97 protein-coding genes, 2 pseudogenes and 1 riboswitch (1 of these 100 running past the window's edge) are annotated in these 115,343 nt (G+C 70.4%); of the genes and pseudogenes, 51 read left to right on the top strand and 48 right to left on the bottom strand.

Annotation, left to right across the window (positions count from 1 at the left end; genetic code table 11):
* Positions 1-393: the 3' portion of an apolipoprotein N-acyltransferase gene (gene lnt / locus BL254_RS12785; protein WP_076843419.1), read on the top strand. The gene continues 2,355 nt to the left of window position 1, outside the view; the window shows 393 of its 2,748 coding nt (coding positions 2,356-2,748); its start codon lies off the left edge, out of view; its stop codon occupies positions 391-393.
* Between the two features lie 77 nt (positions 394-470).
* Here lnt and BL254_RS12780 read toward each other — a convergent pair whose 3' ends face one another.
* Complete coding sequence (locus tag BL254_RS12780; protein WP_076843406.1) at positions 471-821, bottom strand: RNA polymerase-binding protein RbpA; 351 nt, start codon at positions 819-821, stop codon at positions 471-473.
* 120 nt (positions 822-941) lie between these two features.
* Between BL254_RS12780 and BL254_RS25990 the strand changes: the two genes are divergently transcribed.
* The 5 genes from BL254_RS25990 to BL254_RS12755 all read left to right on the top strand — a co-directional run bounded on the left by BL254_RS25990 (position 942) and on the right by BL254_RS12755 (position 6,065).
* Positions 942-1,526, top strand: coding sequence for a DUF4267 domain-containing protein (locus BL254_RS25990; RefSeq protein ID WP_371390541.1), 585 nt, complete (start codon positions 942-944; stop codon positions 1,524-1,526).
* Positions 1,523-1,960 carry a peptide-methionine (R)-S-oxide reductase MsrB gene (gene msrB, locus BL254_RS12770; RefSeq protein WP_076843404.1) on the top strand — a complete coding sequence of 146 codons (438 nt, stop codon included), beginning with the start codon at positions 1,523-1,525 and terminating at the stop codon, positions 1,958-1,960. The genes BL254_RS25990 and msrB overlap by 4 nt, the downstream gene beginning before the upstream one ends.
* 844 nt (positions 1,961-2,804) lie before the next feature.
* On the top strand, positions 2,805-4,370 hold the full coding sequence (locus BL254_RS12765; protein ID WP_175648365.1) for an AMP-binding protein: 1,566 nt from the start codon (positions 2,805-2,807) through the stop codon (positions 4,368-4,370).
* Positions 4,371-4,617: 247 nt separating this feature from the next.
* The gene (locus tag BL254_RS12760) at positions 4,618-5,241 is read left to right on the top strand and encodes a cyclodeaminase/cyclohydrolase family protein (RefSeq protein ID WP_047224588.1); all 624 of its coding nucleotides are present in this window, start codon (positions 4,618-4,620) and stop codon (positions 5,239-5,241) included.
* Positions 5,238-6,065, top strand: a complete 828-nt coding sequence (locus BL254_RS12755) for a bifunctional 5,10-methylenetetrahydrofolate dehydrogenase/5,10-methenyltetrahydrofolate cyclohydrolase (protein WP_047224587.1) — start codon at positions 5,238-5,240, stop codon at positions 6,063-6,065. The genes BL254_RS12760 and BL254_RS12755 overlap by 4 nt, the downstream gene beginning before the upstream one ends.
* A 180-nt stretch (positions 6,066-6,245) precedes the next feature.
* Here the strand turns inward: BL254_RS12755 and BL254_RS12750 are convergent, their stop codons facing one another.
* Positions 6,246-7,604 (bottom strand): GGDEF domain-containing protein, encoded by a 1,359-nt coding sequence (locus tag BL254_RS12750; protein WP_254858063.1) that lies wholly within the window; start codon positions 7,602-7,604, stop codon positions 6,246-6,248.
* A gap of 563 nt (positions 7,605-8,167) precedes the next feature.
* Positions 8,168-9,502, bottom strand: coding sequence for an adenosylmethionine--8-amino-7-oxononanoate transaminase (gene bioA / locus BL254_RS12745; protein WP_254858061.1), 1,335 nt, complete (start codon positions 9,500-9,502; stop codon positions 8,168-8,170).
* A 292-nt stretch (positions 9,503-9,794) separates the two neighbouring features.
* Here bioA and BL254_RS12740 point away from each other — a divergent pair, with 292 nt between their 5' ends.
* The 3 genes from BL254_RS12740 to BL254_RS12730 all read left to right on the top strand — a co-directional run bounded on the left by BL254_RS12740 (position 9,795) and on the right by BL254_RS12730 (position 11,947).
* Positions 9,795-10,088, top strand: coding sequence for a GlsB/YeaQ/YmgE family stress response membrane protein (locus BL254_RS12740; RefSeq protein ID WP_047224586.1), 294 nt, complete (start codon positions 9,795-9,797; stop codon positions 10,086-10,088).
* Between the two features lie 64 nt (positions 10,089-10,152).
* Positions 10,153-10,938, top strand: coding sequence for a phytanoyl-CoA dioxygenase family protein (locus BL254_RS12735; protein WP_076843401.1), 786 nt, complete (start codon positions 10,153-10,155; stop codon positions 10,936-10,938).
* Positions 10,939-11,104: 166 nt separating this feature from the next.
* Positions 11,105-11,947 (top strand): rhomboid family intramembrane serine protease, encoded by an 843-nt coding sequence (locus BL254_RS12730; protein ID WP_076843400.1) that lies wholly within the window; start codon positions 11,105-11,107, stop codon positions 11,945-11,947.
* A gap of 269 nt (positions 11,948-12,216) precedes the next feature.
* Here the strand turns inward: BL254_RS12730 and BL254_RS12725 are convergent, their stop codons facing one another.
* Positions 12,217-12,786 (bottom strand): hypothetical protein, encoded by a 570-nt coding sequence (locus tag BL254_RS12725; RefSeq protein ID WP_076843399.1) that lies wholly within the window; start codon positions 12,784-12,786, stop codon positions 12,217-12,219.
* Between the two features lie 344 nt (positions 12,787-13,130).
* On the opposite strand from BL254_RS12725, the gene BL254_RS27035 reads away from it, so the two are divergent.
* The 9 genes from BL254_RS27035 (at position 13,131) to BL254_RS12685 (ending at position 24,725) form a co-directional block, all read left to right on the top strand.
* Positions 13,131-13,307 carry a hypothetical protein gene (locus BL254_RS27035; RefSeq protein WP_013873700.1) on the top strand — a complete coding sequence of 59 codons (177 nt, stop codon included), beginning with the start codon at positions 13,131-13,133 and terminating at the stop codon, positions 13,305-13,307.
* A gap of 475 nt (positions 13,308-13,782) precedes the next feature.
* Positions 13,783-14,469: a response regulator transcription factor gene (locus tag BL254_RS12720; protein ID WP_076843398.1), complete on the top strand. Its 687-nt coding sequence runs from the start codon at positions 13,783-13,785 to the stop codon at positions 14,467-14,469.
* A 392-nt stretch (positions 14,470-14,861) separates the two neighbouring features.
* Positions 14,862-18,254 carry a pyruvate carboxylase gene (locus BL254_RS12715; RefSeq protein ID WP_076843417.1) on the top strand — a complete coding sequence of 1,131 codons (3,393 nt, stop codon included), beginning with the start codon at positions 14,862-14,864 and terminating at the stop codon, positions 18,252-18,254.
* 348 nt (positions 18,255-18,602) lie between these two features.
* Positions 18,603-19,286: an AfsR/SARP family transcriptional regulator gene (locus BL254_RS12710; RefSeq protein ID WP_235433753.1), complete on the top strand. Its 684-nt coding sequence runs from the start codon at positions 18,603-18,605 to the stop codon at positions 19,284-19,286.
* Between the two features lie 194 nt (positions 19,287-19,480).
* Complete coding sequence (locus BL254_RS27030) at positions 19,481-19,636, top strand: lasso RiPP family leader peptide-containing protein (RefSeq protein WP_157180597.1); 156 nt, start codon at positions 19,481-19,483, stop codon at positions 19,634-19,636.
* A 394-nt stretch (positions 19,637-20,030) separates the two neighbouring features.
* Complete coding sequence (locus BL254_RS12700; protein WP_047224581.1) at positions 20,031-21,965, top strand: lasso peptide isopeptide bond-forming cyclase; 1,935 nt, start codon at positions 20,031-20,033, stop codon at positions 21,963-21,965.
* On the top strand, positions 21,962-22,231 hold the full coding sequence (locus tag BL254_RS12695; RefSeq protein WP_013873706.1) for a lasso peptide biosynthesis PqqD family chaperone: 270 nt from the start codon (positions 21,962-21,964) through the stop codon (positions 22,229-22,231). Before BL254_RS12700 ends, BL254_RS12695 begins: the two co-directional genes overlap by 4 nt.
* A 35-nt stretch (positions 22,232-22,266) precedes the next feature.
* Positions 22,267-22,728, top strand: a complete 462-nt coding sequence (locus BL254_RS12690; RefSeq protein ID WP_076843397.1) for a lasso peptide biosynthesis B2 protein — start codon at positions 22,267-22,269, stop codon at positions 22,726-22,728.
* Entirely contained in the window at positions 22,725-24,725 is a 2,001-nt protein-coding gene (locus BL254_RS12685; RefSeq protein ID WP_076843396.1) for an ABC transporter ATP-binding protein, read from the top strand. The genes BL254_RS12690 and BL254_RS12685 overlap by 4 nt, the downstream gene beginning before the upstream one ends.
* 166 nt (positions 24,726-24,891) lie before the next feature.
* On the opposite strand, the gene BL254_RS12680 is transcribed toward BL254_RS12685, so the two are convergent.
* Positions 24,892-25,488: an LppP/LprE family lipoprotein gene (locus tag BL254_RS12680; RefSeq protein WP_047224580.1), complete on the bottom strand. Its 597-nt coding sequence runs from the start codon at positions 25,486-25,488 to the stop codon at positions 24,892-24,894.
* A 549-nt stretch (positions 25,489-26,037) separates the two neighbouring features.
* The gene (locus tag BL254_RS12675) at positions 26,038-27,423 is read right to left on the bottom strand and encodes a M20/M25/M40 family metallo-hydrolase (RefSeq protein ID WP_076843395.1); all 1,386 of its coding nucleotides are present in this window, start codon (positions 27,421-27,423) and stop codon (positions 26,038-26,040) included.
* Positions 27,424-27,626: 203 nt separating this feature from the next.
* Between BL254_RS12675 and BL254_RS12670 the strand changes: the two genes are divergently transcribed.
* Positions 27,627-28,481, top strand: coding sequence for a hypothetical protein (locus BL254_RS12670; RefSeq protein ID WP_047224578.1), 855 nt, complete (start codon positions 27,627-27,629; stop codon positions 28,479-28,481).
* Here BL254_RS12670 and BL254_RS12665 read toward each other — a convergent pair.
* The gene (locus BL254_RS12665; RefSeq protein ID WP_254858073.1) at positions 28,420-29,037 is read right to left on the bottom strand and encodes an RCC1 domain-containing protein; all 618 of its coding nucleotides are present in this window, start codon (positions 29,035-29,037) and stop codon (positions 28,420-28,422) included. The two genes, BL254_RS12670 and BL254_RS12665, sit on opposite strands and share 62 nt — an antisense overlap.
* Here BL254_RS12665 and BL254_RS28345 point away from each other — a divergent pair.
* Positions 28,964-29,272 carry a hypothetical protein gene (locus BL254_RS28345; RefSeq protein WP_254858076.1) on the top strand — a complete coding sequence of 103 codons (309 nt, stop codon included), beginning with the start codon at positions 28,964-28,966 and terminating at the stop codon, positions 29,270-29,272. The genes BL254_RS12665 and BL254_RS28345 overlap by 74 nt on opposite strands.
* Before the next feature lie 479 nt (positions 29,273-29,751).
* Here BL254_RS28345 and BL254_RS12660 read toward each other — a convergent pair whose 3' ends face one another.
* Positions 29,752-30,201: an I66 family serine proteinase inhibitor gene (locus BL254_RS12660; protein ID WP_047224576.1), complete on the bottom strand. Its 450-nt coding sequence runs from the start codon at positions 30,199-30,201 to the stop codon at positions 29,752-29,754.
* 242 nt (positions 30,202-30,443) lie between these two features.
* Positions 30,444-30,899, bottom strand: coding sequence for a redox-sensitive transcriptional activator SoxR (soxR, locus tag BL254_RS12655; protein ID WP_076843393.1), 456 nt, complete (start codon positions 30,897-30,899; stop codon positions 30,444-30,446).
* A gap of 129 nt (positions 30,900-31,028) precedes the next feature.
* On the opposite strand from soxR, the gene BL254_RS12650 reads away from it, so the two are divergent.
* From BL254_RS12650 to BL254_RS12640, 3 genes are all read left to right on the top strand, one after another.
* A complete protein-coding gene (locus BL254_RS12650) occupies positions 31,029-31,601 on the top strand; it encodes an NADPH-dependent FMN reductase (protein WP_047224574.1) in 573 nt (190 codons plus the stop codon).
* 495 nt (positions 31,602-32,096) lie between these two features.
* Positions 32,097-32,963 carry a hypothetical protein gene (locus BL254_RS12645; RefSeq protein WP_254858059.1) on the top strand — a complete coding sequence of 289 codons (867 nt, stop codon included), beginning with the start codon at positions 32,097-32,099 and terminating at the stop codon, positions 32,961-32,963.
* A 222-nt stretch (positions 32,964-33,185) separates the two neighbouring features.
* Positions 33,186-34,805, top strand: a complete 1,620-nt coding sequence (locus BL254_RS12640) for an MFS transporter (RefSeq protein ID WP_052914862.1) — start codon at positions 33,186-33,188, stop codon at positions 34,803-34,805.
* Between the two features lie 85 nt (positions 34,806-34,890).
* Here BL254_RS12640 and BL254_RS12635 read toward each other — a convergent pair whose 3' ends face one another.
* From BL254_RS12635 to BL254_RS12620, 4 genes are all read right to left on the bottom strand, one after another.
* A complete protein-coding gene (locus tag BL254_RS12635; RefSeq protein ID WP_076843391.1) occupies positions 34,891-35,688 on the bottom strand; it encodes an ABC transporter permease in 798 nt (265 codons plus the stop codon).
* Complete coding sequence (locus BL254_RS12630; RefSeq protein WP_254858057.1) at positions 35,685-36,713, bottom strand: ABC transporter ATP-binding protein; 1,029 nt, start codon at positions 36,711-36,713, stop codon at positions 35,685-35,687. The genes BL254_RS12635 and BL254_RS12630 overlap by 4 nt, the downstream gene beginning before the upstream one ends.
* 291 nt (positions 36,714-37,004) lie before the next feature.
* The gene (locus BL254_RS12625) at positions 37,005-37,655 is read right to left on the bottom strand and encodes a response regulator transcription factor (protein ID WP_076843389.1); all 651 of its coding nucleotides are present in this window, start codon (positions 37,653-37,655) and stop codon (positions 37,005-37,007) included.
* Entirely contained in the window at positions 37,652-38,989 is a 1,338-nt protein-coding gene (locus BL254_RS12620; protein ID WP_083731032.1) for a sensor histidine kinase, read from the bottom strand. The genes BL254_RS12625 and BL254_RS12620 overlap by 4 nt, the downstream gene beginning before the upstream one ends.
* 560 nt (positions 38,990-39,549) lie before the next feature.
* Between BL254_RS12620 and BL254_RS12615 the strand changes: the two genes are divergently transcribed.
* The 12 genes and pseudogenes from BL254_RS12615 to BL254_RS12560 all read left to right on the top strand — a co-directional run bounded on the left by BL254_RS12615 (position 39,550) and on the right by BL254_RS12560 (position 54,520).
* Positions 39,550-39,840: a metal-sensitive transcriptional regulator gene (locus BL254_RS12615; protein WP_013873720.1), complete on the top strand. Its 291-nt coding sequence runs from the start codon at positions 39,550-39,552 to the stop codon at positions 39,838-39,840.
* Between the two features lie 192 nt (positions 39,841-40,032).
* Positions 40,033-40,254, top strand: coding sequence for a heavy-metal-associated domain-containing protein (locus BL254_RS12610; protein ID WP_047224571.1), 222 nt, complete (start codon positions 40,033-40,035; stop codon positions 40,252-40,254).
* Between the two features lie 154 nt (positions 40,255-40,408).
* Positions 40,409-42,910, top strand: coding sequence for a cation-translocating P-type ATPase (locus tag BL254_RS12605; protein WP_047224570.1), 2,502 nt, complete (start codon positions 40,409-40,411; stop codon positions 42,908-42,910).
* A 959-nt stretch (positions 42,911-43,869) separates the two neighbouring features.
* Positions 43,870-45,179 (top strand): annotated as a pseudogene (locus BL254_RS12600) (family 2B encapsulin nanocompartment shell protein).
* 202 nt (positions 45,180-45,381) lie between these two features.
* Positions 45,382-46,587 carry a radical SAM/SPASM domain-containing protein gene (locus BL254_RS12595; protein ID WP_254858055.1) on the top strand — a complete coding sequence of 402 codons (1,206 nt, stop codon included), beginning with the start codon at positions 45,382-45,384 and terminating at the stop codon, positions 46,585-46,587.
* 36 nt (positions 46,588-46,623) lie between these two features.
* Complete coding sequence (locus tag BL254_RS12590) at positions 46,624-48,762, top strand: DegT/DnrJ/EryC1/StrS family aminotransferase (RefSeq protein WP_052914861.1); 2,139 nt, start codon at positions 46,624-46,626, stop codon at positions 48,760-48,762.
* 34 nt (positions 48,763-48,796) lie between these two features.
* Positions 48,797-49,672: a phytanoyl-CoA dioxygenase family protein gene (locus BL254_RS12585; RefSeq protein ID WP_076843387.1), complete on the top strand. Its 876-nt coding sequence runs from the start codon at positions 48,797-48,799 to the stop codon at positions 49,670-49,672.
* Positions 49,659-50,933, top strand: a complete 1,275-nt coding sequence (locus BL254_RS12580) for a hypothetical protein (RefSeq protein WP_076843386.1) — start codon at positions 49,659-49,661, stop codon at positions 50,931-50,933. Before BL254_RS12585 ends, BL254_RS12580 begins: the two co-directional genes overlap by 14 nt.
* Positions 50,930-52,024: a hypothetical protein gene (locus BL254_RS12575; protein ID WP_076843385.1), complete on the top strand. Its 1,095-nt coding sequence runs from the start codon at positions 50,930-50,932 to the stop codon at positions 52,022-52,024. Before BL254_RS12580 ends, BL254_RS12575 begins: the two co-directional genes overlap by 4 nt.
* Positions 52,025-52,030: 6 nt before the next feature.
* Positions 52,031-52,897 (top strand): ROK family protein, encoded by an 867-nt coding sequence (locus BL254_RS12570; RefSeq protein WP_047222781.1) that lies wholly within the window; start codon positions 52,031-52,033, stop codon positions 52,895-52,897.
* 342 nt (positions 52,898-53,239) lie between these two features.
* Complete coding sequence (locus BL254_RS12565) at positions 53,240-53,548, top strand: DUF1876 domain-containing protein (protein WP_047222780.1); 309 nt, start codon at positions 53,240-53,242, stop codon at positions 53,546-53,548.
* A gap of 99 nt (positions 53,549-53,647) precedes the next feature.
* Positions 53,648-54,520 carry a DUF72 domain-containing protein gene (locus BL254_RS12560; protein ID WP_076843384.1) on the top strand — a complete coding sequence of 291 codons (873 nt, stop codon included), beginning with the start codon at positions 53,648-53,650 and terminating at the stop codon, positions 54,518-54,520.
* A gap of 113 nt (positions 54,521-54,633) precedes the next feature.
* On the opposite strand, the gene BL254_RS12555 is transcribed toward BL254_RS12560, so the two are convergent.
* Positions 54,634-55,494 (bottom strand): DUF4394 domain-containing protein, encoded by an 861-nt coding sequence (locus BL254_RS12555; RefSeq protein ID WP_052914525.1) that lies wholly within the window; start codon positions 55,492-55,494, stop codon positions 54,634-54,636.
* A gap of 388 nt (positions 55,495-55,882) precedes the next feature.
* Positions 55,883-56,227, bottom strand: coding sequence for a metallopeptidase family protein (locus BL254_RS12550; RefSeq protein ID WP_047222779.1), 345 nt, complete (start codon positions 56,225-56,227; stop codon positions 55,883-55,885).
* 190 nt (positions 56,228-56,417) lie between these two features.
* Between BL254_RS12550 and BL254_RS12545 the strand changes: the two genes are divergently transcribed.
* A complete protein-coding gene (locus tag BL254_RS12545) occupies positions 56,418-57,380 on the top strand; it encodes a S1C family serine protease (RefSeq protein WP_047222778.1) in 963 nt (320 codons plus the stop codon).
* 138 nt (positions 57,381-57,518) lie between these two features.
* Here the strand turns inward: BL254_RS12545 and BL254_RS12540 are convergent, their stop codons facing one another.
* The 6 genes from BL254_RS12540 to BL254_RS12515 form a co-directional block, all read right to left on the bottom strand.
* Complete coding sequence (locus BL254_RS12540) at positions 57,519-58,220, bottom strand: peptidoglycan-binding protein (protein ID WP_371390526.1); 702 nt, start codon at positions 58,218-58,220, stop codon at positions 57,519-57,521.
* Positions 58,221-58,701: 481 nt separating this feature from the next.
* Positions 58,702-59,427 carry a C40 family peptidase gene (locus BL254_RS29420; RefSeq protein ID WP_371390524.1) on the bottom strand — a complete coding sequence of 242 codons (726 nt, stop codon included), beginning with the start codon at positions 59,425-59,427 and terminating at the stop codon, positions 58,702-58,704.
* Positions 59,428-59,430: 3 nt separating this feature from the next.
* Positions 59,431-59,599: riboswitch (cyclic di-AMP (ydaO/yuaA leader) on the bottom strand.
* A gap of 500 nt (positions 59,600-60,099) precedes the next feature.
* Positions 60,100-60,540, bottom strand: coding sequence for a cold-shock protein (locus tag BL254_RS12530; protein ID WP_086055357.1), 441 nt, complete (start codon positions 60,538-60,540; stop codon positions 60,100-60,102).
* A gap of 313 nt (positions 60,541-60,853) precedes the next feature.
* Positions 60,854-62,956: a transketolase gene (tkt, locus tag BL254_RS12525; RefSeq protein ID WP_083731030.1), complete on the bottom strand. Its 2,103-nt coding sequence runs from the start codon at positions 62,954-62,956 to the stop codon at positions 60,854-60,856.
* Positions 62,957-63,323: 367 nt separating this feature from the next.
* Positions 63,324-64,226 (bottom strand): SPFH domain-containing protein, encoded by a 903-nt coding sequence (locus BL254_RS12520; RefSeq protein WP_047222775.1) that lies wholly within the window; start codon positions 64,224-64,226, stop codon positions 63,324-63,326.
* Between the two features lie 26 nt (positions 64,227-64,252).
* On the bottom strand, positions 64,253-64,696 hold the full coding sequence (locus tag BL254_RS12515; RefSeq protein WP_175648364.1) for an NfeD family protein: 444 nt from the start codon (positions 64,694-64,696) through the stop codon (positions 64,253-64,255).
* 555 nt (positions 64,697-65,251) lie between these two features.
* Here BL254_RS12515 and BL254_RS12510 point away from each other — a divergent pair.
* Positions 65,252-66,928, top strand: coding sequence for a serine/threonine-protein kinase (locus BL254_RS12510; protein WP_076843383.1), 1,677 nt, complete (start codon positions 65,252-65,254; stop codon positions 66,926-66,928).
* Between the two features lie 49 nt (positions 66,929-66,977).
* Here the strand turns inward: BL254_RS12510 and BL254_RS12505 are convergent, their stop codons facing one another.
* Positions 66,978-67,475 carry a hypothetical protein gene (locus BL254_RS12505; protein WP_047222772.1) on the bottom strand — a complete coding sequence of 166 codons (498 nt, stop codon included), beginning with the start codon at positions 67,473-67,475 and terminating at the stop codon, positions 66,978-66,980.
* A 272-nt stretch (positions 67,476-67,747) separates the two neighbouring features.
* On the opposite strand from BL254_RS12505, the gene efeU reads away from it, so the two are divergent.
* From efeU to BL254_RS12490, 3 genes are all read left to right on the top strand, one after another.
* Positions 67,748-69,844, top strand: coding sequence for an iron uptake transporter permease EfeU (efeU, locus tag BL254_RS12500; protein ID WP_047222814.1), 2,097 nt, complete (start codon positions 67,748-67,750; stop codon positions 69,842-69,844).
* 70 nt (positions 69,845-69,914) lie between these two features.
* Entirely contained in the window at positions 69,915-71,288 is a 1,374-nt protein-coding gene (efeB, locus tag BL254_RS12495) for an iron uptake transporter deferrochelatase/peroxidase subunit (protein ID WP_200902396.1), read from the top strand.
* Positions 71,289-71,579: 291 nt separating this feature from the next.
* Positions 71,580-72,080, top strand: a complete 501-nt coding sequence (locus BL254_RS12490) for a GNAT family N-acetyltransferase (protein ID WP_076843382.1) — start codon at positions 71,580-71,582, stop codon at positions 72,078-72,080.
* Here the strand turns inward: BL254_RS12490 and BL254_RS29415 are convergent.
* From BL254_RS29415 to BL254_RS12460, 6 genes are all read right to left on the bottom strand, one after another.
* Positions 72,077-72,301, bottom strand: a complete 225-nt coding sequence (locus BL254_RS29415) for a radical SAM-modified peptide, FtsH ternary system-associated (protein WP_047222812.1) — start codon at positions 72,299-72,301, stop codon at positions 72,077-72,079. The genes BL254_RS12490 and BL254_RS29415 overlap by 4 nt on opposite strands.
* A gap of 169 nt (positions 72,302-72,470) precedes the next feature.
* On the bottom strand, positions 72,471-73,658 hold the full coding sequence (locus BL254_RS12480; protein WP_076843381.1) for a radical SAM protein: 1,188 nt from the start codon (positions 73,656-73,658) through the stop codon (positions 72,471-72,473).
* Complete coding sequence (locus BL254_RS12475) at positions 73,651-76,227, bottom strand: WD40 repeat domain-containing protein (protein WP_076843380.1); 2,577 nt, start codon at positions 76,225-76,227, stop codon at positions 73,651-73,653. Before BL254_RS12475 ends, BL254_RS12480 begins: the two co-directional genes overlap by 8 nt.
* Positions 76,228-76,391: 164 nt before the next feature.
* The gene (locus BL254_RS12470; protein WP_047222769.1) at positions 76,392-76,985 is read right to left on the bottom strand and encodes a TetR/AcrR family transcriptional regulator; all 594 of its coding nucleotides are present in this window, start codon (positions 76,983-76,985) and stop codon (positions 76,392-76,394) included.
* A 196-nt stretch (positions 76,986-77,181) separates the two neighbouring features.
* Positions 77,182-77,961 carry an AfsR/SARP family transcriptional regulator gene (locus BL254_RS12465; protein WP_083731029.1) on the bottom strand — a complete coding sequence of 260 codons (780 nt, stop codon included), beginning with the start codon at positions 77,959-77,961 and terminating at the stop codon, positions 77,182-77,184.
* A gap of 162 nt (positions 77,962-78,123) precedes the next feature.
* Positions 78,124-79,578, bottom strand: coding sequence for an MFS transporter (locus tag BL254_RS12460; protein ID WP_076843379.1), 1,455 nt, complete (start codon positions 79,576-79,578; stop codon positions 78,124-78,126).
* Between the two features lie 248 nt (positions 79,579-79,826).
* Between BL254_RS12460 and BL254_RS12455 the strand changes: the two genes are divergently transcribed.
* A complete protein-coding gene (locus BL254_RS12455) occupies positions 79,827-80,438 on the top strand; it encodes a TetR/AcrR family transcriptional regulator (protein WP_047222809.1) in 612 nt (203 codons plus the stop codon).
* Here the strand turns inward: BL254_RS12455 and BL254_RS12450 are convergent.
* Genes BL254_RS12450 through BL254_RS12440 form a run of 3 tightly spaced genes read right to left on the bottom strand, consistent with a single transcriptional unit; the run spans position 80,389 to position 84,608 of the window.
* Positions 80,389-81,993 (bottom strand): ABC transporter ATP-binding protein, encoded by a 1,605-nt coding sequence (locus BL254_RS12450; protein WP_076843378.1) that lies wholly within the window; start codon positions 81,991-81,993, stop codon positions 80,389-80,391. The genes BL254_RS12455 and BL254_RS12450 overlap by 50 nt on opposite strands.
* Positions 81,974-83,380, bottom strand: a complete 1,407-nt coding sequence (locus BL254_RS12445) for an NtaA/DmoA family FMN-dependent monooxygenase (protein ID WP_047222766.1) — start codon at positions 83,378-83,380, stop codon at positions 81,974-81,976. The genes BL254_RS12450 and BL254_RS12445 overlap by 20 nt, the downstream gene beginning before the upstream one ends.
* Before the next feature lie 43 nt (positions 83,381-83,423).
* Positions 83,424-84,608: an LLM class flavin-dependent oxidoreductase gene (locus tag BL254_RS12440; RefSeq protein WP_076843377.1), complete on the bottom strand. Its 1,185-nt coding sequence runs from the start codon at positions 84,606-84,608 to the stop codon at positions 83,424-83,426.
* A gap of 423 nt (positions 84,609-85,031) precedes the next feature.
* Here BL254_RS12440 and BL254_RS12435 point away from each other — a divergent pair, with 423 nt between their 5' ends.
* Positions 85,032-86,090: an MsnO8 family LLM class oxidoreductase gene (locus BL254_RS12435; protein ID WP_235433465.1), complete on the top strand. Its 1,059-nt coding sequence runs from the start codon at positions 85,032-85,034 to the stop codon at positions 86,088-86,090.
* 30 nt (positions 86,091-86,120) lie between these two features.
* On the opposite strand, the gene BL254_RS12430 is transcribed toward BL254_RS12435, so the two are convergent.
* The 14 genes and pseudogenes from BL254_RS12430 to BL254_RS27695 form a co-directional block, all read right to left on the bottom strand.
* The gene (locus tag BL254_RS12430) at positions 86,121-86,975 is read right to left on the bottom strand and encodes an ABC transporter permease (protein WP_047222764.1); all 855 of its coding nucleotides are present in this window, start codon (positions 86,973-86,975) and stop codon (positions 86,121-86,123) included.
* Entirely contained in the window at positions 86,972-87,916 is a 945-nt protein-coding gene (locus BL254_RS12425; protein WP_047222808.1) for an ABC transporter permease, read from the bottom strand. Before BL254_RS12425 ends, BL254_RS12430 begins: the two co-directional genes overlap by 4 nt.
* Positions 87,913-89,568: an ABC transporter substrate-binding protein gene (locus BL254_RS12420; protein ID WP_139342285.1), complete on the bottom strand. Its 1,656-nt coding sequence runs from the start codon at positions 89,566-89,568 to the stop codon at positions 87,913-87,915. The genes BL254_RS12425 and BL254_RS12420 overlap by 4 nt, the downstream gene beginning before the upstream one ends.
* Positions 89,569-90,182: 614 nt before the next feature.
* Positions 90,183-91,622, bottom strand: a complete 1,440-nt coding sequence (locus BL254_RS12415; protein WP_047222763.1) for an NAD(P)/FAD-dependent oxidoreductase — start codon at positions 91,620-91,622, stop codon at positions 90,183-90,185.
* 206 nt (positions 91,623-91,828) lie between these two features.
* Complete coding sequence (locus BL254_RS12410; protein WP_052914521.1) at positions 91,829-92,320, bottom strand: DUF3237 domain-containing protein; 492 nt, start codon at positions 92,318-92,320, stop codon at positions 91,829-91,831.
* 446 nt (positions 92,321-92,766) lie between these two features.
* On the bottom strand, positions 92,767-93,714 hold the full coding sequence (locus BL254_RS12405; protein WP_139342284.1) for a DUF6390 family protein: 948 nt from the start codon (positions 93,712-93,714) through the stop codon (positions 92,767-92,769).
* Positions 93,711-94,811 (bottom strand): hydrogenase formation protein HypD, encoded by a 1,101-nt coding sequence (gene hypD, locus BL254_RS12395; protein ID WP_047222762.1) that lies wholly within the window; start codon positions 94,809-94,811, stop codon positions 93,711-93,713. The genes BL254_RS12405 and hypD overlap by 4 nt, the downstream gene beginning before the upstream one ends.
* A 222-nt stretch (positions 94,812-95,033) precedes the next feature.
* Positions 95,034-95,306, bottom strand: coding sequence for a HypC/HybG/HupF family hydrogenase formation chaperone (locus BL254_RS12385; RefSeq protein WP_076843375.1), 273 nt, complete (start codon positions 95,304-95,306; stop codon positions 95,034-95,036).
* A gap of 250 nt (positions 95,307-95,556) precedes the next feature.
* Positions 95,557-96,675: a hydrogenase expression/formation protein HypE gene (gene hypE, locus BL254_RS12380; protein WP_371390552.1), complete on the bottom strand. Its 1,119-nt coding sequence runs from the start codon at positions 96,673-96,675 to the stop codon at positions 95,557-95,559.
* Between the two features lie 263 nt (positions 96,676-96,938).
* The gene (locus tag BL254_RS12375; protein ID WP_083731039.1) at positions 96,939-97,613 is read right to left on the bottom strand and encodes an SIS domain-containing protein; all 675 of its coding nucleotides are present in this window, start codon (positions 97,611-97,613) and stop codon (positions 96,939-96,941) included.
* A 227-nt stretch (positions 97,614-97,840) separates the two neighbouring features.
* Complete coding sequence (locus tag BL254_RS12370) at positions 97,841-98,680, bottom strand: hydrogenase assembly protein HupF (protein ID WP_200902393.1); 840 nt, start codon at positions 98,678-98,680, stop codon at positions 97,841-97,843.
* Between the two features lie 161 nt (positions 98,681-98,841).
* Positions 98,842-99,072 (bottom strand): annotated as a pseudogene (locus tag BL254_RS29410) (HypC/HybG/HupF family hydrogenase formation chaperone); the annotation flags it as partial.
* A gap of 2 nt (positions 99,073-99,074) precedes the next feature.
* On the bottom strand, positions 99,075-101,972 hold the full coding sequence (locus BL254_RS12360) for a carbamoyltransferase HypF (RefSeq protein WP_052914520.1): 2,898 nt from the start codon (positions 101,970-101,972) through the stop codon (positions 99,075-99,077).
* Positions 101,969-102,808, bottom strand: coding sequence for a hydrogenase maturation protease (locus BL254_RS27695; RefSeq protein ID WP_217699277.1), 840 nt, complete (start codon positions 102,806-102,808; stop codon positions 101,969-101,971). Before BL254_RS27695 ends, BL254_RS12360 begins: the two co-directional genes overlap by 4 nt.
* A gap of 207 nt (positions 102,809-103,015) precedes the next feature.
* On the opposite strand from BL254_RS27695, the gene BL254_RS12350 reads away from it, so the two are divergent.
* On the top strand, positions 103,016-103,354 hold the full coding sequence (locus BL254_RS12350; RefSeq protein ID WP_047222759.1) for a hydrogenase maturation nickel metallochaperone HypA: 339 nt from the start codon (positions 103,016-103,018) through the stop codon (positions 103,352-103,354).
* 91 nt (positions 103,355-103,445) lie between these two features.
* Positions 103,446-104,309 carry a hydrogenase nickel incorporation protein HypB gene (gene hypB / locus BL254_RS12345; protein ID WP_047222758.1) on the top strand — a complete coding sequence of 288 codons (864 nt, stop codon included), beginning with the start codon at positions 103,446-103,448 and terminating at the stop codon, positions 104,307-104,309.
* Here hypB and BL254_RS12340 read toward each other — a convergent pair.
* Together BL254_RS12340 and BL254_RS12335 are read right to left on the bottom strand one after the other, a co-directional pair.
* Positions 104,302-105,564 carry an ABC transporter substrate-binding protein gene (locus BL254_RS12340; protein WP_076843374.1) on the bottom strand — a complete coding sequence of 421 codons (1,263 nt, stop codon included), beginning with the start codon at positions 105,562-105,564 and terminating at the stop codon, positions 104,302-104,304. The genes hypB and BL254_RS12340 overlap by 8 nt on opposite strands.
* A 1,070-nt stretch (positions 105,565-106,634) precedes the next feature.
* Positions 106,635-107,345 (bottom strand): TetR/AcrR family transcriptional regulator, encoded by a 711-nt coding sequence (locus tag BL254_RS12335; RefSeq protein WP_052914519.1) that lies wholly within the window; start codon positions 107,343-107,345, stop codon positions 106,635-106,637.
* A gap of 213 nt (positions 107,346-107,558) precedes the next feature.
* Here BL254_RS12335 and BL254_RS12330 point away from each other — a divergent pair, with 213 nt between their 5' ends.
* The 4 genes from BL254_RS12330 (at position 107,559) to BL254_RS12315 (ending at position 111,801) form a co-directional block, all read left to right on the top strand.
* On the top strand, positions 107,559-108,548 hold the full coding sequence (locus tag BL254_RS12330; protein WP_076843373.1) for an alpha/beta hydrolase: 990 nt from the start codon (positions 107,559-107,561) through the stop codon (positions 108,546-108,548).
* 678 nt (positions 108,549-109,226) lie between these two features.
* On the top strand, positions 109,227-110,156 hold the full coding sequence (locus BL254_RS12325) for an alpha/beta fold hydrolase (protein WP_047222755.1): 930 nt from the start codon (positions 109,227-109,229) through the stop codon (positions 110,154-110,156).
* 192 nt (positions 110,157-110,348) lie between these two features.
* Positions 110,349-111,062 carry an MBL fold metallo-hydrolase gene (locus tag BL254_RS12320; RefSeq protein ID WP_047222754.1) on the top strand — a complete coding sequence of 238 codons (714 nt, stop codon included), beginning with the start codon at positions 110,349-110,351 and terminating at the stop codon, positions 111,060-111,062.
* 106 nt (positions 111,063-111,168) lie between these two features.
* Positions 111,169-111,801: an ATP-dependent Clp protease proteolytic subunit gene (locus tag BL254_RS12315; protein ID WP_013873776.1), complete on the top strand. Its 633-nt coding sequence runs from the start codon at positions 111,169-111,171 to the stop codon at positions 111,799-111,801.
* Positions 111,802-111,926: 125 nt separating this feature from the next.
* Here BL254_RS12315 and BL254_RS27690 read toward each other — a convergent pair whose 3' ends face one another.
* Entirely contained in the window at positions 111,927-112,904 is a 978-nt protein-coding gene (locus BL254_RS27690; protein ID WP_217699276.1) for an aminotransferase class IV, read from the bottom strand.
* Positions 112,905-113,076: 172 nt separating this feature from the next.
* Between BL254_RS27690 and BL254_RS12305 the strand changes: the two genes are divergently transcribed.
* The 3 genes from BL254_RS12305 (at position 113,077) to BL254_RS12295 (ending at position 115,235) form a co-directional block, all read left to right on the top strand.
* Positions 113,077-113,457 carry a hypothetical protein gene (locus BL254_RS12305; RefSeq protein WP_254858053.1) on the top strand — a complete coding sequence of 127 codons (381 nt, stop codon included), beginning with the start codon at positions 113,077-113,079 and terminating at the stop codon, positions 113,455-113,457.
* Positions 113,454-113,678: a helix-turn-helix transcriptional regulator gene (locus BL254_RS12300; protein ID WP_047222752.1), complete on the top strand. Its 225-nt coding sequence runs from the start codon at positions 113,454-113,456 to the stop codon at positions 113,676-113,678. Before BL254_RS12305 ends, BL254_RS12300 begins: the two co-directional genes overlap by 4 nt.
* Before the next feature lie 435 nt (positions 113,679-114,113).
* Positions 114,114-115,235 carry a S1C family serine protease gene (locus BL254_RS12295; RefSeq protein WP_076843371.1) on the top strand — a complete coding sequence of 374 codons (1,122 nt, stop codon included), beginning with the start codon at positions 114,114-114,116 and terminating at the stop codon, positions 115,233-115,235.
* Positions 115,236-115,343: the final 108 nt, after the last annotated feature.

The raw sequence follows: 115,343 nt of genomic DNA, 5'->3' as shown, positions 1-115,343 counted from the left end.
CGGGTCGCGTCGCAGGGGTACTGCTTCCAGGTCGACCTGGCCTGGCAGGCGTGGCGGTCGGGATTCCGGGTCGGCGAGGTCCCGATCACCTTCGTCCAGCGTGAGCGCGGACGGTCGAAGATGAGCCGGGCCATCGTGGGGGAGGCGCTGTGGCGGGTGACCTGGTGGGCGGTGCGGTCCCTGCGCGACCGGCCGGCCGCGGGCGGCAGCCATGGCGCCCGGCGGCAGGCAGCAGGCAGGAGCGCGGCCGTGGTGGGCCGGGACGAGACAGGCCCGGGCACGCGCTCCGGTGGGGACGGCGGGCCGCTACCACTGCCTGCGGCCCGGGGAAGCGCCGAGGAACAGCAGGCCGAGGAACAGCGGGAACGGTCGACGACGGGTGTCTCGGCATGAGACCGGTTCGACACGCGTGTGGCCCGTCCGGATCGTCCGGACGGGCCACACGCGTGGGTGTCGCTACGGCAGACGTGTCAGGCGGAGCGCCGGTCCTGCCCGGTGYCCCGCAGGACCGCGAGCCGCTCAGCCAGTACCTCTTCAAGGTCGTCGGTGGTACGCCGCTCCATCAGCATGTCCCAGTGCGTGCGCGGGGGCTTGCTCTTCTTCGGCTCCGGGACCTCGCCGTCGACGATGACCGATCCGGCACCACAGACACGGCACTCCCAGACTGCCGGGACCTCGGCCTCGGCAGCGAAAGGCATGGTGAACTGGTGGCCGTTCGGRCAGTCGTAGGACGCGGTCTGGCGGGGCGCGAGTTCGGTGCTGCGGTCCGTCTCGTAGGAGACTGCACCTAGACGGCTGCCTCGCAGGATGCGCTCGCCCATGAAAACCCTCCCGAGCGTCGATACCAGTGAGGAACTCAGACTCATCAACGCTCGGGATCTGTGGGACGTTCCCCTGGGGACAAGGCCGTTAACGAGATCGTGCTCACACAAGGTATAAAAATGATCATGATTAAGCCTCCATCTATTACGTACGGTCAGCAAGTGGCTCTTCTCGGGGCAGCCCGTTGTGCGTTTGGTGTCGGATTGCTGACACGTCCCGCCAGATTCGCGCGCCTCGTCGGAGTGGACCGGGTCACCGCCGAACGGACGGCGTGGCTCACACAGCTCGCCGCCGCCCGTGACATCGCCGTCGGCGCCGGCCTGCTCGCGACCCTGCTGCGGCGCGACGGCTCACCGGCGCGGGGGTGGCTGCGGGCGGGCGCGTTGATCGACACGGCCGACGCGGCCGTACTGCTCAGCGCCGGTATCCGCCGGGACATCGCCTGGGCGCCGGCCGTGGCGGCGGCGCTGACCGCCGCCGGCGGCGCCGTCCAGGCAGGCCTGCTCACCACCCGTCCGCCCGCCAACACGGACCCGGCGGACCGCCGGACGGCAGCCGCTCGGCGGCCTGCCGCGCGGGCTGGCGCCGCCGGGCCGCCGAGCAGCGGCCCACCGAGCGGCCCGGCCCGGCGGAACGCCCTCGGGGAACGAATCCGCCGCGTGAAACGTCCCACACCAGCAGAAGAGGGGAGTGGTGTGGCATGAGCGACGACAAGGAGGTCACCGTGGCAACGCACCAGGTCGTCAAGACCGAAGAGGAGTGGCGTAAGGAACTCCCTGCGGAGCGTTACGCCATCCTGCGTAACGCCGCCACCGAACCGCCCTTCAGCGGCTCCTACACGTACAGCAAGGAAACCGGCATCTACCGTTGCGGAGCGTGCGGGAACGCATTGTTCGACTCATCCACCAAGTACGACTCCGGATCGGGCTGGCCGAGTTTCTGTGAGCCCAAGGTGGCGGACGCCGTGGAACTGGTCGAGGACCACTCCCACGRCATGACCCRCACCGAGGTCCGGTGTCGTCGCTGCGGGTCACATCTTGGACACGTTTTCGACGACGGTCCGGCACCGACCGGCCAGCGCTACTGCATGAACTCGCTCGCGCTCGACCTCGACCCGACACCGGAGAACCCCGCCTGACCCGGAGAGTTCGACACACGTAGGCGTCGGCGCGGCAGACGCGCATCCGGCACGACTCTGCCCGCCGTCGCCCCTCCCCCGCACGGCACCGTCACGCCGATAATCGACATTATGTCAAGTAGATTGGTCGGGACCCCACCCCGACCGTCCGTCCGCGGTCCCCGTCGTCCCGCCCGCATCCCTGCCGCATCCGTCATTCGCCCCGCCGCGCATCCACGGCGGGGACCGAGGCCGGCGCACGGGCCGGTCGGCCAGCTCCGAACGGCCCGTGCCGTTCGGGCCCTGTGGACCTGTTTCACGCGGACACGTCCGCGGAACAATGCCTCGGAAACGCCCRCCCGGCCGGCCCGGGCCGGGCGACCCGAAGTCGGCTATTCGACACCGGAGCGACAGCCAGGACGACATTTGACGGCAGGACGCGGCATTGTTCGTCCGCTGTCATCCGTCATGTGTCATCCACATCATGCCGGGTGGGCCGCACGCCGGACGACAGACGACAACCAGACAGCCGACGGGTGTGCGCAGCGGCCACGGTGGCACGGTCCCGGCGGGATATGCTCATCCCCCACAGGGCCCGGACCACCGTTGCGTCGGGCGGGAACACCTGTAAGGACGGGGGCGTTCGGTTCAGGGGCTTATTACCGGGTGACGCGCGGAAGCCGCCGTTTCTCCCATCGGTCCATATGTGACCAGTAACACCCCGGATGACGTCACATCGACCCGCTGAAAACTGATATAGCGGTCTGGGGTGTTTTGTGGAGAGAGGTATCGGGAGCGTGGCCAGAAATCTTCCGGCGATGGTCGGGGTGTATTTACGCGGAAGCCGGCGAAGGTGGTGGTGAAAGTGACATCCGTGACCGGCTGGCTGGGCGTGCATGGCAGGGAACAGCCAGACCAGGTGTACCTCAGGGAAGCTCGCGGCAACCGTTCGGTCACCTACGGCACGATGGCCGCCCTCGTCCAGCGCTGGCAGCGCGATCTGGACGCRCACGGCCCGCGGCCACAGGGACGAATCGCGATCCTCGTGTCGGATCCCCTGGACTTCGCCGTGGTCTTCCTCGCCATCCTGGTGAGCGGCAGGCACGCGGCCCCCCTGGATCCCGACGCCCCGCCCGCGGAGCTGGAACGGGCGCTGGCCCGGATCCGCCCCGCTCTCGTGGTCACCGACCGACCGCTGCCCCCCGCGTGTGGCGTCCGCCAGCTCAACCCGCGAATGACCACCAGGCACACCGTCACGTCGCCCGTGTCGTCGCCCGTGTCGTCGTCGGGGCACGTCGCCAGCGACGGCCCTACCGCTGGCGGCACCGCGGCTGACAGCGCGACCGACGGCAGCGGCGCACACCACCGGACGTCCGGTGGCGTCCTGCTGACGGGCGCGACGGATACCGCGGCGGCCGCGGCGACCAGAGAGATCTTCCTCGACGGCGGGCAGCTCGCGCACGTGGCCGCCGCCGCCGCGCGCCACCACCAGCTGACCCGGGCGGACATCGGTTACAAMCCGCTGCCGCTGGTCCACGTCAACGCGCAGGTGGCCGGGCTGCTCGCCACTCTGTACAGCGGGGGCACCCTTGTCCTCGACCGGCGGTTTCGCCGTCGCGGATTCTGGACGATGATCAAAAATCATCGGGTAACCTGGATAAACGGGATTCCGTCGATCGTGGCCCTGCTGGCCATGGATCCGCACGCCGCCCAGGCCCGCGACTGCCGGCTCCGGTTCGTCCGGTCTGCCTCCGCTCCCCTGCCCGTCCCCGTGTTACAGGCGTTCGAGGAGGCCACCGGCGTCCCGGTGCTGGAAACCTACGGCATGGCCGAGGCCGGCAGCATGATCACGGCAAATTCCCCGCGGGGAGCCCGCAGGCCCGGCTCGGTGGGCCTGCCGGTAGGCAGCGAGGTACGTGTCGTCGACGACGAGGCGAGGCCGTGCCCGCCGCGGCAGGCCGGGCGGGTACAGATCCGCGGCCCCGGGGTCATCCGCGCCTACGCCGGCCCGGCCGGCGCCGACAGCTTCACCCCGGACGGCTGGCTGGACACCGGCGACATCGGCTTCACGGACGCCGACGGCTACCTCTACCTCACCGGCCGCGGCGACGACGTGATCAACCGTGGTGGTGAGAAGGTCTCCCCCCGCGAGATCGAGGAGGTTCTGCTCGCCGACCCGCGGGTGCGCCGCGCGGTGGTGGTGGGCCGGCCGGACGCCGTCCTCGGTGAGGTGCCCGTCGCGCTGGTCGTCCCGGTGAACGGTCCTGATCCCCTGCTCGTGGCCGAGCTCGTGGAGCGTTGCGAGGCCGGCCTCGCCAGGTTCAAACGGCCAACCAGCATAGAGATCGTCACCGACCTCCCCGGTGGCCGTAGCGGCCCGCTCCGGCGACCGGCCGTACAGGCCGGAATCTCCGGATCGGCGGCCGCGTGACGACCTTCCTCCCGTCATCCCCCGCCCTTCCCCGTCTTCCCCCTGCCTTCTGTCTTGTGCCCCGGTCTGGGCCAGGGGCACAAGACAGCCCAGGGGCCCGGTTTTCCGGCTTTCCGAGCCGCTGAGCCAACCGCCTGTGGGCTTGCTACGGTGCAGTGCGGTCAGCCGTGGGAAGTTCACAGACATGCGGCGCTGTGGTGACACGCGGCCGGCCGGCAGGCAGAGTCAGCAGGTGGGAGAGGGTGCCGTGGACGACAAGACGATGGCGGGGTTTCTCGCCGAGCTGGCTTCCCCCGCGCCCGCGCCGGGCGGTGGCGCGGCCGCGGCGCTGCAGGCCGCCCTCGGCGCGGCGCTGGTGAGCATGGTCTGCAATCTCACGATTGGCAGGCCCCGGTACGCCGAGCACGAGGCGACGATGCTCTCCGCCCGAAGCGAGGCCGACAAGGCCCGCGCCGAGGCGCTGGCGCTGGCCGCCGCCGACGCCCGCGCGTTCGCCGCGGTCAGCGACGCCTACAAACTGCCGAAGGGCACCGACGAGGAACGGGCCGCTCGCAGCCGGGCGATCCAGACCGCGCTGGTCACCGCGGCCGAGGTGCCGCTGCACACCGCGGCGGTCGCGGCGGCCGTGGTGGGGCTGTGCGCGAGGATCATCGACGGCGCGAACGTCAACGTCCTCAGCGATGTCGGGGTGGCCGCCGCCAGCGCACGCGCCGCGCTGGACAGCGCCGCGATCAACGTACGTGTGAACACGGCGGTGATGACGGACGCGGACGCGCGGGAGCGTGCCACGGCCGCCCTCGCCGACCATCTGACCTCTGTGGCTACGGCGGACAGCATCGTGCGCGCCGTCGGGGAACGGATCGGATCATGAAGTTGCTGGACGGGCGGGCCATGGCCGCGGAGATCGGCCGGGGTGTCGTCGACGATGTGGAGCGGCTGCGCGAGGCCGGCCGGGTGCCGACACTGGCCGTGGTCCTGCCGGATACCGACCCGGCGGCCCGGTCCTACGTCAGGGTGATCGAACGTGGCGCGGCGAAGGTGGGGGTCCGCTGCGTCATCCACGAGCTGTCCGGGGACGCCGCCGACCTCGTCGCCACGGTCGACCGGCTGGCCGCCGACGACGAGGTGCACGGCCTGATGGTGCAGACCCCGCTGCCTCCGGGCCTGTCCGCGGACGACGTCGGCAGCCGCATCCCCCCGCACAAGGACGTCGACGGGATGAACCCGCTGAGCCTGGGCCGGCTGGCCCTGGGCCTGCCGTGCTTCGCGCCGGCCACCGCCGCCGCGGTGCTGGAGATCCTGCACCGCGGTGACGTCAAGCTCGCCGGCGTCCACGCGGTGGTCATCGGGCGCAGCCCGGTGGTCGGCAAGCCCGCGTCCCTGCTGCTGCTGGCCGAGGACGCCACGGTGACGATCTGCCATTCCCGCACGACCGACCTGCTCTCGGTCGTGCACGAGGCCGATGTCGTGGTGGCCGCCGTCGGCCGTCCCAAGATGATCGGCAAGGGGTTCATCCGGCCGGGTGCCGTCGTCATCGACGTGGGGACGAACGTCACCGAGGCCGGTCTGGTCGGCGACGTGGACGCCGACGCGGTCGCGTCCGTGGCGGGCGCTCTCACACCGGTCCCGGGCGGGGTGGGTCCGGTGACCACGATGCTGCTGCTGCGCAACACCACCAGCGCCGCCGCCCGGTGACCAACCGGTCAAAACGCATCAGAAGGAAAGGAACGGCAGACGACGCGGGCGGCCCGTGAATGATCCCGTGAGCGATGTCGTTGTGAGTACGGCGTCGTAGTGAATGTTGTAGTGAATGCGGTGCCGCTGTGAATACGGTGTCGCTGTGGATGTGGCGTTCGTGGTGAACGGTGCGGGGTGTCAGGCGGTCGTCGGGGCGTGGGAGGCGTGGGAAGTCAGACCGGCCGCCAGGCGGACGCGGTTGCGGCCGTCGGCCTTGGCCCGGTAGAGCGCCGCGTCCGCCGTCTCCAGCAGGGCGGCCAGTTCCACGTCCGTGCCGGCCGCGGTGGCCACCCCGACCGAGACGGTCACGGACACGCAGACCACGCCGGCGGCGTGGCTGTCCGCCCGGCAGCGCATCCCGGCCACCTGCCGGCGGATCCGGTCGGCGGCCCGGGCGGCGGCGTCGAGATCGGTGTCACAGAGCATGATCACGAATTCTTCGCCGCCGAACCGGCCGACGAGATCACGCGGCCGGGTGGCGGCGCGCAGCGCGTCCGCGACACACATGAGAACGGCGTCGCCGGCCAGATGGCCGAACTGGTCGTTGACCTTCTTGAAATGGTCGATGTCCACGATGAGCACGGACATCGGACGGCCCGAGCGCCGGATGCGCAGCACCTCCTTCTCCGCCGTCTCCCGCCAGTAGGCGGGGTTGGCCAGCCGGGTCTTGGCGTCGGTGCGGGCCGCCTGGAGCAGTTCGGCGTGTAGCAGGCTGCGCTGGAGCAGGAGGGCGGGCGGCGTCGCGGTGAGCATGAGCAGGGGGTGCGCGGTCCACAGCACGGCCAGCCCGATGGCGGAACACATCTCGGCGGCGTCGACGGCGAGTATCTCCCGCCGACCGCCGGCGAACGRCCGGCGGGCCGGCTGTGCCGATCTCGGATGCGCGCACCACAGCATGCCGCGCAGCAGAACACGGTTGAGCACTGTGTAGGTGAACACCGCCACGACCAACGCGCCGATACGCCCGGACGAACCCACCAGGGTGTCGATCCGGTACGGCCCCTGGGGCGGGGCGAGCGCCCGGTGCACGCTGGCCGCGCAGAAGCCCGACACGCCCAGTGCCGCCGCGTTGAAGACCTGCCGGTACCGGGGCTGCGCGGCATCCTGGCCGTGGGAACGGAAAAGGCAGTGCAGGGGTATGTGCAGGACTGCGGCGTACAGCGGTGGGAGAAGAAGCGTGACCGGCAGGGTCCAGTTCGACAGCAGGTCCCGGTGCGGCTCGTCCTTCCGAAGACCGGGCACACCGAGATGCCGGGACGTTTTCATGGCCAGCCGGCCGAGCAGAACGAACGCCCCGAAGGTGAACAGGTCGGCAAACCTGAAGGAAAGCCCGAACAGGCCGACAAGGACAACTACCAGACACAGTACGTCGACGGCGACAAGATAGCGGACAAGCCGTGGCGGAAGGCTCCACAGCGCAAAATGTGACACCTGTTCGGCCAGCCGTTCACCGGCCTGCCGGGCAGCCTTTCCCCCGCGCTGCCAGGACTGCCGCACGAGTCGCCGGAGCCGCCGCGACCGGGATGGGGGGGACGGCCGAGGCGACCGGGACGGCCGCTGTGACGGCTGGGACGGTCCGGGTGCCAGCGGCTGGGACGGCTGAAGYGGCTGGGACGAGCGAGCTGGCCGGGGCAACGGTGGCCGGGATGACGGCTGGGACGGTGACTGGGATGGTGAACGAACTGGCGAGCAGGGTGGCGGACGCACGTCGGTCTCGCCGGCGGTGGAGTCCGCCGCCGCGGCCGCGTCATGCGTCGTTGTTCCAGCGGGATGCRCGGTTTTCCCCGGATTCACCGCTCCCCGGAGAGGAGGTAACAAAATGTGGGACATCATGCCGGGTCGACCTTCCTCCCCGTTCGCCTCGTTTCGGTTTGATGTGCACCGACTCGTTACTCAGAGTCATCAACAGAAACAAAGAGTACGGACGGTGGCCCGGCGACCGCAACCACTTCGATGTTGTCCCGATGTCAGAAACCGTCGGGCGATGCCCGAGGAGATGACCCCGACGCGGCACACAACCGTTCCGACAAGCCCATTGCCGCAGGTCAGCGGTTAGATCATCAGGTGGTGCGGGCGACCGCCTCCACCATGGCGGCGGTCAGCGCGGCGACATCTGGGCGTGTCATGACGTATGGGGGCATCGCGTACACCAGCCGGCCAAACGGACGCACCCAGACCCCCAGCTCCACCAGCAGCGGCTGGATCACCCGCATGTCGACCGGCTCCCGGGTCTCGATCACCCCGATCGCGCCCAGCGTCCGCACGTCGGCGACACCGGGCAGTGCGCGGGCGGGCGCGAGCCCCTCGGCCAGCCAGGTCCGCAGATCGCCGACCTGGCGCCGCCACGGCCCGGACAGCAGCAGGCCGATGCTGGCGTTCGCCACCGCCGCGGCGAGCGGGTTGCCCATGAACGTCGGCCCGTGCATGAACACGCCCGCCTCGGACGCGCACACCCCGGCCGCCACCTCGTCCGTGCACAGGGTCGCGGCCATCGTCAGGTATCCCCCGGTCATGGCCTTGCCGACGCACATGATGTCCGGGCTGATCCCGGCATGGTCGCAGCCGAACAGCTCCCCCGACCGTCCGAACCCGGTCGCGATCTCGTCGGCGATAAGCAGGATGCCGTGGGCGTCGCACAGCTCACGCAGCCGGGCCAGCCAGCCCGGGGCGTAGAAGCGCATCGCCCCGGCGCCCTGCACCACCGGCTCGCAGATCACCGCGGCGATCTCGTGCTGGTGCTCGTCGAGCAGCCGGGCGATGCCGGCGACATGCTCGTCCTCGCAGGGCTCGTCAAAGCCCGGCCGCGGCGCCTCGGCGAAGAGGTGACGCGGCAGCAGACCGGTGAACAGATGGTGCATGCCGGTGTCCGGGTCGCACACGGCCATGGCGCCGGAGGTGTCACCGTGATACCCCCGGCGGATGGTGAGCAGCTTCGTCCGGCCGGGACGCCCCCGTCCCCGCGCGTACTGCAACGCCATCTTGATCGCGACCTCGACGGAGACCGACCCGGAGTCGCAGAAGAACACCCTGGTCAGCGGCGGCGGGGTGATCTCGACCAGGGTGCGGGCCAACGTCACCGCGGGCGCGTGGGTCAGCCCGCCGAACATGACGTGGGCCATGTCGTCGAGCTGGGCGCGCACCGCCGCGTCCAGGACCGGGTGGGCGTAGCCGTGGATGGCGGCCCACCACGACGACATGCCGTCGATCAGCTCCCGCCCGTCGGCCAGCCGCAGCCGCACCCCGGACGCGGACGCCACCGGGAACACCGGCAGCGGGTCGGTCGCCGACGCGTACGGATGCCAGACATGCGCCCGGTCGTCGGCGAGCAGCTCCCCCACATCGGCGTACCGAGCCGACGTGTCTCCCTCCGGACGATGCCGCGGACGATGCCCCATACGCCATGTCTACCGTGCCCCGTCCATCACACGTCATACGGCGTACGCCGTCCCGCCCACGGCCCACCGCCGATCTCGGCGCGCTCCTGGCCGTCTGACCATCCGCGGCGGATGTGACGGCTGGGTGGACGGCATGTCCCGCGGTGGTCACGGCGGCCGGCCGCCGCGGTATGGACAGGCGGCAACGGACCATCGGCGTTTGCGAGGAAGCCGCGTGGAGATAATCCCACCGTTGGTGACAACGGCTGGTGACAGTTACTGGTGACAACGACTCCCACCGGGGAAGGCCACCATGTTTCAACTGATCTGGATCATCCTTGCCGGCCTCGTGATCGGCCTGTTGGCACGACTGGCCGTCCGGGGGCCGCAGCGGATCCCGCTGTGGCTCACGATCGTCGTCGGCATCGTCGGCGCGCTGGTGGGCAACATCATCGCCAGTGTGCTCGGTGTCCGCCACACCGGCGGTTTCGACTGGATACGCCATATCCTGCAGGTCGGTGTGGCCGCCGGCCTCGTCGTCCTCCTCACGCCCCTGTGGCTCAACCGCAACACCCACCGTCCCGACGAGCACCGCCAGTATCGGTAGGCCCTGGCTCTCCGACGCCCGCCGCGAGAGGCCCCGACCCATACCCGCACTGCATGATGGCCGTATGACGAACGGTGTCGAYACGTTGCCGGAGACGTCCGAGACATCGGAGAYGATCGCGGGGCTGGCCGCGGACTTCGACCGCGACGGTTTCGTGATCGTCCGCGGGCTGTTCACCGAGGCGGAGACGGCCGCGCTCGGTGCCGCGCTCGCCGACCTCCAGCGCCGGATCGGCACCGGCGATCTCGACCGCTCCTGGGCCGGGGACGATCTCGGCGGCGACTTCAACGGCAATCATCCGCCGTATGTGCACTACGTCGTCGGGGTCACGCACCTCTCCCCCGTCGCCGCGGCGGCGATCCGCCACCCCGTCCTGCTCGCGCTCGTCCAGCGCATCCTCGGCAACGACCACTGGCTGTACGACGTGGACGACCACGGTGTCATCTACCAGGACGCCCGCCCCGGCGCCGGGATGACCTACACGCGGATCGGCTGGCACAGCGACCACCAGTCCCGGCCGACGTCGGAGATCTGGCCCGGGGTGGYGCTGACCTTCCACATCGACGCGACATCGCCGGCCAACGGTTTCCTGCGGGCGGTGCCCGGCAGCCACCGCGGGGACTGGGACGCCGTCCCCGGCGGCTTCGGCAAGCTCCCCGGTGAGGTGGCGGTCTACTGCGACCGCGGTGACGTGCTGTTGCACCACAGCGACCTGTGGCACGCCGCCGCCCGCGCCACCGAGGATCCGCCCGGTGGCGTACGCCGGCACATGCGCGGCAGCTACATGGGCGGCCGCCCCCTCGCCCCCGGCGAACACCTCGAGCCCTTCAACAAGAACGCCCTGCGCTGACCACTCGACCAGCCTCGAACTTCATGCAGCCTCGAACTGCATGATCGTTGTGATTCTGGTGCTGCTGGAACAGCAGCAGAATCACAACGATCACCGTGTTAGCTGGGCCAGCCCTCATCGGGTGGGTGGTTGTCGGTGACGCGGACGGCGCGGGCAGGATGGGTGCGTGGTCCTACCGATTCACGACATCAACCCGCTGCGCCGCCGGCCGGTCGTCACCTGGCTGCTGATAGCGGTCAACGTCGCCGTCTTCGTGCTCTTCGAGCCGATCGTGACCTCGGTCGCCGGAACCGCCACGGCGACTCCGCAGAGCGTCTGCGAGCAGGAACGGTTCTTCGACCACTGGGGCGCGGTCCCCACCGAGATACTGGACAACAAGCCCGCCCCTCAGGCGCCCAGCGGCCGGYCCGCGGGCGTGAACCCGCAGGGCCAGGTGCTGTGCGAGGTGGAGTCCCCGCCGTCGTTCAACAAGTCCCCGGTCCTGTCGGTACTGACCGCGATGTTCCTGCACGGGAGCTGGCTGCACCTGCTCGGGAACATGCTTTTCCTCGGCGTGTTCGGCAACAACGTGGAAGACCGGATGGGACGCTTCCTCTATCTGATCTTCTACCTGGCATGCGGATACGTGGCAACCTACGGGTTCGCGCTGTTCGAGTCGGACTCGACCACGACGCTCATCGGCGCCTCCGGAGCGGTGGCCGGCGTGCTCGGCGCCTACCTGGTCGTCTTCCCGCGGGCGCGGGTCATCGGCCTTGTCACGTTCCTGTTCTTCCTGCCGTTCTGGCTGCCGGCCTGGATAGTGCTCGGATTCTGGTTCCTGCTCCAGTACATCTATTTCATCGGTATGGGTGTCGCCGAGGGCGGCAGCGTCGCCTACGGCGCCCACGTGGTCGGATTCGTTTTCGGCGCGTTGGCAGYCCTGCCGTTCGTCCGCGAACTGCGGGCCGCGGGGCCGGCCCGATACCAGCCGCCCGACCAGCGGTGGGTCCGCCGGATGCCCTGGCCCTGACCGGCCGACGCTGACGGGCCGACGGCGCCGGCCCGTCAGCCGCATCCAGGAAGGCGGCCGGAACCGGCCGGTCGAGTCGGCCGGTCCACGGAACACTCTCGCCGTGTTTTCACACTATGTGCCGGTGGACGGGCTGCCGCGCTCGTCCACCCACCCGTCGCGGTCATCGCGTGCAGGCAGATACGGGCGAGCCGGCCCGGCCCGGGCCGATCAAGCCGGGGGGCCTGGCAGCCCGGCCCGGGCTGGTCACCCGCCGGCAGCTGACATGTTCAGACGGTGACCGTCGTCGACCGCCACAGGCGCCGCTYCTTCCCCGCCTTCTTCTCGGCCGGGTCGCTTCCGACCTGATCCTTCCCGACCGGGGCCGCAACCGGCACGGCCGACGCGGGTAGATCGATGGCGACCGTCCGCCAGCCCTCGTAGACCTCCTCGGACGGGAACCCCCGCGCGGCCAGGGCCTGCGCGGCGCCGACGAGCTGCTCGTACGTCCGCTGGTCGTCGACCTCGTCGGCGCGGTCAGCGTGGTCGTCCTGTGCGGCGTACCGGCGCACGACGGTGCCACCAACACGCAACGGCGCGCCACCCGGCGCCAGGGCACCAGCTGACAGCGGGGTGGCTGACGGTGCGTCAGCTGACGGTGTGCCGTCCGCGGGCGCGCTGGCGGCTGACGGGGTGGCCTCGCCCAGAGTGCGTGTCAGTGTCCAGGTGCGCACGAAAGCGACGGTGTGTGGCTCGTCCGGATCGGTGGTGGGCAGACCGCCCACATACTCCTCCAGAATCCTGACCACCTGTTCGACGGCCGCGGGACCCGGTTCCGCGTCGTCCTTACCCAAGCCCATCTACAACATCCTCTCCGGATATGTGGATAACTCCGGACCGTGACCGCCGGAGCGTGACAGCCGATGACAACCGAACCGTGACGACCGCGAACCGCCGCACGCGGAACCGATAGCGCATCATCCCGGATGATGCGGTTGCTTCCGGCACCGGGGTGCTCACGAGACATTGCCGACACATACGCCCACAAGGTGTTTGAACGCCCGACCGGGAGTAAAGATCGACCAATCCGCTGATCGGGAATGGGGCGTCCGGGTGGGACGCCGGGCACGACGTCGTGCGGGCCGCCGCCCGGACACGCTCCTCACGAGCTCCCGCGGGCCCCTCGGCCCGGGAAAGGACCATCATGCGTACCCGGGTACAGGTCCCCGTCATCGCCCTGATCTGGTTCGCCGTCGGCATCGTCGTCGCAATCAACAGGGACTACCAGGTGCACACCGGTTCCCAGCTCGCCACCTTCGTGCTGGCCGTGACCATCTGGCCGGTCCTGCTCCTTGGCGGCAGCGTGAACATCCAGCTCTGACCGGTACCCGCCCGGCTCACCTCCCACCGCACCGGTCCAGCGCCCCGAAGCGCCCCGAAGCCGACCGGGTATCCCGCCGAGCCTGGTCCCGCCCCCCGTCGGCACCCGCCCGGGCGGGGCCGCGACGGCAACGGCGGTGGCACCCGCGGCACCATCAGCACCGGCACCGTGTCGGTCGGGATTCGGGATTCGGGATCCGGCCCGTGCGGCCGGCCGGCGGCGGTACCGGTGTCCCGCCACCGGGTGTGTCGAAGTATGCGCCGGCCGCGGCAAAGGAGGCATCCGGCGATTACCTGGGACCTGCGGGTCGAACCGTTCCAGTCCGGGCTAGAATCTGTTTGCAGAATATGACGTGCGGTGACAGACAACCCGGCTAGACGACCCGGCCAGCCGGCCAGACAGCCCAATCAGACAACATGGCCAGACACCCCGGTCAGGCAGCCCAGTCGGACAACCCGGTCAGGCGGAGAAAACCGTGTCAGAAGAATCTGCGAACGCGGCCGGGCCCACCGATGTCACGGTGGGTGCCACGCCCATCCGGGTCTTTCTCCTTGACGATCATGAGCTGGTTCGCCGCGGGCTGCGCGATCTTCTTTCCGAGGAGCCCGACATCGAGGTGATCGGCGAGGCCGATCATGCCGACGGGACGGACCGGGCGATCCTCGCCGCCCGGCCCGACGTCGCGGTGCTGGACGCACGCCTGCCGGACGGCAGCGGCATCGAGGTGTGCCGGCAGGTCCGTTCCCGCAACCCCGCTGTCGCCTGTCTGATCCTCACCTCGTTCGATGACGAGGAGGCCCTGTTCACCGCGATCATGGCAGGTGCCGCCGGGTATGTCCTCAAGCGGGCCCGCGGTACCGCTCTGGTGGACGCCGTACGGCGGGTCGCGGCGGGCCGTTCCCTCCTCGATTCCGCGGTGACCCCCCGGGTACTGCGCCGCGCGGGGCAGGAACCCGTCCACGACGAGCGGCTCGCCACCCTGACCGAGCAGGAACGCCGCATCCTCGCGCTCATCGCCGAGGGGCTGACCAACCGGCAGATCGCCAACCGCCTGTTCCTGGCGGAGAAGACCGTGAAGAACTACGTCTCCAGCCTGYTGGCCAAACTCGGGCTGKAAAGCCGGACCCAGGCCGCCGTCTTCGCCACCAAGCTCGCCCACTGACGGACGCCCTCCCACGGACGATCGCTGGACGATTGCTGGACGATTGCTGGACGATCATTGTGTGCCGGCACACGCTGGCCAACGAGCATATAATTACTCTCARTAGCTATCGATCGGACCGCGACATCGGACCGCGTCAGGCGCCCACCCGGCTGCCATTGCCTGCCGAAGCTGCCCACTGATCCCACTGGCCGCTGAGGTTGTTGGCCGCTGGGCCGCCTGCCACTGAGGCCGATGTGCCGTGGCGTGTGCTATGGCGTGTGCCGTGGCGCCGTCGCGCAGCCGCCCAGATACATCAACAGAAGCACATGGATAAAAATGCTGCGACAATTCGCCGAGTCGGCGGCCGCTTCGGGGTCGACCTGGTCCGCGTCGTGGAGGGTGACACCTTGATCAATAAGGTCCTGGTCGCGAATCGCAGTGAGATAGCCATCCGCGTCTTCCGTGCCGCGCACGAGCTGGGCCTGCGCACGGTTGCTGTCTACACGCCCGAGGACGTGGGCTCACAGCACCGGACAAAGGCTGACGAGTCCTACGAGATCGGCAAGCCCGGCCACCCCGTCCGCGGCTATCTGGACATCGACGCCCTGCTGGCGGTGGCGAAAAGGGTCGGCGCGGACGCCCTGCACCCGGGATACGGCTTCCTGTCCGAGAGCGAGGCGCTGGCGCACGCGTGCGAGCTGGCCGGGGTCACCTTCGTCGGCCCCCCGCCGCCGGTGCTGCGGCTGACCGGGGACAAGGTGGCCGCCCGCGAGGCCGCGGTGGCCGCGGGCCTGCCGGTGCTGCGGGCCTCGGCGCCGGTGACCGAACCGGCCGCCGCGCTGGCCGCCGCCGAGGCCGTGGGCTTCCCGCTGTTCGTGAAGGCGTCGGCGGGCGGCGGCGGCCGTGGCCTGCGCCGGGTGAACCATCCAGAAGATCTTGAAGACGCGGTGACGAGCGCGATCCGGGAGGCGGCGGCGGCCTTCGGGGACGGCACGATCTTCCTCGAGCAGGCCCTCGACCGGCCCCGGCACATCGAGGTGCAGGTCCTCGGCGACGCCACCGGCGAGGTAGTCCACCTCTACGAGCGKGACTGCTCGGTGCAGCGACGTCACCAGAAGGTCGTCGAGGTCGCGCCCGCTCCCCTGCTCGACGCCGCCGTGCGGGACCGGCTGTGCGCGGACGCGCTGGCGTTCGCCCGGCACGTCGGCTACGTGAACGCCGGCACGGTGGAGTTCCTGGTCGCCGCCGACGGGTCGCACACCTTCATGGAGATGAACCCGCGTATCCAGGTCGAGCACACCGTCACCGAGGAGGTCACCGGCGTCGACCTGGTCGTGGCACAGCTGCGGATCGCCGGCGGCGCCACCCTGGCCGACCTGGGCCTGTCCCAGGAGTCGATCAGTATCCGCGGGGCCGCGGTGCAGTGCCGGGTGACCACCGAGGACCCGGCGGACGGGTTCCGCCCGGACACCGGAAAGATCACCAGATACGAGTCCCCGGGCGGCTCGGGCGTCCGGCTGGACGGGGCGATCTACCAGGGCGTGGAGATCACCCCGTACTTCGACTCGCTGCTGGTCAAGGTGACCGCCCGCGGCGCCGATCTGGCGCAGGCCACCGCGCGGGCCGGCCGGGCGCTGGCGGAGTTCCGGGTCCGCGGCGTGCGCACGAACGTGAAGTTCCTGCAGCGGCTGCTCGCCGAGGAGGACTTCCTCGCCGGCCGGGTGACCACGTCGTTCCTGGACGACCGGCCAGGGCTGTTCCTCGGGGACGGCGGCACCGACCGCACCAGCCGGCTGCTCGACCGGCTGGCCACCAGCACCGTCAACGGCCACCGGCGGCCGGCCACCACTCTGATCGACCCGCTGGGCCTGCTGCCGGCCATCCCGGCCGGGGCGGCGCCGGCCGGCTCCCGGCAGCTGCTCGCCGAGGTCGGCCCGCGTCAGTGGGCGGCGCGGCTGCGGGCCGAGACCCGGCTCGCGGTCACCGACACCACTCTGCGTGACGCCCATCAGTCGCTGCTGGCGACCAGGCTGCGCACCACCGACATTCTCGCGATCGCCCCCGCCTACTCCCGGCTCGTCCCCGACCTGCTGAGCCTTGAGTGCTGGGGCGGGGCCACCTACGACGTGGCGCTGCGCTTCCTCGCGGAGGACCCGTGGGAACGCCTCGCCGCCATCCGCGAACGGGTTCCCAACATCTGCCTGCAGATGCTGCTGCGCGGACGCAACGCCGTCGGCTACACCCCCTACCCGGACGACGTGGTCCAGGCGTTCGTCGCCGAGGCGGCGGCGACCGGCGTCGACATCTTCCGGGTGTTYGACGCGCTGAACGACATCGAGCAGATGCGGCCGGCGATCGACGCGGTCCTTGAGGCAGGCGCGGTCGCCGAGGGAACTCTGTGTTACACCGGCGATCTGGTGGACCCCGCGGAGCGGATCTACACCCTCGACTACTACCTGCGCCTGGCCGAACAGCTCGTGGCCGCCGGCGCGCACGTACTGGCGATCAAGGACATGGCCGGGCTGCTGCGGCCGACCGCCGCACGCGTCCTGGTGGCGGCGCTGCGGAAGAACTTCGACGCGCCCGTGCACGTACACACCCACGACACCGCCGGTGGCCAGCTGGCCACCCTGATCGCGGCGGCCGAGGCCGGCGCGGACGCCGTCGACGCCGCGTCCGCGCCGCTGTCGGGCGGCACCAGCCAGCCGAACCTGTCCGCGCTCGTCGCCGCTACCGACCACACCCCACGGGCAACCGGGATCAGCCTGGCCGCGCTGTCGGCGATGGAGCCGTACTGGGAGGCGGTCCGCGACCTCTACGCGCCGTTCGAGGCCGGGCTGCGGGCGCCGACGGGCGCCGTCTACCGGCACGAGATCCCCGGCGGTCAGCTGACGAACCTGCGCCAGCAGGCGATCGCCCTCGGGCTGGGCGCCAAATGGTCCCAGGTGCAGGAGTGCTACGCCCTGGCCAACGACCTGCTCGGCAAACCCATCAAGGTCACGCCCACCAGCAAGGTCGTCGGGGATCTGGCGCTGTTCATCGCCGGCGGTGACATCGACGTCGCCGTGCTGCGCGAGCATCCCGAACGCTACGACCTGCCGGCCAGCGTCCTGGGCTACCTTGCCGGCGATCTCGGCACGCCACCGGCCGGCTTCGCCGAGCCCTTCCGCGAACGCGCGCTCGCCGGCCGGCAGCCGTCCGCGCCCGTGACCGACCTGGACCCGCATGACGCGGCCGCCCTGCGGGTGGACGGACCGGGGCGGCGCGAGACGCTGTCCCGGCTGCTGTTCCCCGGGCCGTGGAACGACTACACCGCCGCCGTGGCGGCCTACGGCAACTCCGCCACGGTCCCCACCGAGGAGTTCTTCTACGGCCTCACCCCGGGACAGCCGGTGACCATCACCGTGGAGCCCGGGGTGGAGGTCATCGTCGAGCTCAACGACGTCGGCGAACCCGACGACGCGGGCATGCGCACCCTGTACCTGCGGGTCAACGGCCAGCCACGGCCGGTGTCGGTGCGGGACACCTCGATCGCGACGGTGTCCAAGGAGGCCCGGCGCGCCGACCCCGGCGACCCGGCACAGATTCCCGCGGGGCTGCCCGGGCTGGTCACCTATACGGTCGCTGTCGGTGACGAGGTGCGCAAGGGTGACCGGTTGGCCACCATCGAGGCGATGAAGATGGAGGCCGCCGTCACCAGCCCGCACGCGGGGACCGTCACCGAACTGCTCCACTCCTCCGGCGTTTCCGTCGAGGTCGGCGATCTCCTTCTTGTGGTGACCCCCGTGCCGGTCCCCAGCTGAGCGGCTTCTTCAAGATCATCCTGATTGGTGCGACTCCAGACAGGGTACCGCTAGCACGTGGCCGTACTCACGGCATGTGYCGCATTCGCACAGCGCCCCGGTCAGCGATCCCGGAAACGGATGTCGCCGACCGGGGGAAGGAGTATGCGCCTTATCCGGTGAGTTTCTTTTGTCGAGCCGGCTGTAGCCAGGTACGGGAGTACCCGCGGAATGGAGTCATACGCCAGTCAGATGAGCACGGAAGTACGCGGACTCCGGGGCGAGAGAACGCGGTTCCGCGTACTGGGGCCATTGGAGGTGTACGGATCTGACGACACACTGATCGATATTCACCAGCACAAGCCGCGCATGCTGCTCTCGCTACTGCTCCTCAATGCCGGGACCTGGGTGAGCATCGACCGGATCTGCGCCGTCCTCTGGGAGGACGAGCCGCCCAGATCCTCGTTCGGAAACATCAAGACCTATGTGTCGCAGTTGCGGCGGACGCTCCCCCCGGCTCCTCCCACGGATAACAGGATAGAAAGCAGGGCAGGCGCCTACCGCATCAACCTGGCGCCTGGTGAACTTGACGTKTCGGTTTTTGACAAAATGGCGTACCGTGGCCAGGAGGCGTTGCGCGAAGGCGCCGGCGAGATTGCCGTCGAGTATTTTCAGAAAGCGTTGGAACTGTGGCGTGGACAGCCTTTCGACGAACTGCCCGAGAGCATCACCCTGGCCGAGGCGGCACGGTTGGAGGAGCAGCACTGGGCGGTCCTGGAAGATCTGATCGACGTCCGTCTCTCCCGCGGCCACCAGGACGCCGTCCTGCCCACGCTGCGTGCGCTGACCATCGAATATCCCCTGCGGGAACGGCTGTGGGGCCAGCTCCTCCTCGCGTTGCACCAGTCGGGCCGGCGGGCGGAGGCGCTGTCGGCGTACCAGACCGTGTACCGCCTRCTGGCCGAGGAGCTCGGCGTCGAGCCGGGAGCGGGGCTGCGTAGGCTGCACCAGCGAATACTGGACGCCGATCTCAGTGTGGAGACCGAGCGGTGACCGGYGGCAGACGGTACGGAAACGCACCTTTTTCGCTACGGATGTACGCGGGTTGAACCTTCACTGAACCTCATGGTCGCAACATGGAGGAAGGGTTGGTTCCCAATGGGCCAGCCCGGAGAGATCGGATGGAAGAGGCCGTCCGACCAACGATGGTCGGGCCGATCATCCGAGAGGACTCCACAGGAGGCACCATGAAAGCTCCGTACCAGCCGCCCGCGCTCCAGGAGGTCGGCACCTTCCCCGTCGTCACCGAAGGCTACTACGGCGGCCATCGGCGGGACTACTACGGCGGATACCACAAGTTCCGCAGGTTCCGTAGGTTCCGCGGATTCCGTCACGGCTACTAGAACACCACGGACTGGAACGCCGCTGAACACCAACGGTTCACCCGCGAGCGGGTGCTCCCGCACCCCGGCTGATCGCCCCTGCGGCGTCGACCTGGAGGGAACATTGCTGCCCGGGTCAACACGCCCGTGCTGTCCGGGCGCAGCTACCCCGCCCGCTGGTCGGACTACGACCGCTGTTCAGCGGCCCCGTGGACAAGCCACATAGCCCGGTGGCTCCCTGCCGTCGTGCACGGTGGCAGTGAGTAACTCTTACTGCCACCAGCGGCGTGCGGGGACGCGGGGAGCGGACATTTTCCTCGACAGCGACTGCCGACGGTGRCCCCGGCCGCAGCCTGTCATCCTGATCTCCGGTGCGAAGAAACAGGCGGACAGTGCATGAACAGGTGGACAGCGCATGACAGGACTTCCCTCTCCCGGAACACCGTGGTTTCTCACTCTGCCCGATGCCGGTCACCTGGCCGGGGCCGTCAGCCCGGTCGCCGAGCGCGCCCCGCGAACGCTGCGCTACCGTTCCGGCCGGCCGTGGCTGCTTGGTGACTGGTCCGACGACGCGGTCGGCTCCGACGGCCACGGCAACGATGCTGTCGGCGACACTGTCGTGGTCGCCGAGGCCGGGACCTCCCGACTGGCGCTGATCGGATGTTGCCCGGTCAGCGCCGCCCACCTCACTCGCGCTCTGACGCGGATACGGGAGGTCACCGCGCTCGACATCCTGATCTCGTCGCTGCCCGGCAGTTTCCACGTCGTGGCCGACATCGACGGCCGCCGCCGTGTTCAGGGCACCGCTTCGGGCCTGCGGCGGGTGTTCCACACGGTGTTGGACGGGCAGGTCATCGCCTCCGACCGCGCCGACGTGCTGGCCGCCTGCGTCCGCGGCGAGCTGGATCCCACCGCTGTCGCGCTGTCCCTGCTCGACCCGTCGGCGCCCTACCCCCTGGACGACCGGCCGATGTGGCGCGGTGTGGAGGTACTCGCGCCCGACCATTTCCTCCTGGCCGACGGCGACGGACGGGCGCGCACCGTCCGCTGGTGGCGCCGACCCGAACCGGTGCTGTCGCTGGAGACGGGAGCACCGCTGCTGCGCGGCGCCCTCACCGAGGCGGTGGCCGCCCGGGCCGGTGCCGTCGGTGGCAGCGGTAGCAGCACCGGTGGCAGCAGCGGTGGCACGGTGAGCTGCGACCTGTCCGGCGGACTCGACTCGACAGCGGTGTGCTTTCTGGCCGCGAGAAACCCGGTGACGCTCGTCGCCTACACCGGTATCGGCCGGGATCCGGGCGATGACGATCCGGAATGGGTGGACCTGGCCGTGGCTGGTCTGCCGGACAATCTGCCGAACATGGTGCACGAGGTCCTGCCGCGCGACGAGCTTCCCCTCGTCTACGACGGGATCATGACCGCTGACGAAGCGCTGGACAGGCCCTTCCCCGGCATCACCGACCGGGCGAAGATACTCACCGGCCTGCGCCGCGTGGCCCTTTACCGCCCACGTGTCCACCTGACCGGCCTCGGCGGTGACGAGGTCGTGCAGGGAACATCGAACTACCTGCCCGCGCTGCTGCGCAGGCGTCCGTGGGCCGCCGTCGACCGGTTCCGCGGCTTCCGGATCCAGCACCGGTGGCCGTTGTGGGCGGGCCTGTGGATGCTTCAGCCGCGCGGCTACCACACCTACCTGGCGCAGCTGGCCGCCCAGGTCACCGGCTCCCGCCCGATGCCCGGCCTCGCCGACCTGGACTGGGCCGACGCCCCCCGACTGCCCAGGTGGCTGACGCCGCACGCCGTCACGCTGGTGCGCGAGGCGCTGGAGGCGCTGGTGGACTCCGCGGCGCCACCGCTGGCCGGGACCCGTGACGGGCATCATGACCTGCTGTCCATCCGAACGGCCGCGGGAGCCACCCGGCTGTTCTGCCAGCTCGCCGCGCCGACCACCGTGACCCCGGCCGCCCCGTTCCTCGACGATCGGGTGATCGAGGCCGCCCTCGCGGTTCGCCCGGAGGAACGCACCACCCCCTGGGAGTACAAGCCGCTGCTCAAGGAGGCCATGCGCGGGATCGTGCCGGACCGCTCCCTGCGACGCGTCACAAAAGCGGAGGGTTCGGCGGAGGAGGCGGCGGGGCTGGACGCCCACCACGACCAGCTGCTGGCGTTGTGCGAGAACTCCCGGCTCGCCGATCTCGGGCTGGTGGATCCGGAGAAACTGCGGGCGTGCTGCCGGTATTCACACGCGCCCGAGCGGGAACACGAATCTCTCCACCAGACCTTCGCCTGTGAAACATGGCTTCGGGTGCTCACCGGCGACCGGGCGGCCGGACATCCGCTGGGGGCAGCATGACGAGGTTGCGGCAGGCGGTCGCCCACACCGAAACCGACTATGGTGCCGCGCTCCTGGACGAGCGCAGCGGTCGATACTGGTCGCTCAATCCGACCGGGGCGCTCGTGTTACGCGTGCTGCTCGGCGGCGGCAGCCCCGCCGACGCCGCCGCCGCCGTCACCGACACCTGTGACGTGGACGCAACCACCGCGGACCGTGACGTGCGGGCCCTGCTGACCGAGCTTCGCGCGGCGGGGCTCCTCGCGACCGGCGCCGCCGACCGGTAATGCCGACGCACGTTCACCCCGGGAGGTGACGGGCAATGACCACACCCATGTCGGTGAGCCGCCGGGGAGACAGCCTTGCGCTACGGCGACGGCCCCTGGCCCTGGCCGCGGTCGCGGCCGCACGACTGCTCGCCACCCAGCCTCCCAGCCGGATCCGTGCCGTCCTGACCTGCCTGCGCCGGGGTGCCGTGCCAGCCGACTACCAGCAGACGCTGGCCGCACGCAACGCCGTGACGGCGGTGAGCATGGTGTGTCGCAGCGGCCACGGCTGCATCCCCCGATCCATCGCCACCGCGCTGCTCTGCCGGGCATCAGGGGTCTGGCCCACCTGGTGCGTGGGCGTCCGCGCCGTCAGCCCGTTCGCCGCCCATGCCTGGGTGGAGGCGGACGGGGCGATGGTGGGCGAACGGGAACCAGCGGGCTACTTCCGGCCGCTTCTCACCGTCCCCCCGCCAGCGGCGGGGATGGCCACGGCGGCAGGTGTCGGAGCGTCATGAGGATCATCGGCCTGCCGGGCGGCCCGGCGGAGCGGACGACCACGGCCAGGCCACGGCCGACCGACTCGGACGGCGACGCGGCGCACACCGACGGTGTGCCCGGGGAACGCCTTCAGGGCGACGGACCGTCCGGCGACGGAGCATACGAGGACGGGTCGCAGGCCGGGGAACTGCGGCTGCGCGGACTGTGGCGTCTGCTGCGCGGACACGGCTCGCTGGTGGGGATCGCCACCGCGCTGACGGTGGTCGGCACCGTCCTCGGCGTCGCCCAGCCGCTGCTGGTGAAGGACGTCATCGACCTTGCGCAGGCCGGCGGCGTCCCCGGATCGCTCATCCTGCTGCTGTTCGCGCTCTTCGTCGGCCAGGCGCTGACCGACACCCTCGGTAACTACCTGCTGGAACGTGCCGGCCAGGGAATCCTGCTCGATCTGCGGATCCGGCTGGTCGATCACCTGCTGCGGCTGCGGATCGGGGTCTACGACCGGCGGCGCATAGGCGACCTGATCTCCCGGGCCAACACCGACACCACCCTCGTCCGTGAGGCGGTCGCCTACAGCTTCTCCACGGTCGTCACAAGCGTGATCGGCGTCATCGGCGCGGTCGTGATGATGGTGTGGCTGGACGCGCTGCTCTTCCTGCTGGTCCTGCTCGCGGCCGTGGTGGCCGGGGTGATGGTGCTGGGCGTGATGGTGCGCATCCGGATCACCTCGGAACGCGGCCAGGCCAGCATCGGGAGCATGACCGCCGACCTCGAACGGGCACTCACCACGATCCGCACCGTGCGGGCCAGCCGGGCCGAACGGCGTGAGAGCGCGCGCATCRCCGGCCACGCGCGGGACGCCTACCGGGCCGGGGTGCGGATGGCCGCGTTGGACTCGGTCGTCGCTCCGGCCATCCAACTGGCCGTGCAGGGATCGGTTCTGGTGGTGCTGCTGGTCGGTGGAGTGCTCGTCGCACGGGGTTCGACGTCCCTGGGTGATCTCGTCGCCTTCCTGCTCTACGCCACCTATCTCGTCATACCGCTGTCCGATCTGTTCGAGGTCGCGGGGACGATCCAACGCGGCATGGGAGGGCTGCGGCGTGTCGACGCGGTCTTCGCGCTACCCCGCGAACCGGACACCGCCGGTGCCGCCGAGCGGCGTCCCGACCCCGGCCGGGACGGCCCCGGACCGCGGGCGCTCCGGCCCGCCGGCCGGCACGGGAGACAACTCGGGGACGGGCAGGCGGTCGAACAGGCCGGGGACACTCCGGCGGTCGAGTTCCGTAACGTCTGGTTCGGCTACTCCGGCGAACCKGTGCTTCGGGACGTGTCGTTCACGGTGCCGCCCCGCGGCCACATCGCGCTGGTCGGCAGGTCCGGTGCGGGCAAGTCCACCGTGTTCCAGCTCATCGAGCGGTTCTACGAACCGGACCGCGGGACGATCCTGTTCGGCGGGCGGGACGTGGACATCCTCGACCGTGCCACCGCCCGCACCTGGGTGAACCTGGTCGAACAGCAGACCCCGGTGCTGCAGGGAACGCTGCGTGACAACATCGTCTATGCCGCGCCCGACGCCACCGAGGACGAGCTGCGCTGGGCGATCAGTACCGCCGGCCTGGCCGACCTGGTCGCGCGGATACCCGACCGGTTGGACACCGAGGTCGGCGACCACGGGGTTCTGCTCTCGGGCGGGGAACGCCAACGGGTCGCCATCGCCCGCGCGTTGCTGGCCCGGCCCGCCGTCCTCCTCATGGACGAGCCCACCTCCCAGATGGACTCGCTCACCGAGCGGGCGCTCACCCGGGCGATGCGTCAGGTCTCGGCATCGCATGCGCTCCTGGTCATCGCACACCGGATCTCCACGGTTCGCGCAGCCGATCGGATCATCGTCCTCGACGAGGGAAAGGTGGCGGCCACCGGACACCACGAGCATCTGATGCGGGTGAGCCCGCTCTACCAGGAGCTCGCGTCCAGCCGGCTGGACGCTGACCCGGACCTTGGCCGGGGGCGCCCATGAGGGGGCCGGCCGTAAAGGGGCCGGAGCAGGGTTCTGGGGAAGGCCGTGCGGGCCTGGTGGTCGTCCAGCTCCGGCAGTCCGGATGCGTTTGACCGTATCGCCGGTGGCTGCGGGGCTGGCCGGTCCGCGTCGCGGACCGGCCAGCCCCGGTTGGCCCGCCTCGTCCTCAGCTCGCGGTGCTCGTCGAGCCCGTGCTGCTCACCGCCCGTCGGCTTGCCGACGCCGACCAGTCGGCGGGCGGGACGGGGTCGAGAGGAACAGCCGTCGTACCGTTCCACTGGTAACGCACAGTCGCCGCGCCAGCGGTGGGGCAGCACAGCGGGTCATCGGGCCGGTAAAGCTGGTAGGACAGCGCGACGACGTCGTCGGTGGACCACAGCCACTCGACGGTCGCGCTCGGTAGCTGGGTGTCAGTGCCGACCAGACGGCCGTGGTGGAAGAGGAACGCCTGCTGGGGATGGCCGTCCACGGCGGCGGTCCAGCGTCCGACGATCACGCTGAGGTCGTTGTCCGGGTGGTAGCCGGCCGTCCCGGTGGGGGTGTAGCCGTGCTCCCGGACGACCGCCGTGGCCGTTTCGGTCCCGTCAGTTCCGGAAGCGGACCCGGAAGACGGCGCGGACACGGGCGCGGCGGACAGCGGCGTCCCCGGCCCGGGTGGCCGCGGCTGTGGTGCCGACGCGGCGAGAACACGCCCGTCGCCCCACCCGCTCAGCGCGACCGTGACGGCCACCAGGGTGGCCACCAGACAACGACGAAAGGCCATGACATCCCCTCTCCCCTGCCCGCTCTCTGCCTTGTCCGCTGCCCGTACGTCAGGGCTGACTCCCCGCCGTGGCCGGGCTCCCGCTGGCGGAGATACCCGTTTCACACCCGCCTACTCGGCCATTCGTCCCTCACACCGTCTCCGGTCGACCCAGAGCCGGGACAGCCGGTAAATCGATGAAAAGGTAAAACGAATGTCCGGTATTATGACCAGACGCCGGAAGACCAGCCATCAGAATACAGACAACCACCGGAGCGCAGACGAAAGAATACGGACACCTACAACGACGCGGGCAGCCGGGCGAAAAAGGAAACAAATCGGTACGGTACGACACCCGGGCGCATCACATGTTATCCGGACTGCCCGGCCGACTGGTGGGCCACACGCGGTACACGCACGTTTCCGCTGTCTTCTGCCGGACATGGCCGGTACGGCCCGGCCCGCCTGGGCCAGGCCGTACCGCGCGCGGTGCCCCGAGGCGGCCCCACGCGAAGCGCTACAAGAGCGGCAGTGCGCGAAGCCGCTACCAGGGCGGCACCGCGCGAAGCGCTAGGAGGCGGCCAGGAAGCGGTCGAGGACGCGGACGCCGAACCGCAGCGACTCGACCGGCACCCGCTCGTCCACACCGTGGAACATGCCAGCGAAGTCCAGGTCCGGTGGCAGCAGCAGGGGCGAGAAACCAAAGCAGCGGATACCGAGCCGGGAGAACGACTTGGCGTCGGTACCCCCCGAAAGCATGTAGGGGACCGGGCGGGCGGCCGGGTCCTCGGCTTTCAACGCACCCGCCATCGCGTCCACGAGCGGACCGTCGAAACCGGTCTCCAACGCCTGGTCGAACACGACCCAGTCACGCCGGACGGCCGGGCCGATCAGCTCGTCGAGCTGACGGAGGAACTCCTCCTCCTGGCCGGGCAGGAAACGGCCGTCCACATGCGCGGTGGCCTCCCCCGGAATGACGTTGACCTTTTCTCCCGCGTTGAGCTGTGTCGGGTTCGCGGTGTTGCGGATGGTCGCTCCGATCATCCGGGCGATCGGGCCGAGCTTGGCGATCGTGGTCTCCAGGTCGTCGGTGTCGATCTCGATACCGAGCGCGTCCCCGATGGAGTCCAGGAACGTCCGGACGGTCGGGGTCAGCACGATCGGGAAGCGGTGCCGGCCGAGCCGCACGACCGCCTCGCACAGCGCCGTGACCGCATTGTCGTCGCTGACCATCGAGCCGTGCCCGGYCCGGCCGGCGACGGTGAGCTTCATCCAGGCGATGCCCTTCTGAGCCGTCTCGATGAGGTAGAGGCGCAGGTCGTCGGAGACCGTGTAGGAGAAACCACCCACCTCGCTGATCGCCTCGCTGCAGTCGGCGAACAGGTGCGGGTGGTTGTCGACCAGCCAGCGGGCTCCGAGCCTGCCGCCGGCCTCCTCGTCCGCGACAAAGGCAAGCACCAGGTCACGCGGTGGCCGCCGACCGGAACGCAGCAGGTCACGGACGACCGCGAGCGTCATCGCGTCCATGTCCTTCATGTCGACCGCGCCGCGTCCCCACAGACTGCCGTCGACGATCTCGCCGCTGAACGGGTGGACCCGCCAGTCCGCCGGGTCCGCGGGCACCACGTCAAGATGACCATGGATGAGCAGCGGCGGGCGGTGCGGATCGACACCCTCGACCCGGGTGATGACGCTGGTACGGCCGGGTTCGGACTCCAGGATGGTGGTCTGAAGGCCGACCTCGGCGAGCTTGGCCGCCACGTATTCGGCGGCGGCCCGTTCGTTGCCGTCGCCGTTGCCCCGGTTCACCGAGTCGATGCGCACCAGGTCACGACAGATCTCGACGGCTTCGTCCTGCGCGGCCGTGCTCACCGCCGCCGGGCTTGCGGCTACCGGGCCCGCGGTCTGCCGCCGGGCCGGGGAGATGTCGTCGGACGCGGGGATGTCGCTCGCCATCACACCAGTCTGCCAGCCCGGCCGGCTCGGCCGACGGCAACCACGCCGGATCGCAACACAGCCGTATCCCACAACACCCGTATTGATTGATTCCGCTGCCGGAGGAGGGAAGTCCACACCCGGGGGGATGCCCCCGATCCGGGACAACCGTACGGTCATCAGGGCATAGAGGTGTGCTCTAGCTTACATTCCGGGAGTCGATCATGCCGCTTGCCCCGCCGCCGCCTCAGCCGCCCGCGCCTCCGTACGGGCTCGAGCTCAACACCACGATGCAGACCGTGGCCACCATTGTGCTGTGGGTCGGCACGGCCACCCTGCTCGTGTACGCCGGGAAAATGGCCCGCGAGGAACGCTCGATCTTCCCGGTGGCGCTCGTTGTCGCGGTCGCGGTCGGCAGCATCATCGAGCCGCTGTACGACATCGCCTACCACCTGCACTGGCTCGACAACGGCGAGCAGTGGACGTTGTTCACCAGCTTCGGCCTGCCGCAGCCGGTCTGGGTGATGCCGGCGTACGTCATGGTGTTCGGTCTGCCGGCGCTGCTGCTGTACCGCTCGCTGAGCAGGGGCGCGACGCTGCGGCAGATCTTCACGCTCGGCGCCCTCACCGCCGTCACGACCGCGGTGTTCGAGATCACCGCGATCAACCTCGACCTGTACGTCTACTACGGCGAGTCGCCGTGGCGCGTGCTGGACTACCCGCTGTTCATCGCGTTCATGGAAGCCGCGCAGATCACGGGCTTCGCCGTCCTGGCCGCCGTGCTCAAACTGCGGGCGACCAAGGAGGTCCACAACCTGGCGCTCTTCGCGATCTTCCCGTGCAACTTCGCCTTCGACGTCCTGGGCGCCGGCTTCCCCACCCTCATCCTGCAGAACTCCAGCCCCGACCCGAACGGCTTCGCTCTGTTCCTGAGCGCCATCGCCAGCGTCGCGCTCACGGCGACCGCCCTGTGGTGGTCCGCGCAGCTGCTGCTCACCCTGCAACGCAGGGACGGGATCACACCGACTGGGACGCGGACCCCGCCCGAGAAACCGGTACACGAGGCCTCCCTCGTCTGAAAGACGTTTCCCCCAAGGGCCCTATCCCCCAGAAGACCGCCCCGAGCCGTACCACCCGCCGGAACGGTACGCCCGGGACGGTCCGGGAGGGTTGGCCGCGCCGACGTCGCCGCGGCCAACCCTCCCGGACACGGCGCTGGCTGGTCAGAGAAGCTTCCCTGCGCTCTGACCAGCCAGTAGCAGTTTCCAGCCAGTAGGAGTTTCCCCGGGCCGCTTTCCGCCCGCGTCCTTCGGGGCGGCCGGGTCGTCGCGCTCGGAGCCGGCGGAAGGTCAGAGCGCGCGGGAAGCAGGACGACGCGATCGCGTATGCGACGTCCAGACCGGCGCTGATGGCGGTGGCTCCGGCCAGGCCGCGGACCCGCACCGGCAGCACACTGTCGGTGGTGGTGCCGTTCCCCAACTGGCCGTAGGTGTTCCTGCCCCAGGCCCACACGGTGCCGTCCCGGCGCAACACGTACTTGGTGTCTCTGGAGCTGCCGGCGATGGCGGTGGCCCCGGTCAGCGTGGGAATCCGCACCGGTACCGAGCTGTCGGTGGTGGCGCCGTCGCCGAACAGGCCGGCATTGTTCCAGCCCCAGGCGTACAGCGTGCCGGCCCGCGGCCGGGCGTCCGCTCCCAGCGTTCCCGCGCCGGGCGTGGACGCCACCGCGGCCGCCGGCAGGAGCGTCGTCCCGACCACGGCCAGCATCGCCGACCGGACATCGTCGTTTCTCCGCTCCGTGGGACCAGCGGGTGTCACCCCACACGCCGACATCACGAAGAATAGCAAGATCGATACTTTCTGTAACTAGATTACCGCGTGTCCACCAGTGGGCCCGAAAGCCCGGGAGAACCCCGCCGCCTACGCCGACAAGGGGCGCCACCGGGATACGCCAGGAACGAGCAATGGCCGGTGACACCCCGTTGCCCTGATCGACAGGCTGGCCGACGCCAACGACGATCATGGTGGCCGGGGTACGGTGCGGCCCATCCACGTCAGGGGCGGACACGATGTGCCCGGCGGTGACCGGTCACCGCCGGGCAGAGCCCGAAGACCCCTATGGTTCAGTATCGTGCCCGGATCGCCAGGACTAGAGCGCCGGTCATGTAACCATACGTATCCTCGCTAACGGCGGCACACGTCGATGGACACCGGCCATCGGAGAAGATCGGCGCAAGTTTGTCGTTGTGTACGCTGACGCGGCCAAAAAGCGTACACAACGACAAACTCTTTTGGATCATGTCCTGTGCGGGTGGTTGTGGATGGGATTCGCACTACTTGACCAGCGCTCTAGCGCACCTCGATGACGAGGGGCTCCTCCTCGCCCTCACCCGCGGGCAGTAGCACGACCCGCTTGGGCAGGAGACTGCGGTCCTCCACGATGCTGCGCCCGAGGTAGCGGCCCGTGCCCGCCAGCTCCAGGGTGTAGAACCCGGACACGATCTGGTCAACCTTTTCGATCTTCGCGGCGGCGTCGTCCTCATCGAACTTCCGGATGGTCCAGCGTGCCCGCTCCGCCCCGGCCACAGCCACGGCGACCTGGGCCCCAGGGTCCGTGCTCGGTGCGGCCAGCACTTTCCCAGAGGCAAGCTCGGTGAACTGGAACCCCCCGTCGACCGCGGCGACCACCCACTCGCTCGCCTCTTCCTGGCCGATCAGCAGAGCCCACACCAGGTCTTTCTGGACTCCCGTCGGCGCACCCCTGACTATGATCCTGGCGATCTTTCCTTCGTCCCCCACAGTGCCTCCCCAACGGTTTTGATGACTGATGCAACAGGATCGCTTACTCAGAAGAACAGTGCAACTGTTTGAGTAACTGTCCCAACGTGATGGGTGAGTCAGGTYGCACAGGGCGGGGCACCGTTATGCGTCTTGGCGTTGGTTTGCTGGTTGTTTTTGAAGATCAAAAATATGAGAAGACTCGTCAACAGTGTTGACTACAGTGTGGCTTCACATGTCGTGCGGCAGGATTCCCGCTGTGGCTATGGCTCGAGGTGGCAGCGGGGGCCCGCACCCTGCTCGCCGAGGGTGTCGTACGGGTTGACCAGGGCGCAGCGGTCGATCGACAGGCAGCCACAGCCGATGCAGTCGGTGAGGTGGTCGCGCAGCTGCTCCAGCCGCCGGATGCGGGCGTCGAGCTCCTCGCGCCAAYGGGTGGACGCCCGCGCCCAGTCCTCCCGGGTGGGAGTGCGCTCGTCCGGCAGCACGGTGAGGACGTCCCGGATCGTCGCAAGCGGGATGCCGACGCGTTGCGAGGCACGGACGAAGGCGACCCTGCGCAGGATGTCCCTGCCGTAGCGGCGCTGGTTGCCGGGGGTGCGCCGGCTGCGGATGAGCCCCTGCCGCTCGTAGAAACGCAGCGCCGAGGGGGACACGCCACTGCGCTCGGCCAGCTCACCGACGGTGAGCTCCTTGGTCTTCCAGGACAGCTGTGCCATGTGGACCACGGTAGCTTGACTTGAACCTTTGTTTAGCTTCCAGGGTGGTACCCAGGATGAGATCAACGAGATCGTCAGCCATGGCGTCACCAGGAGCCACGGGAACCGAGAACCGGGAAAGGGACCATCATGTCCGAGCATGCGTTGCAACTGGCCGTGATCGTGGGCAGCACGCGGGAAGGCCGGTTCGCGCCGGTGGTGGCGAACTGGTTCGTCAGCCAGGTCGAACAGCGCGACGACCTGGCGCTCGACGTCGTCGACCTGGCCGAGGCGCGGCTGCCCGCCGTGCTTACCAGGCAGCCGCCGCCCGAGGTGGCGGCGCTGACCCCGCGGCTGGACGCGGCCGACGCGTTCGTCGTGGTGACGCCGGAGTACAACCACTCCTATCCCGCGCCCCTGAAGAACGCCATCGACTGGTACTACACGCAGTGGCAGGCCAAACCGATCGGATTCGTCTCCTACGGGGGCCTGGCCGGCGGGCTGCGCGCTGTGGAACAGCTTCGACTGGTGTTCGCAGAACTACATGCGGTAACTATTCGTGAGACGGTCAGTTTCCACAACGCGCGGGAGAAGTTCGACTCCGCCGGCCAGCCGAAGGACGCCACCGGCCCGGGCGCCGCGGCAAAGACGATGCTCGACCAGCTCGCGTGGTGGGCCCGGGCGCTACGCGACGCCCGGACGGCCCACCCCTACGGCACCTGATCTCGCTCGGATCCCACCCAGCTCAGTCCCGCCCGGGCGGCCTCGCCCGCCGTACCGGCAGGCCGGCCGGGCGAGCGGGCGGGACAGGCGGAGCCGGTCCGAGCGCCTGTCGTCCCCTCCCCTCCCTCGCTCCCCCACTTCTTCCCGTCGGCCCGCCCCCAGGACCTGCGGAATTACAGTGCGGGATCACAGCAGGATCATTGTAAGAATTCATCTTCGTGATGAGTGGCATCGCCCACCGGAGCTCGTTGTTCATCATCTCGAAATGTAAATTTTGCAGACGTTGGGCCGCTCCGACGCCCATCTCTGCGCGTATCGCGGCAGCGACTGGCAYACTGTGTTCCACCCTATGGAGACAAGGCGAGGATGATGACACACTTGTGCCAGTCGCCCATCCGCCGGACTCACTTTCCGGCGGCCCRTGGCGTTCGAGTTCGCTTTCGTCCCGGCATGGTGGGTGGCCGGGGCCGCGCCGCTACACTCACGGTCATCTCGATGGCTGTGATCCTGCTCGCTCAGACTACACCGGCTCAGGCCGCAGACTCCACCCAGTACGCCGGCGACTCCTCCCGCGGACTCGGCGTCGCCATTCCGTTCAGCGGTTTTACCGACCGTAACGGACAGGCGGTCCCCATCTCGGGCGCGGTCGGGGCCGACCTGGTCCTCGGTTCGACCGCGCAGCCGTACCTGCCGTGCCAGAACTACGATCCACTGACCGGCACCGGCGACACCTTCATAAACGCCTGTGAGGTACCTGGAAGCTACACCACCTACACGCGCTTCGCGGCCGGCCAGGGTATTCTCTTCCCGCACGGCTACTTCGTGCCCGACGTCCAGCCGGATTACGTCAACGATGGTTCGCTGCGCACCGACTGGGGCGCCCGCGCCGCCGGGCTCTCACTGGAGTTCTACCCGGACGTCGCACTCGACCAGGAATACGTTCACTCCCGTTTCTACGTGGACTATTTCAACCACCGGGCGAACGGCTGGACCTACTCCTACCACGTGGGAACGATCAAGCTCGTGACCCTCGCGGACCCGGGCACCGCCCGAATCATCGGCAGCGTAACCCGCAACGGTGCCGCCCCGGCCGCAAAAGAGATCAAGTTCACCATTTTCGGYGGTGACGCCCGCTCCTCGGCCGACTACCCGATCTCCTCCTTCRCAGTCACCTACAGCAACGGCACGGACTGGACCAGCGGGGCGATGTACGCCGGGTCGCAGCGGGTCACCGTCGACGACACCGCAACCGGTCACCAGTGCGTCTACGACCTGYCACGCATCAGCGGGCCGGACAACCGGCTGGACTTCGACGTGGCCCGTCCCGGTTTCGGCCGTGACGGCGGACACTGCAACTTCTAGGACACCGCAGCTTCCAGGACGCGCGRCTTCCGGCAAGGTGCTCGTTCCAACAGGGCACGCGGCTTCCACTAGGTTTGAGTTCCCTGGTACGGACCGCGGTCGCGGTCGAGGACCACTGGTCGGCTGTTCGACGGTTTTCATGATCGTCGAACAGCCGATGTCGATGTCGATGCGCCCGTCGGCTCCTGCCGGCAGGCGCGGGTGTGGCCCACATCTGTTCCGATGACACAGGAGGCTGACACGCAGCGCAGTCATGGCACCGACATGGAGCCGTCCTCTCCCTCTCCCCCGCCCCCGCCCGTGGGACCGGCGATCCGGTCGACGGACGGGGCCGGGAGCGTGCCCGCGACGGGACGGGTACGTAAGTGGCTGCCGCTGCTGACGGTCTGTCTCGGCACCTTCATGCTGCTGGTCGACGTGACGATCGTGAACGTCGCCCTGCCGGGCATGGTGGTCGACCTCGACGCGTCGTTCGGCGCGCTGCAGTGGGTCGTCGACGCCTATGCGTTCGCGCTGGCCGCGCTCGTCCTCGGCACCGGCTCCATCGCGGACCTCGTCGGCCATCGCCGGGCCTACGTCGTCGGGCTCGCGGTGTTCGCGGCGTCGTCGTTCGCATGCGGCATCGCGCCGAACTCCGCGGCGCTCATCGCGGCGCGCGCCGTGCAGGGCGTCGGCGCGGCGGCCATGTTCGCGACGACGTTCGCGCTGCTCAACAGCTCCTACACCGGACGCGACCGCGGCAGCGCCTACGGCCTGTGGGGTGCGGTGTCGGGTGCGTCCGCCGCCGTCGGCCCGATCATCGGCGGGCTGCTCACCGAAGGCGTGTCCTGGCGGTGGATCTTCTTCGTCAACCTGCCGGTGAGCGTCGCCGCCATCGTGCTGTGCCTGTTCGTGCTCACCGACGCGCACGAGCCCACCCACAGCCGGGTGGACGTCCCCGGCATGGTCACGTTCACCGCGGCGGCGGCGGGCGCGACGTACGCGATCATCCGTGCGAGCGAGGAGGGCTGGTCCAACGCGCTCACCTGGTGGCTGCTCGCGCTGGCGGCGGTGCTGCTCGCCCTCTTCGCCGGCATCGAGTCGCGATCGTCGCACGCCATGCTGGACCTCGCGCTGCTGCGTAACCGGTCGTTCGTCGGGGTGCTCGTCACGGGCGTCCTGCTGACGTTCGCCGCCTTCTCCGCGTTCGCCTACACCTCGATCTGGCTGCAGTCCGTGGTCGGTCTCAGCCCGATCGAGGCCGGTCTGACCGGTGTGCCGCTGTCGGTCATGGCATTCGTGGTCTCGGCGTCGACCGGCCGCTTCCTGCACGGTGTACGGCCCGACTGGATCCTCGGTGGCGGTCTGCTGGTCGTCGGCCTCGGTGACGCGCTCGCCGCCGTGCTCGTCCACGGCTCGGCGAGCTGGCCGGCACTCATACCCGGTTTCGTGGTGATCGGTATCGGGGTGGGGATCGTGACGCCCGCGCTTGGTTCGGTCTCGATGGCGCTCGTGCCCGCGCGGCGCGGTGGCATGGCCGCCGGCGCGGTCAACACCGCGCGGCAGCTCGGTTTCGCCTTCGGTATCGCTGTCCTGGGCAGCGTGTTCGCCGCTCGCGCGCAGCGCAGCCTGTCCGGACGCGGCGTCGAGGACGCGGCTCGGACGGCCCGCGCGGTCGCCGGCGGCCAGACGGCGTCGCTGCTGCGCGCGGCCCCGCCGAGCACCCGGCACGCTCTCGACAACGCCGTGCACGCCTCGGCGGTGACCGGTGTCCAGGGGGCGTTCGCGGTGGCCGCCGCGGCCGGCCTGCTCGCTGGCGCCATCGTCCTCGTCCTGATGCGCCCCACCCACCCGGCCACATGATCCAGATGTCGCGGCCACCAGAACTAGAAGATCAAATTGTGGATCGATGCCGTCAACAGCGTTGACTATAAACTGGATCAGCCAGTCAGGCAGTTACGTCGCGGCGGGTGAGGGCGACGGCTGCCAGTACCGCGGCAACGCCGGCGTACCCGGCCGCGAGCGCCAACGCCGGGCCGTAGGAGGCATCCGGCAGGCCGCCGCGGGCGACCGCGTCGAACACCAGGCCTGGGAACGTCCGGGCCGCGCCCGCCCATGTCTGTTGGATGATGTGCTCGACCGGCAGCATCCAGGCAATCCCGATCGACAGYGCCAGCACGGTGGAGCGGGTCAGCACACCCAGCGCCGTCGCGACAAGCGCGAAACACATCGTGGCGAGGAGCGCGTTCAGGAAATTGGCAGCGGCGGTTTCGAGTGCCGCCTCGCTCCACCACTGCGACGTGTCCACCCCGCGCAGTTGCGCCATGACGACAGCTGTGGCCACGCTGAGCGTCAGTGCCACCAACAGCGCCACCGTCATCATCACGAACATCGCGGTCAGTTTGCCTGCGAGCCAGGCCGCCCGCCGTGGCTGCTGCAACAGCAGCGTCCGCAGTGTCCCCTGGCCGTACTCGTTGGTGACATTCGCGGTGAAGACCACGAAGACGAGCAGGCCGATGAAGGTCATCCCGGCGGCGAATCCAACGCTGGGGCCGTCCGGGCCGGCAAGGCGTGCCAGCGTCATGGCGAATCCCGCACTGGGACCGTCGAGAGGCCGTGCGGTGTCCTCGGCGAGGGCGAAGGCCAGGACGCTCGCCAACATCCCCATCACGGCCACCGCCGCGATGGCGACAAGCGTCCCTCGACGGCGCAGTTTGAGTAGCTCCGCATGCAACGCGCGGTTCATCGCGTTCCCTCCAGTTCCCGGGAAACCCCGGCCACCGGCGACGTGCCAGGGGCATGATCGACCGCGCTTCCACCCACCAGGCTTTGGTAACGCTCTTCCAGGCTTACCCGCACCGGGGTGATCTCCACGAGGGTGATGCCCGCCGCGAACGCGTCCCGGTTCAGCTCGGCGAGCACCGCGTCCATGGCCGACTCGGCATCCAGGTACCTCTGGTCACCCCGCTCGCCGGGGACGGACGGGGGTAGGTCGACACGCAGCCGGTCGCCGTCGCGCCGCACGGACAGGTTCCGGCCCGTGGTGAGCTCGGCCATGGCGCCGAGATGGTCCGGATGCTGCGGACGCAGCAGCACGCTGCGCCCGCCAGCGGCCATCAGCCCGTCGATGGGGCCGTGGTAGACCGAGCGGCCGTGCTCCATGACGACGATCCAGTCACAGATCTGTTCCACTTCGGACAAAAGGTGCGAAGAGATCAGAACGGTCCGTACTCGCCCGTCTCCTGGACGCCGCGCCAGTGTGCGCACCAGCTCCCGCATCTGCTGGATACCGGCCGGGTCGAGGCCGTTGGTGGGTTCGTCGAGGACGARCAGGTCAGGGTCTGCGAGCAGTGCGGCCGCTATCGCCAGCCGCTGTTTCATACCCAGGGAATAGGTCCGGAAGGCGTCACCGCCACGGCCCGTGAGCCCGGCCTCGGCCAGGACCTCCGGAATCCGGGAACGGTCATGACCGCCGAGGGCGGCGAGCACGGCGAGATTGTGCTCCCCGGACAGYCCCGGGTAGAGGGCGGGGTTCTCGATCAGGGCGCCGACTCTGGGAAGGTACCGTTGTGGCCTGGTGAGCGGTGCGCCGAGAACGCTGCCCTCGCCGGCGGACGGCCGGACCAGCCCGAGCAGCATCCGCAAGGTGGTGGTCTTGCCGGCGCCATTGGGACCGACGAAGCCGGCGACCRCACCGGTCGGGATACGCATCCGCAGGCCGTCGACGACCGTCCTACGACCGTAATGCTTAGTCAGGTGAAGGACCTCCACGGCGAAACCGTCCGTCACTGCGGGTATACGGCGTTGCGAAACGCCCACGGTGTTGGCCACATCAGCCGGTACGGTGACGGCCGGCGTGACAGCAGTCGATGTCATGGCCCCAGAGTCGCCGGCCGACGGCGTCGCGTCGTCCGCCCGGCGGCGTCACCGCGCTACGCAGATCGACGTAGGCCGGGTGTACGCGAGAACCGACCAGTGGAAACAGACCAAGGAAACAGACCAGCGAAGAGGGCCTGACGAGAGCGTGCGGGCACACCCGCGCGTCAGGACAACGCGTAAGCATCAGGACGGCGTGACCATGCCTGCCTGGTTGGCGAGGACGGCGAGCTGGGCCCGGTCGCGCGCCCCCAGCTTCACCATCACCCTGCTCACGTGGGTACGGGCCGTAGCCGGGCTGATGAACAGCCTCTCCGCGATCTCGTCGTTCGACAGGCCATGGCCCACCAGGCCCATGACCTCGCGTTCGCGTGCGGTGAGCCCGCTGAGGTCGGGTGTGTGCACGGCGGGCCGCCGAGCAAAGGCGTCGATCACCCGCCGCGTCACTGTCGGTGACAGCAACGACTCCCCCGCCGCAACCACCCGGATCGCCCGGAGCAACTCCGCGGGCTCGGCGTCCTTCAGCACGAACCCGGCCGCGCCTGAGCGCAACGCCTCGAAGACATACTCGTCCAGCTCGAACGTGGTGACCATGACGACCCGGGTCTGATCAAGATGCGGGTCCTCGACGATCGCCCGCAGGGCGGAAAGGCCGTCGAGGACGGGCATCCGGATGTCGAGCAGCGCCACGTCCGGACGTGTCCGCTGGACAACGGCGATCGCCCTGCGCCCGTCCTCGGCCTCCCCGACCAGATCGAGATCGTCCTCACTGTCGATCAGTACTCGCAGGCCGAGCCGTACCAGCGGCTGGTCGTCGGCAACCACCACCCGGATCATGTATTCACCCGCCGTAACGGCAGGACGGCTCGGACCTGCCAACCGTGGCCAGGCCGCGGGCCGGCCGTCACCGTACCCCCGAGATCGACGGCGCGTTCCCGCAGACCGTGCAGCCCATGGCCATGGCCGTGGCCGTGCTCGTGGCCCGCGGGCACCGGGCTGGTGTGCCCGGGGCCCGCGGGCCCGGCATCGGTCGTGGCCATCGCCGGTGCCACGACGGTCACCGGCTGATCGGCAACCGGCTCGTCACATACTCCGACCACCACCTGGTCGGGCTCGTAACAGATCTCGACACGGGCGCGGGCCGGGCCGGCATGCCTGAGCACGTTCGTCAGCGACTCCTGGATGACCCGGAACACGGCGAGATCCACCTCGGCCGGCAGGGCCTCGGGGCCTTCACCGGAAGTCACCAGATCCACCCGGAGGCCGGCGCGCCGGACCTGCGCGAGCATCCCGTCCAGGCGCGCGAGACCGGTCAACGGCACATGCCGGGCGTTGCCGGCCTGGTCGGCGCTCCCGGCACCGTCAACGATCATATCGGCGTTGTCGGGGGCGCCGGCCCACGCGGGCCGGGTGTCGACGCCGAGACGGGTGAGAGCGAGGGTCGCGCGCAGTTCCTCCAACGCGTCGTGGCTGGTGCGCCGGATCGCCTCAAGAGCGGCCCGGGCCTGTTCAGGACGCCGGTCGAAGACGTGGAGGGCGACCCCGGCCTGCAGGGAGATGACGGACAACCCATGACCCACGACGTCGTGTACCTCGCGATACAGCCGTAGCCGTTCCTGTTCGGCCATGGCCCGCCGCGCCTCGTCCTCGGCCTGTGCCCTGGAACGGCGCGCGACCTGGAGCAGCCCCCCGATAAGCGCCGGCACCGCCAGCCAGAGGATGCCCAGCGTCCCGACAACCCAGTGCGTCCAGCCGACATCATCGTCGGCCAGGACGTCCCCGATCAGCTCGCCGCCGACGACGGTCACCCCGGCGGCCCCGGCCGCGACAGCCATGGGCACGACCGGCAGCCGAGTACCGACGGAGAAGGCGGCGACGGCGAGCGGAAGCTGGACCGGTGGCGGACCGTTCGGATAGCCAGCGGCGAGATAAACACTGACCAGGACTGATTCAGCGGCCAGCATGGACAGGGGCCGGTAGCGACGCAGGAGCACCACGGCGGCGRCAACGGCGAGCAGCAGGTAACCCACGGCGTCGAGACGACGGCCGGATCCGAGCCCTTCATGATCAATCTGGGTGCTGCTGAGGAGGAGCACAGCCGCGACCACGGCCGCCGGGAGGACGTCGGCACGCAGACAGCCGCCAATCGCGACCAGCTTCCGAACATCCACCAGATGACGGTATCCACCGGCAGGTCCGACGGCATCCGCCTCACGACGTACTGAACGCGAGATCTTCCTACGTCCGCGGACGTACACAGCCAGCCCTTCCGGGACACCGACGCCTGATGCGCCCTACCCACCCGGCCATATGATCAAGATGTCGATGGCCCGAATGCCGCGGTCAGCAGAACCAGAAGATCAAGTTGTATGCCCGGCACCGTCAACACCGTTGACTATAGAGTGGATCAATCCCTCCCCCTCAAGCCGCCTCGCAGGTTTCTCGCGACGATCACACAGTCGAAGCGGCAGTCGTCGCCCTGCACGACGAGCGGTGACCCGCGCCGCAGCGACGCTGGACGGCATCTTCGATCCTCGCCCGCGACCCCCGACGACCTACTCGCGGCATGACGCCCCTGATAGGCAGAGCAGGAGCAGGCGGGGTGGCATCAACACCGTTGACTGTCGCGTCCGCATCGCGACGCGGGCGTTGCGGCTTTACCGGTACCCCCTAAGGGTATAGAGTCGACACCATCGTAAATACCCCTGGAGGGTATGGGGTGGAGGTACGGATGGGCGCGGGCCACGGCTACATCGGCGACAAGGACGACTACCTCAAGCGGCTGCGGCGCATCGAGGGCCAGATCCGCGGCCTGCAACGGATGGTCGAGCAGGAACAGTACTGCATCGACATCCTGACGCAGGTCTCGGCTGCGACGAAAGCGCTACGCTCGGTCGCGCTCGGTCTGCTCGACGCGCACATGGCGCACTGCCTCGTGCAGGCGGCGGCAGCCGGCGGCGAGGAGGCCGACCAGAAGGTACGGGAGGCCTCGGACGCGATCGCCCGCCTGCTCCGCTCCTGAGCGCCCACGACAACACGACGACACCCAACGACATGATCACGCGTCCACCGCGCCCGGCGTTCGTCCCACGTCCGACAAACTCCCGGCGTGGACGACGAGAGGCGTCACGGACCACGGAAGGGACGTGGCTGTGCACCGCCGACGACGCCAGGCACACCCCAAAATCGATCATTTCTTCTGGAAGGACCAACTGTGACCACGACCACCTACACCGTTGTCGGCATGAACTGCTCGCACTGTGTCGGCGCGGTGAGCACCGAGATCGGCCGGATCCCGGGTGTCAGCGACGTCCAGGTGGACCTGGGCAGCGGCGCGGTAACGGTGATCAGTGAACAGTCGCTGGCGGAGACCGCTGTCCGAGCCGCCGTGGACGAGGCCGGTTACGAACTCGTCAGCCCCGCCGCCAGCCGGTAGCGGGGCAGCCAGCAGCGGGCCAGCCGGCCAGGAAGAAGCCGGCTGGCGAAGAACCCAACCGGTAGGACCAGCGGCATCGGCCGGACGCGTCGGGGGACGAGCCACCGCACCTCGACGAGGCGGACCGGCCAGCCGGAACGGAGGAACGACCGCGATGAGCGTGACCGCGGATGCCGCGCCGCCCTCGGGTGTCCACGAGATCGATCTGTCGATCAGCGGGATGACCTGCGCGTCCTGCGCGGCGCGCATCGAGAAGCGGCTCAACCGGCTCGAGGGTGTGACCGCCACCGTCAACTACGCCACCGAGCGGGCGCATGTCGTCTACCCGGACCGGCTCACCGCGGCCGACCTGGTCACCGAGGTGCAGCGGATCGGCTACCGCGCCCAGCAACCGCAGGTACCTCAGCGGCCACAGCCGCCACGGGCCGTCCCGGCGGACGAGGCGCCGACGGTGACGGGCCGGGAAGGGGCCGCGGAAGCGGGCCGGGCCGCCCCCGCGACCGAGCGGGCGGAGCGGGTCGACCCGCAGCGGCTACGGCTGATCGTCTCCAGTCTGCTGAGCCTGCCGGTGCTGCTGCTCGCCATGGTGCCGCCGTGGCAGTTCGACAACTGGCAGTGGCTGTCGCTGGCGCTGGCCACCCCGGTCGTACTGTGGGGCGGTCTGCCGTTCCACCGAGCGGCGTGGACGAACCTGCGCCACGGCGCGGCGACCATGGACACACTGATCTCCATCGGCACGCTCGCGGCGTTCGGCTGGTCGCTGTACGCCCTGTTCTTCGGTCATGCGTCTTCCGGCCACGCGGGGATGACGGGCATGACCGACATGATCATGCCCTCCGGGCCAGCCGCCGACCGGGGCAGCGGCACGGACAGCATCTACCTCGAGGTCGCCGCCGTGGTGACGACGCTCATCCTCACCGGACGCTTCTTCGAGGCGCGCGCCAAGCGGCGGGCCGGCGCCGCGCTGCGGGCGCTGCTCGAACTGGGCGCCAGGAACGTGACGGTCCTGCGGGACGGCCAGGAGCTGCGGATCGGCATCGAACAGCTGGCCGTGGGCGACCGCTTCGTGGTGCGCCCAGGCGAGAAGATCGCCACCGACGGGGTCGTGGAGCAGGGCGGTTGCGCGGTGGACGCGAGCATGCTCACCGGCGAGGCGGTGCCGGTCGAGGTCGGCGTGGGTGACACGGTCACCGGCGCCACCGTGAACACCGACGGCCGGCTGGTGGTCCGGGCCACCCGGGTGGGCGCGGACACCCAGCTCGCGCAGATCGCGAAACTGGTCGTCGAGGCGCAGAGCGGCAAGGCCGCGATCCAGCGGCTCGCCGACCGGGTGTCGGCCGTGTTCGTCCCGATCGTGATCGGCCTCACGGCCGTCACCCTCGCGGTGTGGCTCGCTCTCGGCGAGGGGCCGACGGCGGCGTTCACGGCCGCGGTGGCCGTGCTGATCGTCGCCTGCCCGTGCGCGCTCGGCCTGGCGACCCCCACCGCGCTGCTCGTCGGCAGCGGCCGTGGCGCCCAGCTCGGCATCCTGATCAAAGGGCCGGAGGTACTGGAATCGACCCGGCGGGTGGACACCGTCGTCCTGGACAAGACCGGGACGCTGACCACCGGGCGGATGAGCCTGCTGACAGTCGTCACAGCCGGCACCGGCGCCGGCGCCGCCAGCCCTGACCGCACTGATACCGGCACCGGCAGTACTGGTACCGGCACCGATGGTGCGCAGGCCGGCGTCGACGAGGTGCTGCGGCTGGTCGGCGCGGTCGAGGCGGCCAGCGGGCACCCGATCGCGCGGGCGATCGCCCACGGGGCACGGGAACGGCTCGGCGAACTGCCGGACGTCGAGGACTTCAGCAGCGTCGACGGCTTCGGTGTGCGGGGGACGGTGGACGACCAGAAGATCGTCACTGGTCGCCGTCGCCTGCTCGAGGAGTGGTCGCTGCACATCCCCGACGCGCTCGAGCAGGCGGCCCAGGCCGCCGAACGGGACGGCCGTACGCCGGTGTTCGCCGGCTGGGACGGCGCCGCCCGCGCGGTGCTCGTCGTCGCCGACACTCTCCGGCCCGGCAGCGCGGACGCGGTCCGCCGGCTGCGTGGCCTCGGCCTGGCACCGGTCCTGCTCACCGGTGACAACGCCCGAGCCGCCCACGCGGTTGCCGCGCAGGCCGGCATCGACGAGGTGATCGCCGAGGCACTGCCCACGGACAAGGTCGACGTCGTCGCCCGGCTGCAGGCGCGAGGCCGGGTCGTCGCGATGGTCGGGGACGGGGTCAACGACGCCGCCGCGCTCGCCCGCGCCGATCTGGGCCTGGCCGTGGGGACCGGGACGGACGCCGCGATCGAGGCGGGTGACATCACCCTCGTCCGCGGGGATCTCGGCGCGGCCGTGGACGCCATCCGGCTGTCCCGGCGCACCCTGGCCACCATCAAGGGCAACCTGTTCTGGGCCTTCGCCTACAACGTCGTCGCCCTTCCGTTGGCCGCCGCCGGCCTGCTCAACCCCATGATCGCCGGTGCGGCCATGGCGCTGAGCTCCGTGTTCGTCGTCTCCAACTCGCTGCGGCTGCGCCGCTTCCGCCCCACCGGCCGAATCGCCGTCCGGAGCGGCGACCCGCAGCGGCGCGGAGCGGCGACCCGGCCGGCGGGGATAGCACCATGACGCTCGGCAACAGCTCCACCGGAGAGATAGATTAACTACTTTCCGTAACATTTCATCGAAGATCGAAGCGGGATGACTACAGAAAGTAGCAGAAATTGTGACGGCTCGAAGCCGGTACCGTCCGTTCCGTGAACGACCCCGGCGACCGCCGAAAAATTCGCTGGACAATCCGCTGGGCGGATACCGGTGAATTATTGCCGGAAAACCGGCCATGTCGTTTCAGTGAATACAACACCGGCCTGACGGAAGTCGGAGGACGGCTGCGGCCGGATACCCCGCCGGCCATTGTCACCGCAGGTCCGGTAGCGGCGCCCCGTAGCGGACGGCCGTCCTCGACACCCGTCCCGACCTGGTGAACCACCTGCCGGGCCGCCGGGCCGGACCAGGCCGGAACATATGGGAGGACCGCCGCGAGCCCGGTCCGCATGATATCGGCCAACACCTGGGACCGGGCCGTACGGCCCGCCGCGGCCAGGCCGCGAGCCGGTGCCGCGTCACCTTTCACCGTGCTTTTCACCGCACGTCGTCGCCGGCCTGCGGGAAATCCTGGTGACCGCAGGCCACCCGCGCCGTCCGGAAAGCATTCATGCCGTTGTCGGAAGCCTCGGCCGGCAGAATCGCCACCACCGCCGGTAACCACCTAGCCATCACGGTTGGTACGCGACAGCAGGGGAAGACGAATCAGTTGTGAATCTCACGCGAACCAGTTAATATTTGGCGCGCGCTCACCGCACAAAATCGTCATGAACAACTCATGGCCGCCTACGAACAGGCAGGCAGCCACCCACCCCCTGTGCGCCGCGACCGTTCATCACGATCGCTCGCCGACTTCAGCCAGCCCCGGTGAGGGAAGAGCGACCGGTTGCAGGATCAGAGATTGGTGGTAGACGCGGTGACAGAGCCAGTGGCATCAGCCGCCGACAGCAGCGGCGACCACCCCCGGCCGCGCTCGTGTTCGGTTGAGCCTGGGCACCGAAGCAGCCCGCAACCTGGCGACGGTCACCAAATCCGTCTCGCAAATGCAGGAGATCTCCTCCCGATGGCTCCTGCGCATCCTCCCCTGGGTCCAGGTCGCCGGCGGCATCTACCGCGTCAACCGCCGCCTGACCTACCCCCTCGGCGACGGACGCATCACCTTCGTCACCGCGGGCGCCGACATCCGCGTCATCCCCCCGAACTCGGCGAACTCCCACCCCTGCGCGGCTTCGACGGCACCGCCGTCCTGACCACCCTCGCCGACCGCTTCACCCAACACGAATACGCCCCCGGCAACACCATCACCGAAATCGGCCAACCCGCTGACCAGGTCTTCCTCATCGCCCACGGCAAAATCAACAAGATCGGCGTCGGTGAATACGGCGACCAGACCACCCTCGGCGTCCTCGCCGACGGCGACTACTTCGGCGAGGACAMCCTCACCGGCTCCGACAGCACCTGGCAATACACCACCGCCGCCACCGCGACCACCGTCTTCACCCTCCCCGCACCACCTTCCATGAAATCCTCGACCAGTACCGCACCCGCCCCGACCAGAACAAATACGGCAAAGCCGCCATCGACCTCACCGCTGGCCACCACGGCGAACCCGACCTCCCCGGCACCTTCGTCGACTATGAACTCGCCCCCCGCGAATATGAACTCAGCGTCGCCCAGACCATCCTGCGCGTCCACAGCCGCGTCGCCGACCTCTACAACGAACCCAACAACCAGCTCGAACAGCAACTCCGCCTCACCATCGAAGCCCTCCACGAACGCCAGGAACACGAACTATTCAACAACCGCGACTTCGGCCTCCGCCACAACGCCGACCTCAAACAACGCATCCACATCCGCACCGGCCCACACACCCCCGACGACCTCGACGAACCGCTGGCCACGGTGTGGAAGAATCCGCAGTTCATTCTCGCGCATCCCCGGGCGATCGCCACGTTCGGCCGGGAGGCCAACCGCCGCGGCCTCTACCCGCGGAGCGTCGACATCGCCGGCCACCGCATATCCGCCTGGCGCGGCGTCCCCATCCTCCCCAGCAACACAATCCCCGTCACCACCACCCGGAGCACATCCATCCTGGCGGTCCGCGTCGGCGAGGAGGCGCGGGGTGTCATCGACCCGCGCCACGCCGGTATCACCGACGAGGGCCAGCCCAGCCTGAACGTCCGCTTCACAGGCATCAACGAAAAAGCCGTCATCTCCTACCTCGTCAGCGCCTGACTACTCCGTCGCCGTCCTCGTCCCCGACGTCCCCGAGAAAGTCAAGATCGGACACTGAGGCGGAATCGGAAATACCGCAGACGCGGCCGGCGGAACCCTGGATTTTCGGGGTGCGGTGTCGACGCAGGACCGACCGAGGACTGCCGGATCTTCAACACAGAAAATGATCGTCTGGAAAACCGGTACGTCGACGCATCGAGGCGGGCCACAGCGTCGACAGATATTTTTCGGCCGTCCGTCACCTACGAAAGGAACTCACCATGGGCCAGGCACAGGCCGCATCGCCGCACGACTCGGCACTACCGAAAAATCCCGAAGGAACACCGGCGGTCTCCCTGGACCAGGCGCACGCCCCGACCAAGGTTCTGGCGCACGAAGAAATGGTCCGTAAATTCGTGAACGGCGAGGAGATCCGCCCGATCCACATGCGGATCGGCATCATGGGCGCCTGCAACATGCGATGCAACTTCTGCAACTTCCACTCCCCGAACGAGGAGAACTTCTACGACCTGTTCTCCTTCAAGGACTCGATAAAAACCGATGCCGCCGTCAGACTCATGCACGAGTTCGCCGCCACCGGCGGCCGGGCGGTCACCTTCTGCGGCAGCGGCGAATGCACGATCCATCCGGGCTACCAGCAGATCACCCGCGCCGCGGCCGCGGCCGGGCTGCGGATCGGGCTGATCACCAACGGGTCCCGGCTGACCCGCCCGGGCATCAGGGAATGCGTGGCCGAGACCCACACCTGGGTCCGGATCGGCCTCAACGCCGGCACCGAGAAGACCTTCAACGACATCACCCACGACCGTGACGGCACCTTCGGGACATTTCTGGAGTCGCCGGGCCGGCTACGCGCCGCCGCCGTCGACCCGGATTTCCGCATCGRATTCAACTTCGTCATCACCGCCCAGAACTACCAGGAAATCCGCCAGGCGGCCCGCCTCGCACATGACTCAGGCGCTCACTACGTGCGCTTCGAGCCCGAGTTCTACAGTGGCCTCGGACACGACACGATCAAGACCATGATGGCCGATATCACAGCCGGGCTGAACGACGCGGTGGAGATGGCGACAGCAGATTTCGAGGTTTCAGTACCCAAACTCGACCGGGGCCCCATGGATCAGGTGGAGGAGGTCGAGGGTGACTTCGAAAAATGCCACTACAGCCGTTTCGTCACCGCCGTCGGCGCCGACGGAAATCTGTATCCCTGCCCACAGGTGCACCTCAACAGCCGCTATCTGATCGGGAACGTGTTGAAGGAAGGATACCTACAGATACTCGAGGGCGGGGAGCGGGCCTCGTGGGAGGAATCCAACCCGCAGCGCACCGATCTGTGCAAGTCCTGCTTCTACCGGCCACAGAACRAACTCCTGGAATGGCTCCGACGCGGGAAGATCCACCTGGACGACGCGCTCGATTCCTACCGCGTCGAGGTCCCCGCCACCCTGCACGCCGACTTCGTCTGACCACCCGCTCCGTCCGATCGACTGTAAGGATCGCCCGTGCAGAGTTCCCGGCTACGACGCAGGTTCGCCGATGAAACCGCGCTGCGCCACACGTCGTCCGAGCGGACCGACCCGGGCGGCCAGAACCGGCGGATCCGCTCCGCCGTCGCCCGGCTCGCCCACGTCGACCCCGGCTCCGTCGCCCCGCTGGAGACCGTGCGGCGGACCACCGGGGAGCTGCCGGGGCTCCGGGTCGAGCGGTACGAGCTCCGTTCCCCTGCGCGGGACGGCATCCGGGCGGTGCTGCTGGCGCCCACCGGACCTTCCCGTCCCCGGCCGGCGGTACTGGTCAGCCCGGGCCGGCGGGCGGTCCTGGAGCAGGTCACCGGGTTGGAGCCGCCCGATCACCCGGACCGCAACATCGCTGAGCGGCTGGCCCGGGTCGGACTGCTCACCCTCACCGTCGACTACGGACTCGACGGCGGCCTGCCAGCCGCCCTGCTCTCCGGCCGGGACGAGGCCGCGGTCCTCACCCAGGCGTTCAGCCTCGGCAGCCAGCCGCTGCTGGGCGCGCTGGTCGAGGACGCACTCGGCGCGCTCGGCTGGCTGCGCGGGCACCCGGACGCCGACCCGGACCGGATCGGGCTGTTCGGCCACAGCCTGGGCGCCGCCGTCGCCCTGCACACCGCCCTGCTGCAGGATGGCGAACCACTCCCGCTCTGCGCCGCCAGCCACCTCGGCAGCTACCCGCTGCTCCACGGCGAACTCCTCAGCGGCAACCCGGTGGCCATGCTCCCGGGCATCCTGCGCCATGCCGACCTGCCCGACCTCTACGCCGCTCTCTGCCCGGCGCCACTTCAGGTCCAGTACGGCACCGTCGACCCGACGCTGAGCCGTCAGGACACCGAGTCGGCCGCCGAACAGCTCCGCAAGGCCTACGCGCTGGGCTCCGCCCAACACCGGCTGGAAGTTCTCGACCTGCCCATGGGCCACGCCACCGACCCCGAACGTGCCACCGCCTTCTTCCTCGATGCCCTCGGCAAGGACGGTGCCCAGCCCGCCGTACCGGTGCCAGCGCTACGGCTCCGGTTCGATGTCGCGGCCCGCCGCGAGGTGACAGACCGGGTCGATGAGGCGCTGGCCTCCGGGGCACTCACCCTCGGCCCGCAGCTCGCCGAGTTCGAGGCCCGTGTCGAACCCTGGGTGGGTCGGGAGGCGGCCGCGGTCAGCTCCGGCTCGGCCGCACTGGAGATCGCCTTCCGTATCATCGGGGTGGCCGGCCGCACCGTGCTGGTCCCGGTCAACACCTTCTTCGCCACCGCCGCGGCCGCCGTCCGCGCCGGGGCCGTCGTGGACTTCGTCGACATGGAGCTCGACGGCCTGGGCCTGGACCCCGCATCGCTGGCACGGGCCCTGGATCGGCACCCCGATGTGGCGGCCGTCACCGTTGTCCACATCGGCGGCGTGATCTCCCCCGCGATCCACCAGGTCGCCGCAACCTGCCGGGCCCGGGGGATCCCGCTGGTCGAGGACGCGGCGCATGCCTTCGGCTCCCGCCTCGACGGGGCTCCGGCCGGCACCTTCGGCACCTACGGAGCGTTCTCGCTCTACCCGACAAAGGTCCTGACCAGCGCCGAAGGCGGCATCCTCACCGCCCCCGGTCCCGCCGAACTGAACACCGTCCGCCGGCTGCGGGACCACGGCAGGGTGGCCTACGAGGCCGGTCTGCACGACTGCCCCGGCAGCAACTGGCGGATGAGCGAGGTGCACGCGGCCATCGGTCTCGCCCAGCTGGAGCGCTTCGACGCGGCGACCCGGGCCCGGCACGCGCTCGCCGCCCGGTACGACGAACATCTGTCCGGGGTACCCGGGCTCCGCCGCTATGACGTCCCGGCCGGGGTCACCGCCAACGGCTACAAGTACCTGGCGTACCTGCCGGACGGTGTCGACCGGGCCACCCTCAAAGCCCGGCTGCGCACCCACCACGGCGTCGCCCTGGCCGGTGAGGTCTACGACACCCTGCTCTGCGAGCAGCCGTATTTCACCGCCCAGGGCGCCCCGCCGGCCCGGGACTTTCCGCAGGCCCGCTGGTTCGCCGCCCACCACATCTGCCTGCCGCTCTACCCGTCGATCACCCCCGACCAGCAGCAACGCACCCTGGCCGCCCTCCGTACCGAACTGGCCAACCTCTGCTGACCCGTCACCCACCCCGCAGGGAGCGGACATTGCGATGACCACGGCACGCCCGGTGAGTGGGCTGGCCTCCAACGGAGCGGCCATCCCCTTCAACGACACCTACTTCGCTCCGATGACGGACAGCTCCGACCTGCTCGCCGAGCCCGCCGCGCTCCGCGAGCGGCTGCGCCGTGACGGCCACCTCCTGCTCCGTGGAGTCCTCGACCCGGACGAGGTGCTGYGGCTGCGTGAGCAGTACTTCGCCCAGCTCGACCCCGGATTCCTCGCCCCGGGAACACCACCGGTCAGCGGTGTCTACTCGGGTACCGTGCCCGCCGGAACAGGGGAGTACGGAGTACCCGGCCACCCGGCCCACAGCTTCGTCCGCTCCCCGCAGTTCCAGCGGTTCAGCGAGCAGCCGGTGCTGCGCCGGCTCGCCGAAACGCTCCTGCAGGGCCCGGTGCAGCTACTACCCCGGAAGATCGTCCGYCACTTCTACCTCGGGTCCCTGCGCGCTTCCCGCGCCCACACCGACTACGAGTACATGACCAGAGGCACCGACCAGCTGCTCACCACCTGGATCCCGCTCGGCGACTGCCCGCTGCCGATGGGCGGTCTGATCTACCTCGAAGGCTCCCACACCCTGACCCCCGACCAGCTGGACCCGTTGCGCGACGTCACCGACCGTCCCCACGACTCCCGCCCGATCAGCCACGACCTGCGGTGGACGGCGGAGCGGACGGCCCGCCGCTGGCTGTGGGCCGACTACGCCACCGGAGACCTGACCATCCACACCCCGCATATCGTCCACGCCTCTCTGGACACCGGCACCCGCCGGATGCGGCTCTCCGCCGACATCCGCTTCCAGCTCGCCGGCGCCCGCACCGACAGCCGCTGGACCCGACCCTGGTCCGCCGATGACGGCGCCTGACCGGTCGTCTCACGCCCCGGCGGTTGCCGGTGGCGCCGCCCCGGCCGGCCCGGCCGCCCCCGGCGGAGGCACCGTGCCGGTGTTCCGGCGGGGTGAGTGGTACGACTCGCTGGACTCCGCCCCACTGCCCGGCGGCGGGGGATGGCGGCTGTCACTGGTCCCCCGGGCCCTGATCGCCGCCGATGCCCGGCGCTCCCGTGCGGCTCCTGGCCCCCCGCCGGACCACGCCCAGCGGCTGCGGATCGTACGCCGTGCCCTGGACCTCTTCGACCAGGGCACTCTGCCGATCGGCAGCCTCGGCGACCAGGACGCGGCCGGTTTCCGGGCAGCGATGGCCTCGGTCGCAGGGCTCCCGGAGCCACTCACCGAGCAGTGGATCACCCTGCTCCGCGACAGCCTCCCCGCCGGAACGCCACCGCCAGGGCCGCCGGCCACCCGCACGCTGGTCTCGCTGCCCGCCAACACCTTCACCTGTCTGGTCTCGGTACTCGACGCCGTACTGACCAGCGAAACGGTCTGGATCCGTCCCAGCCGCCGGGAACCGCTCTCCGCTGTCCGCATGGTGGCGGCCCTGCTGGCCGCCGGCTGGCCCGCCGACCGGCTGGCCTGCTACTCCACCGTCCCCGAGCTCCTCCCCACGCTGATCACCCTTACCGACCGTCAGATCATCTACGGCGGCGACGGCATCGCCGCCCAGCTCCCCGAGCTGCCCACCCTCACCCTGCACGGCCCCGGCCGGGGCTGTGCTCTGGTCCCGGCGGACCACGACCCGCAGGCCGCTGCCGACTGGCTGACCCCCCTGGTCGCCGGCAACAGCGGCCGGTTCTGCAAGAACGTCCGCACCGTGCTCTGCGCCGGTGACCCTGCCCCGGTCGCCCGTGCTCTCGGAGCCCGGCTGGATGCCATAGGCATCCAGCCCCCCGACTCCGCCCATCCGCAGGCCGCGATCCCCGACCCCGTCATGGCGCCCCGTATCGCGGAGCTGGCCCACCGGCTGATCCAGCCCGCCGACGAGGTGGTCACCACCCGTCCACTGCTCCACCGGCACGGCCCGCTGGTCTTCCTGGCCCCTACCCTGATCCGTCTCGCCGACCCCGGCACCCCGGACGCCCCGCACCCGCTTGTCGGCCGCGAACTCCCCTTCCCGTTCGCCGCCGTCCTGCGGGCCGGGCCGGCCCTGGCCGACGCGGTCCAGCAGCGTTCACTCTTCGTCCACACGATGCCGGGCGGCCCATCGCCCGACCAAGGAGTCGACGCATGACCCCAGCCACCGTGCCCCCCACCACCCGCACCCCCGCCGACCTCATGGCTGAACGGCTCCCGGCCCTGCGCCACGGCCTGGACGAGTGGACGCTCCGGATGATCCACTGGCATTTCTCCGAGGAGACCGGCTCACCGTTCTGGCTGCGCCGGCGCGCCACCCTGCCGTTCGACCCGCTCCGCGACATCACCGGCTTCGATGCCCTCGCCCTGTTCGGGTTCTTCGACAAGAACGAGCTACGCGCCGCCCGCCCCCGCGACCTCCTCCCGCGTGGCCTGCGCCACCGCCCCTTCCGGGTCTTCGAGACCGGCGGCACCACCGGAGAACCGTGCCGGGTCGTCAATGTCAGCAAGCTCGACGACGAGGTGACCCTCTACCGGGTGATGCTGGAGGTACGGGGTCTGGACGGCGGCGACATCGTCGCCATGACCCCCAGCGGACCCCACCAGTACGCCCACTTCGTCGAACGCCTCGCCGACCGGTGGTGCGGATCCGCCGCCTTCATCGACTTCGACCCCCGCTGGGTGAAGTCCGAGATCCAGTCGAGGGGCAGCGCCGACAGCTACATCCAGCACCTGACCGCCCAGACCCGCACTCTCCTCGCCCGCCAGCGGCCCTCCCTCCTGTTCACCACCTCCAAGCTGCTGCTCGCCCTGGTCGGCGAACTCGACGAACCCCTGGCCGCCCATGGCGTGAAGGCTGTGTGCACCGGCGGGACCTCCTGCTCCGCCGAGGAGATCCGCTTCCTGGAGGAGGAGTACCTCCAGGGCGTGCGCTGGATCGACACCTACGGAAACACCCTGGTGGGYCACGCCCTGATGCCCGAGGGGTCCCGCGTCTACCACCTCCCCCCGCCCCTGGCCGTCCAGCGGGTGGTGGACCCCGCCAACCCGCTGCGGGAGGTCCCCGTGGGGGCGCGTGGCCGGGTGCTCACCACCACCCTGCTGGAGGACCTCTTCCTTCCCAACCTCCTGGAACGCGATACCGCCCGCCGCACCGGCCCGCATCCCTGGTTCCCCTGGGACGGTGTGACCGCCGTCCGCCCCCTGCCCGAGGCGGACGGCGAGCCCGCCGTGGAAGGTGTCTACTGAACCCCGATGACAAGCCACCCCAGCGTCGGCATCGACATCGGCGGCACCAAGCTCCTCATGCTCGCCCACCGGCCCGGTCATGACGAGCCCCTGACCGTCCGCGTCGCCACCGGCCCCGGCGCCACCCCCGGCTACATCGGCACGGCCATCGAGAAGTTCCTCGCCGACCACGGCCTGGCTCCCGCCTCAGTGGGCATCGCCGTCCCCGGGCTGGTCGAGGACGGCCGGGTCGTTGTCTGCGACGTACTGCCCGCGCTCAACGGCTGGCCCGGCCCGGCCGGCCTCGCCGCCCCCCATCTGCTGGTCAACGACATCCGGGCCGCCCTGGCCGAGGAGGCCGCCGACATAGGTGACGCCCGGACCGCCGTGGTGATGCTCTCCGGCACCGCCGTCGGCTCCGCGTACCTCCACCAGGGTCAGGTGGTGCGGGGCGGCCGGGGCTGGGCCGGCGAGGTCGGCAGCATGCCGGTACCCACCCCGCAGGGCGTACGCCGGCTCGACGAACTGGCCGGCGGCGCCTCGATCGTCCAGGCCGCCGGTCTGCCCCCGGCCCAGGTGCACGCGGCGCTCGCCGCCGGAAACCCCGCCATCCGGGGCGTCGTCGAGGCAGCCGGGGACGCCTTCGGGCTGGCCATGGCCACCCTGCTGAACATCCTCAACCCCGACGTCCTCCGGGTGGGCGGCGGCACCCTCAACTACCCCGGTTACTGGGACGCCGCCCTGGTCACCGCCCGCGCCCGCACCCTCCCCGAACTCTGGGCCGCCTGCACCGTGGCCCGCATCCAGGCCTCGGACCTGGTGGTGGCCCGAGGCGCCGCCCGGCTGGCCGCAGCCTCAGCCGCGGGCGCCCCCTGGGCCGCCCAGTACCTCTAGCCCTGATCTTTCGTGCGCCCAGTGACAACCGGTACCGAACAACAACCGGTACCGGACACCCTCCGAGGAATGCACGGCTGACCAGGCAGTCCTCCTCATCCCGTGCCGTTCGGGAACGGCAGGCTGTTCCCCGCACGGGCCGCGCACGACTACTGCGATACTTCGACAGATCCTCTCTGGAGATCCGTGCCGGTTACGGATGCGTTCGCGGTGGCCGTCGAGCCGTGCCAGGCTAGGAGGAGCCAGGCTGAAAGGACCATGGCAACGCGGTCATGTTTTCCCGCGCTGCCAGAGATCCAGATCCCACTGGGGGCTGTCTGCTGGGAAAGGTGGCGACCGATCATGATCCACACCAAGAGGTGGACGGTCGACGTACTCCTGACCGAGGACGACGGGCACACCCGCGCGGAGGCGGCGCTGCGTCCGGGACCGCGTTCGGACTCCGAACGCGAGCTGCGGGGCGTCGGGCACGCGCGGCGGCACCCCGCCGACGCCGAGATTCCCAAGATCGGCGATGAGGTCGCGGCATCCCGCGCCCTGTCCGAGCTGGCCCACCGGCTACTCGACGTCGCGGCCGGCCACATCGAGGCTGTCACCCACCAGACGGCCCACCTGCACATGCCACAGCACCATCAGGGTGTCCGTCCATGACGTCAGGGCGTTCGTCCTTCGTCCCTGATCCGTCCATGACCGGTACCAGCGGACCCTGACCGTCGGGGCGGTCCTTGATCGCCCCCTCATGCTGGCCGTGTGCCGATGCTCGTCGGGACGTCCGGATGGCAGTACGCCGACTGGCGGGGGGTGTTCTACCCGGCCGGGGTGCCGCGGCGCGCCTGGCTGCGGTACTACGCGGACCGGTTCGCGACGGTGGAGTGCAACAACGCCTTCTACCGACTGCCGGCACCCGGGGTCGTCGCGCGCTGGCGGGAGCAGACTCCACCCGGCTTCATCATGACGGTCAAGGCCAGCCGTTTCCTCACCCACGTCAGACGCCTTCGGGACCCGGCCGAGCCCGTCGAACGGTTCCTGGCGCACACCGCCGGTCTCGGCCACCGGCTCGGTCCCGTGCTGCTTCAACTGCCGCCGAACCTGCGCGCCGATCCCGTCCGTCTCGACGCGTGCCTGGGCTGCTTCCCGTCCGACGTCCGGGTGGTCGTGGAACCACGGCATCCGAGCTGGTGGACCAGTGAGGTCCACGGCGTGCTCCGCGCACACGACACGGCACTGTGCTGGGCGGATCGGGACAGCCGGCCGGTCACACCGCTGTGGCGGCCCGCCGGCTGGGGCTACCTGCGCCTGCACGCTGGTCGTGCCCGCCCCGCCCCCCGGTACGGCCGCCAGGCCCTGAGCAGCTGGATCCGCCGGATCGCCGAGTGCTGGCCGGAGGGAGACGCCTACGTCTACTTCAACAACGACCACGGCGGAGCCGCCGTCCACGACGCGGCCGAGTTCGCCCGGATGGCCGTCAGGGCCGGCCTGCCCACCAGCCGTGTACCGGCGTCGCTGCCAGCGGTTTCGGCGACCGCCCCGGTGGACAGGACCCGCGGCCGGGAACACCTCGAAGATCAGATCGTCGCGCCAGTGCCGTCAACAGCGTTGACTACAGTGATCCGCCGGGGATGACCAGGACGGGCGGGCCTTTCCGGTCGGAAACGCGGTGCGGCCCCCGGTCCGTGATCGACCGGGGGCCGCGAACAGGCCGTGGACGGGGAAGGGGCCGTGGGCGGGATCCGCCGTTACGGCTTCACGGCCAGGTCGGACACCTGGGTCCCGGTCGGGAACTGCCCGATCAGGTCGGCGTGCCCGGTGAGCAGGTTGATCGAGTAGAGACCGTACTGGCCCGCGACCGACAGCGTCGCGAACCCGACGGAGTCGACGGAGGTGCCCCCGACGACCCTGCTGTAGATGTCGAAGCCGGCGTTCAGAGCCGCGTTCACGCCGAGGTTGCCGGTCGGCGTGAGGCTGCCGGTGCTCGGCGGYGACTGGATCGCCAACTGGTCGACGCTGGTGTCGGTGTCGATGTCGAACAGCGTGGTACCGGTCGCCGGGTCGCTGTCGTTGTTGGTGTAGGCGATGGCGGTGACACCGAGGTCGGACAGCGCGGTCTCCGCGGTTGTCACGTTGGTGATGACGTTGTGGCGCAGGTTCAGGTTCGCGTTACCGACAACGCGCAACTCACCCGTGGTGGGATTGAAGTCGACATCGAAGACCGTATTACCCGCCAATGCGGCGCCCAGCGTCTGGCCGGTATAGGTCGCCAGCCCCGTGGAGGCGTCGAGCGTGTAGATGCGGCCGCCGCTGGCCACACCGTAGAGCAGTCCGTCCTGAACCCGGTAGTCGATGCCCACAAGCGACTCACCAGCAAGGAGTCCGCTGACGGGCACGACCCGCCTCGGACGCTCGACGGAGCGGGACCGGGTTTCGAACTGGGCAAGCCTGATCCCGTCGCTCGTCAGACCGACCGCCGCCAGGCTGGGCGGCCTGGTGTTCGCGCCGGGAGAGTCGGCGATGGCCGCCTGCCCGGACAGCAGCGGCACGGCCCCCAGAGTGCCTGCCACCGCAGCGGCGGTGAACGCCGCTTTCAGCTTTCTGCGCACAGTTGCTCCTTAGCTCATGCACCGGCAGCTCCGCACCGGCGCGGTGCTGCGGGACACGTCGCCCCAACAGCGACGAGATGGCCGGGTGACGACTTTCCGTAGTTACCCGACCACGACATGAAGTAGACACGTAGAGCAACCACAAGTCAACTATCAGCCAACAATGACACTACAAACAGTGGCTTCACCCGGAGTGGGGACAACAGGCACAGCGGCCACAGCGGCCCCGGCCACACAGCGGCCACAGCCGCCCCGGCCACACAGCGGCTACGCTCCACGGCTCAAACAGCGGCCGCGCCGCCTCGGCCCAGCCGCGGACGTACCGCACGGCGTGTCGGCGGACAGTGTGTCGGCGGACAGGATGGGCCGCGGTGGCCGCCGGCGGGTCCTACTCCCAGCCGAGTTCGGCGAGCCGCCCGTCGTCGATGCCGAAGTGATGGGCCACCTCGTGGATGACGGTCACCCGTACCTGCTCGACGACCTGTTCCTCGGTGCGGCCCAGGTCGCAGATCGGCCGCCGGTAGATCGTGATCCGGTCTGGCAGCACCCCGCTGTACCAGTCACCCCGCTGTGTCAGCGGCACGCCCTCGTAGAGCCCGAGCAGCCCCGGTGACGGCGGCTCGTCCTCGACGACGACCGCGATGTTGGACATCTGGCGGCCGAGCTGGGGCGGCAGGCTGTCCAACGCCTCGGCCACCAGGTCCTCGAAGCGCTGCCTGGACACCTCGACCACGTCGGTGAACCTACATCCCGCCGCCGTCCCGCCGCCGTGGCCCCGTCGGTCGCGGCGTCAGCCAGCACAGCACAGATCCTGCCCCTGCCGCCCCGGGCGACCAGTACGGGGAACGAACAGGCCCAGGGAACATTGGGCGTCATCCGCTGCTTCTAATGACGTAATTATGTAAGCAGGATGGGAGGCCCGGATGCAGGATCCGCTCGATGCCTACTCACAGGTCGTCACCCGAGTCGCCGCAACCGTCTCCCCTGCCGTCGCGAGCCTGCGGGTACGGACGCCGCGCGGCGAGGGCGCCGGATCCGCCGTGGTCTTCACCGACGACGGCTTCCTGCTCACCTCCGCCCACGTCGTCGACAGTGGATCGAGGCGCACGGGACGACAGGCCGGCCGCGGCGGCGCGGCGGGCATGGCCGAGTTCGCCGACGGCACCCACAGCGAGGTGGACGTGATCGGCGCCGATCCGCTCTCCGACCTCGCGGTGCTGCGGGCCCGCGGCGGCACGCCGGCCCCGGCAACGCTCGGCGACGCCGCCACGCTCTCCGTTGGTCAGCTCGTCGTCGCGGTGGGCAACCCGCTGGGCCTGACCGGCAGTGTCACCGCGGGGGTCGTCAGCGCGCTCGGGCGCTCCCTGCCCACCCGGGCCGGCGCCACCGTCCGCGTCATCGACGAAGTGATCCAGACGGACGCGGCGCTCAACCCGGGCAACTCCGGCGGTGCGCTGGTCACCGCCGACTGCCACGTCGTCGGGGTGAACACCGCCGTCGCCGGGATCGGGCTCGGGCTCGCCGTCCCGGTCAACACCACCACCCGTCGCATCCTCACCGCGCTCATGCGCGACGGCCGGGTACGGCGCGCCTACCTGGGGGTCGCCAGCACCCGGGCACCGCTGCCGCCACACCTGGCCGAGCGGTTCGGTCGGCGGCACGGGGTGCGGCTGGCCGAGGTCGTCGCGAACAGCCCGGCCGGTCACGCCGGCCTGTTCGCCGACGACCTGGTGCTCTCCGTCGCCGGACAGCCGGTCGCCACCCCGGGGGACCTGCAACGGCTGATGACCGAGGACACCATCGGCCGCCCGCTCGAACTGACCGTGTGGCGGCGCGGCGCGCTCGTCGACGTCATCGTCGTCCCGCAGGAACTGGCGCTGACCTGACGGCCGTTGTCCAGCGGTACGCACCGTCCGCGGGCGGCCCCGGCCTGGTGGGCCAGGGCCGCGGCCGCCCGCGGACGGTGGCGCCCCGGGCACCCGAGGGAGGGGGAGGTACCCAGGGCCGTCAGTAGCACCCAGCTGTCAGCCGCATGGGAACAGCTGGGCGTAGGTGCGGGCGCCGACTATTCCGTCGGCCACGAGGCCGTGCTGCCGCTGGTAATCCTTCAGCACCCTGGTGGTCCGCGGACCGAATATTCCGTCGACCGCGAGAGAGTATCTTAGATCGGTCAGCCGCTGCTGTACCCTGGCCACCTCGGTACGCAGTTTACTGCCGTTTCTCACGGTCGCCGCGGACGATGGGACCGAACAGTTCCGGCTGGTGTAGCTGATCCCGCTGACGGCCGGGACAGGGGTGCTCGACCGTGTTTTCGCCGCGCTCGCCGGGCTGGCTTTCACCGCCGCCGCGGCGGTGTTTCCCCGCGTCAGATAACGATGGTAGGAACCATTGGTGTAGGCGCTCCAGGCACGCACGCCCTGGCTGTCGCACACCTTCTTCGCAGCCCACGCGTTGGTGGCCGGGTCGTAGAGGCTCCTACCCGCCAGCCAGCTCGCGTGGACCCGCGCGTTGATCTGCCAGAGCCCGCGGGAGTCCTCACCGCGCGCGTTACGCGCCTTGGCGTTGCCACCGGACTCCGCGAGCGCCACCGCCACCCAGGTGCCCAGCGGCACCCCTCGGCAGCTGGGCAGCCCCGCGTTCGCGGCGACGCGGGCGATGGTCGTGTCGGCGACGACGGCGGACCCGGACGTCCCGGCCGCGCTGGCCGGGGCCGCGGTCAGCATCATTCCAGCCGTCGTCCCGATGAGCCCGACGGTGCCCGCTAATGCGGCGCCGTTGCACCGACCGGGTTTTCTGTGCCTTCCCCTGGCCATAATCAGACTCTCACCTAAAAGTATCGTCGAAAGGATCGCCTGTTGCCGGAAATTCCGACACAGTACTCCCTGGGGACAACTCGAGAACTATATTTCCCGAGTTCTCTCCCAGCCGCTTGGAAAACGTTATTCGGGTAGCCGAACAGGCCGTTTACCGCATTGTTTCAGGAGGCTCCGGTGTCGCCCACAGGGCGCCAAAAGGGTAATTCAATGCGCTTCTACGGGCGTTTTTCGAACATCTGGAACGGGAGCCAAAAGAATCCGACGAGGTTCCGGGAAAAACTGTCCGGAAACAACCGGGAGAAATTTTCGTGGCGTCCACCCGTGGTTTCCCGCGCTGTCCGCCCGGGGCTCCTGGACACCCCGTGGCCGCCAGCCCGGCCCGGGTGGCCGGTCACCTGATACGGCCGACCAGATAGTTACTGGTGTAGACCTTCTGGAGCCGGACCACGGCCCCGGTGTGCGGGGCGGCCCACATCATCCCGTTCCCGGCGTAGATACCCACATGGTGGATGCCTCCCGGCCGGCCGAAGAAAATGAGGTCACCGGGCTGCCGAGCGTTCTTCGACAGCTTCTGGGAGGCGTTGTACTGCGCGTTGGCCGTCCGCGGGACGCTGCGGCCAAGCTGCTTGTAGATGTACTGGACGAGGCCGGAGCAGTCGAACGCCCGCGGCCCCTTGGCACCCCACACGTACGGCTTGCCGGCCTGCTTCGACGCCAGATAGACGAGCTTCGCCCCGAAGCCGCTGGCGGAGGACGTCGAGAAACTCACCGGTTGCGCCGCCAGCGTGCCCGTGCCCGTGGTGGCGGCCGGGGTGACCGTAAAGGCGGCTGACCGGGYAGCGTTCGTGCTGGTCGTACTGGTCGTGGCGGCGTCGGTCCGGCCAGTCCCGCCCGTATCCAGGCCCCGGTCGTTCGCCAGGGCCGGCGAGGCCAGCCCGGAGAGGGCGACAGTGCCGGTGGCCGCGGCGGCGACCGCGGTACGCGCCGATATCCGGCCGAGGGTGGAGCGGGTCGTGGGCGCGCGATGACGACCGCGTCTGGGGCCGGGATTGGGATTGGGATTGGGATTGGAATGATGTACGGCAGCCGGACCTGAATTCACCTGATGTGCAGGCAACGCTGATCCTTCCCATACGCCTGCGAGGTTAGCTGTCGGGTTCGGGCCGGGAAGCCCGGTCGACGCGCGGATACACGCGGCCGACTTCACCCCAAGGACGGCCACTGTGGTGGCGGCGTCCGGCGGAAAGGTGGGTCCCCCGCTTCTGTCCTGACGATCGCTAGTCGGAAGACACCGGACCGTGGACAGAACTCGGCGTGCGGTCCGGTGCTGTTGAGAGCCCGGCCAACGTAGCGAACTACTTTCGGTAGTCGCAAGCGGCGGTTTTCTCGGCATGTCGACGTATAGCGCTCACTGTGCGTATCATTTACGCGTGCCGTCTCAGGACGACTGCCGAGACGGTACAAGCTGGCCGCAGCGTGACGGCGCTACACACCGCTTCCGTGGATAACCGGTGCGTATCGTGCAACAGCCGACGCGGACCGGCAACAACATTTTTTCCGCTGTTGTGTTTCTGTGTTTCGCAGCCGGGCAGGCGGATCGCCCGCGGGTAGGCGAACCGGCCAGCCGGAGCAACGTCACAGATCCGGCCGTACGCACGGTGTGGTCAGTGGTACGGCCGGCGCAGCGTGGCCAGCCGTGTGGCCGGCGCAGCGTCCGGGCAGCAACGACGTGCCCGGGCACCGGCGCGGGTCGACAGATTCCGGGCCGGCAGGGGCCCGGGCGGGCCGGTTATTGGGACTCGACCCAGCCGCGCGCCTGCGCGAGGGTGGTCAGCCGCTGCCGTATCTGGCTTATCTGGCCGCCGGTCAGGGTCGGCACCGACTCGATGAGCGTCTCGGTCAGCAGGTGCCGGAACTCCCCGACGGTGAGGACGTCGCACATGTCGTCGTCATCGGCGTCCGAACGCCCGTTGGCCGCGCTCGGGGAAGCCAGGGGACGCGCTGGCGCCGGACGGGCCTGGGCCCGACGGGCCAGGCGGACGACCGACGCCTTCGGGCCCCTGTCGCTTTCCTCCGCCTCGAACTCCACCAGCGTTCCGGGCTGGAACAGATGCTTCTCATCTTGAAGATCGTTTGCATGCATGAAAATATCGTCGCCGCCAGCGTCGGGCGCTATGAAACCGTAGCCACGAACCCCGTCGAAACGCAGAATCCTACCGGTACCCACCACGTCTGCCCCTGTACAACCTCTGTGCCAACCAGCTCTGTACCCAGTCAACTGCACACCAGACGAACCTGTGCACAACCAAACCCCAGGATCGCTCGCACGACCATGGGGCCTGTTCACCGTCTCAGGTGCGCACAGCCAGGTCAAGCCGACACCCGGAGCGCAAAACAACCGACAACAACCGACAACGATCGGCAGGGAACGATCGCGGAAACACCGGGACGGGCCGTCGGCCGACCGGCTCCCGCGGACTCCCCCGGGAACCAGCCGGCCGTCGACATCGTGACCGAAATCTTCGGATCCGGATCCTCGCGGTCTACGCCGGGTCACCAACAGCGCTGACGGCGGCCAGGCTCTGCCTGGCGGCACTGACCACCGCCTGCGGGGTGAAACCGAACTTGGTCTGCAACGCCCGCAGCGGGGCGGACGCGCCGAAGGTCCGCATACCGATGATCACCCCGTCCGGGCCGGCGTACCGTTCCCAGCCGAGCGTAGCGGCCTGCTCGACCACGACCCGCGCGCGGACCGCCGGCGGGAGCACCTGGTCGCGGTACTGCGCGGGCTGCCGCTCGAACAGCTCCCAGGACGGCAGGCTGACCACCCGGACGCGCACCCCCTGCGCGGTCAGCTCCTCGTGGGCGGCCAGGGCCAGGTGCACCTCGCTGCCGGTACCGATCAGGATCACCTCGGGATCGCCGTCGGCGGGGTCTACCAGCACGTAGCCGCCGCGGGCGAGCCCGGCGGCGTCGGCGTAGCGGGCCCGGTCCAGCGTCGGCAGCGCCTGCCGGCTCAGGACGAGCGCGGCCGGCTCCTGCCGCAGGCCCATGACCACCCGCCACGCCTGCACGACCTCGCTGGCGTCACAGGGGCGGATCACCAGCAGGCCGGGGACGGCCCGCAGCGAGGCGAGCTGCTCAATCGGCTGGTGCGTCGGCCCGTCCTCCCCGACCCCGATGGAGTCATGGGTGAACACGTGGATGACCGGCAGCTCCATCAGCGCGGACAGCCGCAGGGCACCGCGGGCGAAGTCGGAAAAGATCAGAAAAGTCGACCACAGCGGCCGCAGCCCGGACAGGGACAGCCCGTTGGCCACCGCGGCCGACGCGTGCTCGCGAACGCCGAGGTGCAGGTTGCGCCCGCCCGGGCTGGCGGCCTGGAAGTCCCCGGCGCCGTCGACGGTCAGCCGGGTCTTCGTCGACGGGGCGAGATCGGCGGAGCCGCCGACCAGCCAGGGCACCCGGGCGGCGACGGCGTTGAGGACCTTCCCGGAGGAGTCCCGGGTGGCCAGGCCCTTGTCGTCGGCGGGGAAGACGGGGATGTCGGCGTCCCAGCCGTCGGGCAGCTGCCCGCCCCAGATCAGGTCGAGCTGGCTGGCAAGATCGGGATATGCCTCCCGGTAGCGGTCGAGCAGGGCCAGCCAGCTGTCCCGCTCGGCCCGACCCCGCTTCCCGACACCGGCGGCGAAGTGCTCGTACACCCCGTCGGGGACGAGGAAGTGCGCGTCCGGCGGCCAGTTGTAGAACCGCTTCGTCGCCCGGATCTCCTCCTCCCCCAGCGGCTCCCCGTGCGCGGCGGCGGTGCCCTGCTTGGTCGGGGCGCCGAAGGCGATCTGGCTGTCGACGATGACCAGGGTCGGGCGGTGCGGTTCGCGGCGGAACGTCTCGAAGGCGCGGCCCAGGGCCGTGCGGTCGTTGGCGTCGCCGACCCGGGTGACGTTCCAGCCGTAGGCGATGAACCGGGTGGCCACATCCTCGGTGAACGCCAGGTCGGTGCCGCCCTCGATGCTGATGTGGTTGTTGTCGTAGATCCAGCACAGGTTGGCCAGCCCCAGGTGGCCGGCCAGCGACGCCGCCTCGGCCGCGACCCCCTCCATCAGGTCGCCGTCACCGCACAGCGCGTACACGTCGTGGTCGAACACGTCGAAGCCGGGCCGGTTGAACCGCGCAGCCAGCCAGCGCCCGGYGATGGCCATGCCCACCGCCGTCGCCACGCCCGTGCCCAGCGGTCCGGTGGTCGCCTCCACCCCCGACGTCCAGCGGTACTCCKGGTGACCGGGGCACCTCCCGTCCAGCTGGCGGAACCGTCTGATGTCGTCGAGGGTGACCGCCGGCCCCCCGAGCGTCTCGTAGGTGGGGTCGACCGCCCGGACGCCGGCCAGGTGCAGCGTCGCGTACAGCAACGTCGACGCGTGCCCCGCCGACAGCACGAACCGGTCCCGGTTCGGCCAGGCGGGATCGTCGGGGTCGAAGCGCAGGAACTCCTGCCACAGTGTGTAGATCACCGGTGCCATGGCCATCGGGGTACCCGGGTGCCCGGAGGCCGCGGCCTGCACCGCGTCCATACACAGTGTGCGGATCGTCGCGACGCACAGATCGTCCGTGTCGGTGATGGTCGGCTGCTCGGTGGGCGTCATGTACATCCCTTTGTCGGCATAGGACGCCCACAACGTCCGTCGCAGGCGCTTGCGGGTCCACACGTACCGGTCCGGTAGCCGCGCCGGGCCGCGACGCGGTTTGGCCGCCCCCGCGGTCGGCTCCCGGACCGGGCGAGCCGACCGTCTGACGCGGCCGGAAACCGCATCCGCGATCAGCTCGGCAACCTAGATCGTATCCAGCGGTGACAGATCTCTGGTAGACGTCGGGGCCGTACGGGCGCCGCTGTGGCCCTGCTCCCAGTTTCCGGCCCCGACATGTCAGGAGAACGCAGCAGCCAGCGGCGTCACTACGGTGACCGTACGTGCATACTGGCGTCGGCGTGGACGGAGCGGGGAAAAGAGACGAAAGCTGTCAGCGGGCCTGCCCGCCATCCGTCCGGTCCGGTCCGTCGGTGAGGCCGCCGAAGGCGGCGAGGCCCCCGAACGCCCTGGTCAGCTCGCTGGGAATGATCCACACCTTGTTCGCCTCACCTTCGGCGATGCGCGGCAGGGTCTGCAGGTACTGGTAGGCGAGCAGCTTCTGGTCGGCGTTGCCGGCGTGGATCGCCTGGAACACCGTGGTGATGGCCTCCGCCTCGCCCTGCGCGGCGAGGATCTTCGCCTGCCGTTCGCCCTCGGCCCGCAGGATCGCGGCCTGTTTCTCACCCTCGGCGCGCAGGATCTCGCTCTGCTTGACGCCCTCCGCCGACAGGATCGCCGCCCGGCGGTCCCGCTCGGCGCGCATCTGCTTCTCCATCGAGTCCTGGATCGATGACGGCGGATCGATGGCCTTGAGCTCCACCCGGTTGACCCGGATACCCCACTTGCCGGTCGCCTCGTCGAGCACACCGCGCAGCCTGGTGTTGATCTCATCACGGGAGGTCAGGGTCTGCTCCAGGTTCAGACTACCGATCACGTTGCGCAGCGTCGTGACAGTGAGCTGCTCGATCGCGCTGATGACGTCGGCGATCTCGTAGGTGGACGCGCGCGGGTCGGTGACCTGGAAGTAGATCACCGTGTCGATACCCACGACGAGGTTGTCCTCGGTGATCACTGGCTGCGGTGGGAAGGTCACCACCTGCTCGCGCAGGTCGACGCGTTCACGGATCCGGTCCACGACGGGTATGACGAGGGCCAGGCCCGGGGTGAGGGTCCGGTGGTATCGGCCCAGCCGCTCGACCACGACCGCCCGGGCCTGCGGCACAACCCGCACCGCACGGCTGAGAAAAACCAGCAACACCAGCAGAATGACCGCGGTGGCGATCAGCCCGGCCATCGACGCCTCCCCGGTCCCAAGGCCCRCTACAGCTGCGCGGGGTGAACGATGGCTGTGGCGCCGTCGATGCGCAGCACGCGCACGCTCGTGCCCGGTTCAAGAACCTGACCGTCGATCGTCGCGCGGGCCGACCATATCTCACCGCGAATCCTGACCCGTCCGTCACCGTCACCGTTAACAGGCTCAAGGACGACACCGGTCATGCCTATCAGCGCATCGGTACCGGTCGCGACGGCCGGCGCCTGGTGCAGGTGACGGCGCGCGACCGGCCGCAGCCCGAGCAACAGCACCACAGAGGTGGCGGCGAACGCGACAAGCTGGACGGGCAGCGGGCCGCCGACCCCGGCGACCGCGCCTGCCACCAGGGCCGCAAGCGCGGTCATCCCGAGAATGAGGGCAAGGGTAAGCATCTCGCCCACCCCAAGAACACCGGCGATCACCAACCACCACAGCCACGGCTGCATGACCATCATGCTATCCGCGGCATCCCCCCGGATGTGCGGGCCGACGTGCACGGATTCACGAATTTCCGCGCACCCGCGGCGCCTGGTCCGGTCCCCACCGGCCTCGGGCCCGGCGCACAGCCACCCGTTGGACCACAACCACCTGTTGTTGGCCGCCTGCTCGTCCCAGGGCAGCCGTTCGTCCGGGAGCGTCGTCCAGGAACGCGCAGCGCAATGTTCGTCCAGGAGCGGCGCAATGTATGTCCAGGAGCGGCACAATGCATTACGGCACCCATGTAGATCATGCTCTTTGCCGGAACCAGCGGTTCTCCGCCGGGGCCGGCGGCCCGCCGCCGGCCCCGGCCCCGCGGCGGCTCGCACCGACGACGAGCGACAGCTGGCGGGCCGATGACAGATGTCGGATCGACGACAGACGTCGAATCAGACATTGGATCAGACAGATGACGGATCACGCTGTGTGCGACGAGAAACTGTCGGGGCGATACGGTGACTTCCACGAAGCGGTGACTTCCACGAACATCGCCGTGTCCATGCCTTTCTCACCGCGACGGGGAGCCGTCCATGTCCGGTCAGGATGTCGGCGCGCCCGAGGGTGCGCCGCTGGTCCCTGTCCAGCCCCTGCGGGTGTCCGACCCGCGGACGCTGGGCCGCCACCGGCTTGTCGGCCGGCTGGGCAGCGGCGGGATGGGCGTGGTCTACCTTGCCGAAGGCCCGCTCGGTCGGGTCGCGGTCAAGCTGGTCCGCGCCGAGCTGGTCGACGACGCCAGTTCGCGGGTGCGGTTCCAGCGTGAGATCCAGGCGTGTTTCCGGGTGCGCAGCCCGTACACCGCCCAGCTCGTGGACTTCGAGCTCGACGCCGAGCAGCCGTGGCTGGCGACCGAGTTCGTCGACGGGCCCGACCTCGACCGGCGGGTACGCGCCGAGGGCGGGCCGTTACCCGCGGACGCCCAGCTGACGCTGGCCACCGGGCTCGCCGAGGGGCTGGCGGCCATCCACGCCGCAGGGCTGGTGCACCGCGACCTCAAACCGTCCAACGTGCTGTGGACCGGGCAGGGCCCGCGGATCATCGACTTCGGGATCGCGGCGGTGGCCGACGCCCGCCCGCTGACCACCACCGGCCAGTTCGTCGGCACCCCGGCCTGGGTCGCCCCCGAGCAGGCGACCGGCGACGAGACCACCGCGGCCACCGACATCTTCGCCTGGGCCGGGATCGTCGTCTTCGCGGCCACCGGCCAGCCGCCCTTCGGCACCGGCCGGCCCGAGGTCGTCCTCAGCCGCGTCCTGTCCGGCGGCCCGGCGGTCGACTACGACCAGCTCGCCGGGCCGCTGCGGGAGCTGGTCCACGCCGCTCTCGCCCGCGATCCCCGGCAGCGGCCGTCCGCCCAGGCGCTGCGGGACGACCTTGCTGGCATCAGCCCCGCTGACAGCGACCGAGCAGCCGACGGCACGCAGGCGGCACCCGCCGAATCCGCCACTGTGCTATCCCCCACCGTCACCGTCCCGGTGCGGCCCACAGCCGTGACGGCGGGACCACCGTTGCCGGCCACCGTCCACGACCAGCCCGCCATCCCCGCACGGCCCGCACGGCCCACACGCTGGGCGCGGCCGGCCGTACTCGGCGCCGCCGTGGTTGTCGTGGCCGGGGCCGCGATCGCCGGGATCCTCGCCACCCGGGGGAGCGGGGACGACGCCGGCGATTCCGACTCCGGAGCGGAAACGGCGGTGGCGGATGCCTCCTACCAGGCAGACGGCCCATGGCGGGCCGTCGTCCGCAACACCCTCCCGGTCCCGACCGACACCTGCGAGATCATCCTGACCTCCGCCGACACCGGCGAGAACGTCCTCCACCAGGGAGGGCTGTCCGGAACGTGGTCGTTCCAGGTCTCCCACCCGGGAAATTTCCGGTGGCAGGTGAGCGACCCCGGCTGCCTGGTCGAGCCGCAGGCCGGGGCCGGAGCCGCGACGTTGCCCTTCACCCACCAGGCCAACACCGGCGACACCGACGCGTTCACCGCCGAGGGCCRCGTCGCCGTGGAGATCCTGGACTTCAACGGCGCCGAGGAATGCGGATTCACCCTCCGCGACGCCACCACCGGCGACGACCTGGACTACGGCACCGTCCAGACCACCAGCGCCGACAAGTCGCTGCTGCTGAACCCGGCCGGCCGCTCGCAGCTCTATCTGATCGACACCAGCGGCCGATACTGCGGAATACGGGTGTCGTCCGCCACCGCCTGACCGGACTCGGCTGTCAGGGCCGCGGCTGTCCGGCTCCGGGGCCGACCGGCTACCCGCCCAGGCCGCCGGAGACGGTGCCCGACGCGCGCGAGAGCGCGTCCGCCGCCTGTGACAGCGCGCTGTAGGAAAGGTCCGCGGCGGCGCCGTATATGTCCTGGGGGCTGCTCGTCCCGGCACCACCGGCATCCGCCCCGGCGGCGTTGCCCGGCCCGGCACCGAAACCGGCGGGACCGGTGTCCGCGACGGTGCCGGCCGTGGGGCCCGCTGTGGGGCCGGCCGTTGAGTTGCCACGGGAGCCGGCCGCGACCGAGATGGTGTTCGAGGCACCGGAGAGAGCGCCGACGGACAGACCCACGGCAGCCTGGAAGAGCTGGGTGACGCTCGTGTCGACGCTGGTCGCGCCGCCGCTGTCAGCGCTGGGGTCGGCGCTGGTCCGGGCATCGGCGGGGAAGGAGATGGACGCGCTGGCCGGAGCCGCACCGAGGAGCGTGGCGAGCGCTCCGGTAGCGGTGAGGACGCCGGCGCGGCGCAGGGCTCTGGCGTTCATGCTTGCCCCCAGCAGGTATCCGTAGTGTCGATCTATCTCCTGCAAGGTAGCCCCCCGGCACGGGCCGAAGGGCCCGTCAGCCCCCACTGTGGTAACGATCTCTGCCGCCCCGGCGCGGGCATTGGCCGCGGACGCCGGAAATCCGTTTCGTGTCCACCCGCTCACCAGGAGTACGGATATTCAATTAGGTGAGCCTAACTTTTTCTTCTGGTACCTTTCCCTGAGCCCTTTCGCCGAACGGCGATCACAGGACGATGACGGAGGCTGCGGACATGTGGACGAACTTTGTCCCGAACCTGCTCATCGGATTGCGTGAGGGTTTCGAGGCGAGCCTGATTGTTTCGATTCTGGTCGCCACGCTCGTGCGCGCCGACCAGCGCGCCCGCCTCCCCCAGGTCTGGACGGGAGTGCTCGCCGCCGTCGCCCTCTCGGCGAGCTTCGGCGCGGTCCTCACCTTCGCGGCCACCTCGATGTCGACCGCGGCCCAGGAGGCGTTCAGCGGTGTACTGAGCCTGATCGCGGTCGGTTTCGTCACCGTGATGGTCTTCTGGATGCGGCGGTCGGCACGGACGCTGTCCGGTGAGATCAGCGGCCGGGTCATCGCCGCGCTGGCGATCGGCCCTGGCGCGCTGGTCCTCACCGCGTTCCTGGCGGTCGCCCGAGAGGGCCTGGAGACCTCCCTGTTCGTCTGGACGACCGCCCGGGGCGCGGACGAGTCGGTCGGCCCGCTCGTCGGCGCCACCGCCGGGATCGCGCTGGCCGCCGCCGCCTGCTTCGCCCTGTACCGTCAGACGCTGCGGATCAACCTGACAAGGTTCTTCAGGATCACCGGTATCGGGCTGATCGTGATCGCGGCCGGCGTCACCGGGTACGGGCTGGCCGACCTCCAGGAAAGCGGTCTCCTACCGGGCAGGGCGACCACGGCGTTCGACCTGACCGCCACCATCGACCCGAGCTCCTGGTACGCCAGGCTCACCGAGGGCATTTTCAACATCACCCCGCGGGTGACCGTGCTCCAGGTCGTCGGCTACCTCGCCTACCTGCTGCTGGTGCTGCCGCTCTTCCTGCGGGGCACCGGCACCACCACGCCGGCCACCGCCACCGAACCGGCCACCGCGCCGGCCACTGAACCGGCCGCGGCGGCATCGGATCCGGCGGATCCGACGCGGCCGGCGCCTCGCGGGAGGCGGTGGGTACCGCGCGCGGTGCCCCGCTGGGTGCTTCCGGTGGCCGTCGTCGCGCTGCCGGCCATCGCCGCCGGTGCCGCGATCCTCGCGCTCGGCCCGTCCGACGACGCCCACGCAACGACGATCGAGGTGACCGCGGGCTCCTGCGCCGAGGGCTGGCAGGCGCCACGCCCCGGCCGGCAGACCTTCACCGTCCACAACGGCGGTGGCCGTGGTCTGGAGGTCCGCCTGATCGACCCGGTGAGCGGGGCGATCCACGCCGAGATCGAACTGCTCGCGCCGGGCACCAGCCGGCCGTTGTCGGCGACCGTCGGCGGCGGCACCTACGCCTGGCAGTGCCTGCCCGGCAACGACCCGCCCATCGTCTCGGCGAGCCAGCGGGTGACCGGCCCGAGCGCCGGCGGCCAGGCGATCATCCCGGTGACGGACGAGGCCATGGCCGGGCCGCTGGACGCCTATCGGGCGTTCGTCACCGCCGGCCTGGTCACCCTGCAACGCGACACCGACACGTTGCGCGCGGACGTGGCGGCCGGTGACCTCGACGCGGCCCGCCGCGACTGGCTCACCGCCCATCTCGACTACGAACGCCTCGGCGCCGCGTACGGCACGTTCGGCGACTTCGACGCCGCGATCAACGGAGGGCCCGACGGCCTGCCCGGCGGTGTCACCGACGAGGACTTCACCGGTTTCCACCGTATCGAGTACGGGCTGTGGCACGGCGAGAGCGCGGCGGCGCTCTCGCCGCTGGCGGCCCAGCTCGCCGATGACGTCACCGAACTGGGCAGGGCGTTCCCGACCCAGGAATTCGATCCCAACGACCTGGCCCTGCGCACCCACGAGATCCTCGAGAACACCCTGCAGTTCCAGCTCACCGGCACGGCCGATCAGGGCAGCGGCAGCACGTTGGCCACCGCGAGCGCGAACGCCGAGGGCACCCGCGAACTCCTGAAGATCATTTCTCCGCTGCTGGCCACCCGGGCGCCGGACACGCTGGCGGCGGCCGACCGGCGGCTGGACGCCTTCGCGACACTGCTGCGCCGGACCGCCAGCCCGGCGGGGACCTGGATCGCCCCACAGGCTCTCCCCCTCGCCGACCGGAAGCGGCTCAACGGCAGCCTCGGGGGGCTGCTGGAGACCCTCGCGCCCATCCCCGACGTCCTGGAGATCAGAAACGCCGGATAAGCCGGACGAGCCCAGCCGGCCTCTCCCACCGCGACCCCGACACCTCCTCCAAACACCCGGAGCAGCGCCGATGACCGAAACGCCCGCGTCGCCCGAGCCGCCCACGGCTGCCCCCTCGCCGAGGGCCGCCGAGACGGCCGCGCCCTCGCCGCCGCACCGGCAGCAGGCGGAACACGACCTCCCGGTGGCCGCCCGGCGCCGCGGCGGGCCGTTCGGCGCCGGGCTCGGGCGCAGGTCCTTCCTGGCCGGGGCGTTGACCGCCGGTGCCGCGGTGGGCGTCGGCGGCACCGCGCTCGCGACCACCGCCGGTGACGACCAGGACGGTACCCGCGGCAGGGATCCGGACCAGACGGTCGACTTCCACGGGACCCACCAGGCCGGCATCCTCACGCCGGCGCCGGCGGCGGCGATGTTCGCCTCCTTCGACGTGATCGCCACAGACCGCGCCGGGCTGACCGAACTGTTCACGACAATCACCGAACGCGCACGCTTCCTGACCGCGGGCGGCGTCCCGGTCGACCTCGGGACGACCGCCCCGCCGTCCGACAGCGGCATCGTCGGGCCGGTGGTGCCCCCGGACGCGCTGACCGTCACCGTCGGAGTGGGCGCCTCCCTCTTCGACGACCGGTTCGGCCTGGCCGACCGCAGGCCTCGGCGGCTGACCCCGATGCGCACCTTCCCCAACGACGCGCTGGACCCGGCGCACTGTCACGGCGACCTCAGCCTGCAACTGTGCGCGCACAACCGCGACACGGTCCTGCACGCGCTGCGGGACATCGCCCGGCACACCCGCGGCGGCATGCAGCTGCGCTGGCGTGTCGACGGCTTCCACAACCCGCCCCGGCCGTCGGGCGCCCAGCGCAACCTGCTCGGTTTCAAGGACGGCACCGCCAACCCGGACGTCACCTCCGCCGCGGAGATGAACCGGCTGGTCTGGGTGCGCGGCGACGACGAGCCCGCCTGGACCGAGGGCGGCTCCTACCAGGTCATCCGCATCATCCGCATGCTGGTGGAGTTCTGGGACCGGGTCTCGCTCAACGAGCAGGAGATGATGATCGGCCGGCGCCGGGACACCGGAGCCCCGCTGGACGGCACCGTGGAGGCCGACACCCCGGACTACACCCGCGATCCCGAGGGCGGCATCATCCCGCTCGACGCGCACATCCGACTGTCCAACCCACGCACGCCGGCCACGGACAGCTCCCGCATCCTGCGCCGCGGCTACAACTACGACCGGGGCATCGACAGCAACGGCAACCTGGACATGGGCCTGCTCTTCTGCTGCTACCAGCAGGACATCGCCCGGCAGTTCGAGACGACCCAGACCCGGCTCATCGACGAGCCGCTGGTCGACTACATCAGCCCCACCGGCGGCGGCTACTTCTTCGTCCTGCCGGGTGTCCGCGACTCCACCGACCACCTCGGCCGCGCCCTGCTCGCCTGACCTCCCCGCCCGAACCCGGCGCGTTGAGCCCGCGGCCGGCGGCTGGGCCGCACCCCGACCGCACCAGCTCACCGACATCGAGACCGACTCACCGACATCGAGCGGRCTGCCCGCAGGGCACTGCCCCTCCCCCAAAAACGATCAATGACCTCGGTCCCGACATGCGGGCGGGACCGCCGTGTCGGCATCCACCAGGCGTTCCGCGGCCTCACGTGCTCGGTCATCTGCCCGTGGAAACTCCACGGATCTCCGTACATCTCCTTACAACCGGGTCTCACTACGATTCGGGGCATGGAGACGCTGTCGCTGGCCGACGGAGCCGTTCTTCGCCCGGCACGGCCGGGCGATGTCGAGGGCATCCTCGACTGTGTCAGAGGGCTGGCCCGCTACGAGCGGGAGCCCGACGCGGTACGAACGACGGTCGACGACCTGCACRCGGCGCTGTTCGGCCCGGCGCCGGCGGTGTTCGCCCACGTCGTCGAACGGGACGGCGAGATCGTCGGCATCGCGGTCTGGTTCCTGAACTACTCCACCTGGACCGGACGGCACGGTATCTACCTGGAGGACCTGTTCGTCCGTGAGGACCAGCGCGGCCGGGGCTACGGCCGTGCRCTGGTGACCACGCTGGCCCGGCGTTGCGTCGAGCGGGGGTACGCCCGGCTCAACTGGGCGGTGCTCGACTGGAACACGCCCGCCCTCGACTTCTACGACTCCCTCGGCGCCCGCCCTCTACCGGAATGGGTCGGCCACGTCCTCACCGGCGACCGGCTCACCGCACTCGGCACGCCCTAGCCGCACAGCATCTGTTCCGTGGCGCCACCGCCGAGATCGGCCAGCAGCGCCTCCAGGACGGCCGGGCGGAACGCGTCACCGAGAATCTCCACCCCGGACCCGGTCACGGTGATCCGCAGCCGGACCAGCCGCCCGTCCGGATGGTCGGCGTACTCGGACGCGTCGATGAGGTCTGGCAGGGACTCGACGAACGACGGGCTCTCAGCAGCGGTGGACGCCACCTGCCGGCCGCCGCCGGCCGGCCCCGCGGCACCCCCGGGTTCCCCGGGCGCGTCCCCGGCATCGGCATCGGCATCGGCCCCGAGCGCGGCATCGGCATCAGCATCGGCCCGCAGCGGACTCCTGGTCGAGACGGAGCCGGCGGCCCGCTGGTCGCGGCCCGGATCGGTCTCAGCCGCCAGGGGGCTTCCGCTCCCGTGGCCCCGTGTGGTCGTTGGCTCTCGCACCGGCTGTCTGGGCTCCTGCACCGATCGTCCCCCATCGTCCCGGGATCGACTGCCCGCAGTGCGGGCAGAGGCCGTGCGTGACCGCGGATTCCAGTGTCTCCCAGATGCCGCGTCGCACCAGCACGGTGTCACATGTCGGGCAGCGGGTCTGCCGGCCGGCGGCGCCGAGGGCCCGTTCGACGTAGACGAACCGCAGGCCGGCGTCCCGCCCGGTCGCCCGCGCCGCCTCCAGCACCTGCGGGCTGGTCGGCGGCGGCCGGYGCATCCGGAAGTCCGGGGTGAAACGCAGCAGGTGCCAGGGGATGCCCGGGTCGATCCCGGCGAGGTGGCCGGCGATGGCGCGCAGCGCGTCCGCCCCGGCGGACACCCCCGGGATCAGCGGTGTGGAGACCTCCACCCACACGCCGGCAGCGCGCAGCCGCTCGACCGCATCCAGCACGGGACGCAGCGGCGCACCGGTCAGCCGCCGGTGCGCGGACTCGTCCGCGGCCTTGACGTCGATGTTCACCGCGTCCAGCGCGCCCGCGACCAGGTCGATCGCGGCGGCGGTGAGGAAGCCGTTCGTCTTCCACACGATCGGCACGCCCGCCGGGGCGGCGAGGGCCGCGAGGTCCAGGGTCAGCTCCGGGGCGAGCCCGGGTTCGGTGTAGGACATGCCGAGGGACGCGCCGTCCGCCGCCGCCCGTTCGACCAGTTCGGCGGGCCGCACGGGCCGGCCCGTCCAGGCGACGTCGGCGACCTGGCCGTACTGGGACAGCCGGTGGTTGACGCAGTAGTTGCAGCGGAACGAGCATCCCGGCCCGGCGATCGTGAGCACCCTGCTGCCCGGCCGGACGTGGTACAGCGGCTTGCGCTCGACCGCGTCAAGGTGCTGGACGGCGAGGGTGTAGGTGGCGGTCTCCAGCACCCCGGCGTGGTTGCGCCGTACGGCGCACACACCGGTCTCACCCGGCCGCAGCTCGCACCCGTGCGGGCACAGCAGACAACGAATCCGCCGATCACCCTCACCGCCTGCCCCGGACGCGCCGCCGGCGGACGTGTTCTCACCGGGCGGGCTCCCGTCGGACGAGTTCTCGGCGGGCTCGCCGAGAACAGCCGCCCGCCACACCGGCCCGCGTGGGCCGTCAGGCACGGCGCACCCCGGACGTATACGAAAAGTAACGATTCATGCCGTCAGCCTGGTCGTTGGAGGCGAGGAGGGCGTGGATGGCGGCGGCGAGGCTGGCGGGGTCCGGATGGGGCGGGAGGTGATGGTGGTAGCGGCCGTCGGGACTGTGGTTGGTGTGGCCGCGGGTCCGGGTCCGGCCGATCTGACTGGTGGGGGGTTCATCGCCGGGGGTGTGGGTGGTCAGGAGGCGTAGGTGGGGTCCGAGCGGGAGGGGGCGGTCGTCGGGAAGGTGGTGATGGGTGAGCAGCACGGTGGTGGGCTGCGAGGTGTGTTCCGCGGTGCGCAGGGCCGCAGGCAGGTCGGGGGGATGCAGGGTGCGGCTGGTCCAGATGACGGCGAGGTCGGCCGKGCTGGTGAGCGGGAGCGCAAGGGCGGGCTGGTCGAAGGTGATCAGGGTGGGATGGATGCCGTTGTGCCAGAGGACGGTGGTCAGCAGGTGGGCGGTCAGGCGCAGGAGGGTTTCGGCAGGTCCGTAGGTGGGCGGGYTGGTGTCGAGGATGATCGTCACAGCCTGGGGTGGAAGCGTGGGGGTGGTGGTGTGGTGGCGGTAGAGCAGGTCGCCGCGGGCGAGGCGGAGGGTGAACAGGTCGTCGGGCAGGGCGTGATGGGTGGGCAGCAGGGCGCGGGGGGTGCCGTGGTGGGTGATGCCGGTGGTGCCGGGAGCGCGCATGCTGGTGACGGCCTGCCCCGTACCGGCGGTGGTGAGGGCGGTGACGGTGAGCAGGAGGGTGTGCTGGCGGGTGGGCAGCGGCGGCATGGCCAGGGCGCGGTCGCGCACACGCAGCGGGAGGGTGGGGTCGGTGGCGACGGCGGCGGGGCCGATGAGCTCGAGCAGGGCGGCGAGTCGGGGAGTGACGCGGGCGGCAGCGGCGGCGAGCTGGTCGAACTGACGGGGCGTGAGCGGTGCGGCCGGGGAGCCGGATGGGCTGTGCAGGGCGGTGGTCAGGGCGCGATGCTGGCCGGTGGGCGTACTGCCGGCCGGGGGGATGACGCGGGAGTCGGCGGGCAGGGCGGCGGCGAGCAGGGCGGCCAGCCCGACGCGGGCGGCCGGCGGCCAGGCCAGCGCACGCAGTCGGCCGATGCCGGGATGGCTGGCCAGGACGTGTAATCGCGGGTCGTACAACCCCGGGCTGTCCCCGGCTGGTGGACGCCCCGCGGTGGGGATGGCCGTGGGAGCGCCGTTGGTGACGGCGGGGCCGGTGGTGGTGCCGCCGGTGAGGGTGATTAGGTCCGCGATCAGGGACAGTGGGGGCCACAGCCCGCCGGCGCCCAGCAGGACCAGCCCGGCCGCCGCGGTACGAAGCGATGATCCGACCGGGCTGGTCCGCGCGGGCGCCGAAGACGTGGTCGAGGTCGATGCTGACGGATGCGGCACCTCCACCGCCCACACCATGGCGTCGCTGCCGCCGGTGGCGAGCAGGAGCCGGCTCTCTCCGCCGACGGCCCACGCCACCGACCAGACCGGGCCGGCGTAGCCGGTGAGGGTGCGCAGGCAGGCACCGCTGACCGGATCCCACACCCGCACCGTGCCGTCGAAGCTGCCGGAGGCGAGTAGCGGAGCTCGGCCGTCACCACCGGCGGCCCACGCAACCGAACCGACTCCGTCGGTGTGGCCGATGAGGGTGTGCAGGCAGGCACCGCTGGCCGGATCCCACACCCGCACCGTGCCGTCGCCGCCGCCGCTGGCGAGCAGGAGCCGGCCGTCCCGGCCGGTCGCCCACGCCACCGCGTCGACCCCGCCGGTGTGGCCGGTGAGAGTGTGCAGGCAGGTGCCGGTCAGGGGATCCCATACCCGTACCGTGCGGTCGTAGCCGCCGCCGCTGGCGAGCAGGTGCTGGCCGTCCCGGCCGGTCGCCCACGCCACCGAGTTGACCCCGTCGGTGTGGCCGGTGAGGTTGCGCAGGCAGCTGTCGGCGAGGGTGTCCCACACCTGCACCGTGGCGTCGCGGCTGCCCGCGGCGAGCAACGGCCGGCCGTCACCGCCGGTCGCCCACGCCACCGACATGACGCTACRGGTGGGGCGGCGGGTCATGGTGTGCAGGCAGGCGCCGGTGAACGGATCCCACACCCGCACCGTCGTATCCTCACTGCCGGTAGCAAGCAGCAGCCGCCCGTCGCTGTCGGTCACCCACGCTACCGACCAGACTCCGTTGGCATGGCCGGCGAGGGTGTGCAGGCAGGTGCCGGTGAACGGATCCCACACCCGCGCCGTGGCATCCTCACCACCGGTGGCAAGCAGCAGCCGCCCGTCCCGCTCGGCCGCCCACGCCACCGACATGACCGGGCCGGTATGGCCACCGGTCAGGGTGGTCGACGATTCGGCGACAGCGACATCACCCGGCGCCCACGGCTCGTCCCGCCAGGGAGCTGCTTCGGTCGGCCGCGCGTCGTCGGACAGGGGTGAGACCCTCGCGGGATCACCCGTGCGGCCCACGGTGCGGGCATGTGTGACCGCCCAGGCGCGTAGGGCGGCGTCCACGGGCGGGGTGGTGCTCGCCTGACCCGTCGGACCGTTCTCCCGCTGCTCGTCCACGCCGCCTCGCCGCCCCGCCAGTGCTGTCGCCCGCCGACACCTGCCGACGTCGCCCCGCGGCGATCAGCGTAACCCCGGCGCATGCGGATCAGTTCGGTCAGCCGGCCGCCGGCGGCTGCCCGCGACTGGCCAACGGCCCGTGACAGCCCGGTGGCGATGCGCTGTCAGCGGTCCCGGACGGTGATGCCTGCCAGGATCAGGTGGAGGAAGCGAGTGCTGCCGTCCCTGTCGGGCAGTGCGTTCTCCCGTACCCATGCCGCGCCGCCGAGCAGGTCGAACAGTTCCTCGGGGGTGAGGTCCGCGCGGACCCGGCCGGCGTCCTGAGCCGCCCGCAGCAGCTCCGCCCCGCAGCGGTGCATAGCCATGCACACGGCATGTGACGGTGTGCCCTCGTCGTACATGCTCTGCGTCAGGATCTCGACCAGCCCCCGGAAGGTGCTGAAGTGCTCGATGGCGTTGGCCATCCAGTCCGTCAGCGCGTCGAGCGGGTCGACGCCGTCGGCTCGCATGCCCTCGGCGCGCGCGACAAGCGCCTGCAGACCGTCCCTGGTCGTGGCCTCGACCAGACAGGCCCGGGTCGGGAAGTGCCGGTAGAGGGTGCCGATGGCGACCCCCGCCTGGCTGGCGATCTCCTCCAGTGACGCGTCGGAACCGGCGGCGTCGAACGCCTTGCGCGCGGCGCTGAGGATCGCGTCGTAGTTGCGTCTTCCGTCAGCCCGCTTGGGACGGTGGGCGATGTACGGTACGGCGCCTCCCATCGACCCTCCTCTCGCGTCTCCCCGCTGGCAGCCTGAGCATTTCTCATGTTGGGAGCGCCCGGCAACAGGGATCCGATCACCAGTCGGGACAAACAGGGCGATCCACGACGTCGGGATGGCAGGGCCACCGGTCCATCAGGCCACCGGTCCACGCGGCCACGCAGCCGGGCGGCCACRCAGCCGGGCGGGAAAGAAGTCAGGCCTGTCCCGTCACGGCACAGTCGAGACTGTCGTTCAGGATGGCGTTCTGGAGTCGGCGCATCGTCTCACCGGGCTCGAGCCCGAGCTCGTCCCGTAGTACCCGCCGGGTGTGCTGGAACACTCTGAGCGCTTCGGCGCGCCGGCCCGACCGGTGCAGCGCGAGCATCAGCTGTTCCCGAAAGGCCTCGTGCAGCGGGTGCTCCTCGACCCAGTTCGTCAGGTCGCCCACCAGCTCACGGTGGCGTCCCGTCCGCAGCAGGCAGTACGCGATCGACTCCASGCATTCCAGCTGCATCTCCTCCGCCCACCGCACAAAGGTGGTTGTGATCGTGCCTTTGCCGATCCCGGCCAGCACGGGCCCGCGGAAAAGCCGCGACGCCGCGCTGAAGCTGACGAGCGCCCGCTCCGGATCAGGCATGCGGTTCTCCCGCCCGCGGGCATGCGACACCCGCAGTTCACAGGTGTCCAGCAAAGCCTCGTCGACCGCGAGCAGATAGCCCTGCGGGTGCGTTACGATCACCGCGTTGCGCACCCCGAAATGGGCGAACATCTTACGTAGATGAGAAACGTAGACGTGCAGTCCGGCGCGCGCCCGGCGGGGCCGTTCCTCACCCCAGATCTCGCTGATCAGCTCCTCGGAGAAGACCGGGCGGTTCGCGCGGATGAGAAGCACGGCGAGCAGGGTCTCGATTTTGGCCGCGCTGATCGTCCTCGGGCCGTCCCGGTCACTCACCAGTTGGAGAGGGCCAAGCAACTCGAATCTCACGGTTTCCACAGCCCTGTCCTTCGCGGATACAGCCCTGTCCTTCGCGGATACAGCCCTGTCCTTCGCGGATACCGAGACGACGGATGTGGCTGACGGGGCGACGGGCTGAAACCCGCTTYGCGTGACATGGCCCCCACCAGCGTGATCGGGATACATCTGGCCGGCGCCGCGTCAGGTGCTCTCGATGGCGAGTTCGGGCCGCGCGGCCGGCTTCCTGGCACCCGTCAGCCCGAGCACGGCCAGCGCGAGCGCCGTCGCGGTGTAGCCGACCCCGACGTAGAACGCGATCCGGTAGCCGTGGACGACATCGGTGGCGGTGCCGGCCGTGCCGGAGGTGACGGCGCCGAACACCGCCACCAGGATGGCCAGCCCGATCGATCCGCCCAGCCGCTGCGAGACGTTGAGCACCCCGGCGGCGGCGCCGGCGATGCCGGGTTCCACGCCGGCCAGCGCGATCCGGGTGACCAGGGCGAACTGCAGCCCGATGCCAGCGCCGAAGAGCGTCATCGGCCCGAACACGGCCGCGAGGTAGGAGCTGTGCTCGGTGATCCGGGTGAGCCAGACGGTTGCTGTCAGGGTGGCGACCGCACCGGTGATCAGGACGGGTTTGGCGCCGAACCGCGCGGACAGCCCGGACACCAGCTGGGAGAACGCGAAGATCCCGACGCCCCACGGCACGAACGCCAGCCCGGCCTGGAACGGGGTCAGCCGCAGGATGTTCTGCAGGAACTGGGTGACGAAGAAGAAGATGGCGAAGATCGACCCACCGAGAAGCAGCAGCAGCAGGTTCGCGCTGACCCGGTTGCGGTTGCGGAACAGCGCGAGCGGGGTCAGCGGCGCCTCGATCCGCCGCTCGACCGCCACGAAGGCGGCCAACAACAGCACACCCACCGCGGCCAGCGTCAGCGGCTCGGGCCAGGCGTCGGACGAGCTGCGGATCAGGGCGTAGGTCAGCACGGTGACCCCGAGGGTGGACAGCATCGCCCCGGTGATGTCGAAGCGCCCGCTGGCCCTGTCCGACTCACGGATGTGGACGGCCGCGAGCGCCGCGACGAACACCCCGATCGGCACGTTGACGAACATGGTCCAGCGCCAGGAGGCCCATTCGGTGAGCACCMCACCGATGATCATCCCGGCCACGCCGCCGGCCCCGGACACCGCGCCGTAGACGCCGATGGCCCTGGCCCGGGCCGGCCCGGCGAAGTTGGTGGTGATCAGAGCGAGCGCGGTCGGTGACGCGACCGCGGCGCCGACGCCCTGCAGGGCCCGCGCGGCCACCAGTACTCCCGCGTTCGGCGCGAGCCCGGCCAGCAGCGAGGCCAGGGTGAACAGCCAGACCCCGGCGAGGAAGACACGTCTGCGCCCGAGGATGTCCCCGGCCCGCCCGCCGAGCAGGAGCAGCCCGCCGAAGGTCAGCGTGTAGGCGTTGAGCACCCAGGACAGCCCGGTCGGCGAGAACCCGAGGTCGAAGCGAATGTCGGGCAGCGCGATGTTGACCACGCTGGAGTCGAGCACGACCATCAGCTGGCTCACCGCGATCGCGGTGAGGACCAGCGCCGGCCGGCCACGGGGTGCCGGACCGGCGGCCCCGGCAGTGGTGGGCGCGCCGCTGGGCGAGGCAGCCATCAGCCCTCCGTTGACAGTGAGACGTCGGCAGTGGAAGAGACCCGGTGGGAAAGATCTGGATAAATCAGGAGAAACCGGTAGATGCTGTGGAAGATCGAGAAAGTCCAGGGGATGTCGGGATGGATCGGGCGGTATCGTCGACGCGACTGCTCGTCGATAAGAAACTAATCCGTACCCTATTGAAGCGGTAGCATACGTCAAGAAACTGGAGCGTTTCTTCTTCTGGCGTGCTCAAGGAGGTGCGGAGCGTGTCGACCAACGCTCCCGCCGTCCAGGGGGCGGACCAGGCCTCGCACCCTTCCAGACGCCGCAGGGGGCCTGCCCTACAGGAAGCGATCTTCAGTGCGGTCTTCGACCAGATCAACGAGATCGGCTACGCACGGCTGACCATGGACAGGATCGCGGCCGCCGCGGGCACCAGCAAGGCGGTGCTCTACCGCCGCTGGGAGAGCAGGGAAAGCCTCGTGCTCGACGCCCTGCGAGAGAGCCTGCCCACCGTGCCGGAGCCGCCCGCGGGTCAGAGCCTGCGGGCGGACCTGCTCCACGTGCTCGAGGCGGTGCGCTCGGCCTTCACGGTCACCAAGGGGACCACGTTCCACCTGGTCGCCGCCGAGGCCGGTGGGGACTGCCGGGCGCTGGCCGACGAACGCGTGTTCGTGCCCGCCCACCGGGTGATACTCGGCGTCCTGGGCCGYGCGACCGGCCGGGGYGAGATCAGTGCCGAGCTGGTCACCGACCTGATCGCGGGCATCGGTCCGGCCCTGCTGCGCAGCCAGGCCATCGACGGCCCGGTGCCGGACCCGGCGACGGTCACCGCGATAGTGGACGAGATTCTTCTCCCGCTGCTGACCGCGCGCTGACGTCCAGGCTGGGCACGGCCGCGAGCAGCGCGCGGGTGTAGGGATGCTCGGGGTGGTCGAACACGGCCTCGGTGGCGCCCTCCTCGACCACCCGGCCGTCCTTCATGACCGCCAACCGGTCGCTTGTCCGCTCGACCACACCGAGATCGTGCGTGATGAGCAGCAACGCCGCCCCGGTGTCGCGTTGCAGGCGCTCGAGCAGGTCCAGGACCTGCGCCTGCACCGAGACGTCCAGGGCGGAGACCGGCTCGTCGCAGACGAGCACCTTCGGCCGTGCCGCCAGCGCCCTGGCGATGGCCACCCGCTGGCGCTGACCGCCGGACAGTTCGTGCGGACGCCGGTCGGCGATCCGCGGGTCGAGATCGACGGTGCCCAGCAGCTCGATGGTCCGCTCCTCGCGGCGCCCGCGGGCCACCCCGGGCATCGCTTCGCCGATGATCCGGCGGACGGTGAACCGCGGGTCGAACGCGGCCTGCKGGTTCTGGTGGATGATCTGGATGAGTCCCCGCCGGGGGCGCCGCTCGCGTTCGGCCAGCGCCGACCACGGCGCCCCGTCGAAGAGCACCTGGCCGTCATCGGGTGTGAGCAGGCCCGTCGCGATCCGCGCCACCGTGCTCTTGCCCGACCCCGACTCCCCGACCAGCCCGAKGGTCTCCCCCTCGCGCAGCGACAGCGACACCGCGTCGACCGCCATCCCGGGGGACTTCGGGTAGGTCTTGCTGATGGCGTCGATCTGGAGCACCGGCGCGCCGCGAGCCCGCCGCCCCGGCCGCCGGCGGGTGCGCCTGTCGGGCACGGCGTCGATCAGCAGCCGGGTGTACGGGTGGGCCGGGCTGTCCAGCACCCGGGCGGTCGCGCCGGTCTCGACGATCGCACCGTCGTGCATCACCGCGACCCGGTCGGCGAGCCTGGCCACCACGGCGAGATCGTGACTGATCATCAACAGGCCGACACCGCTGTCCTTGATCCGGCCGAGCAGCCGCAGGATCTGTTCCTGGACGATGACGTCCAGCGCGGTGGTGGGCTCGTCCGCGATGAGCGCCTTCGGGCCGGCGGCCAGCGCGGAGGCGATCAGGGCGCGCTGGCGCAGCCCGCCGGAGAGCTGGTGAGGGTACTGGCCGCGGCGTGCCCGCGGGTCGGGGACGCCGACCTCGCGCAGCAGCTCGGCGACCCGCTCGGCCCGGGCCTGACGGCGGTGGCCGGTGTGCAGCTTCAGCGGCTCGCCGATCTCGGAGCCCACCCGGCGCATCGGGTCCAGGGACACCATGGCGTCCTGGAGCACCATCCCGACGACCCGGCCGCGCACCGCCTGCCACTGCCGCCGGGAGAAGGCCGTGGCGTCCTGGCCGTCCAGCCGCAGGCGCTTCGCGGACACGACCGCGCGGGGCCCGGCGAGCCCGAGCAGCGCACGCACGGTGACGCTCTTCCCGGATCCGGACTCGCCGACCACGGCGAGGCACTCCCCCGGCTCGACATGGAACGACACGCCGCGCACGACCGGCTCGGCCTGCCTGCCGAAACCGACGGTGAGCCCGTCAACCTCGATCAGGCTCACCGGGCTCCTCCCAGCCGGCGGGGGCCGGGCCGGCAGGAGCCGGCAGGCCGAGGTTCTCCCGCAGGGTCGTGCCGGTGTACTCGGTGCGGAACACGCCGCGCTCCTGCAGTTCGGGCACGACGGTCTTCACGAACTCGTCGAGACCGACGGACGTGGTGTGGCCGGTGAGCACGTACCCGTCCGCGGCATCGCTCTGCACCGCCTCGTCGATCTGTTCGGCCACCTGGCTCGGTGTGCCGAGGAAGGTGTGCCGCAGGGTCACATCGATGATCAGTTCGCGGATGGTCAACCCCTTGCGCTGAGCCCGTTCGTACCATTCCCGGGCGATGGCGGGCGGCTGCCTCCCGCCCGCGGTGTACCCGGCGTACCTGGGTGCGCCGGGCTCGTCGGAGGCGAGCACCGGCGGCACCGGGCCGTCCGGGTCGTAGCCGGACAGGTCCCGCCCCCAGACCTGTTCCAGTCGGGCGATCGCGTTCTGCGGCGTGATCTGCTGACGGGCGATCACCCGGGAGCGCTCCCGCGCGTCGGCGACGGAGTCACCGAGAATGCACTGGCTGCCCGGCAGGATCCTGATGGACCGAGGGTCGCGGCCGGCGGCGATCGCCCTGGCCCGGATGTCGGCGTGGAAGGCGCGTCCGGCCTGCGGGTCGGCGTACATGCTGAAGACGACGTCGACCGTGTCGATCGCGAACTGCCTGCCGTCCGCGGAATCCCCGGCCTGTATCAGCAACGGGTACCGCTGCGGGCTGGTGGGCAGGCTGAACCGTCCGGAGATGTCGAACTGGCCGCCGCGGTGCCGGTAGCTGCCAGCCGCCGGATCACCGCGGAAACGCCCGCTCTCCTGGCCGCCGACGACGGCCTCGACCGGCCAGCTGTCCCACAGCGTGCGGGCGGCCGCGACGAACTCCCTGGCCCGCTCGTACCGCTGCTCGTGCGGCAGGTACCCGCCGCGCCGGAAGTTCACCCCGGACTGCGGGTCCGAGGTGGTGACGATGTTCCAGCCGGCCCGGCCGCCGGAGAGGTGGTCCAGCGTGGACAGCTGCCTGGCCAGCTCGTACGGCTCGTTGTAGGTGGAGCTGGACGTGGTGACCAGCCCGATGTGGTCGGTCACGGCGGCCAGCGCGGTCAGCACGGTCAGGCCGTGGTGACGCCCGCTGATCTCCAGGTCGTAGAACTCCCCCTTGTGCTCACGCTGGCGCAGCGCCTCGGCCAGCATGAAGAAGTCGAACTTGCCGGCCTCGGCGGCCTGCGCCGCGTAGCTGATCGAGGAGAAGTCGATCTGGCTGCGCGACTCCGGGTCGCTCCAGGCTATCCAGGGGCTGCCGTGCGGGAAGCCGGCGGCGAGGATCACCTGCTTCTTGCGGGGCTTGGGCTCCGACGAGGTCATCGATGTACTCCCAGGGCACGCGTGGATCGGCGGGGGCGGGGCGTCAGGCGGCGTAACGGTTCGCCGGCCGGCCGAGGCCCAGCCGCTCACGGAGCGTCGCGCGGGTGGCGCCCTCGTGGACGCGGGGCAGCAGGCCCTGGTTCCGCAGCTCCGGCACCAGCCCGCGGCTGATGGCTACCAGGTCGTCGGCCGCCGACCCGGGGCGCAGGCGGAAGCCGTCCAGGCCGACGGCCCGCCAGCGCGCCAGCCGCTCGGCGAGGACGGCCGGGGAGCCGACGAAGATCTCGGCGTCGCTGGTCAGCGGCTCGCCGGCCAGCTCGTCCCAGCGAGCCCTGCGGTCGGCCGCCGCCGGCCAGCTCTCATCGAGGAGGACCAGCAGGTCCGCGAAGATCTTCAGGGGCGGGCCGGGTCGTCCGACCTGCTCCTGCGCGGCCTGCAGCCGCGTCACGACCGCCCGCGCGTCATCGATGTCCTGTGGGGTGACGTACACGATGTCCGCCGCCTGGGCGGCGAACCGGTAGTCCGCCACGCCGTGCGCCAGCACGGCCACGACCGGCTGCCCCTGCGGCGGGCGCGGGGTGATCGACGGCCCGCGCACCGCGAACCTGGAGCCGTGGAAGTTGATGTGGTGCAGGCGGGAGCGGTCGAGGTAACGGCCGGTGTCCACGTCCCGGATGACCGCGCCGTCCTCCCAGCTGTCCCACAGCGCGCGCACCACCTTCACGGCGTCGGACGCCTCCGCGAGCAGGTCCGCGGCCAGCGCGGCCTGCCGCTGGGGGTCCCGCGGTGTGAACTCGGCGGCCGGCCGCCGGCCGAAGTTGCCCGCCTCCGCGGCGGTGTCGGACATCTTCACCTGCCAGCCGGCCCGGCCCTCGCTGACGTAGTCGAGCGTGGCGATCGCGGTGGAGACGTGGAACGGCTCGGTGTGGGTCACGGTCGCGGTGGGCAGCAGGCCGATCGAGCTGGTCAGCGGGGCGATCCCGGCGGCGAGCTGGACGGCGTCGAACCGCCCGGCGAAGCGGTCGGTCCGGTCGTCCACCGGCCCGGTGAGCTCGTCCTCGAAGGTGACGAAGTCGACCTGGCCGCGCTCGGCCTCGGCGGCCTGGCCGGCCCAGTAGCGCAGCCGGTAGAACTCGCGCGCGGGCACCGGCGCGAAACGCCACGCGGCCGGGTGCCAGCCGGCGCCCTCCAGCGCGACGGCGAGATGAAGCGGAGCGTGACCTGCCACGGCTCACCACACTTTCCGGACGTCCTGGCGCAACCGCCGGTGCGGCCATCAGAAAAAGATCGCCCAGCACCGGCGCTTCGATATGATCGTGGCAGCCGGTAAAGGCGTGCGCGGCCTTCGGGAAAAGCCGACGCGGCGGCGTTCCCAACAGACAACGCAGCCTCCACGAAAGCTGACACGAATGAGACGGCCGGCACCGGAGTCGGTCTTTTGCGCGGCCTGACGACTGGGCGGATCTTACAGCCGTCCGAAGGGTCGGACAAGAGTCGCGGCAGGCGGCACGACTATCATTTTAGTATGGCTTTAGAATTGCTCCAGAACACGTAATACAAAAGACAACGGAACAGCGGTACGCTGCTCTGYGCGGGGCCGCTCCTGAAAAGGCCGCCCAACACACCAGCCTGCCGAGGAGCTCGATTGACCGTGCTGTCCGTGCTCGACCAGGGGCCGGTACGCCGCGACGCCGGCCCACGGCAGGCCATCCACGACTCCGTCACGGTGGCGAGGGAACTCGACACGGCCGGCTACGCCAGGTACTGGGTCGCGGAGCATCACGGCACCGCCAGCCGGGCGATCTCCGCGCCGGAAGTCCTCATCGGCGCCATCGCCTCGGCCACCACCCGGTCTCGGGTCGGGGCGGGCGGCACGATGCTGCCGAATCACACACCGCTGCACGTGGCGGAGCAGTTCCGCATTCTGCACACGCTGTATCCCGGCCGGATCGACCTGGGAGTCGGCCGCGCGACCGGCGCGACCGACGCGGTCACCGGCGCGGCCCCCGCCAGGGGGCTCCAAGGGGACCCGGCCCCCGCCAGGGGGCTCCAACAGGACAGGGACGTGTTCGACGCGAGCCTGCGGGAACTGCTCGCTTTCGGCGGCCGGCGGGAATTCCCCGCCGGGGCCGCGGCCGGTGACGCCGATATCCGGGTAATGCCGGACGACGTGCCGCTGCCGCCGGTGTACCTGCTCGGCTCCAGCGCGTCCGCCGCGCGGACGGCCGCCGCTCTCGGCCTCCCGTACGCGATGACCGCCGGCTTCCGCGACCCGGCCCTGGCCGTCGAGGGGCTGCGGCTCTACCGACAGCGGTTCACCCCGGCCCGCGACGGCGATCATCCGTACGCGATCGTGGTGCTCCGGGCGTGGGTCGGTGACGACCGGGAGCACGCCGAGGCGCTCGCCGCGCCGGAGCGGCTGGCCAACGTGTGGCAGCTCGCCGGTGACGCGGCGGCACTGGTGCCGGTGCACGAGGCGCTCGCGTACCGGTTCAGCGAGCCGGAACGCGCTGTGCGGGACCGCCTCGACCTGCGCTCGGACCTGGTCGGTGGGCCGGCGGAGGTGGCCGACCAGCTGGCGGCCCTGGCCGGGGCGAGCGGGGCCGACGAGGTGATGCTGGTGACCAACACCTACGAGCCGGCCGACCGGGTGGCGTCGTTCCGCCGGCTGGCCGCCGCCGTGGGCCTCGCCGCCCCCGCGTCGGCCTGAGATCGTCGACCCGGGATCAACGGCCTGGGATCAGCGGATGGCGCGGGCCTGGATGTTGCGTCCCAGCAGGGTAAGCGTCAGGACCACGGCGACCACGGCGAGGCCGGGGAACACCGCGATCCACCACGCGGTGCCCAGGTACTCCTGGCCGTCGGCCAGCATGGCGCCCCATTCCGGCGACGGTGCCGCCGGCCCGAGGCCGAGGATGCTCAGGCCCGCGGCCGCGGTGATCGCCGAACCGGTGCCGATGGACGCCAGCACCACCAGCGGCCCGGCCACGTTGGGCAGCACGTGACGGGTCAGGTAGCGCCAGGGCGGCACCCCGAGCCCGCGTGCGGCCTCGACGTACTCCGAGCGGATCACCGCGAACGCCTGGCCGCGCACCAGCCGGGCGAAGTGCGGGACCGCCGCGAGGCCGATCGCCAGTGCCACGTTCGCCGACCCGCGGCCGATGATGGCCACCACCAGCAGCGCCAGCAGGAGCTCGGGAAACGCGAGCAGCACGTCGACGAAGCGCATCAGCACCCCGTCCACGACGCGGCCCGCCGCGGCCGACACCAGCCCGAGCAGGATCCCCCCGCCGACGCCGATGATCACGGCGCCGATCCCGGTCAGCAGGGAGATCCGGGCCCCGTGCACGACCCTGGTGTAGACGTCCCGGCCAAGCTGGTCGGTGCCGAACGGGTGCGTCAGCGACGGCGACCGGAAGGTGCGCGCGGTGTCGGTGACGTCCGGGGCACCCGCCGTGAGCAGAGACGGGAAGAGCATCACCGCGGCGAACACCACCAGCAGCACGGTGCCGGCCAGCAGGACCGCGCGCTGCCGGCGGCCCACCAGCGCGGGAGGCGCCGTCGCGACCCGCTCGAGCTCCAGCTCGACGCTCATCGCGCGCGCTCCGCCCGCAGCCGGGGGTCGATCACCGGGTACAGCAGGTCGACCACCGTGTTGATCAGCACGAACGTCACCGCGGAGAGCAGCACCACGGTGGTCACCACCGGGATGTCCTTCGACATCACCGCGCCGACCAGCAGCCGGCCGATTCCCGGGCGGGCGAAGATGTTCTCCACCAGCACGGTGCCGCCGATCAGCGAGCCGACGATCCAGGCCGACAGGGTCACCGCCGGGGTGACGGCGTGACGCAGCGTGTGGGCGAGTACCAGCCGCAGCTCGCCCGCCCCCCGCGCCCGCACGCTCAGCGCGAACGGGGCGCGGTCGGCCCGCTCCAGCTCCTGGCGCATGACCTGCGCCAGCGTCGCCCCCAGCGGCAGCGCGAGGGTGAGCGTCGGCAGCACCAGGCCGAGCCCACCGCTCGCGCCGATCGACGGGAAGATCGGGAAGCGGAAGGAGAACAGGGTCAGCAGCACGAGCCCGAGCCAGAAGTTCGGCACGGACGCGACCACCAGCTCGAGCACGGTGGCGGCCGTGCGGCCGACCCGGCCGCTGGCGGCGGTCACCACCACGGCGATCACGGCGATCGCCAGGCCCGCGAGCGCGGCGGACACGGCGAGCTGCATCGTCGGCAGGACCTGGTCGGCGAGCAGCCGCTCGACCGGCATGTCCCGCTGGTACGAGCGGCCCAGGTCACCGGTCAGCAACGACCCCAGATAGTCGAGGTACTGCACGACCACCGGCCGGTCGAGCCCGTAGTCCGCGATCACCTGGGCGCGCAGCTGGGGTGTCGCGGTCAGGCTCGGGCCGAGGATCGCGTCCGCCTGGTCGCCCGGCACCAGGTGCAGGGCGACGAAGGTCAGGGTGGCCGCCCCCCACAGGACGAGCACACCGGCCGCCAGCCGCCTGCCGACGTGCCGCAGCACCGCCGCGGTCATGCGCCGCTGGCCCACACGTCGTACAGGAACGGCCAGCCCGCCGAGTCGAACTCCAGCCCGTGCACTGTCGGGCGCACCGCCAGGCTGCGCTTCGCCACGTAGGTGGGCAGGCCGTAGGCCTGGTCGATGACCCGGGCCTGCACCCTCCGGTAGAGATCGTTCTGCTTGTTCAGGTCGATCGTCCTGGACGCCTCGTCGAGCAGCGCCTCCAGTTCGGGGTCGTCGACCCATGCCTTGTTGCCGCCGCCCTGGGTGACCAGGCTCCTGGCGGAGAACAGGTTCCCCAGGATCGAGGGGTCGGAGCCGCCCCAGGCCAGCCCGCTCACGTCGTAGTCGCCGGCCAGCGTCCGCTTGATGTAGGTGGGCGCGTCCAGCTCGGTGAGCACGACCTCGACGCCGATCTTCTTCAGTTCGGCCTGGAAGGCGGTGTCGTAGTTGCGGCGCTCGGAGGTGGTGTTGGCGGTGGCGAAGGGGAACTGCAGGCTGAACCGGGCACCGTCCTTCGTCCGGTAGCCGTCGCCGTCCCGGCCGGTGTAGCCGAGGCTGTCGAGCAGGCGTTCCGCCCTGGCCCGGTCGTAGCCCCAGCTCGACGCCAGCCTGTCGTCGTAGCTGCGGGTCGACGGGCTCAGGATCGAGCCGGCGCGCTGGTACTGGCCCTGGAACAGCCCGCCCGTGATGGACGCGACGTCCACCCCGTACAGGATCACCCGCCGGGCGTCGGCGTTCCGGAACAGCGGCCGGCGGGTGTTCAGATAGTAGGTGTACGGCGACCCCGGCACGTCACGGCTGATCAGGGTCACCGACGTCTGCCGGCGCAGCCCGGCCAGCTGTGCCGCCGGGACCTGGTCGGCGATGCCGATCTGCCCCGAGGTCGCCGCCGCGACCCTGCTCTGGTCGTCGATGACGAACTGGACGGTGTACCCGTCCAGGTAGGGCCGGCCGGTGTGCCTGGCCGTGCCCGGCCCCCAGTTGTAGCCCTCGCGCCTGGTGAAGACGGCCTGCTGGCCCTGCACCACCGAGGTGAAGACGTAGGGGCCGGTGCTCACCGTGAACTGGCCGCCGGAGCCGAGGGAGTCCGGATGCTCCGCGAGCGCCCTGGGCGAGTGGAAGCCGAGGTAGGGCCGGCTGACCGCGTGCAGGAACTGCGAGTACGGCCTGCTCAGCGTGACCTCGACCCGGTGGGAGTCCAGCACCGTGCTCGCCTTGTACGGCCCGAGCAGCGACTTAGCGTACCTGGACTTCGTCTCGGGCGCGACCACCCGGTCGAAGTTCACCTTGACCGCGTTCGCRTCGAACGGGGTGCCGTCACTGAAGGTCACGTCCTCGCGCAGTACGAACGTGTAGGTCAGCCCGTCGTCCGACACCGTCCAGGACGTCGCCAGCCACGGCAGATACCTGCCGTCCGGCGTCTCGGAAACCAGCGAGTCGAACACCGGACGCAGGATCAGGCCGAGCACGTCCTCGGTGCCGACCTGCGGGTCCCAGCCGATCGGTGAGGTCGGCTCGGCGAAGACGAGACGGCCGCCCGGCCGCGGCGTACCGTCGTTACCCGCCTGGTCCTCCCCGGTGCCGCACGCGCTCACCGCGGAACCGGCGAACAGCGCCACAAAGGACCCCGCGGACAACGACAGAAATCTTCTCCGCGTGTCCACCAGAAAACTCCGTTCCCGAAATGACGAAGGCACCTTCGGCCCGGCCCGCACGTGGATGCCAAGTACCAGGTGACCGGACCTGCCAGGAGAAAACACGCGGACCCGAACAGCGGTCAACCCTGCGGGAAGCGCCGTCCAGCGCGGCACAAGAATGGCTTTAGACTGGTTTGCAGGCTGTTAAGAAAATAGCCGGGCCCGCCGGTGCGGGTAATCGCCGGGCAACGGAACGACGCGGCTGCGGCCGTGTATTTCTCGCCGGCGCCGCCGGCGGTCCGAGGGGTAAGTCATGCCGCGGCCCCGGGCCAGGCGAGGGCACGGCGGCGTTCCCGCGGGACCGTCCTGGATCACCTGGCGTGGCGCCTGGGCCGGCCGGCGGACCGTCCGCGGGCCTCGCCCCGCGACTGTCAGTACCGTTTCGGAGTCACTCCGGTGCCGCTTCGGGGCGGTTTCGGGGCCGCTCCCGTATGTCGGCGCGCCTCACGGCGCCGCAGCGGTCGAACGTCCCGGCGTGCCGGCCCCGGCCCCGCGAAGCCGCACGCCCATGGACGAGCACCCCGAACGGGAACCCGTGAACGAAAACCAACCCTGAAAGAACCGTGGACGAGAAACAGCCCTCACGATGCCGGCTGGGGCACGGCTTCCGCCTCGGCCGTCCGTGGCCGGGGTGGCTCCCCCACCGACCAGCCCGGCCGTTCGGACGGCGCCCAGCCGTCGTAACGGAATCCGCCGAACCGGGTTTCCCAGCGAATGGCGAGCTCCGTCGGGATCTCGCCCGCGACCTCCCGCAGGATGCCGCGGCGGTCCGCACCGGGGGCGGCCAGCGCCCGGACCAGGCCACGGACCATCCTTGACGGCCCGATCACGTGCTCGACCTTCCGCGTCCGGTTGAAGGTGTCGCTGAAGTCCGGCCGGCCCTCGCCCCTGTCCCCGAACGTCCGCAGAACTTCGCGGATCAGCGCGGAGGGAGCGTCCGGACGGGACTCCCGGTTACCCCAGTGATAACTGCTGCGTGTGTCGTTGTCCCGGTTCTTCTCCCACGCACGGAGAGTTCTGTCGAGCGCCGCCGGATCGTCGAGGACGGCGTTGGCCGCCTCGCCGAGAAGCCGCCCGTGACGCAGGGCGTCACGCTGTCCCTGACCTGCGACGGGATCCTTGAAATGCCCGGAGTCACCCGCCAGCGCCCACCCGGGTCCGCTTGACCGCCGGTAGTAGGAGGCCAGTTTTCTGGTCGACCGGAGCTGGCTTACGTTCTGGGCGCCGCTGATCCGCTCCGCGACCTCGGGCTCCTCGGCGACGGCCTCCTGCCAGAACCGCTCGCCGCCCTGCTGGAAACGGGGAATGTCGTCCGCCGGGGCCATGAACACCACGAGCAGTCGTCCGCGTGGGCTTGACGGCAGGGTCAGAACAATGCGCGGGCTACTGCGGTATATGCCGTAGATCTCGTGGTGGATCGTGTCCACCGCGGGGTCGTCCATGTAGCGGAAGGCGAATCCCCGCCCGTTCTTCGACCCCCGATAAGGTGTCCAGGCGCCGACGGCCGCCGCGGTCCTGGACTGCCTGCCGTCCGCACCGACCACGAGCCTGGCCCGGATTTCGTACTTCCGCCCGTCGTGCCGGTAGCGCACACCGACGGCTCGGCCGTTCTCCCAGAGCACGTCCTCGAACACGGATTTCTCACGTACGTCGGCACCGGCCTCGCGGCAGGCGGTGACCAGGCACACGTCCTGGTCGTACCGCGGAACGCAGACCCCGTAGTCGATCCCGTCCACCGTGGCGAAACGCTCACGTAAACGAATATCGCCGACCGTGACACCCAGATAGCGGGCCTGCGCGGGGCCGAGCTTCAGAATGTGCGGCAGCGCGCCCATGCGTTGCAGTTCCGACACGCCGCTGGGTACCAGGACGTGCGTCGACAGCTGATCCGACGGGAAGCTCGTCCTGTCCAGCAGGATCACTTTTCGCCCGGCCCGCGCAAGCGGCACCGCCGTGGCCGTACCGGCAAGTCGCGCGCCAACAATGACGACATCGGCATCTTCAGCACCCGTCAGGGTCACAACGCCTCCCAAGGCATGCGCTACGCGTCCGACCGTAATCTTCCGTGCTCTGGTGCGCTCCCCTCATAAGAGTCAACCTGGTGCCTCCATCGGGATAAAATCCCTCCGGAGAGGCCCGTTCACCCGGCCCCGGGTGAATCTCGGTCTGTCACGCCCGGTCGACTGGCCGAGTCGACTCGCCCTGTCAACTCGGCCAGTCGATTCGGCTAGTCGATTCGGAAGACACCGAACTCGATCGCGCCGTTGACAAGACGCCCACGGCCGACGAACACACGGCGCTGCAGCCAGGCGTATCGCTCGTCACCGGTCTCGAACCGAAGGGTGATACTCAGATACTGGTCGGTGTGGCTGATCGTGCCACCGGTCTGTAACGCGGTCCCGACGGCCTCGTTCATCTCGACGAGGCCGGTGTACTGGACGTAGATGGTCGCGTCGTCGTCGGTACGCCACAGGCCCCGCACGTCGATACGCCCGAAACCGTCCAGGCCGATGAGGACCCAGTCGCCGCCGCTGTCCGCCAGCACGTCGGCGTTGATCCGCCTGCCTGTCACGCGGCCGCCGGCGAAGCCGAAGAACAGCCGGGTTCCGAAGGGACCGGTTCCGACCGCCAGCGGCGGACTGAGCTCGGCCCGATAGACGAACTCCTCGGCGACGGTCAGAGCAGCGTCCAGACCAGCATCGGTGGTGGTCTCGCTCATCGTTCTCCTCAGGGTTGTGAGTACTCGTGCGCGGACAGCGGACGTGGATGGTGTCTGCTGGCCTGGCCCACCGCTCGCGGGAGACGTTCCCGAGTTCGCTCGAGCGATCGCTCCTCAGGCCGGCGTCGACCCCCGCGACGGGAACCCCGCGTACGAGCGCCGTGCTCACGCGACGCGGATGACCAGCGGATGACCATCCGATCGGAAGAATCTCAGGTGGCGCCAGGCAACGCTTTGACCTATGTCACATTTTGTTGACAGAACGGTATGATGGTTGGACCAATCATGTCAACCGATCCGCACAGCCCATGTCAGYCCACCGCCAGCGGCGGGCAGCGGCGATCAGCGGGCAGCGACAGCGGGCCAGAAGCCAGAGGTCAAAGGCTGAAAGCCAGAGGCCGGAAGCCGGAAGCCGGACGTCATGGGCAGTGCCGCCGCGCCACCCGTCAGGCGTCGTCCCGCACCTGTCGGGTGAGCGCTTCCCCGGCCGGGCCGGCCTCCCGGGTGCGGGCCAGCCGGCGGTTGGTGAGCTCGAGCTGGGTCACTGTGTCGCGGCGCAGCGTCGTGGCCTGCCCGTCGGTGAGCCGGCTGCTGACCCGGTCCCAGTGCAGGGCGACCCACTCCCCCGGCCGCACGTCGGGGGCGAAGCTGACACCGCCGGTGACGAGCGCGGCCCGCAGCGGCCGGGGCCCGGACAGCCCGAGCCGGCCGTTCTCCCAGGTCAGGCCCGCGGAGCGCACCACGACATGATCGCTGTCGCGTTCCGTCACCTGCCCCCAGCGAATCCGGCAGCTGTCCAGCACGTGCAGTGGCCCGGTGGGGTCCGGCGAGTCCAGCAGCCGGGACCAGGGGTAAACCCCGAAGACGTGGAAGCAGTGGTTCGGCGCGGCCTCGTCAAGAATCTGCGGGGTGAGGTGCCGCCAGTACCACCCGGCCTGCGGACCGATCACAGCCAGCAGCGCCGCGCCGAACTCGCGGGGGTCGACCGCCTCCGACACGCCGCCGCCGAGCCAGTACGCCTCGACCACCCGGCGGTCGAGCGGGTCGTCGATACCGGTGAGCCGGGCCAGGATCCGCAGATACGGCCATGCTCCGTGGAAGCGGCGGGCCAACGCCCGCAGATCACCCTCCGTGGCGCCAGCTCCGCCGGCTCCGGCGGAGCCGGTCGCACTCGCGGCACCCGTCGCTTCGGCCGCTCCCGCGGTACCGGCGGCACCCGTCGCACCGGCGGCACCGGCGGCACCGGCGGCACCGGCGGCACCGGCGGCACCGGCGGCACCGGCGGTCAGCAGTGTCCGCGGCGCGTCGGCCGGGCCGCAGTAACCGAGCTCGTTCGGYGCGTAGGCGTAACGGGCGAACATCCGCGCGCCGTCCTCGTCACAGGACGCGCTCACCGCAGGGCCATCCGTCCGAAGGTGTAGTAGGCCGCGCAGGCGCCCTCCGAGGAGACCATGCAGGTGCCGATCGGGGTCTGCGGTGTGCAGGCGGTGCCGAACACCTTGCACTCCCACGGCTTGATGGCGCCCTTGAGGACCTCTCCGCACTGGCACGCCTTGGGGTCGGCGACGCGGACGCCGGGCATGTCGAACCGCCGCTCGGCGTCGAACCGCGCGAAGTCGTCGGTGAGCCGCAGCGCGCTCTGCGCGATGAAGCCCAGCCCACGCCACTCGAAATGGGGCCGCAGCTCGAACACCCGCGCCATCAGCGCCAGCGCCTGGGGATTGCCCTCCTCGCGCACCACCCGGCCGTACTGGTTCTCGACCTCACAGCGTCCCTGCCGGATCTGCCGGAGCAGCATCGCGACCGCGGCGAGAACGTCCAGCGGCTCGAAGCCGGCCACCACGACAGGCTTGCCGTGCGCCTCGGGGACGAAGCGGTACGGCCGGCTGCCCACCACGGTCGAGACATGCCCCGGGCCGATGAAGCCCGACAGCCGTAGGTCGGGCGAGCGCAGGATCGCCCGCAGCGGCGGGATGATCGTCACGTGGTTGCAGAACACGCTGAAGTTGGTCAGCCCCAGCTCCCGGGCCCGCAGCAGCGTCACCGCGGTGGACGGGGCGGTGGTCTCGAACCCGACCGCGAAGAACACGACATGCCGGTCCGGGTTGTCCAGGGCCACCCCGAGCGCGTCCAGCGGTGAGTACACGAAGCGGACGTCCGCCCCGCGCGCCCTGGCCTCCAGCAGGCTGCCGCGGCCACCGGGCACCCGCATCATGTCGCCGAACGAGGTGAGGACGACCCCCGGCTGCTCGGCCAGCCAGATCGCGTCGTCGACCCGTCCCATCGGTATGACGCACACCGGGCAGCCCGGGCCGTGCACCAGCTCCACCGACTCGGGCAGCAGGTGTTGGATGCCGTGCCGGTAGATGGTGTGGGTGTGGCCGCCGCACACCTCCATGAACGCGTAGCTGTCCGTCCCGGCCAGCTCCGCGATGGCGGCCACCAGCGCACGCGCGGCCGCGGGATCGCGGAACTCGTCGACGAAGCGCATCACGGATCCTCCTTGCAGTGACGGCTTACGGTTACGACCGGCGAGCCGAAACGATCTGTACGACAGCGGCGGAAACGGCCACGGCAGGCATGGCAGACGCAACAATCCCGGCAGACGTGACGGTCCAGGCAGACGCTGCCGACACGGCAAACACGACAGGCACGACAGGCACGACAGACACGGCCGGCACGGCCGACACGGCAGGCACGACGGGCGCGGCGGTCAGGGGATCGCGGACGAGCCGAACGCCTCGATCTCGTCCTGGTAGGCCGCGCCCAGCTTCTCCATCGCCTCGAGCGTGCGCGTCGCCTCGTCCTCGTCGATCACCGCCAGGGCGAACCCGACGTGCACCAGCACCCAGTCCCCGACCTGGGGCCCGTCCGCCGCGACCAGCCGAATGYTGATCGTCCGCCGCACCCCGCTGACATCGACCGTCGCGAGATGCTGGCCCGCGTCGACGATCTCGACAAGCCGCCCGGGAATTCCCAGACACATCAACAACCTCCTCATGCCATGACGCCACCACCTGGCGCCACCGGCCTCCCCGAACCACCCAGAAACGGACACGTCCCAAGAACGAGGGAACAAGTGGTCGCTGTAGCAGCCACTTCCGTACTCAATTCTTTTGATCAGAACAGAACAGGCGGATGAGCGGATGGGCCGGTTGGCGGGCTGGCGGGCTGGCGGGCTGGCGGGCTGGCGGACGGGCCGGTTGGCGGTGCGTCGGGCGGGGCGGTCGGCATGGTCAGCAGATGCGGGGTAGCGGGTCGCCGACCAGCATGTCCACGATCCGGGTGCCGCCCAGGGCGGTGCGCATCGCGACGATCCCGGCCGGCCCCTCGGTGATCTCCCCGATGACTGCGGCCGACCGGCCCCGCGGATGCTCCCGCAGCGCGGCCAGCGCCGCCGGGGCCTGCTCGGGCGGCACCACCGCGAGGAACCTGCCCTCGTTGGCAACGTGGAGCGGGTCGATGCCGAGCAGCTCGCAGGCGCCGCGTACGTCGGGGCGCACCGGCACGGAGCACTCGTCGAGCAGGACCCCGAGGCCGCTGTCCCGGGCCAGCTCGTTGCAGGCCGTCCCCACCCCGCCCCGGGTGGGGTCACGCAGCCACCGCGTCGACGGCGCCGCCGCCAGCAGCTCCTCCACCAGCGCGTTGACCGCCGCGGTGTCGGAGCGGATGGCGGCGTCGATCGCCAGGTTGCCGCGGGCGATCATGACCGCCATCCCGTGCTCGCCGATCGTGCCGGACACCAGCACCCGGTCCCCCGGCCGCACCCGCCGCGCGGACAGCTGCCGGCCGGGCGGGACGAGCCCCACCCCGGCGGTCGTGACGATCAGCCCGTCGGCGGCGCCGGTGTCGACGACCTTGGTGTCTCCGGTCACCACCTCCACCCCCGCGGCCCGCGCCGCCTCGGCCATGTCCCCCGCGACGCGGCGCAGTTCGTCGACGGGGAAACCCTCCTCGATCACGAATGCCGCGGACAGCCACAACGGCCGCGCCCCCGTCATCGCCAGGTCGTTGACGGTGCCATGCACCGCCAGGTCACCGATGGAGCCGCCGGGGAAACGCAGCGGCCGGACCACGAAGGAGTCGGTGCTGAAGGCCAGCGACTCCCCCGACGGCAGCGGCAGAACCGCGCCGTCCCCCAACGCGTCGAGCGCGGGGTTGCGGAACGCGTCGACGAAGACCGCCTCGATCAGCTCCGCCGACGCGCTCCCGCCAGCCCCGTGCGCCGCGGTCACCACCTCGCCGAGCGCCCGCGGCCGGCGCCGCCGGAACGTCTCGACCCGCGCCAGCACCAGCGCCTCGTCCGCCTCCCCGTCCCCGTGGGCCGCCCTCTCCTGGATGACCTCCGCGCGCATGTTCCCGCCCCGGGTGCCGTCTCCGCGGCCCGCCTTCTCCGCCTCCACCCGGYCCGCCCACTTCGTCTGGCCCGTCTGATTCGCCTGACCCGTCTGACTCACCCGGCCCGTTCTGCTCGTCACGCCTGTTCGGTCGGTTGTTCGGTCAGTTCGACCCGCCGGGATCATCCGGTCCGCTCGGTCCGCCCGGTCGGGGTGATCCCTCCGGTTCGGACGATCTGTTCGATCTGCCCGCTCCGTTCGGCCGGCCCGATCCGCCACGGTCATCGGGCGTTCTCCCCCGCCATCGGGGTCGCCGGGTACATCGGGGATATCGGGGATATCTGGGACATCGGGGATGCAGTCGGATGGTCCGCCATCCGCCGCTGCGTCGCGGCCCACAGGTGGTGGCCGAGCAGGGCGTGCGACTCCTGGATGCGGTGCACGCTCTGCGAGTGGACGACGAAGCAGCGGTCGACCACGCCGTCGGCGGCGAACCGGCCGCCGTCGTACCCGGCGAAGCCGACGGTGAGCGCGCCCCGGCGGCCGGCCTCGGCCAGCCCGGCCAGCAGGTTGGACGAGTCGCCGCTGGTCGACAGCGCCACCGCGATGTCGTTCGGGCCGGCGTGCGCGATGAGCTGCCGGGCGAACACCCGCTCGAATCCGACGTCGTTGCCGAGCGCGGTGACCACCGCCTGGTCCGCGGCCAGCGACCAGGCCGGCAGCGGGCGTCCGTGCGGCGGGCGGGAGAACAGTTCGGCCAGGGTGGCGGCGTCGGTCGCGCTACCGCCGTTACCGAAGGTGTACATACGTCCGCCCCGGGCGAAACGGTGTGCCATCTCCGCCGCGGTGGCCGCGATCGATCCGGCGCACTCCCGCAGCGTCGCGTGCTGTAGTCGCACGCTCTCCTGGGCCTTCGCCCGCGCCGAGTCGGCAAGTTCGACCAGCAACGCACCCAGTGCGTCCCCCCGGCCACCGGTGTCCCCGCGGCCTTCCTTCCGGTCGCGGGCATCCCGGCCGCCGGTGTCCCGGCCGTCATCCCGCTGGCCGCTCCTCCGGTGGCCGCCGTCGCGCCGGGCGCGGTCGTCCCGGTCAGCGCCGGCCCGGGGGCTGCTGTCCCGGTCGTCGCCGTTGTCCTCCTGGGGGTGGAGGAACGGGTACAGGAACGCGGTGTGCTCGGTGGTCATCACTCACCGTCCTGGTCGAGACGAATGATCGCCGTCGCGGCATGGACCARCACCAGATCACCCGTGGCCACCGGATCGACCAGCAGGGTGCTGACGAGCTCCATCCCCGTGGCGGTACGCACCAGTGCCCGTCCGTCGGCCGCTCCCCGGGGCGTGACCACTTCGCCGAGGCGGCCTTCGTCACCGCAGGTGACGCACGTCCCGCCGGTCTGCTCCCGGGCGGACGGGTGGAGCACGGCGGTGTGCTCGAGGCAGACGTGGGTCAGCTCCCACAGCAGGTGGTAGAGGAGCACAAGCCGGCCGGTGGTCGGCAGCAGCGGATCCGGGTCGTCCAGCCACAGCACATGATCAGCTGTACCGGCCGGCGGACGCGGACCGCTACCGATCCATATCGTGCCTGTCTCCCAGGCCGGCGCCCGGCGCAGCACGGCACGCACCACCGGGTCATCGGCGGCGGCCACGGCAAGGACGACGTCACCGGGCCGGGCCGCCAGCCGGATCATGGCGACGGGATCCGGGCCGGTCACGGCCACCGCGGGCAGCGCCGGCTTGCCGACGACAGCCGGGTGGACGAACTCGACCGCGACATGGTGCGCGTGCGGCCCCCACGCCGGCGACAGACACCACAGGGTGGCACCGCCGGCAAAACGCCGGGCCAGCGCGAGCGAGGCCCCCGCGAGATCAGCCGCAAGATCCTCGGTCAGCCCACCGTCGTCGGTGTCGTCCACGCCGCCGACAGCGCCGGCGGTCGCCTCTGGAACGTTCGCCGGCTCCTGCCGTGTCTTCCGGGGATGACCTGTCACAGCGTCGTCGTCACCAGTGACCGCCACGGCGCTCATCGCATTCCCCCGGTTTTCCCGACTCCCCCGGTTTCCCAGGCCTCCCCGGATCTCCTGACCTCCTCGGTCTCCATGGTCTCCGCGGTCTCCCCGAATCCTCTTTTTGCTTCGGCTTCTCTTTCCTCGACTTCCCCGGCTTCCGTCAGGTGGCCTGTCGCGGTGTCGTCGATCAGCTGGTATTCGCGCATCACGTCCAGCGTGTGCAGTGCCGACTGCTGGTCGAGCCGGGTCAGGGCGAAACCGGCGTGCACCATGGTGTAGTCGTCGACCGCGAGATCCGGCAGATACGCCAGGCACACCTTCCGCGTCTCACCGGGGAAGGCGACGTGGGCCATCCTGGTCCCGCTCTCGTCCCAGACCTCGACGATCCGGCCCGGAATCCCCAGGCACATGGTCACCTCTCCTCATCGTCCCCGGCACGCAGGCGYAGCACCGCGACCGCGGCCTGCCCGAGCGCGAGCCCGCCGTCGTTGGGCGGCACCAGGTGGTGGACGAGCGTGTCGAATCCGGCGGTGCGCAGCCGCTCCTGGCAGGCGCGCAGCAACAGCACGTTCTGGAACACCCCGCCGGTCAGGCCGGCCAGCGACACCCCTCGCTGCCGGCCGACCCGGGTCACCACCTCGGCGACCGCGTCGGCCACCGCCTCGTGGAACGCCGCGGCCAGCACCGCCACCGGCACGCCGTCGCGCAGCCCGGCCACCAGCGCGCGCAGCAGCGGTGCCGGGTCGAGCACACCGTCCGCGCCGACCGTCAGCCGTGGTGCCACCGTCAGCCCCGATATCCCGGGCACCTTCGACATCCCCACTGCCGCCGGTATCCCCGATGCCGGTCCCGCTCCCGATCCCAACCGGGCCTCCTGTGACGCCGCTGCGCCCGCGGCCGGGACGGTGACCGCCTCGAGCGCGGCCGCTTCGAGGGCGATCGCGGCCTGGCCCTCGTACTCGACGCGGTGGCAGATGCCCAGCAGGGCGGACACCGCGTCGAAGAGGCGTCCCATGCTGGTGCAGGGGACGCAGCCGATGCCGCTGTCGAGCTGGGAGCGCACCGCGGCCAGTTCGGCGGGCCGGCAGGCGGCCACCGCGGGCAGGTCCGGCGCCCACGGGATGCCGGCGGCGGCCAGGTGGGACAGCGCCATCCGGCACGGGTTGCGCACGGCCGCGTCCCCACCGGGCAGCGGCACCGCGCGCAGATGGCCGACGCGGGTGAAGCGGTGGCTGTCCGCACCGAGCAGCAGCACCTCACCGCCCCAGACCTCGTCGCCCCGGACCTCGTCACCCCGGAGCACACCACCCCGGAGCACGCCGTCCCGGGACGCCCTGTCCCGGGACAGTGCGTCCCGGCCCGCGCCGCTCGGGACCGCGCTGTCGGTGCCGCCGATGCCGTAGCCGGTGCCGTCGAAGGCCACTCCGATGATCGGTTCACCCAGCCTGCCGTGCTCGGCGAGCAGGGAGACCACGTGCGCATGATGATGTTGGACGAGCAGCGGTGGCCGGTCACCGGCGTGGCGCTCGGCCCAGCGGCGGGTCGAGTACCCCGGGTGGGCGTCGGCGACCAGCCGCGCCGGGCGCATGGCGTACACGGCGGTGAACTGCTCGACCGACCGCTCGAAGGCGCGCAGCGCCGCCAGACCACCCATGTCACCGACGTGCGCCGAGCAGAACGCACGCTCACCGTCGGTGACACAAAAGGTGTTCTTCAGCTCCCCGCCAACGGCCAGGACCACCTCGACCGGCCGACGCGAACCATCCTGGTCCGCCACCCGCCCAACCCTGCCCGCGGACGCCGGTCGACCTCGGCTGCCCACGGGCGCTGTCCGGCCGAACTCGACCAGCAGGGGCGTGTGGCCGCGGGAGCGGCGGATCGGCAGTTCGCGGCCGTCGACGACGCGGACCACCGAGTCGTCGCAGGGCAGCAGGATCGGACGGTCATGGGTGAGCATCGCGTCGGCCAGCGCCGGCAGCCGGCCGCGGGCGTCGGTGTCGTCGAAGCAGATCGGCTCGTCGGCCAGGTTGGCGCTGGTCAGCACGACGCACGCCGGGGGCACGACGGCCGCGCCGGGCACCTGGGCGAACAGCAGATGGTGCAGAGGCGAGTAGGGCAGCAGCAGGCCGATCAGCGGGTTGCCCGGCGCCACGTCCGCGGCGACGGGAGCGTCCGCCCGGCGCCGCAGCAGCACGATCGGCCGGGCCGGGCCGCGCAGCACCGCGGCCTCGGCCGGGCCGATCTCGGCGAGCCGCCGGGCCACGTCAAGATCCCGGACCATCACCGCGAACGCCTTGCCCACCCGCGCCTTGCGCTCGCGCAGCAGCCGCACCGCCACCGGGCTGTCGGCCCGGCAGGCCAGGTGGTAGCCGCCGATCCCCTTCACCGCGACGACGCGACCATCGGCCAGCGCCCGCTGGGCCGCGGCCAGCGCCCCGTCCGACCCGGTCACCTCCGCCTCCGGCGTCTCAGCCGCCCCCGGCACCCCGGCTCCGATCACCTCGGCTCCGATCGCCTCGGGCCCGATCCCCGCTGAGTTGGACGCCGCCGGCCTGGCGGCCTCCAGCTCAGCGGCGTCCCACGGCCCGGTCACGCTGTGGTGGCCGTCGGCCACGGCAGGGGCAGAGCATGCGAGGGGCGTGAAGGGGACGAAGGACAACCGCGGCCCGCAGTCCGGGCAGCACACCGGCTGGGCGTGGAAGCGGCGGTCGGCCGGGTCGTGGTACTCGGCCGCGCAGGCCGAGCACATCGGAAAGCCCGCCATGGTGGTGGCCGCCCGGTCGTAGGGCAGCGACCGGATGATGGTGAACCGGGGGCCGCAGGCAGTGCAGGTGATGAACGGATGACGGTAGCGGCGGTCGGCCGGGTCGAACAGTTCGCGTACGCAGTCGTCACACACCGCCGTGTCCGGGGGGACGACGGCGCCGACGGTGTGAGCGGCGTGAACACCCTCGCAGCCATCGCGGCTGGCCACGATGCGGAAGCCGGCCTCTCCGGTCACCGGCGGGGCGTCGTCCACCCGCACGGTGGTGACCCGCGCCGGTGCTGGCGCGTCACCGCGCAGCCGCCGCAGGAACTGCGCGACCGTCGCGGGGCTGCCCTGGACCTCGATGAACACCGAGCCGCTGTCGTTGCCCACGAAACCGTCGACGCCGAGGGCGGTGGCCAGCCGGTGGACGAACGGCCGGAACCCCACCCCCTGCACAACGCCTTCGACCCGCACCCGCCGCCGCCACACAGCACCGGGATGGCCAGGCTCCCCAGCACGCGCATGACCGATGACGGCCGGACAGACGCCTTCGGCCGTCATATGGACGGCCCCGGACCCGCGGCAGCGGCAGCGGCAGCCGTACGGCCACCCCTGCCATGCTCACGGACGGCCGGGCCGGACCCCGGGCGCGTGTCCGCCGTCTGCGGGCTGCGAAACCCGGCCAGGAAGTCCCGTTCGATCAGGCCGATGACCTCCCACATGGCCTGGCGCACCGCCGCGGACAGCTCCCAGCCCGCGTCGACGCACTCGGCCTCGATGAGGAACACCGTGACCTCGTCAGGACGGCTCGCCGCCGCCGAACCGAGCCGGCCTGCCACCGGTACCAGGCCGGCTGTCCGCCCCTCCCCGACCGGCGGTGGGCCGCCTTCCCGCCCCTCCCCGAACGGTGACCGGCCGGTCATCTGATCTTCCCAGGCCGTGCGGCCTTCCTGGGCAGGCTGACCTTCCTGGGCCGGTGGCGGGCCGGGCGTCCGCTCGTCCGGCCGGTGCTCGTCCGGCCAGTGCGCGTCCAGCCAGGTGGCGAGCGCCAGCGCGTGGTCCCAGCGGAAGGCGTGGCTGTGCAGGCCGGCCAGCGGCGGGAGATCGGCCAGCTCCGGGCCGGGTACACGGTAGATCGTGCCCGGCCGCGCGCCGGTGCGGGCGGCGTCGACGATAACCACCCGGCGGGCCTCACGGATCCGGAACGCCACATCCATCCCGGCGGTGCCGCCGTCGACGACCCGCACCCCGTCGGGGATGCCTCGCTCCCACAGGTGCCGGATGAGGACCGGCCCGACGCCGTCGTCCCGACGCAGGATGTTGCCGCAGCCCACCAGCAGCAGTTCGCGACGCGCCGGTGTGCCGCCGCCGACGGGTCCCGCGGGGAGCTGCGTCACCGGGCGCCTCCATCCGTTCCAGCCGTCCCGTCCAGCCGTCCCATGTCGATCTTCTATCCGCCGCGCGCCAGGACCATCGCGTTGATCGTGAAGTTGCCGACCTCACGCCCGCCGCGCCGCCGGGCCCACCGGCGGGCGCGATCCAGATGATCAAAACTGGGGTGGACGCGTCCGGCGGGCCGGGCGCAGCCGCGGAGGGGGCGCACCGTGCACGAGCTGTCGATCTGCCACGCCATCGCCGGCATCGTCGTCGAGCACGCCGGTGACCGTCCGGTACGGACCGTGAACGTACGGATCGGGCAGCTACGGCAGATCGTGCCGGACACCCTCGTCCACTGCTGGTCGCTGGTCAGCCAGGGCAGCACGCTGGACGGCTCGCGGCTGCGGGTCGAAAGCGTGCCGGCGCGGGTCCGCTGCGCCGGCTGCGGTCACACCTGGACGCTGAGCGCGCCGGTCATGCTCTGCGGGCAGTGCGGCGGCCACGAGGTGTCGGTGCTGCGGGGCGAGGAGTTTCTGATCACTTCCCTGGAGCTCGGGGAGGCGTGAACGGCCGCGGGCTGGTTCGATCGACACCTTCGATCAACGAGTTTCACGGTCGGCGGCTTCGGTCGGCGGCGCGGGCCGGAGGAGGATCACCATGGGCCGATTCCACTGGCACACCGACGACAGCACGCACGACGACCACCGCCACAGTCATGATCATCACAGTAACGATCACCATCACGGCCAGGACGAGCGCATAGGAGATCATTCCGGCTACGAGACCGGGACGCGGCGTGTCGAGGTGCTGGCCGCGATCCTCGGCGAGAACGACCGGCTCGCAGCCGCGAACCGCCACGACTTCGACGCCGCCGGGACGCACGTCGTCAACCTGATGTCCGCGCCGGGCGCCGGCAAGACGGCCCTGCTGCGGGAGACCCTCCGCCGGCTGTGCCCCACGCTGCGGGTCGGGGTGATCGAGGGCGACATCGAGACCAGCATCGACGCCGACCGGCTCGACGGGCTCGGCGCCGTGGTGTCGCTGGTCAACACCGGTCAGGGCTTCGGCGGCGAGTGCCACCTGGACGCCGCCATGGTCCGTTCGGCGATCGGGCGCCTGCCGCTGGACCTTCTCGATCTTGTCGTCATCGAGAACGTCGGCAACCTGGTCTGCCCGGCCGAGTTCGACGTCGGCGAGCACCGGCGCGCGATGATCTTCTCGGTCACCGAGGGCGAGGAGAAACCACTGAAATACCCGATCATGTTCCGGTCCGCCGACCTCGTCCTGATCAACAAGGTGGATCTGCTGCCCTACCTGGACTTCGATCTCGAGCTCTTCCGCCGCAACCTCACCGATGTCAATCCCGGCGCGACCAGCCTGAAGATCAGCGCCCGTACCGGCGCCGGCCTCGGCGCGTGGTGCGACTGGCTGTCCGCGCCGCATCCCCCGTGGCCCGGTGCCGGTCGTCCGGCGGAGCGGCCCGACGCCGAGGCACGGGCGCGACGGGAGGACGTCAGCTGACGGGGGTGTCGCTGATGGGGAGGCCGCAGCGCACCACCGGGTCCAGCGGCAGGAAGCGGCTGCCGTCGTCACTGACGCGGACGAAGTCGTAGCAGTTGGCGGCCTTGCCGCGGTTCGTCGCGAGGTCGATCGGGGCGGGCAGCAGGCCGCCGCCGTCGTAGGCGCGCACGCCGCGCAGCCCCCGGATGAACCCCGGGCGGGTCGGGCAGGGGCCGGCGGCCTCCAGGCCGCGCAGGAACATGTCGGCGGACAGCCAGCCGAAGACCGCGCTGTCCTGGGCGGGTGACTGCACCTGCGGGGCGTACCGCGTCATCGCGTCGATCATCCGCTGGTGTGCGGGGCTGTTCACCTCGAACGGGACGAAAGTGATGTAGATGACGGTGCCGGCGAGGGTCGGGCCGAGCTGCTTGAGCAACGCCGGGTCGTAGCCGAACGGAGCGATCACCGCTTTGAGGTTGACACCGGCGGCGCGGACCGCCGGAAGAATCTGGGCGAGGATGTCCGGAGTGACGATGCCGGCCAGAGTGTTGAGGCGCGCCGCCTTCATCTGCGCGGCCAGTGCCCCGAAACTGGTCGTCTTGGCGGTCACGGTGAAGCTCGCCTCGACGCGGATACTGGCCGCCTGCAGGCTTGTTCTGAGCTTCTGATAGAAGATCTCCGTGGCGTCGCTCAGCTCGGTGTTCACTATCAGGGCGCGGGTACCGCCCTGGCTACGGACGAAATCCCCCCAGACGCTGGAGGATCCCTGCGTGGCCGAATAGTAGTGCCAGGAGAACATGTTGTCGTGGTTGTTCCAGTCGACGTCGCCGGCCAGCCCGACGACCGGGACTTCGAGATCGTCGAGATACTGCGCGGAGCCGACCACCACCCCCGCTGTTTCCAGAATGCCGATGACCCCTTCGTCCCGAACGAGTTCGCGAGCACCGGCGCGGTTCCCGTCGGGAGAACCGGCGTCGTCCCGCCAGGCATACACGACCTTCCTACCGTGGACGCCGCCCGCGGCGTTGGCCACTCCGAGACGCGCCTCGACACCGGCCCGGAACGTACGGTAGGCGGYCGACGTCGGCCCGCTGTCGTCGAACAACAAGCCGATCTTGACCTCGCTGTCTGTGACACCCGGTGAAGTACAGGGGCCCGATCCCGCACGGCCGGGCTGGGCCCTCGGGGTAGCGCAGGCGAACAGCCCGGTCAGACTGCCCAGCGCGGCAGCCAGCACGGCGAACGACAATAACGAGCGCCTCCCGATCATGAACATCGCAACGGGCTCCCTTGCCGCCACCGGACACCTACAGGTCACATCTGGACACAAAGCGTGCTCCGGCAGAAAACGGTACAAGAAGAGAATCCGAGCGGCACCGAATAATCGACACCCCGCATGTGAAACATGTCACGTACAACCCATTATCCGCCCCACCCCCGAGCGGGCCACCCCCGCGACGCACCAGCCATCCTAGATCACAAGAAAATTCTCCAAAAGATTACCCGCCCCCACCGTCACCACACCCGCGAACGCCCGCCACCGGACCGTCCATCAGCTCCCAAGAAAAACCCGCCACAACCACCACTCACATCCGGCACCAAAATACAACCGAACGAATTCGCCCCGGAACAGCCGGAAACAATCCGACCCGGCCCCACGAACCACAAACACCGACGCCCGGCGAATACCCGCCTCAACCCAGTTCGGATTTGCAGATCATGAACACCGGCATAGAAATGAGCATCGTGGGCGGTGGCCCGTAGTTTCAATCTGACTCGGATTTGTAGATCGCAGGGACTGTCCACTGAAGGTCGCTCAGCCGCCTCGGCCGACACCGACGGCCGTCGGTGAAATCGACCGGAAATCCACCGACCCCGCCCGCATCCGCACCCCCGCCAGCGGCGGTGTCTCGCGCCTGCCGTGTTTCAGCGACGCGGGTTTCACCCCCGAACTCCACGATGCCGCCGCTGGCGACCGCACCATCCAACTCATCGCCCCGCAACGGCTCTACCACGGGGAACAGCGGCTTCGCCGCCGCCCAGGCCGTTCGCAGGGGAGGCGCGGCCCAGACTTGCGGATCGCGCACACCCTCCTGTCGACGATCTTCGGGGTCGGCCACATCCTGTTTCAATCCGATTCGGATTCGTAAGATCGCAGAAATTATTCCAGATGAATCCGGTCTTCACCGCCGGGTTTCAATCCGACTCGGATTTGTAGATCGCAGGGACCCGCTGTCCGGATTGTACCCCGCCTGAGCCGGGGGTTTGCAAGATCCAACCACAACCTCCTTTTGAAGATTTTTTAGATCATGTTGAGATGATCTAAAAATTCTGTGCCGTTGCAGGTCAGGATACATGTCGATCTCTCACCACAACCTCCCGGGTTCGTCGGCGTTCCGGAGGTTGCGGTGGATGATCTGGGCTGCGGACGGGGGCGAAGGCGCGAAGGAAGGTGTTGACGCCGGCGGCGATGGCCGCGCGCAGCTCGGCGTCGGCGACCTCTCTGGTGCCGAGCGCGGAGAGTTCGGGGAGGTCTCCCGAGACGAGGGCGAGGAAGTGCGCGGCGGCGGTGTCGGGCTCGTCGAGGTCGAGGTGGCCGCGGTTGGACAGGCGGGCGAGGCGGCCGGCGAGGGCACTGCGCACCCGCGACCCTCCGTACGCGAGCGCCTCGTCGAAGAGGTCGGGGAACCGGCCGGCCTCGGCATACATCAGCCGCTGGAGGATCCAGCCCTCCCCGGTGAGCTGGCAGTCGATGACCTCGCGAGCCACCCGGGAGAGGTCGCCGGCGAGGTCGGCGCCGTCGTCGGGCAGGGTGTCGAGCGCGGTGACCATCCTGTCGCCGGCGCGCCGGGCGCCGTCGAGGATGACCGTGCGGAAGAGCGTCTCCTTGTCACCGAAGTGGTTGTAGACGGTGGGCTTGGCGACTCCCGCCAGCTCCGCGATCGCCTCCACCCGAGCCAGGCCGTACCCGTCGCGGGTGAACACGCGCAGCGCGGCGTCGAGGATCGCGACACGCTTGTCGATCCGACCGTGATGGACGGTAGCGGACGGTGCCATCGTGTGACCATATCGATCGACAGTTCCGCGCGGCAACTTGAATGAACCTGAACGTTCAATATAGTGTCCGTGGAGTCAAAGTTGCGCTCCGCTGGCGGGCTCGCCGCTGTACAGCTCCACCGCGGTACAGCTCACCGCGGTACAGCTCACCGCAGTACAGCTCGCCACGGTGGAGCGCGACACAGTGAAGCTCGACATGGTGAGGAAGGCGTCGTGGCGTCCGTACCGTTGGAGGACCGGGTCGACCCGCAGCTGCGCGACTATCTCGTGAACCCGCCCAGCCGCCCCCGGCTGAGCCGGCTGCACCCCGCGGCCGACCGCGTCCGGACGACCGACACACACGTCAAGATCATCGACGGGCCGGACGTGCGGGACGTGCCGGTACGGGTCTACCGTCCTGCCGAGGCCGATGCCGAGGCGCCGGTGGTGCTCTTCGTCCACGGCGGTGGTTTCACGCTGGGTGAGCTTGAGCAGTTCGACCAGCACTGCGCGTGGTATGCCACGGCATCCCGGGCGGTGGTCGTCTCGGTCGGCTACCGGCTGGCCCCCCAGTTCCCCTACCCGGCGGCGCTGCATGACGCCCACGCCGTGTGGAGCTGGCTGACGGGCGGCCCCGACGAGGAGGCCGGCGAAGGAGCCGGCAGGAGAGTCGGTACAGGGGCCGCGGAGATCGGCGTCGACCCGACCCGGTCGGCCATCGTCGGCTCCAGCTCGGGCGCCGCCATCGCGGCCGGACTGGCGCTGTACCTGCGCGACCGGCAGGAGCCCCTGCCGTCCCTGCTGCTGCTGCACGCACCCGTACTCGATGACCGGCACACCACGGTCTCCAGCCAGGCCATCACCGACCCGCGCACCTGGAACCGGGCCGGCTCCCAGCGGGGCTGGCGCAGCTACCTCGGCCCGGTGGCCGACGCCGCGGACGTGCCGGCCTACGCCGCGCCGGCCCGCGCCACGGACCTCGCCGGGCTGCCGCCGACCGCGCTGATCCTCGGCGATCTCGAGCTGGCCCGGGACGAGGCGCTGACGTTCGCCACCCGGCTCGCGCAGGCCGACGTGCCGGTGGAGCTGCACATCTACCCGAACGCCACACACGGCTTCGACGTCGTCGTGCCCGACGCCGCCGTCAGCCTCGCGTCCCGCCATGTCCAGGGCGAGGCCCTGCTGCGCGCCCTGCACCCGGCCGACCACGGCCGGCCCGACTGACAACGACTCGACTGACAACGACTCGACTGGCGGCGACTCGRCTGGCGGCGAGCCGTTGTCAACCGGGCCGGCCGAGAAACGGTGCGACGGGACAGCGATGCCCGCCTGTCTTCGCAGCTCATGATCCCATTCCGAAAATCGCCCATAAGGCTCGTCGGACGCTCCTCCTTCGAGCGGCCCACCGTGTAGGTGACTTCCGTCATCCCGACAGCGGTTTCGACCTACGGCGGCTGAGGCTGTCGGTGGAAACCGTCGTTCCGACAGCGCTTTCCACCGACAGCCGACGGGCGTCGGCCGAGGCCGTAGGTGACTTCCATCGTCCCGACAGCGGTTTCCGCCTACGGGGCTGGGTGGCCTGGGCGTCAGGCCTCCTGGAGCGGCCGTTTTCACCGGAGGTGGGGCCCGACCGCGCTGGATGCCGGTGGCGCGTGGTGGCAATCGCGTCATCGGTTCTGGCAATCGTGCCGTCGGTTTCCGCCCGTCCGGTTGTGGCCCCCGACCGCGGTCGCCTACCGTGCAGGACGTGAACCCGCGCGGGACGAAGCACCTGATCACAGGTCACAGCGGCGTCTCGTCCGGTCGGAATCCCGGCACATCCTGACTGTCGTTGGCAGCCTGACCTGCCGTCGGCAGCCAGCCGCGGCGGAATGGCCGATTCCACTCCGATGAGAGGCTTACATGTCCGTACGTGGGACCGACCGTAACGCCGCCACCGATGGCCCGGCCGTACAGCCGTCGGAGCTGGCAACACCGGAAGCGATTCACGTCACGACCGACGACAACGTGACCTTTGTGATTCGGCTGCTCGAGCATGACGACCCGACCGCCCCGGTCGTGCTGATCCTGCCGGCCATGGGGATGAAGGCGAAGTTCTACCGGCCGTTGGCGAAGGCGCTGTTCACCGCCGGCCTGTCCGCCGCCACCTGCGATCTGCGGGCCCAGGGGGAAAGCACACCGGGCCTGCGCGAGCAGCCCAACTTCGGCTACCGCGAGCTGCTGGAAGTGGATCTTCCGACAGTTCTCGCGGCGCTGCGGGCACGCCTGCCGCAGGCGCCGGTGTACCTGTTCGGGCACAGCCTCGGCGGCCAGCTCGCGCTGCTGTACACGGCTTCGGCATCGAAGGAGATCGCCGGTGCCTGCGTGATCGCGACCAGCAGCGTCTACTGGCGGTCCTTCGCCCGCGGGCGCCGGCTCGTCGCGCTCTGGCAGGGGCAGATCATCGGCCTGGTGTCCCGGATCCGTGGGTACTGGCCGGGCGGCATGGTGATCCCCGCGCCGATGGCCGGCGGTGTGATGACCGACTGGGCCCGACACATCCGCAACGGGCGCTACCAGCCCCGCGGCAGCGGGCGGGACTACAACGAGGCGCTGCGCACGTTCGACCTGCCGGTACTGGTGATCTCGATAGCGGGCGACCCGCTCGGCCCGCGTCCCAACGTCGACTTCCTGTGCGGCAGGATGCGCGCCGCCCAGGTCACCCGCTGGCACGTCGATGACGGCTCCGGGGTGATCGTCAACGACCATTTCGCCTGGATCAAAAGCAGCGGCATCATCGGCTCCGCAACCGCCGCCTGGATCACCGGGGGCGCCCTCCCCACCGGGACGTGACAGAACGGTTCTCCGGCCAGGCCCGTTCTTCGCCCCCGGGCACCCGCACCGCGTGGACGTGGCAGAGGCTGGTTCCCACCGCCCCTGGCCGCCGTGTCCCGCCGCCGATCGCAGGATCCGCTGATCGGCGAATTCCGGCATGATGGTTCCGGCCGACCGCCGTCGCRCCGGCCCCGGCCGTAGTCTGGGCCAATGGTCAACCGTCTGTACTTTCGTCAGTTGCTGTCCGGACGGGACTATGCCGTCGGCAACCCGGTGGCAACCCAGATGGTCAACTTTACGTACCTGATCGGGGACCGGGAGACCCGGGATGCGGTGGTGATCGACCCGGCGTACGCGGTCGACGATCTTCTCTCGGTGCTGGCTGACGACGGGATGCGACTGACCGGTGCCCTGGTCACCCATCACCACCCCGATCATGTCGGCGGCGAGATGTTCGGTTTCGTCCTGCCGGGCCTGGCGGAGCTGCTCGCCCGCGTCCAGGTCCCGGTGCATGTGCAGCGGGACGAGCGCGAGTGGGTGTGGCGCACCACCGGTGTGTCCATCACCGACCTCGTCGGCCACGACCACGACGACGTGCTCGACGTCGGCGCCGTGCCCGTCCGCCTGCTGCACACCCCCGGGCACACCCCGGGCAGCCAGTGCTTCCTGGTGGACGGCCGGCTGGTCGCCGGTGACACGCTCTTCCTGGAAGGCTGCGGACGCACCGACTTCCCCGGCGGTGACCCCGACGCCATGTACACGAGCCTGCAGCAGCTGGCCGCGCTGCCCGACGACACCGTCGTCTACCCCGGTCACTTCTACTCGGCGCAGCCCAGCGCGCCGATGTCGACGGTACGCAGCGGCAACGCGGTGTTCCGCCCCCGTTCCGTCGAACAGTGGCGGGCCTTCTTCGGCGGTGGATGACAGCCCGCCCATATGCTCAACCACCCGTCCCGACCCTGACCGCACGGGTGCGCCCCTGCCGGCCACCGCGGTCGCGCAGCACCCGGCCGAACCGAGAGAGAAGCACATGACACGCACCGCTGTGAACCGTTACGTCCTGCCCAACATCATCGAACGCACCTCCCGCGGCGAATATGGGATGGATCCCTACTCCAAGCTGCTGAAGGAACGCATCATCTTCCTTGGCACGCAGATCGACGACGTTTCCGCGAACGACATCATGGCGCAGCTGCTCTACCTTGAGGGCGAGGATGCCGACCGCGATATCTCGCTCTACATCAATTCCCCGGGCGGCTCGTTCACCGCGCTGATGGCGATCTACGACACGCTGCAGTTCGTCCGGCCCGACATCCAGACCCTCTGCCTCGGGCAGGCCGTCTCCGGGGCGGCCGTCCTGCTCGCGGCCGGGACACCCGGCAAACGGTTCGCTCTCAGCAACAGCCGGATACTGCTCGACCAGCCGTCCAGCCAGAGCCAGGGGCAGTCGAGCGACCTGGAGATCCACGCCCGGGAGATCCTGCGGATGCGGGATCTGCTGGAGACGATCCTCGCCCGGCACACCAACCGGAGCCCCGACCAGATCCGCCGGGACGTCGAACGCGACAAGATCCTCGACGCGAACGAGGCGGTCGAGTACGGCCTCGTCGACGAGGTCATCCAGAGCCGGAAGAACTCGTTGCGACGAGCTGCCTCCGAATAACGGTACGGGTACGCACGGGGCCGCGGGGCGCTCCGCCACTACCATTTCACCGCTTTCCGGTTCACCGCTTTCGGAATGCGTCTCCCCGCGTCGCCTGGCCGGCGTTGCGGAACGTCATGGCGGCTCTACAACGGTTCGCCGGGGATGCTGAGGTATTCCCGGCGGAGGGTTTCGACGATCGGGTGATCGGCTGCCAGTTCCCGGTCGTCGACCGCGGCGATCGCGCGTACGCCGACGGCCGCGTTGGTGGCGAACGCGGCCTGCATACCGACCAGTCCCAGCCAGTCGACCGGTGCGATGATCGTGCGTTCGYGCGTCCGCTGGAGCAGCTGCATGGTCACGCCGCGCAGGCAGTCCGCGGCAGGCCAGATCACGTGGTCGCCGTCGAAGCAGCCGACGTTCCAGGTGGCACCCTCCGAGACGAGATCCGTCGGGTTGCCGCCCCCCGAGGTGATGCTCCCCGGGCTCGAACTCCGCGGGCCAGAGCCCTCCAGGGCCGAGCTTTCCGAGACCCGGCTCTGTGCGGCCCGGCTCCGCGAGGCCAGCCCCTTCGGAGCGGCCCGGCTCTCCGAGACCGCGCCCCCCGATGTCAGGCCCTCTGGCACCAGACCCTCTGACAGCACGCTCTCCGGGGCCAGGCCCTTCGAGGCGGGAGAGGCGATGCCGGGGGCGGCCTCGGTGAAGATGACGTCGTCGAAGCCGTTGAGCTGCGCGGCACGGCGGTGGCGCAGCGCGTCGAAAAGGCCCACGTGTTTGACCGCCGGCATGTTCCGGCGGTACGCGACCGAGCGGACGCGCAGCGGCGGCAACGGCGCGGCGGGTGCCGGCCTGGTGTTCACCAGGACGCGCGGCTGCGCCCGTAGGCTCGGATGCCCCACCTCGAGCGCCGGGTCGAAGACGGTTATCCGGAGCACACAGGAGCCCGCGCCGATGGGACGCGTTGCCCGGCGGGCAAGATGACGGACCCGGTCGACGTCCAGTTCGGCGTCGAAGAGCAGCCTGCAGTCGTGGGCCAGCCGCTTCAGGTGCAGCGACAGCCCGCGCACCCGCTGGCACTCGACCAGCATGGTCGTGAAGTGGCCGTAGTTCGTCAGCRCCAACACGGCAAGATCATTAACGTTGGGCGGCGCACCGTCCAGCTCCATCACGGGCAGCAGTCTCGCATCCGRCAGGCGGAATGATCGACGCACCGGACCGCTCATGACAACAAGGCTTGTCTCAATGGAAAGTATGCTTTACATTGAGAACATGATCGATAAAATACGACAGGACAACATGACACGCACCGCGCGCAGGGCGATCTTCCTGGACGGTCTGCCCGTCGCCACCCTCGGTGGGATCGCACTGGCCCTGGGCAGCAGTCCCGACCAGAGCGCCGCCCAGAAGGCCTGGTGGCTCGGCATCAGCGGCGCGTTCACGCTCGCCGTGGCATGGGTGCTGCTGCGAGCCTTCCGCCGCGCCGACGAGTACCAGCGCAAGATCCAGCTGGAGAGCATGGCGATCGCCTTTGCCGCGGTGATGGTAGGGCTGCAGATAGCCGCCCTGCTCGACGCCGCCGACATCGTCCAGCTACGCCAGCTCGTTCAGGCGATCACCATTGGTGGCGTGGCGATGTGGCTCCTGATCGCGGACCTGCGCACCCGTCTGCGCCGATGAAGAACCGGCTGCGCGTGCTGCGGGCGGAACGCCGGTGGAGCCAGGCCGACCTGGCCGACCGATGCCGGGTGTCCCGGCAGACCATCAACGCGATCGAGACCGGACGGTACGACCCCAGCCTTCCCCTCGCATTCACCCTCGCCGACATCTTCGGCCTGACCATCGAGGAAATCTTCCTCTTCGACCGGCCAGGGACAGGAACCAACACCGACCTGCCCTGAACCCCTGCCCTGCACCCGGTGYCCGGCCTCGATCAGGTCGCCTTTCGCCACCCGAACGAGGATGACCGGCGGGCACGTAATYGAGGCCCCGGCGCCCGCACATAATCCGCAACCGGTTTCCGGTGAATGTGACGGATACCGAATCCGGGCCGGTGTGTCCTGGGCGTGATGTGCCCCGCATCGCGGCGATCGTGATTACCCGAGGTTTGCCACGCGATTGTCTTAGATCAACGGACGTCGCCCAACAGAGCAGACTCAGGGTAGGTGAAGGTCACAGTGGGTGAGGTCACAACCGGCCAGGAAAGCCCCGGCACCGACGGAGCACAGCAAACAGTTCCCGGAGCGGTAACGGGCGAAAAGCCCTGGCGATCCGYATCACGTCCCGCCCGGCGGAGACCGCGGCTGCGCAGCGCTGTCGCCGGCTGCGCGGTAATAGTGGTCGGGGCCGTCAGCCCGGCCTCCGGCGTCATCGGCACCGATACTGGAACTGCTGCTCCGGGCGGTGGTGTAAACGCGCCGGCCGCCACCCGGGCGCTTCAGACCTTCACCATTCCGGATGCTTTTACCGCCGCTGGCAGCCCCGTTCCCGCGCAGCTGTCGGCGGCCACCGACCGGGTACTTCCCGGAGTGGTGAGAATTTTTTCCAGGATCACCTCGCAGAACGCCTCCGCGGCGGGCACCGGTATGGTGCTGAACGCCTCCGGCGAAGTGCTCACCAACAACCACGTCATCGCGGACGCCGACGCCATCACCGTCACCGTCGCCAGCAGCGGCCGTTCCTACCAGGCGTCGGTCGTCGGGACGGACACGACCGACGATGTCGCGGTCCTGCGGTTGCAGGGCGCCTCCGGGCTTACCGCGGTTCCGATCGGTGACTCCTCGAGGGTCGGGGTCGGTGACTCCGTCGCCGCCATCGGCAATGCCGAAGGCGGGGCACCCGAGATCGTCTCCGGCAGGATCACCGCGCTCAACCAGAGCATTACCGCGACCGACTCCGACGGCCGCAACCCCGAGGACCTCTCCGGGCTGATCAAAACCGACGTCGCCATCAGACCCGGGTTCTCCGGCGGCCCGCTGGTCAGCTCGGCCGGTGAGGTCATCGGGATGGACACGGCGGCGACCGCGTTCAACGAGTACCTACCCGCCGGGCTGCGGGCCGGGTACGCCATCCCGATCAGCCATGYGATCTCGGTCGCCAGTTCGCTCAGCGCCGGGAAAAGCGCTGGAAAAACCGCCGTCGTTTCCGCGGCGCGTGTGGAGGGTCCCAGTGCTCGCAGCGGCAGCGGCGTCACAGTGGACGCCAGGCTGGCCCGCCTGACGCTTACCCGTGGCTCCACGCAGGCACGGGTAAGCAGCGTCCTCGCCGGCGTGTACGAACGCGATCTACGTATCGGCACGTCCCCGTCGTCATCCGGCCCTCTGGGGACGGCGGGCAGGCCGCGGGTTGGCGCACCGGAAGCTGGTTCGCCGCGACCCCGGCAACCCGCCCGCTCGGCTCCGCAGGCCGGCCTGGCCAGCCGTGGCAGGCGTCCAGCCAGGCGCTACCGCATACGCTGACCCGTGCGGGTGGGGTTTTCGTGCATGACGAAGAGGGGCCACCCGAAACCGGGCAGCCCCTCCCCACCACACACAAGTCCGGCAGCGACCTACTCTCCCACGCAGCCA

Origin of the sequence: Protofrankia sp. BMG5.30, from assembly GCF_001983005.1 — a bacterium.
In the GTDB taxonomy this organism is placed as follows: domain Bacteria; phylum Actinomycetota; class Actinomycetes; order Frankiales; family Frankiaceae; genus Protofrankia; species Protofrankia coriariae.
Note: the sequence above shows the minus strand (reverse complement) of the source record. Positions and strands in the feature narration are given on the sequence as shown.

Excerpts from the sequence above, each read along its gene's own strand:
- BL254_RS25990 (WP_371390541.1), top strand. The coding sequence starts at position 942 with ATGATCATGATTAAGCCTCCATCTATTACGTACGGTCAGCAAGTGGCT.
- BL254_RS12755 (WP_047224587.1), top strand. The coding sequence starts at position 5,238 with ATGAAGTTGCTGGACGGGCGGGCCATGGCCGCGGAGATCGGCCGGGGT.
- bioA (WP_254858061.1), bottom strand. The coding sequence starts at position 9,502 with ATGGGGCATCGTCCGCGGCATCGTCCGGAGGGAGACACGTCGGCTCGG.
- BL254_RS12740 (WP_047224586.1), top strand. The coding sequence starts at position 9,795 with ATGTTTCAACTGATCTGGATCATCCTTGCCGGCCTCGTGATCGGCCTG.
- BL254_RS27035 (WP_013873700.1), top strand. The coding sequence starts at position 13,131 with ATGCGTACCCGGGTACAGGTCCCCGTCATCGCCCTGATCTGGTTCGCC.
- BL254_RS27030 (WP_157180597.1), top strand. The coding sequence starts at position 19,481 with ATGAAAGCTCCGTACCAGCCGCCCGCGCTCCAGGAGGTCGGCACCTTC.
- BL254_RS12700 (WP_047224581.1), top strand. The coding sequence starts at position 20,031 with ATGACAGGACTTCCCTCTCCCGGAACACCGTGGTTTCTCACTCTGCCC.
- BL254_RS12695 (WP_013873706.1), top strand. The coding sequence starts at position 21,962 with ATGACGAGGTTGCGGCAGGCGGTCGCCCACACCGAAACCGACTATGGT.
- BL254_RS12690 (WP_076843397.1), top strand. The coding sequence starts at position 22,267 with ATGACCACACCCATGTCGGTGAGCCGCCGGGGAGACAGCCTTGCGCTA.
- BL254_RS12680 (WP_047224580.1), bottom strand. The coding sequence starts at position 25,488 with ATGGCCTTTCGTCGTTGTCTGGTGGCCACCCTGGTGGCCGTCACGGTC.
- BL254_RS12670 (WP_047224578.1), top strand. The coding sequence starts at position 27,627 with ATGCCGCTTGCCCCGCCGCCGCCTCAGCCGCCCGCGCCTCCGTACGGG.
- BL254_RS28345 (WP_254858076.1), top strand. The coding sequence starts at position 28,964 with ATGGCGGTGGCCCCGGTCAGCGTGGGAATCCGCACCGGTACCGAGCTG.
- BL254_RS12650 (WP_047224574.1), top strand. The coding sequence starts at position 31,029 with ATGTCCGAGCATGCGTTGCAACTGGCCGTGATCGTGGGCAGCACGCGG.
- BL254_RS12640 (WP_052914862.1), top strand. The coding sequence starts at position 33,186 with ATGACACAGGAGGCTGACACGCAGCGCAGTCATGGCACCGACATGGAG.
- BL254_RS12625 (WP_076843389.1), bottom strand. The coding sequence starts at position 37,655 with ATGATCCGGGTGGTGGTTGCCGACGACCAGCCGCTGGTACGGCTCGGC.
- BL254_RS12615 (WP_013873720.1), top strand. The coding sequence starts at position 39,550 with ATGGGCGCGGGCCACGGCTACATCGGCGACAAGGACGACTACCTCAAG.
- BL254_RS12605 (WP_047224570.1), top strand. The coding sequence starts at position 40,409 with ATGAGCGTGACCGCGGATGCCGCGCCGCCCTCGGGTGTCCACGAGATC.
- BL254_RS12580 (WP_076843386.1), top strand. The coding sequence starts at position 49,659 with ATGACGGCGCCTGACCGGTCGTCTCACGCCCCGGCGGTTGCCGGTGGC.
- BL254_RS12570 (WP_047222781.1), top strand. The coding sequence starts at position 52,031 with ATGACAAGCCACCCCAGCGTCGGCATCGACATCGGCGGCACCAAGCTC.
- BL254_RS12565 (WP_047222780.1), top strand. The coding sequence starts at position 53,240 with ATGATCCACACCAAGAGGTGGACGGTCGACGTACTCCTGACCGAGGAC.
- BL254_RS12545 (WP_047222778.1), top strand. The coding sequence starts at position 56,418 with ATGCAGGATCCGCTCGATGCCTACTCACAGGTCGTCACCCGAGTCGCC.
- BL254_RS12540 (WP_371390526.1), bottom strand. The coding sequence starts at position 58,220 with ATGATGCTGACCGCGGCCCCGGCCAGCGCGGCCGGGACGTCCGGGTCC.
- BL254_RS12520 (WP_047222775.1), bottom strand. The coding sequence starts at position 64,226 with ATGGCCGGGCTGATCGCCACCGCGGTCATTCTGCTGGTGTTGCTGGTT.
- BL254_RS12515 (WP_175648364.1), bottom strand. The coding sequence starts at position 64,696 with ATGGTCATGCAGCCGTGGCTGTGGTGGTTGGTGATCGCCGGTGTTCTT.
- BL254_RS12505 (WP_047222772.1), bottom strand. The coding sequence starts at position 67,475 with ATGAACGCCAGAGCCCTGCGCCGCGCCGGCGTCCTCACCGCTACCGGA.
- efeU (WP_047222814.1), top strand. The coding sequence starts at position 67,748 with ATGTGGACGAACTTTGTCCCGAACCTGCTCATCGGATTGCGTGAGGGT.
- efeB (WP_200902396.1), top strand. The coding sequence starts at position 69,915 with ATGACCGAAACGCCCGCGTCGCCCGAGCCGCCCACGGCTGCCCCCTCG.
- BL254_RS12470 (WP_047222769.1), bottom strand. The coding sequence starts at position 76,985 with ATGGGAGGCGCCGTACCGTACATCGCCCACCGTCCCAAGCGGGCTGAC.
- BL254_RS12445 (WP_047222766.1), bottom strand. The coding sequence starts at position 83,380 with ATGACCTCGTCGGAGCCCAAGCCCCGCAAGAAGCAGGTGATCCTCGCC.
- BL254_RS12430 (WP_047222764.1), bottom strand. The coding sequence starts at position 86,975 with ATGAGCGTCGAGCTGGAGCTCGAGCGGGTCGCGACGGCGCCTCCCGCG.
- BL254_RS12425 (WP_047222808.1), bottom strand. The coding sequence starts at position 87,916 with ATGACCGCGGCGGTGCTGCGGCACGTCGGCAGGCGGCTGGCGGCCGGT.
- BL254_RS12410 (WP_052914521.1), bottom strand. The coding sequence starts at position 92,320 with ATGAGCGAGACCACCACCGATGCTGGTCTGGACGCTGCTCTGACCGTC.
- hypD (WP_047222762.1), bottom strand. The coding sequence starts at position 94,811 with ATGCGCTTCGTCGACGAGTTCCGCGATCCCGCGGCCGCGCGTGCGCTG.
- hypE (WP_371390552.1), bottom strand. The coding sequence starts at position 96,675 with ATGCGCGCGGAGGTCATCCAGGAGAGGGCGGCCCACGGGGACGGGGAG.
- hypB (WP_047222758.1), top strand. The coding sequence starts at position 103,446 with ATGGGCCGATTCCACTGGCACACCGACGACAGCACGCACGACGACCAC.
- BL254_RS12335 (WP_052914519.1), bottom strand. The coding sequence starts at position 107,345 with ATGGCACCGTCCGCTACCGTCCATCACGGTCGGATCGACAAGCGTGTC.
- BL254_RS12325 (WP_047222755.1), top strand. The coding sequence starts at position 109,227 with ATGTCCGTACGTGGGACCGACCGTAACGCCGCCACCGATGGCCCGGCC.
- BL254_RS12320 (WP_047222754.1), top strand. The coding sequence starts at position 110,349 with ATGGTCAACCGTCTGTACTTTCGTCAGTTGCTGTCCGGACGGGACTAT.
- BL254_RS12315 (WP_013873776.1), top strand. The coding sequence starts at position 111,169 with ATGACACGCACCGCTGTGAACCGTTACGTCCTGCCCAACATCATCGAA.
- BL254_RS12305 (WP_254858053.1), top strand. The coding sequence starts at position 113,077 with ATGACACGCACCGCGCGCAGGGCGATCTTCCTGGACGGTCTGCCCGTC.
- BL254_RS12300 (WP_047222752.1), top strand. The coding sequence starts at position 113,454 with ATGAAGAACCGGCTGCGCGTGCTGCGGGCGGAACGCCGGTGGAGCCAG.